This is a genomic window from Paenibacillus sp. PsM32, assembly GCF_030433815.1.
In the GTDB taxonomy this organism is placed as follows: domain Bacteria; phylum Bacillota; class Bacilli; order Paenibacillales; family Paenibacillaceae; genus Saccharibacillus; species Saccharibacillus kyungheensis.
In genome coordinates this window covers 115,344-230,686 of sequence record NZ_JARUWY010000007.1, presented here as the reverse complement: position 1 = coordinate 230,686, position 115,343 = coordinate 115,344, and the positions used below count along the sequence as shown (strand labels likewise).

The 115,343-nt window shown below is 39.9% G+C and carries 109 protein-coding genes (2 of these 109 cut by a window edge); 75 read left to right on the top strand and 34 right to left on the bottom strand.

What is annotated here, in order from left to right; all coding sequences use genetic code 11:
- From QCD85_RS15325 to QCD85_RS15300, 6 genes are all read left to right on the top strand, one after another.
- On the top strand, positions 1 to 278 hold the final stretch of the coding sequence (locus QCD85_RS15325; RefSeq protein ID WP_301263146.1) for an amidase. Its footprint begins 934 nt before the window's first position; only the last 278 of its 1,212 coding nucleotides appear in the window; its start codon lies beyond the left edge, outside the window; the stop codon is at positions 276 to 278.
- Between the two features lie 249 nt (positions 279 to 527).
- Positions 528 to 1,157, top strand: a complete 630-nt coding sequence (locus QCD85_RS15320) for a nitroreductase family protein (RefSeq protein ID WP_273614643.1) — start codon at positions 528 to 530, stop codon at positions 1,155 to 1,157.
- A 182-nt stretch (positions 1,158 to 1,339) separates the two neighbouring features.
- The gene (locus QCD85_RS15315) at positions 1,340 to 2,419 is read left to right on the top strand and encodes a GGDEF domain-containing protein (protein WP_301263145.1); all 1,080 of its coding nucleotides are present in this window, start codon (positions 1,340 to 1,342) and stop codon (positions 2,417 to 2,419) included.
- A 100-nt stretch (positions 2,420 to 2,519) separates the two neighbouring features.
- Complete coding sequence (locus QCD85_RS15310) at positions 2,520 to 3,248, top strand: MBL fold metallo-hydrolase (protein ID WP_301263144.1); 729 nt, start codon at positions 2,520 to 2,522, stop codon at positions 3,246 to 3,248.
- Positions 3,245 to 4,318 carry an AbrB family transcriptional regulator gene (locus tag QCD85_RS15305; protein ID WP_301263143.1) on the top strand — a complete coding sequence of 358 codons (1,074 nt, stop codon included), beginning with the start codon at positions 3,245 to 3,247 and terminating at the stop codon, positions 4,316 to 4,318. The genes QCD85_RS15310 and QCD85_RS15305 overlap by 4 nt, the downstream gene beginning before the upstream one ends.
- A 79-nt stretch (positions 4,319 to 4,397) precedes the next feature.
- Positions 4,398 to 5,471 carry a lactonase family protein gene (locus QCD85_RS15300; RefSeq protein WP_301263142.1) on the top strand — a complete coding sequence of 358 codons (1,074 nt, stop codon included), beginning with the start codon at positions 4,398 to 4,400 and terminating at the stop codon, positions 5,469 to 5,471.
- A gap of 131 nt (positions 5,472 to 5,602) precedes the next feature.
- On the opposite strand, the gene QCD85_RS15295 is transcribed toward QCD85_RS15300, so the two are convergent.
- The gene (locus QCD85_RS15295; RefSeq protein ID WP_301263141.1) at positions 5,603 to 6,433 is read right to left on the bottom strand and encodes a hypothetical protein; all 831 of its coding nucleotides are present in this window, start codon (positions 6,431 to 6,433) and stop codon (positions 5,603 to 5,605) included.
- A 302-nt stretch (positions 6,434 to 6,735) separates the two neighbouring features.
- On the opposite strand from QCD85_RS15295, the gene QCD85_RS15290 reads away from it, so the two are divergent.
- The 3 genes from QCD85_RS15290 to QCD85_RS15280 all read left to right on the top strand — a co-directional run bounded on the left by QCD85_RS15290 (position 6,736) and on the right by QCD85_RS15280 (position 9,675).
- Positions 6,736 to 7,182 (top strand): Rrf2 family transcriptional regulator, encoded by a 447-nt coding sequence (locus tag QCD85_RS15290; protein ID WP_273614649.1) that lies wholly within the window; start codon positions 6,736 to 6,738, stop codon positions 7,180 to 7,182.
- A gap of 73 nt (positions 7,183 to 7,255) precedes the next feature.
- Positions 7,256 to 7,888, top strand: a complete 633-nt coding sequence (locus tag QCD85_RS15285; RefSeq protein WP_273614650.1) for an NAD(P)-dependent oxidoreductase — start codon at positions 7,256 to 7,258, stop codon at positions 7,886 to 7,888.
- Positions 7,889 to 8,046: 158 nt separating this feature from the next.
- Positions 8,047 to 9,675, top strand: a complete 1,629-nt coding sequence (locus QCD85_RS15280) for an NAD(P)H-hydrate dehydratase (RefSeq protein ID WP_301263140.1) — start codon at positions 8,047 to 8,049, stop codon at positions 9,673 to 9,675.
- Here QCD85_RS15280 and QCD85_RS15275 read toward each other — a convergent pair.
- The 6 genes from QCD85_RS15275 to QCD85_RS15250 all read right to left on the bottom strand — a co-directional run bounded on the left by QCD85_RS15275 (position 9,659) and on the right by QCD85_RS15250 (position 16,512).
- Positions 9,659 to 10,105 (bottom strand): chemotaxis protein CheW, encoded by a 447-nt coding sequence (locus tag QCD85_RS15275; protein ID WP_301263139.1) that lies wholly within the window; start codon positions 10,103 to 10,105, stop codon positions 9,659 to 9,661. The two genes, QCD85_RS15280 and QCD85_RS15275, sit on opposite strands and share 17 nt — an antisense overlap.
- 51 nt (positions 10,106 to 10,156) lie before the next feature.
- A complete protein-coding gene (locus tag QCD85_RS15270; RefSeq protein WP_301263138.1) occupies positions 10,157 to 11,743 on the bottom strand; it encodes a methyl-accepting chemotaxis protein in 1,587 nt (528 codons plus the stop codon).
- A gap of 452 nt (positions 11,744 to 12,195) precedes the next feature.
- Complete coding sequence (locus QCD85_RS15265) at positions 12,196 to 12,825, bottom strand: DedA family protein (RefSeq protein ID WP_273614654.1); 630 nt, start codon at positions 12,823 to 12,825, stop codon at positions 12,196 to 12,198.
- Between the two features lie 7 nt (positions 12,826 to 12,832).
- A complete protein-coding gene (locus QCD85_RS15260; protein ID WP_204826480.1) occupies positions 12,833 to 13,663 on the bottom strand; it encodes a TerC family protein in 831 nt (276 codons plus the stop codon).
- Positions 13,664 to 13,963: 300 nt separating this feature from the next.
- Complete coding sequence (gene nrdG / locus QCD85_RS15255; protein ID WP_301263137.1) at positions 13,964 to 14,521, bottom strand: anaerobic ribonucleoside-triphosphate reductase activating protein; 558 nt, start codon at positions 14,519 to 14,521, stop codon at positions 13,964 to 13,966.
- Complete coding sequence (locus QCD85_RS15250) at positions 14,518 to 16,512, bottom strand: anaerobic ribonucleoside triphosphate reductase (protein WP_301263136.1); 1,995 nt, start codon at positions 16,510 to 16,512, stop codon at positions 14,518 to 14,520. Before QCD85_RS15250 ends, nrdG begins: the two co-directional genes overlap by 4 nt.
- Before the next feature lie 366 nt (positions 16,513 to 16,878).
- On the opposite strand from QCD85_RS15250, the gene QCD85_RS15245 reads away from it, so the two are divergent.
- Positions 16,879 to 17,184 (top strand): MTH1187 family thiamine-binding protein, encoded by a 306-nt coding sequence (locus QCD85_RS15245; RefSeq protein ID WP_273614657.1) that lies wholly within the window; start codon positions 16,879 to 16,881, stop codon positions 17,182 to 17,184.
- A 324-nt stretch (positions 17,185 to 17,508) separates the two neighbouring features.
- On the opposite strand, the gene QCD85_RS15240 is transcribed toward QCD85_RS15245, so the two are convergent.
- The 3 genes from QCD85_RS15240 to QCD85_RS15230 all read right to left on the bottom strand — a co-directional run bounded on the left by QCD85_RS15240 (position 17,509) and on the right by QCD85_RS15230 (position 21,339).
- Positions 17,509 to 18,234, bottom strand: coding sequence for a YoaK family protein (locus QCD85_RS15240; protein ID WP_301263135.1), 726 nt, complete (start codon positions 18,232 to 18,234; stop codon positions 17,509 to 17,511).
- 663 nt (positions 18,235 to 18,897) lie between these two features.
- The gene (locus QCD85_RS15235) at positions 18,898 to 19,380 is read right to left on the bottom strand and encodes a copper amine oxidase N-terminal domain-containing protein (protein ID WP_273614659.1); all 483 of its coding nucleotides are present in this window, start codon (positions 19,378 to 19,380) and stop codon (positions 18,898 to 18,900) included.
- 270 nt (positions 19,381 to 19,650) lie between these two features.
- Positions 19,651 to 21,339 (bottom strand): copper amine oxidase N-terminal domain-containing protein, encoded by a 1,689-nt coding sequence (locus QCD85_RS15230; RefSeq protein ID WP_301263134.1) that lies wholly within the window; start codon positions 21,337 to 21,339, stop codon positions 19,651 to 19,653.
- 374 nt (positions 21,340 to 21,713) lie between these two features.
- Between QCD85_RS15230 and QCD85_RS15225 the strand changes: the two genes are divergently transcribed.
- Positions 21,714 to 22,262, top strand: a complete 549-nt coding sequence (locus tag QCD85_RS15225) for an RNA polymerase sigma factor (protein WP_301263133.1) — start codon at positions 21,714 to 21,716, stop codon at positions 22,260 to 22,262.
- Positions 22,259 to 23,152, top strand: a complete 894-nt coding sequence (locus QCD85_RS15220; RefSeq protein ID WP_273614662.1) for an anti-sigma factor domain-containing protein — start codon at positions 22,259 to 22,261, stop codon at positions 23,150 to 23,152. Before QCD85_RS15225 ends, QCD85_RS15220 begins: the two co-directional genes overlap by 4 nt.
- A 114-nt stretch (positions 23,153 to 23,266) precedes the next feature.
- Here QCD85_RS15220 and QCD85_RS15215 read toward each other — a convergent pair whose 3' ends face one another.
- Positions 23,267 to 24,742: a potassium/proton antiporter gene (locus QCD85_RS15215; RefSeq protein WP_273614663.1), complete on the bottom strand. Its 1,476-nt coding sequence runs from the start codon at positions 24,740 to 24,742 to the stop codon at positions 23,267 to 23,269.
- Between the two features lie 175 nt (positions 24,743 to 24,917).
- On the opposite strand from QCD85_RS15215, the gene QCD85_RS15210 reads away from it, so the two are divergent.
- A complete protein-coding gene (locus QCD85_RS15210) occupies positions 24,918 to 26,420 on the top strand; it encodes an HD-GYP domain-containing protein (protein ID WP_301263132.1) in 1,503 nt (500 codons plus the stop codon).
- 236 nt (positions 26,421 to 26,656) lie between these two features.
- Here QCD85_RS15210 and QCD85_RS15205 read toward each other — a convergent pair whose 3' ends face one another.
- Complete coding sequence (locus tag QCD85_RS15205; RefSeq protein ID WP_301263131.1) at positions 26,657 to 29,335, bottom strand: YhgE/Pip domain-containing protein; 2,679 nt, start codon at positions 29,333 to 29,335, stop codon at positions 26,657 to 26,659.
- A gap of 363 nt (positions 29,336 to 29,698) precedes the next feature.
- On the opposite strand from QCD85_RS15205, the gene QCD85_RS15200 reads away from it, so the two are divergent.
- Positions 29,699 to 29,926: a CsbD family protein gene (locus tag QCD85_RS15200; RefSeq protein ID WP_204826491.1), complete on the top strand. Its 228-nt coding sequence runs from the start codon at positions 29,699 to 29,701 to the stop codon at positions 29,924 to 29,926.
- A gap of 675 nt (positions 29,927 to 30,601) precedes the next feature.
- Here QCD85_RS15200 and QCD85_RS15195 read toward each other — a convergent pair.
- Genes QCD85_RS15195 through QCD85_RS15185 form a run of 3 tightly spaced genes read right to left on the bottom strand, consistent with a single transcriptional unit; the run spans position 30,602 to position 32,853 of the window.
- The gene (locus tag QCD85_RS15195) at positions 30,602 to 31,273 is read right to left on the bottom strand and encodes a GNAT family N-acetyltransferase (RefSeq protein WP_274171115.1); all 672 of its coding nucleotides are present in this window, start codon (positions 31,271 to 31,273) and stop codon (positions 30,602 to 30,604) included.
- A gap of 8 nt (positions 31,274 to 31,281) precedes the next feature.
- Entirely contained in the window at positions 31,282 to 31,992 is a 711-nt protein-coding gene (locus QCD85_RS15190; RefSeq protein ID WP_373462028.1) for a GNAT family N-acetyltransferase, read from the bottom strand.
- Positions 31,993 to 31,995: 3 nt separating this feature from the next.
- Positions 31,996 to 32,853 carry a carbon-nitrogen hydrolase family protein gene (locus QCD85_RS15185; RefSeq protein ID WP_273614667.1) on the bottom strand — a complete coding sequence of 286 codons (858 nt, stop codon included), beginning with the start codon at positions 32,851 to 32,853 and terminating at the stop codon, positions 31,996 to 31,998.
- A 156-nt stretch (positions 32,854 to 33,009) separates the two neighbouring features.
- Here QCD85_RS15185 and QCD85_RS15180 point away from each other — a divergent pair, with 156 nt between their 5' ends.
- The 3 genes from QCD85_RS15180 (at position 33,010) to QCD85_RS15170 (ending at position 36,503) form a co-directional block, all read left to right on the top strand.
- Positions 33,010 to 34,422: a sensor histidine kinase gene (locus QCD85_RS15180; protein ID WP_301263130.1), complete on the top strand. Its 1,413-nt coding sequence runs from the start codon at positions 33,010 to 33,012 to the stop codon at positions 34,420 to 34,422.
- 307 nt (positions 34,423 to 34,729) lie between these two features.
- Positions 34,730 to 35,959 carry an MFS transporter gene (locus QCD85_RS15175; protein ID WP_273616220.1) on the top strand — a complete coding sequence of 410 codons (1,230 nt, stop codon included), beginning with the start codon at positions 34,730 to 34,732 and terminating at the stop codon, positions 35,957 to 35,959.
- Positions 35,960 to 36,122: 163 nt separating this feature from the next.
- Positions 36,123 to 36,503: a RidA family protein gene (locus QCD85_RS15170; protein ID WP_273614669.1), complete on the top strand. Its 381-nt coding sequence runs from the start codon at positions 36,123 to 36,125 to the stop codon at positions 36,501 to 36,503.
- A 157-nt stretch (positions 36,504 to 36,660) separates the two neighbouring features.
- Here QCD85_RS15170 and QCD85_RS15165 read toward each other — a convergent pair whose 3' ends face one another.
- Entirely contained in the window at positions 36,661 to 37,419 is a 759-nt protein-coding gene (locus tag QCD85_RS15165) for a tryptophan-rich sensory protein (protein ID WP_301263129.1), read from the bottom strand.
- A 297-nt stretch (positions 37,420 to 37,716) separates the two neighbouring features.
- On the opposite strand from QCD85_RS15165, the gene QCD85_RS15160 reads away from it, so the two are divergent.
- The 5 genes from QCD85_RS15160 to QCD85_RS15140 all read left to right on the top strand — a co-directional run bounded on the left by QCD85_RS15160 (position 37,717) and on the right by QCD85_RS15140 (position 44,510).
- The gene (locus tag QCD85_RS15160; protein WP_273614671.1) at positions 37,717 to 38,598 is read left to right on the top strand and encodes a carbohydrate ABC transporter permease; all 882 of its coding nucleotides are present in this window, start codon (positions 37,717 to 37,719) and stop codon (positions 38,596 to 38,598) included.
- Complete coding sequence (locus QCD85_RS15155) at positions 38,598 to 39,434, top strand: carbohydrate ABC transporter permease (protein ID WP_273614672.1); 837 nt, start codon at positions 38,598 to 38,600, stop codon at positions 39,432 to 39,434. Before QCD85_RS15160 ends, QCD85_RS15155 begins: the two co-directional genes overlap by 1 nt.
- A 76-nt stretch (positions 39,435 to 39,510) precedes the next feature.
- The gene (locus tag QCD85_RS15150) at positions 39,511 to 40,779 is read left to right on the top strand and encodes an ABC transporter substrate-binding protein (RefSeq protein WP_301263128.1); all 1,269 of its coding nucleotides are present in this window, start codon (positions 39,511 to 39,513) and stop codon (positions 40,777 to 40,779) included.
- 117 nt (positions 40,780 to 40,896) lie between these two features.
- The gene (locus QCD85_RS15145; RefSeq protein WP_301263127.1) at positions 40,897 to 43,335 is read left to right on the top strand and encodes a glycoside hydrolase family 31 protein; all 2,439 of its coding nucleotides are present in this window, start codon (positions 40,897 to 40,899) and stop codon (positions 43,333 to 43,335) included.
- 251 nt (positions 43,336 to 43,586) lie between these two features.
- Positions 43,587 to 44,510: an ROK family protein gene (locus QCD85_RS15140; protein WP_273614675.1), complete on the top strand. Its 924-nt coding sequence runs from the start codon at positions 43,587 to 43,589 to the stop codon at positions 44,508 to 44,510.
- On the opposite strand, the gene QCD85_RS15135 is transcribed toward QCD85_RS15140, so the two are convergent.
- The gene (locus tag QCD85_RS15135) at positions 44,493 to 45,191 is read right to left on the bottom strand and encodes a copper homeostasis protein CutC (RefSeq protein WP_301263126.1); all 699 of its coding nucleotides are present in this window, start codon (positions 45,189 to 45,191) and stop codon (positions 44,493 to 44,495) included. The two genes, QCD85_RS15140 and QCD85_RS15135, sit on opposite strands and share 18 nt — an antisense overlap.
- 435 nt (positions 45,192 to 45,626) lie before the next feature.
- On the opposite strand from QCD85_RS15135, the gene QCD85_RS15130 reads away from it, so the two are divergent.
- The 6 genes from QCD85_RS15130 (at position 45,627) to QCD85_RS15105 (ending at position 53,664) form a co-directional block, all read left to right on the top strand.
- On the top strand, positions 45,627 to 46,439 hold the full coding sequence (locus QCD85_RS15130) for an AraC family transcriptional regulator (RefSeq protein ID WP_301263125.1): 813 nt from the start codon (positions 45,627 to 45,629) through the stop codon (positions 46,437 to 46,439).
- A gap of 147 nt (positions 46,440 to 46,586) precedes the next feature.
- A complete protein-coding gene (locus QCD85_RS15125; protein WP_301263124.1) occupies positions 46,587 to 47,576 on the top strand; it encodes a proline dehydrogenase family protein in 990 nt (329 codons plus the stop codon).
- Positions 47,577 to 48,010: 434 nt separating this feature from the next.
- On the top strand, positions 48,011 to 51,157 hold the full coding sequence (locus QCD85_RS15120) for a DEAD/DEAH box helicase (protein ID WP_274171106.1): 3,147 nt from the start codon (positions 48,011 to 48,013) through the stop codon (positions 51,155 to 51,157).
- Positions 51,154 to 52,029 (top strand): hypothetical protein, encoded by an 876-nt coding sequence (locus QCD85_RS15115; protein ID WP_301263123.1) that lies wholly within the window; start codon positions 51,154 to 51,156, stop codon positions 52,027 to 52,029. The genes QCD85_RS15120 and QCD85_RS15115 overlap by 4 nt, the downstream gene beginning before the upstream one ends.
- Positions 52,030 to 52,041: 12 nt before the next feature.
- Positions 52,042 to 52,938 (top strand): M15 family metallopeptidase, encoded by an 897-nt coding sequence (locus tag QCD85_RS15110; protein WP_301263122.1) that lies wholly within the window; start codon positions 52,042 to 52,044, stop codon positions 52,936 to 52,938.
- A 12-nt stretch (positions 52,939 to 52,950) separates the two neighbouring features.
- Positions 52,951 to 53,664 (top strand): hypothetical protein, encoded by a 714-nt coding sequence (locus QCD85_RS15105; protein WP_301263121.1) that lies wholly within the window; start codon positions 52,951 to 52,953, stop codon positions 53,662 to 53,664.
- 103 nt (positions 53,665 to 53,767) lie between these two features.
- On the opposite strand, the gene QCD85_RS15100 is transcribed toward QCD85_RS15105, so the two are convergent.
- Together QCD85_RS15100 and QCD85_RS15095 are read right to left on the bottom strand one after the other, a co-directional pair.
- A complete protein-coding gene (locus QCD85_RS15100; protein WP_273614683.1) occupies positions 53,768 to 54,511 on the bottom strand; it encodes a GTP pyrophosphokinase in 744 nt (247 codons plus the stop codon).
- A gap of 74 nt (positions 54,512 to 54,585) precedes the next feature.
- Positions 54,586 to 56,667, bottom strand: coding sequence for an ATP-dependent helicase (locus tag QCD85_RS15095; protein WP_301263120.1), 2,082 nt, complete (start codon positions 56,665 to 56,667; stop codon positions 54,586 to 54,588).
- A 228-nt stretch (positions 56,668 to 56,895) separates the two neighbouring features.
- Between QCD85_RS15095 and QCD85_RS15090 the strand changes: the two genes are divergently transcribed.
- Positions 56,896 to 57,747 carry a zinc ribbon domain-containing protein gene (locus QCD85_RS15090; protein ID WP_301263119.1) on the top strand — a complete coding sequence of 284 codons (852 nt, stop codon included), beginning with the start codon at positions 56,896 to 56,898 and terminating at the stop codon, positions 57,745 to 57,747.
- Between the two features lie 95 nt (positions 57,748 to 57,842).
- Positions 57,843 to 58,637, top strand: coding sequence for a TrmB family transcriptional regulator (locus tag QCD85_RS15085; RefSeq protein ID WP_273614686.1), 795 nt, complete (start codon positions 57,843 to 57,845; stop codon positions 58,635 to 58,637).
- On the opposite strand, the gene QCD85_RS15080 is transcribed toward QCD85_RS15085, so the two are convergent.
- Positions 58,634 to 59,263: an NUDIX hydrolase gene (locus tag QCD85_RS15080; protein ID WP_274171099.1), complete on the bottom strand. Its 630-nt coding sequence runs from the start codon at positions 59,261 to 59,263 to the stop codon at positions 58,634 to 58,636. The genes QCD85_RS15085 and QCD85_RS15080 overlap by 4 nt on opposite strands.
- Positions 59,264 to 59,433: 170 nt before the next feature.
- Here QCD85_RS15080 and QCD85_RS15075 point away from each other — a divergent pair, with 170 nt between their 5' ends.
- Positions 59,434 to 59,739 (top strand): hypothetical protein, encoded by a 306-nt coding sequence (locus QCD85_RS15075; RefSeq protein WP_273614688.1) that lies wholly within the window; start codon positions 59,434 to 59,436, stop codon positions 59,737 to 59,739.
- Positions 59,740 to 59,850: 111 nt separating this feature from the next.
- On the opposite strand, the gene mscL is transcribed toward QCD85_RS15075, so the two are convergent.
- The gene (gene mscL, locus QCD85_RS15070; RefSeq protein WP_273614689.1) at positions 59,851 to 60,327 is read right to left on the bottom strand and encodes a large conductance mechanosensitive channel protein MscL; all 477 of its coding nucleotides are present in this window, start codon (positions 60,325 to 60,327) and stop codon (positions 59,851 to 59,853) included.
- Positions 60,328 to 60,788: 461 nt separating this feature from the next.
- On the opposite strand from mscL, the gene QCD85_RS15065 reads away from it, so the two are divergent.
- The 18 genes from QCD85_RS15065 (at position 60,789) to QCD85_RS14980 (ending at position 79,554) form a co-directional block, all read left to right on the top strand.
- Positions 60,789 to 61,157 (top strand): hypothetical protein, encoded by a 369-nt coding sequence (locus QCD85_RS15065; protein WP_273614690.1) that lies wholly within the window; start codon positions 60,789 to 60,791, stop codon positions 61,155 to 61,157.
- Positions 61,158 to 61,361: 204 nt separating this feature from the next.
- Positions 61,362 to 61,658: a hypothetical protein gene (locus QCD85_RS15060; protein ID WP_204826520.1), complete on the top strand. Its 297-nt coding sequence runs from the start codon at positions 61,362 to 61,364 to the stop codon at positions 61,656 to 61,658.
- 345 nt (positions 61,659 to 62,003) lie between these two features.
- Positions 62,004 to 62,753 (top strand): YveK family protein, encoded by a 750-nt coding sequence (locus tag QCD85_RS15055; RefSeq protein WP_273614692.1) that lies wholly within the window; start codon positions 62,004 to 62,006, stop codon positions 62,751 to 62,753.
- Positions 62,737 to 63,411, top strand: coding sequence for a CpsD/CapB family tyrosine-protein kinase (locus QCD85_RS15050; RefSeq protein WP_273614693.1), 675 nt, complete (start codon positions 62,737 to 62,739; stop codon positions 63,409 to 63,411). Before QCD85_RS15055 ends, QCD85_RS15050 begins: the two co-directional genes overlap by 17 nt.
- 376 nt (positions 63,412 to 63,787) lie before the next feature.
- The gene (galU, locus tag QCD85_RS15045) at positions 63,788 to 64,696 is read left to right on the top strand and encodes a UTP--glucose-1-phosphate uridylyltransferase GalU (RefSeq protein WP_069329505.1); all 909 of its coding nucleotides are present in this window, start codon (positions 63,788 to 63,790) and stop codon (positions 64,694 to 64,696) included.
- On the top strand, positions 64,696 to 65,391 hold the full coding sequence (locus tag QCD85_RS15040; protein WP_273614694.1) for a sugar transferase: 696 nt from the start codon (positions 64,696 to 64,698) through the stop codon (positions 65,389 to 65,391). Before galU ends, QCD85_RS15040 begins: the two co-directional genes overlap by 1 nt.
- A 37-nt stretch (positions 65,392 to 65,428) precedes the next feature.
- Positions 65,429 to 66,367: a GDP-L-fucose synthase family protein gene (locus QCD85_RS15035; RefSeq protein ID WP_204826524.1), complete on the top strand. Its 939-nt coding sequence runs from the start codon at positions 65,429 to 65,431 to the stop codon at positions 66,365 to 66,367.
- 63 nt (positions 66,368 to 66,430) lie between these two features.
- Positions 66,431 to 67,414, top strand: coding sequence for a GDP-mannose 4,6-dehydratase (gene gmd, locus QCD85_RS15030; protein WP_273614695.1), 984 nt, complete (start codon positions 66,431 to 66,433; stop codon positions 67,412 to 67,414).
- A gap of 92 nt (positions 67,415 to 67,506) precedes the next feature.
- Entirely contained in the window at positions 67,507 to 68,874 is a 1,368-nt protein-coding gene (locus tag QCD85_RS15025; protein WP_273614696.1) for a flippase, read from the top strand.
- Positions 68,875 to 69,178: 304 nt separating this feature from the next.
- Positions 69,179 to 70,339: a glycosyltransferase family 4 protein gene (locus QCD85_RS15020; RefSeq protein ID WP_274171097.1), complete on the top strand. Its 1,161-nt coding sequence runs from the start codon at positions 69,179 to 69,181 to the stop codon at positions 70,337 to 70,339.
- Between the two features lie 65 nt (positions 70,340 to 70,404).
- Entirely contained in the window at positions 70,405 to 70,947 is a 543-nt protein-coding gene (locus tag QCD85_RS15015; RefSeq protein ID WP_301263118.1) for a DapH/DapD/GlmU-related protein, read from the top strand.
- A 1-nt stretch (position 70,948) separates the two neighbouring features.
- Positions 70,949 to 72,202 (top strand): hypothetical protein, encoded by a 1,254-nt coding sequence (locus QCD85_RS15010; RefSeq protein ID WP_301263117.1) that lies wholly within the window; start codon positions 70,949 to 70,951, stop codon positions 72,200 to 72,202.
- Positions 72,132 to 73,385 carry a glycosyltransferase gene (locus QCD85_RS15005; protein WP_273614700.1) on the top strand — a complete coding sequence of 418 codons (1,254 nt, stop codon included), beginning with the start codon at positions 72,132 to 72,134 and terminating at the stop codon, positions 73,383 to 73,385. The genes QCD85_RS15010 and QCD85_RS15005 overlap by 71 nt, the downstream gene beginning before the upstream one ends.
- A gap of 19 nt (positions 73,386 to 73,404) precedes the next feature.
- On the top strand, positions 73,405 to 74,010 hold the full coding sequence (locus QCD85_RS15000; protein WP_273614701.1) for a putative colanic acid biosynthesis acetyltransferase: 606 nt from the start codon (positions 73,405 to 73,407) through the stop codon (positions 74,008 to 74,010).
- 35 nt (positions 74,011 to 74,045) lie between these two features.
- On the top strand, positions 74,046 to 75,332 hold the full coding sequence (locus tag QCD85_RS14995; protein ID WP_273614702.1) for a glycosyltransferase family 4 protein: 1,287 nt from the start codon (positions 74,046 to 74,048) through the stop codon (positions 75,330 to 75,332).
- 59 nt (positions 75,333 to 75,391) lie between these two features.
- Positions 75,392 to 76,759 (top strand): sugar phosphate nucleotidyltransferase, encoded by a 1,368-nt coding sequence (locus QCD85_RS14990; protein WP_273614703.1) that lies wholly within the window; start codon positions 75,392 to 75,394, stop codon positions 76,757 to 76,759.
- On the top strand, positions 76,723 to 77,904 hold the full coding sequence (locus QCD85_RS14985) for a glycosyltransferase (protein WP_301263116.1): 1,182 nt from the start codon (positions 76,723 to 76,725) through the stop codon (positions 77,902 to 77,904). The genes QCD85_RS14990 and QCD85_RS14985 overlap by 37 nt, the downstream gene beginning before the upstream one ends.
- 321 nt (positions 77,905 to 78,225) lie before the next feature.
- The gene (locus QCD85_RS14980; RefSeq protein WP_301263115.1) at positions 78,226 to 79,554 is read left to right on the top strand and encodes a UDP-glucose dehydrogenase family protein; all 1,329 of its coding nucleotides are present in this window, start codon (positions 78,226 to 78,228) and stop codon (positions 79,552 to 79,554) included.
- Between the two features lie 195 nt (positions 79,555 to 79,749).
- Here the strand turns inward: QCD85_RS14980 and QCD85_RS14975 are convergent, their stop codons facing one another.
- Complete coding sequence (locus QCD85_RS14975) at positions 79,750 to 80,097, bottom strand: helix-turn-helix domain-containing protein (RefSeq protein ID WP_204826536.1); 348 nt, start codon at positions 80,095 to 80,097, stop codon at positions 79,750 to 79,752.
- A gap of 643 nt (positions 80,098 to 80,740) precedes the next feature.
- Here QCD85_RS14975 and QCD85_RS14970 point away from each other — a divergent pair.
- The gene (locus QCD85_RS14970) at positions 80,741 to 81,319 is read left to right on the top strand and encodes a xanthine phosphoribosyltransferase (RefSeq protein ID WP_273614706.1); all 579 of its coding nucleotides are present in this window, start codon (positions 80,741 to 80,743) and stop codon (positions 81,317 to 81,319) included.
- Between the two features lie 97 nt (positions 81,320 to 81,416).
- Here the strand turns inward: QCD85_RS14970 and QCD85_RS14965 are convergent, their stop codons facing one another.
- Positions 81,417 to 82,631 (bottom strand): MGDG synthase family glycosyltransferase, encoded by a 1,215-nt coding sequence (locus tag QCD85_RS14965; protein WP_301263114.1) that lies wholly within the window; start codon positions 82,629 to 82,631, stop codon positions 81,417 to 81,419.
- A gap of 632 nt (positions 82,632 to 83,263) precedes the next feature.
- Here QCD85_RS14965 and QCD85_RS14960 point away from each other — a divergent pair.
- The 7 genes from QCD85_RS14960 (at position 83,264) to QCD85_RS14930 (ending at position 89,344) form a co-directional block, all read left to right on the top strand.
- Positions 83,264 to 83,452, top strand: a complete 189-nt coding sequence (locus tag QCD85_RS14960) for a hypothetical protein (protein ID WP_069329489.1) — start codon at positions 83,264 to 83,266, stop codon at positions 83,450 to 83,452.
- A gap of 342 nt (positions 83,453 to 83,794) precedes the next feature.
- Positions 83,795 to 84,526: a hypothetical protein gene (locus QCD85_RS14955; protein ID WP_301263113.1), complete on the top strand. Its 732-nt coding sequence runs from the start codon at positions 83,795 to 83,797 to the stop codon at positions 84,524 to 84,526.
- Positions 84,527 to 84,568: 42 nt separating this feature from the next.
- On the top strand, positions 84,569 to 84,958 hold the full coding sequence (locus tag QCD85_RS14950) for a GntR family transcriptional regulator (protein ID WP_301263112.1): 390 nt from the start codon (positions 84,569 to 84,571) through the stop codon (positions 84,956 to 84,958).
- A gap of 49 nt (positions 84,959 to 85,007) precedes the next feature.
- Positions 85,008 to 85,940: an ATP-binding cassette domain-containing protein gene (locus QCD85_RS14945; RefSeq protein ID WP_301263111.1), complete on the top strand. Its 933-nt coding sequence runs from the start codon at positions 85,008 to 85,010 to the stop codon at positions 85,938 to 85,940.
- A gap of 113 nt (positions 85,941 to 86,053) precedes the next feature.
- A complete protein-coding gene (locus QCD85_RS14940; protein WP_273614711.1) occupies positions 86,054 to 86,959 on the top strand; it encodes an ABC transporter ATP-binding protein in 906 nt (301 codons plus the stop codon).
- Positions 86,952 to 88,292 (top strand): ABC transporter permease, encoded by a 1,341-nt coding sequence (locus QCD85_RS14935; RefSeq protein WP_301263110.1) that lies wholly within the window; start codon positions 86,952 to 86,954, stop codon positions 88,290 to 88,292. Before QCD85_RS14940 ends, QCD85_RS14935 begins: the two co-directional genes overlap by 8 nt.
- A gap of 20 nt (positions 88,293 to 88,312) precedes the next feature.
- Positions 88,313 to 89,344, top strand: coding sequence for a peptidoglycan DD-metalloendopeptidase family protein (locus tag QCD85_RS14930; RefSeq protein ID WP_301263109.1), 1,032 nt, complete (start codon positions 88,313 to 88,315; stop codon positions 89,342 to 89,344).
- Between the two features lie 85 nt (positions 89,345 to 89,429).
- On the opposite strand, the gene QCD85_RS14925 is transcribed toward QCD85_RS14930, so the two are convergent.
- The 3 genes from QCD85_RS14925 to QCD85_RS14915 all read right to left on the bottom strand — a co-directional run bounded on the left by QCD85_RS14925 (position 89,430) and on the right by QCD85_RS14915 (position 91,738).
- Positions 89,430 to 90,272, bottom strand: coding sequence for an oxidoreductase (locus tag QCD85_RS14925; protein ID WP_301263108.1), 843 nt, complete (start codon positions 90,270 to 90,272; stop codon positions 89,430 to 89,432).
- Positions 90,273 to 90,338: 66 nt separating this feature from the next.
- On the bottom strand, positions 90,339 to 90,713 hold the full coding sequence (locus QCD85_RS14920; protein ID WP_273614720.1) for a MerR family transcriptional regulator: 375 nt from the start codon (positions 90,711 to 90,713) through the stop codon (positions 90,339 to 90,341).
- 137 nt (positions 90,714 to 90,850) lie between these two features.
- Positions 90,851 to 91,738, bottom strand: coding sequence for a LysR family transcriptional regulator (locus QCD85_RS14915; protein WP_301263107.1), 888 nt, complete (start codon positions 91,736 to 91,738; stop codon positions 90,851 to 90,853).
- A 160-nt stretch (positions 91,739 to 91,898) separates the two neighbouring features.
- On the opposite strand from QCD85_RS14915, the gene QCD85_RS14910 reads away from it, so the two are divergent.
- Positions 91,899 to 92,648 carry an acetoacetate decarboxylase gene (locus QCD85_RS14910; RefSeq protein ID WP_301263106.1) on the top strand — a complete coding sequence of 250 codons (750 nt, stop codon included), beginning with the start codon at positions 91,899 to 91,901 and terminating at the stop codon, positions 92,646 to 92,648.
- 13 nt (positions 92,649 to 92,661) lie between these two features.
- The gene (locus QCD85_RS14905) at positions 92,662 to 93,702 is read left to right on the top strand and encodes a ketopantoate reductase family protein (protein ID WP_301263105.1); all 1,041 of its coding nucleotides are present in this window, start codon (positions 92,662 to 92,664) and stop codon (positions 93,700 to 93,702) included.
- A gap of 204 nt (positions 93,703 to 93,906) precedes the next feature.
- Here QCD85_RS14905 and QCD85_RS14900 read toward each other — a convergent pair whose 3' ends face one another.
- Positions 93,907 to 94,758 carry an aldo/keto reductase gene (locus QCD85_RS14900; protein ID WP_301263104.1) on the bottom strand — a complete coding sequence of 284 codons (852 nt, stop codon included), beginning with the start codon at positions 94,756 to 94,758 and terminating at the stop codon, positions 93,907 to 93,909.
- 176 nt (positions 94,759 to 94,934) lie between these two features.
- Here QCD85_RS14900 and QCD85_RS14895 point away from each other — a divergent pair, with 176 nt between their 5' ends.
- From QCD85_RS14895 to QCD85_RS14845, 11 genes are all read left to right on the top strand, one after another.
- On the top strand, positions 94,935 to 95,342 hold the full coding sequence (locus QCD85_RS14895) for a MerR family transcriptional regulator (protein ID WP_301263103.1): 408 nt from the start codon (positions 94,935 to 94,937) through the stop codon (positions 95,340 to 95,342).
- An 89-nt stretch (positions 95,343 to 95,431) separates the two neighbouring features.
- Positions 95,432 to 95,857: a MarR family winged helix-turn-helix transcriptional regulator gene (locus QCD85_RS14890; protein WP_301263102.1), complete on the top strand. Its 426-nt coding sequence runs from the start codon at positions 95,432 to 95,434 to the stop codon at positions 95,855 to 95,857.
- Positions 95,858 to 96,015: 158 nt separating this feature from the next.
- Complete coding sequence (locus QCD85_RS14885; protein WP_301263101.1) at positions 96,016 to 96,660, top strand: SDR family oxidoreductase; 645 nt, start codon at positions 96,016 to 96,018, stop codon at positions 96,658 to 96,660.
- 59 nt (positions 96,661 to 96,719) lie between these two features.
- Positions 96,720 to 97,757: an NADH:flavin oxidoreductase/NADH oxidase gene (locus QCD85_RS14880; RefSeq protein ID WP_301263100.1), complete on the top strand. Its 1,038-nt coding sequence runs from the start codon at positions 96,720 to 96,722 to the stop codon at positions 97,755 to 97,757.
- Between the two features lie 263 nt (positions 97,758 to 98,020).
- Positions 98,021 to 98,464 carry an SMI1/KNR4 family protein gene (locus QCD85_RS14875; protein WP_301263099.1) on the top strand — a complete coding sequence of 148 codons (444 nt, stop codon included), beginning with the start codon at positions 98,021 to 98,023 and terminating at the stop codon, positions 98,462 to 98,464.
- A 190-nt stretch (positions 98,465 to 98,654) separates the two neighbouring features.
- Entirely contained in the window at positions 98,655 to 99,818 is a 1,164-nt protein-coding gene (locus QCD85_RS14870) for a sensor histidine kinase (protein ID WP_301263098.1), read from the top strand.
- 12 nt (positions 99,819 to 99,830) lie between these two features.
- Complete coding sequence (locus tag QCD85_RS14865) at positions 99,831 to 100,505, top strand: response regulator transcription factor (protein WP_301263097.1); 675 nt, start codon at positions 99,831 to 99,833, stop codon at positions 100,503 to 100,505.
- 123 nt (positions 100,506 to 100,628) lie between these two features.
- Entirely contained in the window at positions 100,629 to 101,114 is a 486-nt protein-coding gene (locus QCD85_RS14860; protein ID WP_301263096.1) for a hypothetical protein, read from the top strand.
- Positions 101,115 to 101,318: 204 nt separating this feature from the next.
- Positions 101,319 to 102,689 (top strand): TraB/GumN family protein, encoded by a 1,371-nt coding sequence (locus QCD85_RS14855; RefSeq protein WP_301263095.1) that lies wholly within the window; start codon positions 101,319 to 101,321, stop codon positions 102,687 to 102,689.
- A 184-nt stretch (positions 102,690 to 102,873) separates the two neighbouring features.
- On the top strand, positions 102,874 to 103,335 hold the full coding sequence (locus QCD85_RS14850; protein WP_301263094.1) for a MarR family winged helix-turn-helix transcriptional regulator: 462 nt from the start codon (positions 102,874 to 102,876) through the stop codon (positions 103,333 to 103,335).
- 18 nt (positions 103,336 to 103,353) lie between these two features.
- Positions 103,354 to 103,878 (top strand): GNAT family N-acetyltransferase, encoded by a 525-nt coding sequence (locus QCD85_RS14845; protein WP_301263093.1) that lies wholly within the window; start codon positions 103,354 to 103,356, stop codon positions 103,876 to 103,878.
- Between the two features lie 29 nt (positions 103,879 to 103,907).
- On the opposite strand, the gene QCD85_RS14840 is transcribed toward QCD85_RS14845, so the two are convergent.
- Positions 103,908 to 104,459 carry a hypothetical protein gene (locus QCD85_RS14840; RefSeq protein WP_273614734.1) on the bottom strand — a complete coding sequence of 184 codons (552 nt, stop codon included), beginning with the start codon at positions 104,457 to 104,459 and terminating at the stop codon, positions 103,908 to 103,910.
- Between the two features lie 292 nt (positions 104,460 to 104,751).
- Here QCD85_RS14840 and QCD85_RS14835 point away from each other — a divergent pair, with 292 nt between their 5' ends.
- Positions 104,752 to 105,648 carry an NAD-dependent epimerase/dehydratase family protein gene (locus QCD85_RS14835; protein ID WP_301263092.1) on the top strand — a complete coding sequence of 299 codons (897 nt, stop codon included), beginning with the start codon at positions 104,752 to 104,754 and terminating at the stop codon, positions 105,646 to 105,648.
- 110 nt (positions 105,649 to 105,758) lie between these two features.
- Here QCD85_RS14835 and QCD85_RS14830 read toward each other — a convergent pair whose 3' ends face one another.
- From QCD85_RS14830 to QCD85_RS14820, 3 genes are all read right to left on the bottom strand, one after another.
- Positions 105,759 to 106,349, bottom strand: coding sequence for a hypothetical protein (locus QCD85_RS14830; protein WP_301263091.1), 591 nt, complete (start codon positions 106,347 to 106,349; stop codon positions 105,759 to 105,761).
- Between the two features lie 88 nt (positions 106,350 to 106,437).
- Positions 106,438 to 106,974: a chromate transporter gene (locus tag QCD85_RS14825; protein ID WP_274171070.1), complete on the bottom strand. Its 537-nt coding sequence runs from the start codon at positions 106,972 to 106,974 to the stop codon at positions 106,438 to 106,440.
- Between the two features lie 12 nt (positions 106,975 to 106,986).
- A complete protein-coding gene (locus QCD85_RS14820; protein WP_301263090.1) occupies positions 106,987 to 107,628 on the bottom strand; it encodes a chromate transporter in 642 nt (213 codons plus the stop codon).
- A 320-nt stretch (positions 107,629 to 107,948) separates the two neighbouring features.
- On the opposite strand from QCD85_RS14820, the gene QCD85_RS14815 reads away from it, so the two are divergent.
- Positions 107,949 to 109,148 (top strand): ROK family transcriptional regulator, encoded by a 1,200-nt coding sequence (locus QCD85_RS14815; RefSeq protein ID WP_301263089.1) that lies wholly within the window; start codon positions 107,949 to 107,951, stop codon positions 109,146 to 109,148.
- A gap of 89 nt (positions 109,149 to 109,237) precedes the next feature.
- A complete protein-coding gene (locus QCD85_RS14810; protein ID WP_301263088.1) occupies positions 109,238 to 109,594 on the top strand; it encodes a DUF1292 domain-containing protein in 357 nt (118 codons plus the stop codon).
- 80 nt (positions 109,595 to 109,674) lie between these two features.
- Here the strand turns inward: QCD85_RS14810 and QCD85_RS14805 are convergent, their stop codons facing one another.
- A complete protein-coding gene (locus QCD85_RS14805; protein ID WP_301263087.1) occupies positions 109,675 to 110,271 on the bottom strand; it encodes a hypothetical protein in 597 nt (198 codons plus the stop codon).
- A 62-nt stretch (positions 110,272 to 110,333) separates the two neighbouring features.
- Entirely contained in the window at positions 110,334 to 110,990 is a 657-nt protein-coding gene (locus QCD85_RS14800) for a hypothetical protein (RefSeq protein WP_274171066.1), read from the bottom strand.
- A 250-nt stretch (positions 110,991 to 111,240) separates the two neighbouring features.
- On the opposite strand from QCD85_RS14800, the gene QCD85_RS14795 reads away from it, so the two are divergent.
- Positions 111,241 to 112,611: a dihydrolipoyl dehydrogenase family protein gene (locus tag QCD85_RS14795; RefSeq protein ID WP_301263086.1), complete on the top strand. Its 1,371-nt coding sequence runs from the start codon at positions 111,241 to 111,243 to the stop codon at positions 112,609 to 112,611.
- A gap of 185 nt (positions 112,612 to 112,796) precedes the next feature.
- Positions 112,797 to 113,609 (top strand): helix-turn-helix domain-containing protein, encoded by an 813-nt coding sequence (locus tag QCD85_RS14790; protein WP_301263085.1) that lies wholly within the window; start codon positions 112,797 to 112,799, stop codon positions 113,607 to 113,609.
- Positions 113,610 to 113,713: 104 nt separating this feature from the next.
- Here the strand turns inward: QCD85_RS14790 and QCD85_RS14785 are convergent, their stop codons facing one another.
- Positions 113,714 to 115,343, bottom strand: the 3' end of a protein-coding gene (locus QCD85_RS14785; protein WP_274171063.1) for a collagen binding domain-containing protein. The gene runs 2,120 nt beyond the window's last position; only the last 1,630 of its 3,750 coding nucleotides appear in the window; its start codon lies off the right edge, out of view — the gene reads right to left on this strand; the stop codon is at positions 113,714 to 113,716.

Sequence of the window (115,343 nt, the reverse complement as noted above, 5' to 3'; positions counted from 1 at the left end):
GTCTGCATCAATTGTTAGATACTCATCAATTACTTGTTTTGCCAACAGCGACAAGTTCAGCCCCTTCATTGGATATTCAAGGAGAAGCGAATGAACGTCGTCGTTCTCAAACGATGCAATTATCGTGTATTGCTGGTCTATCCGGTCTGCCACAGATCACTATTCCTGTAGCTACTTTACAAGGAGCACCTATAGGCTTATCTATTATTGCAGGCAAAGGTCAAGATATCCGTTTACTACAATGGGTCAAAGACTGGGCAGACACGTTACAAAAATAACTGAATATAGGATAAGCTCTACATCAAAAATCCTTAGATCCTACAAAAGATTTTGGATGAGAGCTTATTTAATTTTACTAAAGTAAACAGCCTATTTCATACTATTTAACATATGTTGACAAGCTGTTAGTATATCTATTACAATAACAATGAATTATATAGATAGTTACTAAATATTACTTAATTCAAAAATGAAATTATGTTAGTTGATATGTTTTATAACCCCCCATCCAAAAGGAGAATACACCCATGTCTAATGCAATTAAGCCAGAAACTATTCAGGTTATTGAGCAACGCCATTCTGTAAAATCGTACGAAAAAGGATACCAAATTCCACAAGAAGATATAGATACGATTATGCAAGCTGCTAATGATGCTCCTTCTGCTTGGAACCTACAACACTGGAAATTCCTTGTGATTGATGATCAAGCGAAAAAACAAGAATTGTTGCCAATCGCTTACAACCAATCTCAAGTAGCAGATAGTTCTTTTGTAGTTGCTATTCTAGGTGATCTAGAAGCGAACAAAAATGCAGGAACAATCTATGATGGAGCTGTTGAAGCAGGAGCAATGACTCAAGAAATTCGTGATTCATTAGTAGGTCAAATTAATGGAGCTTATCAAAGTGCAGAAGTAGCACGCGATAGCGCGAATATCAATTCTTCTTTTGCAGCGATGAACTTAATGCTTGCAGCAAAAGCACTTGGTTATGATACTTGTGCTATGGGTGGATTCGATAAAAATAAATTTGTAGAGCATTTCAATGTACCGGCTCGTTATATTCCTACCATCTTAATCAGTGTAGGTAAAGCAGCTAAACCTGCTTATGCTTCTGGGCGTTTTGATTTAAGTGAAGCTATTATCAAAAACTCATTCTAAATTAAAAAAATTCCTATTTATATGCTCTGCCTGGCGATTTATTGCCAGGCTTTTTCTATATTTATCAATTAAATATCCAAATAGCGTTAAATTTGGCTCACTACTGTGAACTTTTTAGCGCTATATGTCGAAATATAAGATAGAGCATAAAAGAAATGTAATAGGATGTGAAAGTAAATCTTATGGCGATTGACTTAATTAATAATTTAACATTAACATCAACATTTTTATTTTTAGGCAATTTGCTTTTAAATAAAATTCGTAATAAATTTGAAAATCGTAAACGACTGTTTATCAGTCTAGCAGGTATAACGTATGGATTATTTGGTCTGGTTCTTATTTTATGGGGATTTCATTTACCTGAAAGTCATATACTAATTGACTTGAGAGCACTTGCAGTTATTGGAGCTGTCTATACGGTAGGCAGTGTAGCCGGTCTGATTGCAACTTTGATTATTATCTCAGGTCGCGTTTTGTTTTTTGAATATGGTAATATAGACGTATTAGTTGTAGGAGCAAGTATTGTTATGATTGCCTGGATTTTATCTTCTTTTTTGCTTAAAGGAGATTATCGGGTATCTTTGAGCCGCTGGTTGATCATTATTTGTTGTTCGATGATTTTGCCTTCTATTTTATTTTATTTCACATTACAGACCCGTATATTCTGGCAATTTATTACGATTTTAATTGTATTTTTGGTAGGCGGATTATTTACCTATATTATCCTTGTGTATCTTACACGTTCCAATCATTTATTTGTACTACTCAAAGAGTTGGCTAATCGCGATCATCTAACAGGATTGCATAACCCTCGTGCTTTTGAAGCTTTATTTGAAGAAACGCTGAATTATGCCAAAGCCCATCAAAAAAACATGTCGTTATTGATGCTAGATATCGATCATTTCAAAGCGATTAACGATACGTACGGACATAGTAGCGGAGATGCGGTATTGTCTCAAATCGGAGAATTGCTTCAAGATTTTGTACGCTCCGGGGATGTCTGCGCTCGTAAAGGTGGCGAAGAGTTTATTATTATTTTGAACTCATGCACTCGTGATCATGCTATTCATATCGCTGAAAAGTTGCGTATCTTGATCGAACAAAATGAATTTGTATTGCCAAATAATCGTTTATTAGCAATTACTGTTTCTATCGGTGTAGCTACTTTTCCAGATACAAAGTCTAATCTGATGCTCGATAAAGTGGATGAAGCTTTATATGAAGCGAAGCATCAAGGACGTAACAGAATATATGCTGTTTGAGAACGGACTAGAATGGTTGGATATAAGAAGCAGTGACTTTTATGATTTATACACAATAAGGAGGTGAACCAGAGTTCTTATTGAAGGCTCTGGGTTATTTATGAAAATTGCAGATCATATCGAAATGTTAGAAATTAAAGTACCTATGGGTGAACATGAAATGGTGATTCATCCTGTCGTTATCTATGCAGACAATCAAGCTGTATTGTTTGATACTGGAGTGCCTGGTTGTTACGACAAGATTATTGAGCAGATCGATCCAGCTTATCCTGTTCAATCGGTGATTTTGACTCATGATGATCTCGATCATATTGGAAGTTTTCCACAATTTTTAGAAGCTGCTTCAGGTACGTTAGATGTGTATACTCATGCGCAAAATGTAGGTGCTATTAACGGTACAGAACCTTTTTCCAAAGCGAATCCTGAACGAATTAATTCCATGTTAGAACAATTTCCAGAATCGATCCAAAAATCGTTTCGTAGCGTATTTTCAACCGATACACCTGAACATGTGAACCATGTATTACAAGGAAATGAAGTTCTGCCTTTCGGTGAAGGACTACAAGTAATACATACACCGGGACATACGCCAGGGCATACTAGCTTTTATGATATCGCTAGTAAAACACTTATCGCTGCAGATGCTCTGATTGTAGAAAATGGTGAATTACACGGTCCAAATCCATCATTTACATTAGATATGGAACAAGCGACAAATTCTTTGCGAGCTTTTCAGAAGCTTCCGATCGAAGCGATCGTTTGTTATCATGGTGGATTGTTTAAAGGAGATATTCAACAACGACTTAACGAGTTAGTGAATCCTTCGTGATTAAGCCCAAGCCGTGGATCAGATGGTTGTATACACTGGCACTTGCTTTGATCGGTGGATTGTTATTTAAAGTAGCTCATTTACCTATTCCATGGTTACTAGGACCGATGATTATTATTCTCATCGGTTCTAAATTATGGCCTTCGATGCCACCGCTATGGCCGGGAGCAGCACGTAATGCAGGCATGATTATTGTCGGTTATTCGATTGGATTATCATTAACTGCGGCAACTTTGCAACAGATTGGCGGACAATTGCCTTCTATGATCGGCTTAACTACATTGCTGATTTTGTTTGCTTTGCTTACAGCGTATATCATTTTCAAAATTTCTGGTGTTTCTTTTCCTACTGTCTTATTAGGTAGTATTCCAGGTGGCTTGACCCAGATGGTGGTTCTAGCCGAAGAAGTGAAAGGAATCGATATCACAGTCGTTACTTTTCTTCAGGTTTCTCGCTTAATGATGATTATTATTTTTGTGCCATTATTGATATTTAGCCCTATTTTCGGTGTGGATATGGAGATGGTGACACAGGCGTTAGAACATTCAACAGCCAGTTGGAATGGGCTGTTTCCCAATATCTTTTTATTTGCTATAGCATGTACAGGTATGGCGCTACTCGGGAAAAAGATTCATTTTCCAACCGCCTTTATTTTGTTACCGATGATCACTACTGCGATGATTCAATTTGCTGGTATCTCTGCACCAGTGTTACCGTCTGCGATGTTAGATATCGCTCAATTATTGATCGGTAGTTCTATCGGTCTTATGCTCAAGCCTGAACTGTTAACCAACAAAATACAGATGATTGGTCTAGCAATCGGCAGTGGGATTGTGCTGTTGCTATTTGCATGCATACTTGCTTTTATATTGATGAAATGGCATCACGTATCTCCAGCTACAGCAATGTTGAGTATGGCGCCAGGCGGTATGGATCAGATGAGTATTATTGCACATGAAGTAGGTGCAGATATCGCGACCGTAAGCTGTTATCAGTTATTTCGAACATTGTTTATTTTTCTTGCTGTGCCACCGCTATTAAAGCTGATTTTCCGGCGAATTGCTAGATAAATGATTCAATCCCTTCTCGGGGTCGTTATAAGATAGAGGAAGTCTTTATCCAGTTGATGATCTGAAAGGGGATATAATCATGTCTGTTTTTGAAAATGAAGTCTGGTTCTATATCGGTACGTACGCAAGTGAAGAAGAAGTAGGTATTCAGACCGCAGTAATGAATACAGATACAGGTGAATTGCGTCTGGTTGGTGGGATCAAAGGTATTGAAAATCCTTCGTATCTTGCATTATCGACAGACAGCACTGCATTATATGCCGCTAGTGAAAAAGATGAAGGTGAAATTTTAACGTATACAATCAATCCAGAAACGCGTGAACTTCATTTGTTAGATCGCAAGTCTACAGGTGGAGGCGCTCCTTGTTATGTGCAATTGACTCCAGATGGTAAGCATTTAGTAGCATCGAATTATACAGGTGCAAATGTTAATGTGTTTGCTGTAGGGGATCAAGGCGCTTTGGCTGAAATGACAGGTGAAGTCAAACATACTGGAAGTGGCACTAATCCAGATCGTCAAGATGCGCCACATCCACATTCTGCTGTGGCTTCTTTGGATAATCATCATGTGTATGTATCTGATCTAGGGTTGGATAAGGTATTTACATATCGGTTAGAAGATAATGGGACATTAACAGAAGAAGGGGCTACTGAGCTGCCCGCAGAATCAGGTCCCCGTCATTTAATTTTCCATCCTAACGGACAATTAGCTTATGGAATCAATGAGCTGAATAGTACTGTAACAGCATATGGTCGTAATCCAGAAGATGGTCAATTAGAGATTATTGGTCATGTATCGACATTGCCAGAAGACTTTACAGGTGAAAATACAGGCGGAGATATTCGTATCTCTCCATGCGGACGCTTTGTCTATGCTTCAAATCGTGGGCATAACAGTCTAGTGCATTATAATATCGATGAAATGTCAGGCGCATTAACGCCTATCGAATGGGTACCTGTCAAAGGAGAAACACCTCGTAATGTTGCTGTCGTACCGGGTGGATATATTCTCGTCAGCAATCAGGATAGCAACAATATTGTACAATTTGCGATTGAAGCGGATACGGGTAAATTGTTGATCACAGGCAATGAATTAACACTGAGTCGTCCAGTATGTGTAATGGCTGAACAACCAGAACCTGGTGGACAATAAACGATTGATTGACGCTATGCTATCACTAGCAATCAATACGCTATAAATCATACTTTATAATAAAAAACACTTCAGTATAAGCAGACTGTATCTGCTCTATAACTGAAGTGTTTTTGCTTGCGATAATAATCTTACTCGTATTCGCCTACAAAAGGACGTTCTTTGCGCTTGGGTTCCCGGGTAAAACGGAATCCGGTCACAAAAATAAGAATCTGGGCAATCAGTAGATAAGGAGCGGCTTGAAGACTGAATATATGTATAAAGCATAATCCGCTAATCAACAAAGCTAACCAAATAAATACCAATCTGCGCGCATTTTCACGAAAATCAGCTGTAATGACAGCATACAGTACAATCAAAGCTCCTGTGCAAGAGATAAAGCGCAAAATAGCAAATAATGCTACAGAAGAAGGTAGCACAGACATAGCGGTAGATAGATCATGCCATAGATTCCATAGTAATAATGATTCAGCAATAATAACGATAAAAGGGATAGCTGGTCGAATTGTTAGCCATAACAATAATCCCCAACGTGGATGTTCACCACGAGCCAGTACCATTTTGCGCTCACGAGTTAAGCGGCGAATATCACTATCTAACGTACGATAAAGTAACACCAGACTTTTACGATCTCGTTCTTCCATATACTGATCAATTCGCTCTAACAATTCATCAGAAGCATACGTAGCGGCTTTGCAAGCCAGTACACTTTCAGCAGGAACAGGGAAAGCAGTTTGATTTGTATGAGCACTATGATTTTTGTTCATAATAGCTGGATAGATTTCTCCGGCTGCCCGGGTTAATCGATCCAGACTATTTTGAATCCGGCGCATACGTTCATCATCTCTATATTTACGTTGCTTGGCTGTAAATCCATACACAACTGCAAAAGCCAACAGTCCTATCATCCCGACCATATATAATCCGAGAGCATGAGAACGCAGTAACATAGACCAATCCAACAGATTCACTCCTTTAGCTATCATCCATACTTGCATATATCGTTTTTTGTGCGTACATCTTATCCTTAACCAAAATGGTTATTACAGAATAAGTGTCCTGACAATAATTCTTTCTACAACAGAGTAACTTTCTTTTAGAAGTATAACTCTTTGATGTATACTATAGTATATAAGTGCTTGAAATAAGATGCTTTTTGAAGTGTAGTGCTGGTTTTATTTTTCACAAAAATCATTCTTATATAGATGAGTCTCATATAACTTGATCAAATGATCATAAACAGATAAAGAAGGGGTGTACATGTATGGCATATAATAGCCGTTTTGCTGTGGCTATTCACACATTGTCATTATTGGATGCAAGTGATGGACATATCACTTCAGAATGGATTGCTTCAAGTGTGAATACCAATCCTGTTGTGATCCGGCGGATGATTAGTCAATTAGCCAAAGCAGGTATTGTTCGTACTCAGCCAGGAGTAGCTGGAGCGCAAATGACACGTCCTGCGTCTGAAATTACCTTGTTGGATATTTATCGTGCAGCACAAAATGATGCCAAAGATGAGCTGTTTGCTATTCACGAGAATCCGAATCCCAATTGCGATATTGGACGTAATATTCAAGCAGAACTTGAAACCGTATTTCAACGGGCACAGAGAGCTATGGAACATGAGCTAGAAAAGATTACACTCAAGCAGGTGACAACTGATTTGCAGGAAATGGAACAGGTTCGTCAAGCGATCCAGAACTAATACTGAATCATCATCGGCTGAGTCGGGTATGTAAAAGAAAAGACCGCTCATGACGGAAAGGATGGAACCACAAATGAAAATAGCTATTATTGGCGCAACCGGAACGATCGGACAACGCCTTGTACAAGAAGGACTACGACGTAAATATGAGATCACAGCAGCTACTCGTGATTCTTCCAAAATCGATAAAAATACAGAACGTCTACAAGGTATAAGCTTAAATGTACTTGATCCAATTAGTGTAGAAGCGGTTGTCTCAGGACATGATGTAGTGATCAACGCGTATGGCCCTCAATTTGGAAATGAAGGCGAACTAACAGAAGCGGCGAGTGCTATTGTAGAAGGGATGAAAAGAGCAGGAGTACAGCGTCTTCTAGTCGTTGGTGGTGCAGGAAGTCTGGAAGTAGAACCGGGTGTACGCTTGATGGATACACCTGATTTTCCAGCAGAAATTAGACCGCTGGCACAAGCTCATGTCGATGCTTACGAAATTTATAGCCAGAGCGATCTGGATTGGACGTATATCAGTCCGGCAAGTTGGATCGAACCGGGCAAACGGACAGGTAATTTCCGTATCGGAACCAATCGCCTGATCACAGATGATGATGGAGCAAGTCGCATCTCGGTAGAAGATTATGCAGCAGCTTTATTTGATGAAGTGGCTGATCCTTTATTTACACGCACTCGTTTTACAGTCGCATACTAAACGGTATAGAGCTGTTGCTATACTTGATCAGAACACCGTCTAGGTAGGCGGTGTTTTTGTTATGCACCAAATACGGTTAATACATAGTAAATAGATTGCAAAAGTAAATCAACAAAGCCAAACGTTATCACGTTGAGCTATAGAGGAGCGAATAGATAATGTATATTGTGACCGCACAAGAAATGCGTGATTTGGATCAACATACGATTCAGAAATTAGGAATACCTGCTTTATCTCTGATGGAGAGTGCTGGCAAAGCTATCGCTGAAGAAGTGATTCATTGGAATAATACTTCCAAGCAAGAACAAGCGGATATTCCTTTTGGCAAAAGTCTGTCAAAAGTAGGACAGATTCGTAACGACCATACATGGAACGTTCAAGATCATAAGCAACACTGGCTTATTCTTGTCGGCAAAGGAAACAATGGAGGCGATGGATTAGTCGTTGCTCGCTATCTTCAAGATGCGGGTATTCAAGTGACTGTGCTATATGCTCAAGATCCGGCAGAATTAACAGGTGATGCAGCGACCCAGCGTGATGCAGCGCAATATTCTGGTATTGTATCGAATATCTGGAGTGAACAATGGGAGACTGAATCCCGCTGGCAAGGGTATACAGGAATTGTGGATGCGCTTTTGGGTACAGGGAGTCAAGGAGAACCACGTGCACCGTACGATGCCATTATCCATGCGGCGAATTGTAGCGGTAAGCCAATCATCGCAGCAGATATTCCAAGTGGGCTAAATGCAGATACCGGCGAAGTAGCAGATACCTGTATTCAAGCATCATTAACTGTAAGCCTTGCTTTTCTCAAACGTGGATTAGTGCAATACCCGGGAGCAGGAGTAGCAGGCGATGTCGTTGTGCGTAATATTGGTATTCCTCGGTTTACTGCTCAAAAGCTAGCAGTGGATACTCATTTGGTCACAGAGCAAGTGTTGGAGGATATTTTGGAAGTCGATCCTGAACGTGCTCGGGCAGTAGATGGACATAAAGGAACCTACGGACATGTACTTATTATAGGTGGCAGTATGAATATGAGTGGTGCAGGGTTACTTGCGTCCAGAGCCGCATTACGTATCGGTAGCGGACTGGTGACATGGGCGCTTCCGCAAGCATTGTTACCCCATATTGCAGGGCATGTACCTGAACTAATGCTTGCTCCTGCGGTAGAAGGAGCAGAAGGGAAATGGGAATATAAAAGCGCAACATCGATTTTAACATTGGCAGAAAAATGTGATGTATTAGCAATAGGGCCAGGACTAGGTCGATTTGAACAGGATGGAGCATGGTTGCAGACGCTATGGGAGCAAACCGACCAACCGCTTGTGTTAGATGCAGATGGTCTGAATATGATTGCTGAAGCAGATGGATTATCTACATGGCAACAGCGAAAAGCCGATACTGTCCTAACTCCACATCCGGGAGAGATGGCTAGATTAGCAGGCATCTCTACACCGGAAGTACAGCGTGACCGAATCGGCATAGCTCGTGAATTTGCAATGAAGCATCATATTACGTTAGTGCTCAAAGGCGCTAGAACGGTTATTGCTTCGCCAGAAGGACAAGTATTCGTAAATACTACCGGACACCCGGGAATGGCTACAGGCGGGTCTGGAGATGCGTTAACAGGTATCATCGTAGGATTGCTAGCTCAAGGATTAAGCGGCATACAAGCCGCCACATTTGGTGTGCATTTACATGGTCATGCTGGTGAAGTTGCCGCGTATCAACGTACAGGCAATCCTGCTTCTTTACTTGCAGGTGATCTTATCGAGTCGTTGTAAGTCCGAATGTATGATTCAAGCAATGAATATCCAATAATGAAATATGCGTGTAGTCTTCTTCTACACAACGTGTAATCCAAGGGTATGTAGACGTAGCTATCCATAGATGTTGAGGATATGTGGCGATTCTGCATACTCGATCTACATATAAGCCTAAGATAGCTTGATTATGCTGGCGTAAAATTAAAATGCGTGCTGTAGCTGATATTTGTGCACGTTCATTAGTATGGCTAGTTGCCTGATTGGTCTGCAAACGAACCACAGGCAATGTATTTCCATACCAACTAATCGTTCCTAATACTTGCGGATCGGATTGTGGGGTAGGGGTAAATAACTCAAAACGGATAATTTCCTGTACCCCATGAATAGGCAGAGCGATCCGTTGACTATCAGCCATACATTCAATATATTGGTCGGACGATCTGATCATAAGTAGGACCTCCAATTTTTTTGTTATTTACCGACTAACCTACATTACAAATTAAATTTTAAACGTGTTTACAGATGAATGAAGTTGATCTGCCAAATGAGCCAGTGTCTGCGAAGAAGAAGCTGTTTGTTCACAAGCAGATGCTACTTCTTCTGTAGCGGCTGCAATTTCATTAACAGAATGCATTACATCGACAGATTGAGCACTTTGTTGTTCACTAGCTGCGGCAATACCATTGATTTTGAGTGAAGAATCACTGACACGATGCACAATATCTTCAAAAGCATTGCTCGTTAATACAGAGTGTTCTGCATTGCTATTTACCGCTTCAATACTGTGTTTCATATTGGTCTGCATAGAGCGAATAATGCCTGTAATTTCTTTGGTCGCAGCGCTACTGCGTTCTGCTAGCTTACGTACTTCATCAGCGACTACAGCGAAGCCAAGACCTTGTTCACCGGCACGAGCGGCTTCTATTGCTGCATTGAGAGCAAGCAGATTAGTTTGATCAGCAATTTCATCAATGACTTCGATAATATCGCCGATACGAGTAGAATCATTCTCAAGTTTGGACATTTGCTGAGTTACTTCTTGAATCGCTTGTGTACCTTGATCCACAATTTGACCACCATGTTGTGCTTTTTCTACGGTAGTATTAGAAAGTTCAGCCGCTTGTTCTGCACTGCGAGCCACATCATCAATAGCTATAGACATATCTTTAAACAATTGAGCGATCGATTGAGCTGATTGCGATTGATTAGCACTGCTTCCAGCAATTTCTTCTGTACTTGCCGAAATTTCTTCCGAAGTAGCCGCTACACTTTGAGCAGATTCAATAATATCTGCAATTAGACCATTTAGACGGTTAGTCATATCATTAGCAGCAATCGCTAATTGTCCGATTTCATCTTTACCAGTCAGGTTGGATTGTTCACGTAGATCACCAGCTGCTACTTGTTTAAGCAAGCGACTAATCTGTTTTAATGGCACACTGATCATACGAGAAATGATCGTTCCTAATAAAATACAGAATAAGAACGCCACAACAATCCATAAAGTCGTCCAGAACTTAGCACTTGCAAAAATGGCTTTGGCATTATTGTTAGCCGCATCTGCAGTTTGCTCATTGATTTGGTTCAATTTGGCAATGCTATCATACATATCTGTACCTGCCGGAACGACACTGTTTTGAACATACGTCTGAAATTCGGCTGGCGTTGAGTTCTCTGCTAGATTCACAGCTTGGCTGTAGACATCGTTATAATTTGCCCAGAATTTATTGAAGTTTTGCAATTCGTTTCTTTCTTGATCAGATAACGGGGTGTTGCTGTACTGGGACATGTTTTTTTGAACAGCGGTAATAAGGTCAGGAATAGAATCTACAACTTTTTTCTTCGCAACATCATCTGCGGTTAAAGCAATATCTCGTGAAGCGACACGCATTTTTTGCAAAGACAACTCGGCAGCAGATAAGGCTTGCATGGATACTAGATTGTTATTGTACAAACCGTTTACACTTTCGTTCATCCGATTCTGATTATTCAAACCATACAAACCGATAGCCGCTACAATCAATGCCACTAAGATAAAAGCAGCAATTAATTTAGTAAATGTTTGAAAATTAGCACCTATTCTCATTTTATCCACTCCATATCGATATGTAATTTGATTATCAATTACATCGATCAAATTTTAAAAGCAGCTTATTTTCGTATTTATGCAAAATAAGCGTTTATACTTACTATGTCGTCTTATAAATTACAATTATTAATACTATTTTTCAATTTTTTGTAAATAAATTATGTAAATAAGTGGATAACAATTCAATTGTGAAAAATACATCGTCCAAAATATATACATCTATCTGCTGGCTGTAGAGGCTATAAACCTTGTCTATAAAGGCTTTTTTCAAAATAGCGATTTATAAATACCACAATCTTGTGCAGGACTGATTTTGGCAGTCTATACATTTTCTAAAATATCTGCATGACCCATTTCTATCGTTGTAGCATCTATACAAAAAAAGCGCCTGTAGATCATCGAAATAAGATACATTTCGAGATTCAACAGACGCTTTCTTGATATATTATTTATTCAGCATCACGTTCAGTAGAGGAAGTATTCGCTTTTTTTCGGCGAGCACTTAACCACTTCCAACCGATCCATGCCGCTAGAACAACAAGAATCACAATCGCTACAGGTGTTAAATATTGAGAAGCGAGTGGACCTACTTCTTCCCAGCGCGGGCCTAATTTATAGCCTAGATATACATATAGACTGGTGATCGGTAACATAGCTGCAAATGTATAAATACTGAATTTCCAGACATTCATATTTGCCATCCCGCAAGGAATCGATACTGCGGTACGTACACCGGGAATAAATCTGCCGAAGAAGGCTACGCCACTACCATACTTTTCAAAAAACTGTTCGGCTTTGACGATTTCTTTTTCCCGAACTAAAAAGTATTTACCGAAGCGCAGAACTAGCGGTCTGCCTCCATAACGACCCAGTGCATATAATGTTAACGGACCGGTTACACCACCGATCGTACCTGCTAGAATTACCAGAATCATATTGAAATCACCTTCATATATCCAGAAGCCGGTGAGTGGAAGAACTAACTCTGCCGGGATGAATTCGAAGGTCAGGGCTAATGCAATGCCAACATAGCCCAGACTTTTGAATCCTTCGATCAGACCTATTAACCATTCATGCATAAGTTAATTATAGATCTTCTTTAATCTCTTTTTCGACTTCACGTACAGCATTGTCTTCGTCTTTCACTTCCACTTTGCTTGATAACAACCAACCGCAGACAGCGATCGCTACAAGCACAATATAGAACGATAATTTCCAGATCGTATTTTCAGGGAAATGCTCAGGCAATACACCTAGTGCTGGATGCGCAAGAGTGATAACCGCAAGCTTCACACCTACCCAACCTACGATAACAAACGCAGCAACTTCTAGACCTGGACGACTTTGCAACAATTTCACGAAATAAGAAGCAGCAAAACGCATAATGATTAGACCGATAAATCCACCCAAGAAGATAACGATAAAGTGTCCGCCATCCATACCGCCGATCGCAGGCAATCCACTTGCAGGCAATGCTACAGCAAGAGCAACAGCCGCTAAAATAGAATCGACAGCAAAAGCAATATCAGCAACTTCGACTTTGAATACCGTCATCCAGAAACCAGATTGCTTTTTAGGCTTACCGTCTGGCCCTGGTTCTTCAGCAGCTTGATCAATTTTGGAACGATGGGAAATAATTTTACGAATAATATGATTGAACGCGATATACAGAAGGTACAATGCACCAATCGCTTGAACCTGCCATACATCGACAAGGAACGAAATAATAAATAATGAACCTAGCCTGAAAACGAATGCACCGAATAATCCATAGAACAATGCTCTTTTACGTTCTTCTTCAGGTAAATGCTTAACCATAATTGCGAGTACCAAAGCGTTATCTGCTGCGAGCAGACCTTCCAGTACGATCAGTACAAGTAATACCCATCCGTACTCCAATAACAATGCTACATCCATAGAATTGCCTCCCTAAATCTCGTTTTTTTGTGCGTTAGTATATAAAAAAGACCTTTACCATGATTGGTAAAGGTCTCCCGAAAAATAACGAGTCTTCACCAAAACATGGTAAAGGTCTCGCTAACAATGTTTATCATTGCCAAGCAAAACCGGGGATAAATCCCGTAATGACGACTTTGCCTGTACAGCTACTCCCCTTTAACAGGAATATAGAGTTATGTGGTTAGTAAATCTCTTACAATTCTTACTTAACCATTATCTTGCTAAACAAATCATAAGCAATTTAAGAAAATAAGTCAATTATGTTAATGTAGTCATAGCGTTGATATCAGCATTATTATCGTACATATCACTGGATTGACATAAAATAGGTTTGTTCTGTATTATGCTTTGCTGAATATCAATAATTCGCTGATTACGACTTCCCCGGTAACGCAAAGAAACATCGCGTTGTTGCTCTATAAATCTGCCATCGATCAGTACATCGCATAGATGTAGCAAAGAAACCGCACCCTCTACAGATGATTGGATTAATTGTTCCCATGTGTATCCGCTATAGATCCAGATTGAGAAATCAGGAATCTGCTGACGCACTTGTTGAACAAAAGCAGACACTTCGATAGCGGAGAAGAAAGGATCTCCTCCAGCTATCGTTAATCCGTCTAACAAAGGATTTTGCTTCATTTCGTCTATCAGTTGTTGCTGTAGCTTGTCTGTGAATCGTTCGCCTGCTTGAAACGACCAGGTGTGTCTGCTAAAACAACCACTGCAACCATGGCTACAACCACTGATAAAAATAACAGCTCGTAATCCATCGCCTTCATTGACCGACTCGGGAATATAACCGCAGATATTCATCGTGAATGTTTCAACCGATCCCGCACTTCAGCTTGCTTGGCAGGATTAAATCGAGTCTGATAATCACCAGTTAGATATCCTGTGACACGGCGCAAACGGGCGATAGGTACTTCTAATTCAGAGACACCACACGCAGGGCAATGACTTCCGATAATGCCTTCATGTCCACAACCAGTACACCGATCAATCGGATGATTGATACTAAAATAGCTGATCTGTTGAGCCAGCGCATATTGAATAATCTGGTACATGGCTTTGACATTGTGACGAGCGTTACCGTCTAATTCTATATATGAAATGGCTCCTGCATTACAATAATGGTGAAAAGGTGCTTCTAGCTGGATTTTGCGAGCGGCTGTAATCGAATAATAGACAGGGATATGAAAAGAATTAGTATAATACTCGCGATCAGTTACTCCTTCAATCGAACCATAATATTCACGATCAATGTTAACGAATTTGCCGGATAATCCTTCTGCTGGCGTAGCCATCAATGAAAAATTAAGATTATATTGTTCACTAAGCGCATCACAAGCTGTTCTCATATAAGCAATCAGTGAGAGTGCTTGCTCATATACCATATCGTTTTCCCCGTGATGCTTGCCGTACAAAGCTTTCATACATTCGGCAAGTCCGATAAAGCCAATTGATAATGAACCATGCTTAATACAGTCTTCTACACGATCATCAGGCGCAAGCAGATCGCCACCTTCCCATACCCCTTCACGCATCATAAAGTCAGACGCTTTGGCAGGTTGAGATGCTTGAAGACGGTAACGGTGCAACAGCCCTTGAGCCGCAAGTTCGATATATTCATCAAGTTCTCGATAAAACCCTTGCTCATCGGCAACCGATCGCTGTCCGGTGATTCCATAATCGATGCCTAATTTTACAAGATTGATCGTATTAAAAGAAAGATTGCCTTTGCCAGACAGATGATTGCGTCCGAATCGATCTGCCATTACACGTGTACGACAACCCATTGTTGCAAATTCAGTATCTGGTTGACCTGAAATTTCATGTTCTCGATTGATTGGAGCATCCAGATTTGCAAAATTAGGATAAAGACGACGAGCCGAACAATCGATCGCTTGTAGAAACAGATCATAGTTAACTTCACCAGCTTGTTGATTCACCCCTTGTTTACATTTGAAAATCTGAATAGGGAAAATCGGTGTTTCTCCATGACCTAATCCACGTACGGTTGCAGAGAGTAGACATTGCACAATTAATCGTCCTTCTGTCGATGTACATGTGCCATAGTTAATGCTGGTAAATGGAATCTGTCCGCCACCACGACTGGACATTGTATTAAGATTATGGATAAGACTTTCTGCCGCTTGCAGTGTCTCGACTTTGGTTTCTTCAAGAGCATACTGATATGCACGCGGATAATCAGTAGCTAACACTTGATCATCCATGACTGCATTCTGAACGATCGTCTCAACCATTTCGCTTTCTTCTTGAAAATAGCGAAATCCTTTACGTAGATGCTTGCGAAACGATTTGGTTACATAAGGAGCAAGATCATAATCAAGCTTATTCGCTGCTACACCGCCATACTGCGAATTTTGCTGACATTGAAAAATAATCGCTACTTGCGCCATAGCAGTCATAATCGAATTAGGTGTCCGTAGACTACCGTTGCCACTACTGAATCCATCGCGCAATAATTTATCAAATGGAATAAAGATACAGTTCGTGGTACCCACAGCATAATGATCCAGATCGTGAATATAGATACGATTTTGGGCAACCGCTTCAGCGATTGATTGAGGTAACAACTGGCGTTTGGTATACCATTTCGCATACTCACTACCCAACCGACTCATTTTTCCAGAAAAGCTTGCTCCATTCAGATTAGCATTTTCACGTGCAGATTCGTGTTCACCTTCAATAATATGTTCGCCCATATCGAGTACCGATTGCAGTTCGGATGATATAGGAGGTGTTATGTAAGCTGATTTAGTATGTGGAGTCAAAATAGACATCAATCACACTTCCTCTCGTTAGAATATAAATAAAAATCCAACTCACAGATAAAGCAAAACCCGACATCATAAAGACAACTGGTGTCGGGTAACAGAGATTACATATCGATCAAGTGAAGTCTATCTACAGATCATCACATTTCTAAAATAATTCGTTATTTCAATTATTATCTATATCTAGTTAACACTTTATTAATTTATATCAATATATTGATTATGTAAGTGATAATTGTCTCTTTACCTTTTGGATAAGCAAGGGTATGTAGTCATATATGAACGATCGCAATGATGATAAACATGCATCAAACCGCAGAATGGGTAAACTATATAATAGACGAGTGTAATTTATTAAAGGAGGATACAAAAATGGCTATTGCTGAAGTGACTGTTATTCCGTTAGGAACAGGAAGTACCAGTATTAGTAGTTATGTAGCGCAGATGCAACGGGTATTAAGTGAGCAGACAGGTGTACAGACACAACTAACACCGATGAGTACGATTATTGAAGGTGAGATTGGAGATGTGATGAAAGCGATTCTGGCATTGCATGAATCTCCTTTTCAAGAGGGAGCAGGGCGTGTATCCACATCGATCAAAATTGATGATCGACGGGATCATCCAACATCAGCACAATATAAGTTAGATTCAGTGAATCAAAAGCTACAATCTTAAAAAAATAGAAAAAATGAATTTTAATGCGATTTTTAGGTGCATTTCATAAACTTTTAAGATACAGCGGTTATAGTAATGACATACCCCTTTTGAATATATAAGCATTACTGAACTCCATGGACTGCGACCGTGGAGTTCCTTTTTTTTGAAAGACATTATAAAGCAAGATACCTAAAATTGAAAAATTAATGTTTCTTTCAGGTTCGCCTAAGGTAATATTAAGATGTACCTATTATAATGACTGTAATAACCCCTTTTGAATTACTATACCTTGACCTCAGCGGCTGCGACCGTTGAGGTCTCTTTTTTTGTTTTGACAAAAAATTATAATTTCTGCGTAGATGGATTGGTATCTGATTTGGAGTATTTCCAAAGGGCAATCACAATAACGATCGTTACTAGACTCACAGGAATCCAGCTAAGCAGAAGAGGGGCATGCCGTTCTAACACAGTCGCTACAATAGCACCACACGCATATAGAACAATTCCCAAAATGCGCAACCGGGATTCAGTTGATAATAATCGACTGGTCGACTGTGGATGACCAGACAACAGTTGACGTACATGAGCAACCATATCTTCTACAGCGTTGACCAGATTATTGGTAAGTACAGTTGTAGAAATACCCGCTATACCTAATCGTCTGGCTGCGGTGGTCTGAATCCCCATCGCCATACTCAAACTACCCAGACATACAAATACAAGCGTTTCTGTTAAAGGAAGATAAGCGAGTAGAGCAAAAGTACATAACAAGCCCCATTCCACGATCAATGCTGTAGTCACACGATAGTACCAGAGCGAAGGAGATTTATCGCTTCCGATAATGATTGCGGCGATCATATTGCCGATGACGAATCCAACAAGTGCTGTAAGTACACGTGCAATCGCCAGATCGTGCAAGCGACCGAGCGACATACCGAGCACTACGATATTTCCTGTCATATTTGCTGTAAATACATGTTCTAGCCGCAAATAGCCGATCACATCTACTAATCCAGCAGTAAAACATAAACATAATAATAATACATAACGCAAATGATGCTTAGACATCGATCATACTCCAATCTGAATAAGACATAGAAATCCCCGGGAACCTCACCTGTAAGCAGGTGTAGAAGTTCCCGGGGATGTGTGGGCATAATATCCAAAGGTTATGCCGGTTGATTGCAACCGAAAAGCCATATGTGTAAAAAATATCAGAAATATGTGATAAATCATTATATTCAAAGTTGCCGCGTATACAAAATACACTTCGTAGGAGCACGATTACTATAATCTGCCCAATCTGATGATAATATGGCTGCTGACTGCAGCTATTTTTAACCCGTAACCCCGAATTTGGAAATGGACGGGGACGGTTTTGGTTCGCTCTGTATTACATCTAAGTAACAGTTGAGTCCAAAACAACAAAAGCCCTACCTCTCTCTTGTCCTTGCGGCTCCGATGACCGCGCCAGTGTGAATCGGCAAACTTCAAATTTCTTGGGTTTTAATCATAAAGGAAATTTGAGATGATTCCGGCAGCATACCGAAAAAAGAATGCGAAGGATAAAACCGAGGGTTAAACAATAACAGTAATTATTATACGCTTATTTCAGATAAAAAGCAAGAATTAACTTTTAGACCATAGACTGTATATTTTACAAAAGAAAAAGAACACTCTATGATCTAGAATGTTCTTTTTGTATATATGATCTACGTTAGACTTAGCAGATTAATAAGTTTTGTTGATTGTGATCATGCCGTTACTTACGTTCATGTCCCACTCGAAGTTGTCTACGAACCAACGTACAGGTACAAGTGTTTGTCCGTTACGAGAGATAACCATATCGTTCAAACCTTTACGCATGTTGTCTACTTTGTATACTTTAGAGTTAACCCAGAACTCATAACGTTGGATACCTGTATCCAACCAAGTTGTAGATGTTTCTTTGTTGTAAGATACTTTCATGTTTGCATTCATTGCAAGGTAACGCAATGGTACATATGTAGTTCCTTTATATACAACAGGAGCCATTGGCATAGACATTGAAGCGCCGTTTACCATGTACATTTTACTTCCCATTGTAAATTGAATTACTTTTGTTTTTAATTCAGGACTCATATCTGCTGTTGTAGGTGTTGCTGCGAATGCTCCAGCAGCTGGTAACAATAGGGATAATCCAAGTACAGGTGCTAGCAATTTGTTTAATTTCATGTGTAGTGCTCCTTCGTCTAATAGATATATTTTTTGCTCTCTTACTAACTTATAAACCAATTTACCGATTACTAATCAGCTAATAATTAAAAAAAATGACAATAGAGTAATATTTAGCAGGGAATACAAAAATTAAAGATAAAATCTTGTATACATCAGCTAACAATTCATAAAAACAACACCTTGCGCATTGAATCTGCACAAGGTGTCGCCATGTGAACAATCATGAAGTATAGATATGAAATATGATGCTACCTAGCAAACGAGATATTAATACGTTTTGCTAATCGTGATCGTATTATTATTTACACTCATGTTCCATTCAAAGTTATCTGCAAACCAACGTACAGGGATTAAAGTCTGTCCGTTACGAGAGATAACCATATCGTTCATGCCTTTACGCATGTTGTCTACTTTGTATACTTTAGAATTCACCCAGAACTCGTAACGTTGGATACCTGTATCCAACCAAGTTGTAGCTGTTTCTTTAGTGTAGAATACTTTCATATTTGCATTAGCTGCAAGGTAACGCAATGGCACATATGTTTTACCATTGTATACTGTAGCTTTAGTGCTCATAGTCATCGATACGCCATTTACCATATACATTTTGCTACCAGGTGTAAATTGAATTACTTTTGTTTTCAATTCAGGGCTGGTATCAGCGCTAGTACCATTCGCTCCACCTGTAGAAGGTGTTGTTGGTGGTGTAGCTGGCATATTAGGCATGTTCGGCATAGATGGTGTAGTTGGTGTTGTAGGAGTCGGAGTTGCAGTACCGCCGAATTTGGCAGGGTATTGCATAACGATTGCTTCACTCAAAATGTCTCCAAATCCAAACATATGGTGATAAGCCATACGTTCTTCAGAATAAGCTGTTGTGTAATCTTTAGCTACATAAGAATCGAATGCTTTAAGCAACATTGCGATATGTTCTGCAAGTCCAGATTCAAGAGCAGCTTGAGGTAAGTTAGGGTTGGCATCAGCGAAGAATTTCGCTTGTGTTACTTTGTATTCTGCTAATTCATCAACAGCTTTTTGCTTCGCTGTTGCATCGCCAGCAGCTGTTGCTTTTACATAATCGACAAAGTATCCGATATGAGAAGCCCAGATTGTTTTGAAAGCAGCGCCAGCTTCGTTACCATATACAGAAGCAACAGCAGCACTCAAATCATCTGTGTTTTTGTTAAGTAGAGCAGCGGCTTGTTCAAAATCAGGAGCACCGTCAACTCCTTTTTGCATTGCCCATGCAGCTAATGTTGCATGCTCGCCCAAGATGATACCTAGAGCAGAGCGCAAGTCAGAAGCTCCCATTGTAGACATATCTGTTGCAAATTTGTCAGGATATTGTTTTACAATTGCAGCGCTTAATGTATCACCAAACATAAACATATGTTTGTAAGCTTCATCTGCTGTTGTATATGCTTTTGTATAATCTTTAGCTACATAAGCATCAAATGCAGTCAACAGCATATTGATATGTTCTTCCAGTCCTGCTTCTAGTGCAGCTTGTGGCAAATTAGGATTTGCGTCTGCAAAGAACTTGGCTTGTGTTACTTTATATTCTGCTAATTCGTCTTTCGCTTTTTGTTTAGCAGCGCTATCGTTTGCAGCGGTTGCTTTTACATAATCCACGAAATATCCGATATGCGAAGCCCAGATCGTTTTGAAAGCAGCGCCAGCTTCATTACCATATACGGAAGCAACAGCAGCACTCAAATCATCTGTATTAGCATTTAGAGCAGCGGCAGCTTGATCGAAATCAGCTTTGCCATCAATTCCTTTTTGCATTGCAATAATAGCTAGCAACGCATGTTCTCCAAGAACTTGCCCCAATGCTGAACGAAGATCAGCTTTAGCGCCTTTAGTTGTTGCAGCGGCAGCTCCTGCTGTTGTTGGTAAGATCAATACAACTGCCATTAGCAGAATACCAATCTTAGATAGAACAGACTTGTACATGTTTCCACTCTCCTTAGGTAATTTGGGATCAGTTACATTGTGTTCATCAAACAGGTACTTCATAGAAGAATACGCTTACTTTAGAGCAGTGGATCATCTTTCCTGAAAAAAATTAAAAATGTTTAACTGAATTGTAACCCCTTTGTGACGCATTTCTTAAAAATGTAACAACTAAACTGCTTACTCTAATTTAATAAGCTATTCACTTAGACTTGAACCAAATTTCCAAAAATAAACTTTTAATGTAAATAAAGCAGAGAACCAATAATATTTTTTAAAAAGTCATCCATAGCAAATTTTCTTGCGAAGGTTATAATATAAGGGAACAGGAAAGGAGCCCTTGGATGAACGATATAGCAGAAGACAGAGAACTTATGCGACGGATTTCCCAAAAAGATGCCGAAGCACTTGAATGCATATATGACCGTTATGAACGGGCAGTGTATTCGTTCGCCTATCGGATTGTACAAGACACGATGGCAGCAGAAGAAGTAGTACAAGAATTATTTCTGCGTGTATGGAATCATGCAGAGCGTTACGATCAAAGCCAGGGGAAACTATCTACATGGATGTTTACGATTACGCGTAATATCGCTGTAGATATGTTACGACGCAAATCATCGCGGGCACCTGTTGACCCTACTAAAGATGAAACACTTCGTGGTATACCTGATATGAAGGCCAATACCGAAGAGCAAGTGACGCTGAACTGGGAGCGGCAGCGTATTAAAGAAGCAATGGATGAATTGAGAGAAGATCAGAAGCAAGTGATTGAATCTATATATTTTCAAGGATTGACTCAGCATGAAGTCTCCGAGCGATATAGTATTCCGCTAGGAACCGTCAAGAGCAGAGTAAGACTTGCCATAAGGCAGCTTCACAAGAAGCTTGCTGGAGCGGTGAGGGGGGAAAACTATTTATGAATAATGATAATCAATATAATAAAAATGAACTAAACGATATGATTGAAATGTATGTACTGGGCGGTTTGGATCCAGAAGAACAAGCACAGTTCGAAGCATACATGAAAGAGGATGAACAATGCCGTCTGGCGGTTGAAGAACTTCGGGAGGTGATGGACATTTTGCCATTCGCCGTTGAAGACGTTGCGCCACCAAAAGGTATGAAGAATCGTGTGTTGAGTCATATACTTACACCTAGCCATACAGAACAGACGATATCAGATGATCGGGGAACCACTCCTATAGAAGTGGAAAAATCATCGGATGAGTCTATCGTGAAGCCAGCAGTCGTATACAGTACGCAAGAAGATAAAGCATGGACAAAAGATAAAAACAAAGGCAGATTCTGGCGCATTGCTACTACATTTGTTGCCGCTGCTGCTGTTATTATAGGAGTATATGCTTCTAATTTACGCGGGGAGATTGACAGCTTACAGCAACAATTAGCTATTTCAAGTACGCAGGTGAATAGTCTACAAGGAAAATTAGCGACTGTTTCTATGCCTACACAAGGGCTTAAAGTAGATGAAGCAGTGAAGCTGAATCCAGCTACAGCCGATATTGTTGCCCAGGGACTCGCATCAATTGTTATTGATGATAAGGGAACACATTTACTTGTTCAAGCAGATAACTTACCCAAGCTAAAAGGTAAACAAGCGTTTCAAGTCTGGTTGATTAAAGGTGATGTGAAGCAAAGTGCAGGAACGTTCCTTACTCAAGACGGAACAGGAGCGATGTATTATACATTCAAACCAGAAAATTATGACACCATTGCGATTACACTTGAACCGGATGAAAAAGGGGATCAACCAAGAGGACCTGTTATTCTGGCAGCAGAGATTCAGGGGTAACCAGTTTACTTTCATCTCGTGTTCGATCATATATGTACACCTATAACAAGCGCCCTCCCATTATTGGAAGAGCGCTTGTTTTGTGTATAGGCAACAGAAAAGAATTTGGCTACATCATGTAAGAGGAGGAGACGTAGGATCGATCTCACCTGTAAATAATTTGCGAATATCTTCACGCTTGGCTTTGGGCCCGAGCAGATACACTTTATCACCTGCTAGCAACACAGTATTGCCGCGTGGTGTCAGTATTTCTTCATTACGAATCAATGCAGTGATTAATACACTTTGAGGTAAATGGATATCTTGAATTTCTCGATTGATCATACAACTTCGCTTATCCAGAGTAAGATGGCTAATCTCTGACGTGGTACGACCGGTCGCTACAAGTTCAATAATCGAAGGTTGTTGATCCGGTATATTTTCAGTTAAACCTAATTTGTCAGCGAGCGATGATATGGTCGTTCCTTGAATAAGAGCAGAAGACAGAACGATAAAAAAGACCACATTAAAAAATAAATGTCCATTAGGCACACCTGCTAATAGCGGATACGTTGCTAGTACAATCGGAACAGCTCCGCGAAGCCCTGCCCATGCTACCAGTGTTTTTTCACGAAATGAAAATTTACTAATCAATAGACTGGCATATACCCCAAGAGGTCTGGCTACTAGAATCAATAAGACTGATAAAATAATCCCTTGCCATGCTACAGCAGGTAATTGTGAAGGGAAGACAAGCAGACCGAGTAATACAAACATTAATATTTGCATAATCCAGCCAAAACCCTGATTGAACTGTAAAATAGAACGTCGATACGTTAGATCAGAATTCCCCATCACTAGAGCCATCACATATACACCCAAAAAACCGCTAGCATGAGTGAGTGAACTTACCCCGTATGTAAAAAGTGCGGCTGAAATCGCCAGTACTGGATATAAACTCGCTGTCTCAAAATTAATTTTGTTGATCAGCATTACCGCAAGCTTACCGCAAATAATACCGAGTACCAGTCCAAAACCCATTTCCCAGAAAAATGAAAAGATTTTGCTCCAAATGCTAATCGAAGGATCTTGAATTAATTCGATAAACATAATCGTTAAAAATACCGCCATTGGATCGTTACTACCAGATTCAGCTTCTAGCGTAGACGTGATTTTCTTGCTGACATTTTTACTGCCAAGCACAGAGAAAACGGCTGCTGCATCGGTCGATCCTACAATCGCTCCAAATAATAATCCTTCGGTAAGACTTACCCCTAAAATCAAATGAGCAAAATAACCGATAATAAAAGTAGTTAGCAATACACCTATTGTAGCCAGAGATAAAGCAGGACGAATCACAGGCTTTACCATATCCATCCTTGTCTGCATCCCGCCTTCAAACAAAATAATGACAAGTGCTAATACGCCGAACCATTGAGTGATAAAAGCATTATCATAATAAATAAAACGTCCGAGTCCCATACCAGCTAGTATAAAAAACACAAGTGCAGGCATCCCGAAACGAGAAGAAAATTTGGTGGAAAGCACGCCAATCAGTAGAAGGCTTCCAAGAAGTAAGATCAAATTACTGGTCATTTCTGTTGTATGCATAGGCAAGCCCCTTTTTATCGTAAAATATATCTATAGTTATATATTAAGCTTTTATATATAAACGAAATCATCTTTATAAAAACATCAACTTTTAAACAGGTAGAACCGAAATAAATAAAGTAAGAATCAATTGCTAGTTTATCAAGTGACGTATTTAGGAAAAGAGGAGACTACTTTGAAGTCATATCGAACGTTCCTCAAGCAAATTTTATTGAACTATATTATCGGATCGGTGATTGCAGTCGCTGTCGTTGGCGGATTATTTGTTTTAACAACGGTTGATGCACCACTCTTACAAAATATAAGAATGGTTGGCATTATGATGTTTTCGTTTGTCGTGATGTTAGGGCTTGAAAGTATTGTCTTTAGACATCATATCCGTACGATTCGTGAAGCATGTGTGATTGATTTTCCAACAGAAGAAATGATCAAACGCGCTTATATCCAACTACATAAATTTCCCAAGCTATCGGTGTATCGCATTATGTTGCCACACTTTTTAGGATTAACTGTGCCGGCATTGATACTGATGGTTATTTGTATGGGAAAAGGTTGGATTACGTTACCCACCTACTATTTGTGGATTGGCGGCGCAGGAGCGTTAATGGTAGCGAGTATGCACGCTTTTATTGAATTTTTTCTAACAGCGTCCGCGATTCGTCCGATGTTGATCCTGATGAAAGAACGTCTGCATCGTCTGTATGGCAAAGACATTTTGGAATTAGGGCAAGTTCATGTATCGGTTCGTCGTAAATTTCAATGGAGTATTTTTTTGATCGGTGTGTTTCCATTAGTGTTATTTAGTCTGGCGGCGCAGATACGCTTGCAAGAAATGACAGGCATGCAAAGTGGTGAATATTGGAGCTGGGCAGGTGCTGTTATTCTAGTCAGTATCGCTTTTAGTATTGTCGGGGCACAGTTACTGGCAAGAGATGTAGAGCATCCTATTCGTAATCTGTACAGCGAGATGGAACATGTCAAAAACGGTGATTTTAGCGGAGAAGCGGAAGATTATTATTCCGATGACTTTTCGTTATTGATTTCTGGATTTAATCATATGATCAAAGGATTACAATTGCGTGATCGTCGTAGTGCTCAATTGCAGGATAGTTATTTTGCTACATTAGCGGCGGCGCTGGATGCGCGTGATCCCTATACAGCCGGACATTCGTTACGTGTAGCTGAATATGCTGTGATTATTGGTGAAAATGCTGGTCTAAGTACGTATGAATTGGATCGCTTACGCAAAACAGCTTTGCTTCATGATATCGGTAAGATCGGGATTACAGATTCGGTATTGCTCAAAGACGGTAAGCTGACAGATGAAGAATTTGATCAGATCAAAAAACATCCGGCTCTAGGCGAAAGTATTTTACAACAGGTCGAACCGAAAGATGCGATGCAACCGTATTTGCCAGGTGTACGTTCTCATCATGAGCGTTATGATGGCAAAGGCTATCCTGACGGGTTACAAGGTGAAGATATTCCGTTATTCGGACGGATTATTGCTGTAGCGGATGCATATGATGCGATGACATCGAACCGGCCTTATCGTAAAGGAATGCCTTCCGAAAAAGCGATTATGATTTTGGAAGAAGGACGGGGAACTCAGTGGGACCCGCAATTTGCTTCGATTTTTATTGATAGTTATCGTAAGAAAAAAGAGCTGATCTCCTAAGGGATCGGCTCTTTTTTTGGTTGGGTGATGATTGAGATATTTGTTAATTGAAGTAGAAGAAGTCGCGCTTATAGTGCCAAGCGCTGGATGTAAGATATTTTGCTATGCAAAAATCATTATTGATTGAAGTAGAAGAAGTCGCGTTTATAATGCCAAGCGCTAGATGTAAGATATTTTGCTGTGCAAAAATCATTATTGATTGAAGTAGAAGAAGTCGCGTTTATGATGCCAAACGCTTAAGGAATTAGTTTTGTTTTTTTCGCTTTTTCTGCCATTTTTTCAGTTAGTGGTCCTAATGGTTTTTTGAATACAACTGCAAATAGCATAAACAATATCATAAATCCAATCAAATACAGTACATCTCGATACACTGTCTCCATCAGCATCCCGCCGACTGCTTCACGTAGCACTTCTACAGCGTAGGTGAATGGGAACCATGGATGTAATGCTTGGAAAAAAGTACCGGTCATACTGACAGGGAATGTACCACCTGAACTTGAAAATTGCAGTACAAGCAAAATGATTGCCAGTCCTTTACCGATATTGCCGAATACCGATACGAGTGTATAGGTTAGTGTTACAAAAACCATACTGATCAATATACTTAACCCGACAAACCAGACTTTATCGACGACATATGCACCTAATATAAAGATATCTCCAAGCGAAATAATAAGCGCTTGTACCATACCGATCGTCATAAAGGTAAACATTCGACCAAAATAAATCTGATACGGACGGTAACGTTTTTCTATATCTTCGACTTCTACTTTGAACATAGATACTAATAACATTGCGCCTACCCAGATCGAGAGGGTAGTGTAAAATGGCGACATCGCTGAACCATAGTTAGGAATCGGATAAGTGCGATTTTCTTCTAGCTGTACTGGACTTGATAAAAAGTCACTTTCTTGCTGAATATCTCCTTTTAACCATTTGATAATTTGGGACAGCTCGCTATCGCTATTTTTGAGCAGTCTGACTTTATTGGCTGCACTGTGCACCGATTTTTCAAGTCCCGGTAGATCATCACGTATAAAATCGCCTACTTTATGCACCGCATTTTCGGCTTCTGGTAATTTATTTTGGATCAAATCTGTAATTTTATCTAACTCTTTTTCTGCTTTGGGTAGGTCGTTACGTACAAAATCGGCGGCATCATGAACTTTCGTTTCAATACCGGGCAGATCGTTATTTACAAAGTCAGCCGCATTATTAATAAGCTTGGTGAACTCGGCCATTTTGCTTTGTAATAATTGATTAGCCTCATGTAATTTTTTCTCGATATTCGGAAGATCGGTCTGTAATTGTTTCAATTCTTCTTGACCGAACTGTACTCCGCTCTGAGCATCATTTAGCACCGCTTCAACATCTGGTAACTTTTGCTGAGCCGTCTGCAACACACTTGCTGCATCTTTGGCTACGGTTCTAAGATTGTCCAACCCTTGATTAATATCAGGTACGATCTGACTATCATAGATTGAGATGATATCTCCTAATGTATCGCTAGCATCTGTAGACAATTGACGAAGATTGTTCAAAATATCTTCAGCAGGTTGTTGACCATTGGTGATCGCTTGCTGAATACTGCGTACCAGTTCCAATTGACGTTCAAATTTATCGTGAACGGTATTCAATCGACTGATGGTATTGTCGAGTGGATGATTAGGCAATACATTATTAAGACGCGTTAATAGATCGGTAGTACGTTCGATAATTCCGACAGCACGAGATAAGCGTGTATCTAGAAATGAGAGAGCATCCAGAGCCGCTTGCGGATCAATATCTGCGCCTTGAATTGCATCGACTAATTGAGTAGTCGCATCGGCTGTTTGTTGTAACAGAACTAAATTTTGACGAATAATCGGTGCCACTGAATCAAAAGCACCATCATTTTCATCTAAAAAAGTATTAACTCGATTGGTAAAATCAGCGCTGATATCTGTAATTTCTTTTACTTTTGGCAATGCTTCTTGAGCAGCTGTAATAATACCGGATAATTTGTCAGCATCCTCAATCGCTTGGTTGAGTGCATCTTCTACTTTGTAAAAGTTTTTATCAAGTTCGCTCACTTTATCTGCGGCGGCTTGAATTTCGGGTAATCGTTTTTGTAACAATAAAATCTGATTGCCTGCTTCTTTGATCTTCGGCAGATTATCTTCTACTTTGAGAATCATATTACCGGCGGCTTCGATCTCAGGAATTCGTTTTTGCAAAGCGACAATTTTTTGTGCTTGAGCATCGATTTGTGGAAGCTTTTTCTCTAGCTCTAAAGCTTTATCCGCAAATTCATCAATCTCTGGTAAGCGTGCTTCTACTGTCAAAATTTTGTTTTCAATATTGCGAATCGTTGGAAGTTCTTCTTCGAATTTGATTCCAGCGTCTTGCATTTTGGTAAGCACTGCTTCACTGGCGGTTTCTACAAATTCATCGCTGATCTGTTGTGTAATCGTAGTAGCACCTTTATCAGTAATTTTGGGCGCAACTGCACTGATTTTTTCGTTTACAGTATAGATAATTTTAGGCTTTACCGGATTATCGGTTAGAATACTGCCAATTTTTTTGGAAAAGTCAGATGGAATAAGTAGGCTGGCATAATATTCGCCTGTATCAACACCATGTCTAGCGGTATCTTCATCTACAAACGTCCACCCTAATGTCGTGTTCTTTTTCAGATTCTCCAGTACTTGATCACCGACATTAATCTCTTTTCCTTCAATTGTGGTTCCTTTATCTTGAGAAGTGATGGCAATTTTGATACCTGACGTATTGCTGTACGGGTCCCACATCGCTTTGAGGTTAAACCACGCGTATACCGAAGGTAATAACATAATCGCAATGACTAACAAAATACCTGTAGATACACCGAAAATGTTTTTCCAATCACTTTTATAAATATTCCAAATGTTTCTCATAACTTCGTTATACCACCTAATCGCCTATAATAAATTCAATACTTCATACTATCATTTAACCTCTAACTCCTTACACTACCCTAACGATTCAGAAGTAAAAGGTCAGGTTAAATACAACGTAGGATAGCTTATATATCAATCCTTCAACAGGTTGTATGCCTTGAGTATGGATAATAAACGCTATAGGCTCAACAAGCAAGTGAATATTATCTTTTTATTTAGGTAGGCTATCTATTTATTTTATTGTACCACAATTTTCATATGGATGTGCTTTGAGTCAAATAAGTCAGTATCAGCATCTGATCGGCATATCTATACCTATCAATGTTGATCCAACCCAAAATGATAAAGGAGCGAATAACAATGAATGATGATATTATCAAAGGTAAATGGACACAATTTAAAGGTGAAGCGAAGAAGCAGTGGGGTAAATTGACGGATGACGATCTAGATGTGATCAACGGTGAAAAAGAGAAGTTTATCGGAAAATTGCAAGAACGTTACGGTCATAGTAAAGAAGCAGCTGAAGAAGAGTACAATACGTGGAGCAAACGTCATTACGAAAATGATGCTAATAACACGTTGTTATAAGCTGTGTATTTATAATTTTGCAATTTAGACTTGCCAGAATGGTCAAAGTATCGTAGAATTGGTCTTGCATGTGACTAACAACGACATAGATGGCACATAACATAAAGGGCGATTGTAATATCCTTAATCGGGGATATCACAATCGCCTTATTCATTTGTAATGGGAAAATGATTGGAATGCTGGGGGCGCGTGGTGAGGCGCTGCGAGAAGGGGATCTTCTTGGCGTCGCTGGTGAACGATGATCCCTTGAATAACCGCTATGCGGTGGGGATCACCGTTCAAAGGCGACTTTCAGAAGATTCCCCTTCTCTTCGCTCACTACGTGCTGGAGCATACAGTAATGATTTTCTTGCGGCTCTGCCGCTGTGGGAGTGGCAGGGTGAGTCAAAAAAATTGAGTTAGGAAAGAGATAGAAAAAGTATATAAGACATATGAATTTGTAGAGAGATAAATATTTAAAAAGATATTAGGATATAGTCTGTGTGATAGAAAGAGTTATACTTTATGTACGGATAGAATGAAGGGATGGTTTACTTTTAAGTAGGAATAAAATTAAGATATATTACATTTGAAAATATTACGTATAAAATACTACATATGAAAAGTAAAAAGCTGATGACAAAGGGGAGAGTGGACCGCTTTGCATCAGCTTTTTTATTTTTTTATAAATAGATTTAGAGTGGGAGTAGGGCAACTTGGGAGCGTTGACCGACTTGGGTGACCATTTGTTCCCATGCTTCTGGTTTTTGAGCGAGAACGGCGTAATAGCGACGTAGGAACTTTTCGATTAGTGATCCAGGTAGAGATGTAGTCGTTGGATCATAGGCTAGAAAGCAGAAATCGAGTTCAGATACAGCTTCGCCATCGTTGTTCCATGATGGGTGAATATAAGGGAAGTCTAGTTTGCGATAACCCAGATGAGACAGAACTTCACGACGGACAAAAGGGTCCATCGGTTTGATGCCACCGAATTCATGATGTTCGATACGGTAAGGATCGTAGATTTCAGCGAACATCCCGAATAATTCTTTGCCTGCTTCGCTAGCGACTTGTTGTAGATCAGCTTGACGTTGATTAGCTAGAAAAGCTCCGATACCTAATCCCGGTTCGCCGATAATCGTAAAATCAGTCATCGCCACGTTATCATCTTCGTAATAACGGTACTCGGTAGCTCCTACGACTTTGCCTTCATGTACAGCTACAAAAACACGAATACCCGGATCTTCTAACGGTTCTTTCCATAGATCAAACGATAATACTTCTTCTGCCGGGAAAATACGTCCCATCAAACCATGCATATCTGCAAATAAAGGATCTTCAATATTCGTAATACGTACAAATTCCATCAGTATAGTCATCCTTTCAAGTTACGTGTAATTAGGAGCGGATTCTGCCATTCCATCAACACAGCATAATGGAGTGATTCTTCATCGTCTAAATAATGTTCGATAATCGTGAGCGGTGTTCGTCCACACCGTAGTAGAAATGATATGACAGGATCATACAATGCTCCTTGCGTGATCGCTTCTACATACTGCTGTGGTGTATAGTCCTGAGCGACCTGATGATAACCGGGCATACGACCTGCACCCAGTAATCGTGTAAGCCCCATCGCAGTGACGACTTCATACATGGACTGCATGAGTAATTTACCAAGCCCCCATTGCCGATAATGAGGATGTACACATAAATCGGCAACGTACAATGTATCTCCTGTCGGTTGATGATTGCGAATATACCCGTTATCTGTGACTTCTTCCCAGGTGTGTTGTGGATGATTAGGGTCGAAATCAATCAATAATGAAGTCATTGAACCTGCCAGCACACCATCAATTTCAATACAAAGTGCACCTTGAGGAAAGCGTGTTATATGTTCATGCAGTTGCTCGGTATTCCACCATAGCTCGGAAGGATATGGTGGTGGAAAAGCAGCACGCTGAATCTCTATTAAATGTTCAAAATCTTTTTGTGTATATGACCGGACAATAGCAGGATATGGGGTGCGGTTATGGAATACATAACATGATTTATAATATGATGGAAGAGTACCTTCATTCATCGTCATATGTTAAGACCAATCGGTATACAAATCTGTACGCCGATCACGCCATGTAGTGACAGAGCCTTTTTCACGGACTTGATATAACAGTTCCAGATCAAGGTCAGCGGTCACGATCATATCATCATTGATCTCGCCTTCCACTAGAATACCACGTGGTGGAAAAGGAACATCATTCGGCGTAATCACAGCCGCTTGTCCGAAGTTGCCACGCATAAAGTCTACTGTTGGTAAAGAACCGACTGTACCCGTTGTAACTACATAGACTTGATTCTCGACAGCACGAGCATGACTGGTGTAACGAACACGATGGAAGCCATGACGATCATCGGTACAAGACGGACAGAAAATCACATCTGCACCTTTTGCTTTTGCCATACGCACAATTTCAGGGAATTCAATATCATAACAGGTTAACAGAGCAATCGTTCCTTTATCTGTTTCAAATACAGTTAAGCCATCGCCTGCTGACATATTCCATTCTGTCACTTCGGTTGGCGTAATATGAAGTTTGGGTTGTACAGCGACCCGTCCATCTGGATAAAATAAATGAGCTGTATTGTATAATTTTCCTGCTTTTTCGATCACATGGGTTCCACCGATAATATGAGTACCTGTTTCCTGAGCCAGTTGTTGAAATAATTGCACATAAGCTTCAGTAAAATCAGGCAATCTCTCAATACCCAGTGCTTGTCCATGTTCATCACCAATCGATAATAATTGAGTGGTAAAAAATTCAGGAAAAAGAATAAAGTCTACTTCAAATTCTTGCGCAGTCTTCACATAATGAGTGACTTGAGCAGCAAATTCTTCAAAAGAAGATATGGTGTGAAGGCGATATTGTACCGCCGATACGCGAAATTTCATAGCGAATAAAAACCTCCTGATATTGAGATATATCCATCATAACAGAATTGAGAAAGGTTATAAAAGAGGAATAAACGAAGTACCTATGCTACAATTTAAATTGGAATATGTGATATATATTTTACTTTATTTTACATTAAAAGCAGGAGTGATCATATGGGGTTCATAAAGAATTTCCTGATGAATGCGGGGATGATGGTCACCATTGCATATGTGGCAAATATTATTTATAAATATGCACTTATCCGTTTTTCGGCACGTATCAAATATGTCAGTTCAATCTTTTTATTAATTTTTGCTGGTTGGGCAAGTTGCTTTTTTGGCTTTCGATTAAGTGAAAACGTTATTTTTGATCTTCGTTTTCTACCTCTGATTGTTGCGGCGGCTGTCTATTCTAGACCTATTGTGATTATGTTAGTCGGTGTCGGTATTGGATTAACCCGCTTAACGTTTGGCATCGATATGGCGGCTTTTGTAGGTGTATTGAATCTGTCTATTCTAGGAGCAGTCTGTGCGGTTCTGAATATTTGGATGCGCAATAGTACAGTCAAACTTCATATCAAAGCGATTATAACAGTGCTTGTCGTCAATATAATCAATACGTTTGATATTGCTGTACTGGGTGTTGTGCCGATACGTATTTATTTATTCGAAATTATGCCGTTTACCTTACCGATGTCTATCTTAATGAGCGGTGTATTTGTTTTTATATTGCGTGATTTTCATACCGAACGACAACGAATGTTACAACTTGAACATGCCAATGAACTGCTGTATCAACAGACCGAGGAACTGCAACAGACTCAATTTGTGTTAGAAGAACGAGCAAAGCAATTGTTGTTAGTGTCTCAATACAAATCTGAATTTTTGGCAAATATGTCTCACGAATTACGGACACCGCTCAATAGCATTATTAATCTGGCGCAGATGATGGCTGACAAAGAAGATCAACGTACAGAAGAAGAAACGGTTCTGTACAGCCAGATGATCTATCAATCCGGCTTAGACCTGCTGGAATTGATCAATGATGTGCTCGATCTATCCAAAGTAGAAGCCGGCAAACTCGAAATTACGTATGAAGAAGTACGATTGTGGGAATTAGTAGAAGTATTGCGTATGCATTTTGAAATTACTGCTCAGAAAAAAGGCATTACATTTGCCACTGTACAAGATTCTCATGTTCCAGAAACAATTTTTTCAGATGCTCAGCGAATCCAACAGATTTTACGTAATCTGCTGACTAATGCTTTTAAATTTACTCAAAAAGGCAGTGTCACTCTGCGTATACACAAACATTGGAATAGTGAAGATCAGAGTGAATGGATCGTATTCTCTGTTCACGATACAGGGATAGGCATTGCTCCTTCTCAACATCAAGTGATTTTTGAAGCTTTTGAACAATCAGATAGTTCGATTACTCGTCGTTATGGAGGTACAGGTCTAGGATTGTCGATCAGTCGCGATCTAGCCACAATGTTAGGCGGATATCTGGGTATGGAGAGCCGAGAGCATGAAGGGAGTATATTTTCACTGTATCTGCCACTGCTACAACCTCCATCTGTAGAATGATCTTGTATACGATCTATGTATAAGCATTACAGCTATTCCGAATTGCTATGATGCTCATCAATGATTTTTTTGAAAAGATTAATAATGTTGTAATGCTAGATGAGTACTGCAATGAATACGGATACATGTTCCAAAAAAGAGCGCGATTAACGTTTGGTTATTGTCAGAGAGGGTAAACAAACCTAATTCATTCTAAAGTTTATGTAATCAAAGTCATCTTTTGTAATGTACAAAGGAGAGGATACTTATCAAACGAAGACGTGCTCTTGGACTCAACCGTTTGAATTTGCAGAAACGAAGATATTCGATGTATCGCAATCATTTACGAATCGCTACAACCGAAGGGATTCCAGCTACAATCTTTTCCACATTATTAAGCGGGCCTTTTTTAACAGGTTTTTTATTGTATCTTGGAGCAACCGCAGGACAAATCGGATTAGTAATCGCATTGACTACACTTGTAAATGTTGGACAGGTGATCGTTGCTTTTTTGATCCAACGTTTACATAAGCGGAAATGGGTATTGATTTTATCTGTATTTCTGCATCGCGTATTATGGGGAGCCACCGGATTAGTTCCCTTTATTTTTACCAAAGAACTCTGGGTTCCTGCTTTTATCGTATTGTATATTTCAGCGTTCGTAGCCAATGCCGTGATCGGTGTCGTATGGGCTTCTCTGATTGGGGATATTGTTCCCGGACGATTACGGGGTAGATATTTTGGGATTCGCAATACGATCTTGAATGCGTTAGGAAGTATTACTTTATTTGTAGGAGGCTTTTTGCTTGATAAGTATCCGGGCGGGCAAGGCTTTCTGATTTTGTATATTATTGTATGGATCTGTGTTGTGATGAATGTAGTGATTTTTCTATTTTATCCAGATGCGCCTTTTGAGCGATCAGCAGAGACGAAGTTTGTACCGATGTTACGCAAGCCACTCTATGATCGTTTATTTATGAAAGCAACATGGTTTCTAGCCTTCTGGTTATTGTTGCAGACTTTAGTAGTGCCGTTATACTCGTATGTGATGTTAGAAGTATTGCATGTCAGTTACTCGATTACGTCAACGATGACTGTCGTACAAACGATATTTATGATGATCAGTTTTTATTTCTGGGGCAATATGAATGCACGCTTTAGTAACAAAACATTGCTGTATTGGACGCTACCTTTTATTGCGGCTTCTTGTATCGCATGGAGTCTAAATGCAATTATTCCGGTCGTGTTAGCACTGCTTATTATTCATATGTTACTTGGAATCGGAGTAGGTGGATTTAACCAGCTATCGTTCAATTTTATTATAGGCGATACACCCAAAAATGATCGTCCGATGTTTATCGCTGTCTATTCGGCGATTACAGGGCTCACTTCTTTTATCGGGCCATTGGTCGGAGGAAAAATTTTTGAGTGGATCGAACCTTTACCTAGATGGGTGCAAGTATTTGGATTTCAGACGGCTGTCGGGGTCTTATTGTTAGTTCTAGCGGTAACGATAGGACGCAAAGTATTAAAAAATCCAAGTCCGCATCAGTTGTAACCAGCGAGTATACTGGTTAACTTGAACGCAACCTGATCTGTTGCAAAGATGATTATAGCACTTTACACCAGATTAACTTCGTAGTGAGGATTGCCAAACGTCAGTCTGCACGCTTAAAATGATGTCAGACATATACTACTTTTAGGAAAAGAGGTTATTACGCATGAGCAAGCAACCGATTTCTACCGATCGTGCTCCTGGAGCACTTGGCCCTTATTCACAAGCGATTGATACAGGGATGTTTATTTTTGCATCAGGTCAATTGGGACTTGATCCTGTAAGTGGAGAATTAGCAGAAGGCGTACAAGAACAAGCCCGTGTCGCTCTTGAAAATGTAACGGCTGTTCTGGATGCAGCAGGAAGCAGTCTGGATCAAGTAGTGAAAACAACCGTCTTTCTACAAGACATGAATGATTTCGCAGCTATGAACGAAATCTACGGTCAATTTTTTAAAGAGCCTTATCCTGCGCGTAGTGCTGTGCAGGTCGCTCGTCTACCGAAAGATGCTTTGGTTGAGATCGAAGTTATCGCTTTGAAAAAATAATTAAGTGTAACCTAAAAAAGACGTTCTCGTTGGATGAGAATGTCTTTTTTTTTGATAATAGAAAATATATAACTCAATATAAAATACATAATTCAACAAGAGCCCTCTCTTCGATAAAAGAAAGGGCTCTGTATATAAAGACAAAATGACAATTCTATTAATCTCGTGTACGATTGCGAACAAAGAAAATAATAATCGCATAAATAAACAACACTACTGCTAAAATAATAGCCGTTAACCAAGTACCATGGGAGTCTTGATGTTTGAATGCAATCGCGCTGTACGCCCATACAAAGACAAGCGGATAAATACTATCACGATAGCGATATCCTATCACAAGAGCTATCAATGCACCGGCGATTAGTCCAATGACTGACCAGACAGTCGGTGGAAGTCCAAAACCAGACCAATCATTTTTGTGTAACACGATCCCGATATTCAAAATGGTAGCAACCGATACCCAACCCATGTAAATACTGAAAGGTAATTTGACCAGAATAATCTGAGCGACCGATGGACGAACAATTCTTCTTGTGCGTACATACAATACAATCGTGGTTAATAATAACAGAACAATAATCACTGTCGCAATTTCTGTTAACAACGAATGCCAGAAGAACAACCAGATAATATTACATAATGAATTGATGATTAACCAGATTCCAACCGCTTCGATGCCTTCGTTACTTTCAGAAGAATTGCGGAATTGATAAATCACAAAGCCTACTAACAATAGATAGATCACAGACCATATGGAAAATGCATAACTAGCAGGTGTTAATAGAATTTCAAACATATCTGAAATTTCACCTGTACCTCTACCGAATAGTGGTAGGGTGGCTGCTAGATAATTCATCACCAATACCGCCGCAATAGCTACTACATTCAGCCATTTGTACGTATTGAGTTTGGACAATAGGAGTCCCTCCTTATTTTTTGAGATCATATGTAAAGCTGACATTCGGTATACAGAATGCTTTAACTATATACCCATTTCAAAGCGTAGTTACACAGCAATCACTATTTCGAACACTGTAATAGTAGAAGCATGTTGGTGCTAAAATATCATATTAAAAAAGCGTAAAAATGATAGCGTTATCATTTTGCGAATAGGAATATTGTTAAAACAGTCATCAATTTGTCAAAGCTTGGGTATATAACAATATGTTGATTGTTTCATCTGATAAAAGGGACTTGAAGGAGGACACTGAATATGGTCGGTAAAAAAGCGTCACAATGGATTCAACAGATTATTTTTGTAGGGCCCGCCACTTTGTTTTTTGCACTAATTGTGATTATTCCATTTATTTTGGGTCTGTATTATTCATTTACAGATTGGAATGGTATTTCAAAAACAATCAACTGGGTTGGATTTAGCAATTACACACATATCGTTACCAAAGATCCTGATTTTCGTAATGCGTTTTGGTTTACCGTTCGCTTTACGGTAGTAGGCATTATTATTACCAATGTTATAGGGTTTGCTTTAGCTTATATTTTGACGAAGCCACTATTTACACGTAATCTGATGCGTACGATTTTCTTTATGCCGAATATGATTGGTGGATTGTTGCTCGGATTTATCTGGCAGTTTATTTTTATCAAAGGTTTCGCCGCTGTCGGTGAAGCTACAGGGTTATCTTTATTTAATCTTCCCTGGTTAGGTGATCGCGCGACTTCATTCTGGGGTATCGTTATCGTCTTTGTCTGGCAAACCGCAGGTTATTTGATGGTTATTTACATATCTTCGTTAAACAACGTACCGAAAGATGTTTTGGAATCGGCAGAGATTGATGGAGCTACACGCTGGCAAGTAGTGCGTCATATTATTTTCCCATTAATTATGCCTGCGATTACGATCTGCTTGTTCTTAGCGATCTCATGGGCGTTCAAAATGTTCGATCTTAACTTAGCGTTAACCAATGGTGGACCGTTCAAAGCGACTGAATCGGTAGCACTGGATATTTACAATGAAGCCTTTACCAATAACCGTCTAGGATTGGGTACAGCAAAAGCTGTTATTTTCTTCGTCATTGTGGCACTGATTACCAGTGTGCAGGTACGTCTGACGAAAAGCAGGGAGGTTGAACTATAATGGATATTCAAAAAAGATACGGTGTTCGTACACTGATTCTCGAAATTATTGTTGTGATTGTCGGCTTGATCTTCTTGATTCCTTTTTACTTTCTACTGGTCAATTCAGTGAAATCTTTTGCCGATATTTTGTCCAATTCAGCAGGCTTGCCTCAAGCGTATTTGTGGAGCAATTATGCCAAAGCATGGACAGCTATCGATTTCCCTACAGCGCTTAAAAATTCATTGATTGTGACGATTGTCAGCAATCTATTATTAGTATTAATCAGTTCGATGGCTGCTTATCAGATGGTACGTCATCCATCATTATTTAATCGCATCTTGTTTTTTGTTTTTGTCGCTGCGATGGTTATTCCTTTCCAATCAATTATGTTGCCATTAATGGAAATGGCGAGCAAATATCGTCTTAATAATAGTATGTATGGATTGATTGTAAGCTATCTTGGGTTTGGTGCACCTTTGTCTGTGTTTCTTTTCCATGGATTTGTCAAAACGGTTCCTCTTGAAATTGAACAAGCGGCTCGTGTAGATGGTTCTTCACGTTATGGTGTCTTTTTCCGTATCGTGTGTCCGTTAATGCAACCGATGTTTGTAACGGTTATTATTTTGAATACATTATGGATCTGGAACGATTATCTATTGCCTTCTCTTATCTTATCCAGCCCTGAATTACGTACAATTCCGATCGCAACATACAGCTTTTTCGGTCAATACACGAAGCAATGGGATATGGCATTGCCTGCGCTAGTGCTTGGTATTACACCGATTATTATTTTCTTCCTGTTTATGCAACGGTATATTATCGAAGGTATCACTTCAGGATCTGTTAAAGGTTAATATTTATAGCGCCTAAATGAATATCCAATATGAAATAGAGACAGAATTGAAATAAGCAAAACAGGAGGATTGAAGTATGAAAAAAATACTTTTACTACCACTGACTTTGCTCTTCGGATTAGCGACCGTATTATCCGGTTGTGGCAATCAGAATACAGAAGATGCAAGTGGAACCAAGACGATTCATATTTATCAATATAAAGTAGAGATATCCGGCGCTCTTGCCAAATTAAAAGTAGAATACGAGAAAACTCATCCGGGCGTGAAGTTAGATATTCAGTCTGTCGGTGGTGGTAGTGATTATGCGGCTTCGCTCAAAGCCAAATTCGCTTCAGGTGATGAACCTGATATTTTCAGCAATGGTGGATATGAAGAAATGAATCTCTGGTTTGAATATATGGAAGATTTGTCTGATCAGCCGTGGGTAAGCGATCTGGTCGATGGAGCCAAAGAATCGATTAGTCGTGATGGACACATCTATGGTCAGCCGATTGGTCTAGAAGGATATGGATTTATTTATAACAAAGATATTTTTGATAAAGTAGGCATTAAACAGTTACCTACTACGTTAGAAGAATTACAAGCAGTCTGCGAAAAACTCAAAGCCGCTGGTTATATTCCATTCTCAAATGCATTCCAAGAGTGGTGGGTACTGGGTAATCATAATTCCAATATTCCATTTGCTCATCAGAAAGATCCGGTACAATTCTTGCAACAATTGGATGCAGGTACAGCGCAAATACCGGGAAATGAGAAATTTACAGATTGGTTGAATCTGGTCGATCTTATGGTAAAATACGGAAATAGTAATCCTTTAACAACTGATTACAATACACAGGTAACATTGTTTGCAAATGGCAAAGCAGCGATGATGCAACAAGGGAACTGGACACAAGTACAGATTGATGGAATTAAGCCAAATATGAATATTGGTCTAATGCCGATTCCGATCAATAATGACAAACAAGAGAATGATCGTCTATTTGTAAGCGTGCCGAACAACTGGGTCGTGAACAAAAATTCACCGGTCAAAGCAGAAGCCAAAGAATTTTTAAATTGGTTAGTGACTTCAGATACAGGAAAACACTATATCACTGACGAATTTAAATTTATACCTGCTTTCAAAAGTATTCCAACGACCGATAAACAGCTAGGCCCTATCGGTTCGGATATTGTGAAATACAATGAAGCAGGCAAAACGCTCCAATGGGTATTCCCACGATTTGCAACAGGATTAACCAAAGATTACGGCAGTACGATTCAAGCTTATATCGCTGGAGAATTGACCAGAGATGAAATGCTGGAACAAATGCAAGCAGAATGGGTTAATTTGCAATTAAGATAGTCTGACATGAATATATCTTTGGGTAGATCAGGCGAAGCGAGCAATAGATACAAGCCTGATCTACATCAAAGGTCTCTACATGTCTACCAACATCCAACAGCGGAGGGGAACAGTAGAATGGAAGATACAAGCGAAGCGATACACCCGGACAAGGCAGGATTACCTGTTGTACAGGAAACATGGAACTCATTTGGACATATGATTCGCTGGCAAGAGCATAATGGAGCTTATCTTTGTTACGGAGAACGTAGTCATGCCGCACTGATTTTTTTGTCTGAGGGAGAATTTCGCTTTAAAGTATTTCAAGGAGAATATCCTGATTTATCAACAACAATAGCTGTATTACCTCGCAGTGAAACATCGCAACCTGAAGTCGAAGAAAATGAAGAAAACCTGGTTTTTACAACATCGCTTATTCAAGTTTTGCTCAATAGGCAAACGTTTGCACTAACGGTGTTAGATAAAGATGGAAATGAAATTGCGCGTCAAGAAACCGTCAGTTGGAGCCCTCGGGGTGCGATCAATGGTTTGTTCAATATGCAGGAAGGTTCTCATTTTTACGGATTAGGTGAGAAATCTAGCTTTTTGGATAAACGTGGTGAGCGCTATACGATGTGGAATACCGATGTCTATGCTCCTCATATGCCAGAGATCGAAGCGCTATATGAATCAATTCCCTTACTATTGCATATGCAAGGGGAGACGACATACGGTATATTTCTAGACAATCCGGGACGTTCTGATTTTGATATGCGTTCACATGGAGTAGCCTATACGATTGGATGTTCTACAGGGCAATATGATATTTATTTTATTTATGGACCGGAATTGAAAGATGTGGTTCGTCGTTATACATCGATGACTGGACGGATTTCGTTGCCTCCTAAATGGGCGCTTGGATATCATCAATCTCGTTATAGCTATATGAATCAGAGTGAAGTGATGCAGTTAGCTCGTGATTTTCGGGAAAAACAAATTCCTTGTGATGTGATCTATCTGGATATTCACTATATGGAAGGCTATCGTGTATTTACATTTGATAAAATTCGTTTTCCGAATCCAAAAGAAATGATCGCGGAACTAAAAGAAATGGGTATTCGCATCGTGCCGATTGTCGATCCCGGAGTGAAAAAAGATCCTAAATATCCGGTCTATCGTGAAGGAGTGCAGGAAGATCATTTTTGTCGTTACTTAGAAGGAGATATTTATTTCGGAGATGTATGGCCAGGAACCAGTGCTTTTCCTGATTTCACCGATAATAGAACAGCAGAGTGGTGGGGACAACTGCACGACTACTATACATCGCTTGGTATTGAAGGCATCTGGAACGATATGAACGAACCTGCTGTATTTAATACACTCAAAACAATGGATCTGGATGTTATTCATAAAAATAATGGTAAACCGATGACACATGAAGAACTGCATAATTTGTATGGATTACTGATGTCCAAAGCGACGTATGAAGGTATGAAAAACAATATGAATGGACGTCGTCCTTTTATTTTGACACGTGCAGGTTATTCAGGAATTCAGCGGTATGCGGCAATCTGGACAGGGGATAATCGCAGTTTCTGGGAGCATATGGCGATGGCGATTCCAATGGTACTTAATATGGGATTGTCAGGGTTACCTTTTGCCGGGCCGGATATCGGTGGATTTGCGCATCATACTTCAGATCAATTGCTTGTACGCTGGACACAGATGGGAGCCTTTTTCCCGTATTGTCGTAATCATTCGTCACTTGGTACAGCACGTCAAGAACCGTGGTCGTTTGGCGAGCAGACGGAAAGCATTTTACGAGAATATATCGGACTGCGTTACCGCTGGTTACCCCATTTATATAATCTGTTCCATGAAGCCGCGCAGACAGGAATGCCGATCATTCGTCCATTGATTCTAGAATATCCACGCGATCCGCAGGTTACTAATCTTTGCGATCAATTTTTAGTTGGGTCAGACGTGTTGATTGCTCCGATTTACCGACCGGATACGTATTGTCGCGCAGTGTATTTACCTGAAGGAACATGGCATGATTATTGGACAGGCGAGCGTCACGAAGGTGGCAGACATATTCTGGTGGATGCTCCGCTAGATGTATTGCCGATGTTTATCCGTGCAGGTTCGATTGTAGTTGAAGGATCGCTACGTCAATACACAGGCGATCAGGCAGATGAATCCATTACTTTCCATATCTATGGTGCTGTTGCAGATGCTTCATTTACAGCAGAGTATAGCCTGTATGAAGATGATGGAGAGACATTTGCTTATGAAAATGGTAATCATTCGAAACTTGATATTCGTGCATGTGGTGGACAGGATGAATTGCGATTGTCGATCCGTTATGCAAATAGACAGTATGTAGCTGTTCGTGATCAGTTACGCTTTACACTGCGTCAACCGGAGTTTCAACCGACAGAGATTGTAGGATTAGATCGTATTTCGCTAGACGATCTTGCTGAAGGAAAATCAGGTTGGAGTATCGATGAAGATAGTGGAGATATTTTGATTCAAGTATCTGATACAGAGCAAAATGAATTGGTTCTAAAAGTCTAAAAAAAGGTCATTTCTTTCACAGAGATTGGTGAAGGAAGTGACCTTTTTTTAATGTTATGATAGATAGACAATATCTTAATTTTTACTCATTATTTTTGCTGAAAAGACGATAATGATGATAACTCTAAAAATGGATTGAAAAATAGTGCATATCCAGATAAAGAAAAACCAACAGACTAAAATGACCTGAAAAAACATTTATTTTATAGTATACAACTACATAGAAATCTAAAAAAAACGGAGATGAACACATGCAATCATGCTGGATAGGGATAGATATAGGAGGTACTGGCATCAAAGGTGCCTTGGTGAATGAGCAAGGGCAGATGATAGAACGTATGGAATTGCCTACGCAAGCAGAACAAGGGGCTGAATTTATTTTAGGACGAGTGCTGTATATCGCTAATGAATTAAAAAGTATTGTCTATGATAGTGTCAAACAACGCTTTATTACGATTCATGGTATCGGTATAGGCTCTGCCGGTCGAATCGATCGAGAAAGCGGAATTGTCATTGATGCGACAGATAATTTGCCAGGTTGGAAAGGTATGCGCTTGGCTGAATTAGTTACAGCTTCAACAGGACTACCGACATGGATTGTTAATGATGCTCATGCAGCGGCGGCAGGCGAAGACTGGATTGGTGCGGCTTCTCATGTGCAATCTTCGATTATGTTAACGATAGGAACAGGAGTTGGCGGTGCACTTGTTCATTATGGTGAAGTGATCTCCGGTCAGTATGGAGGCGCAGGTGAATTAGGGCATATGATTCTGCATCCAGGCGGTCTGCCTTGTAATTGCGGTAAAAAAGGATGTGTAGAACAGTATATATCAGGAACAGCTCTACATCGGCGCGCAGATGAATATGTACCGGGCTGGAATGCGTATACGTTGATGAGAGAAGCGAAGCAAGGCACAACAGAAGCACTTTATGTATTAGATGGTTGGATTAATGATCTTGCAAATACGATTATTAATATGGATCAAATCTTTGATCCACAAGCGATTATTATCGGTGGTGGCATCATTGTTACACGTGGAACGTGGTGGGAATTATTGCTTCAGCGTATTCAAGAATTAGGTGGTAGACCGGTATTATTGATGCCTGCACAACTAGGTAATCATGCAGGCATGGTAGGAGCCGCTCGGATTGCGATGTTAAATGCTAGCTTGTAATAATTGCTGTGCTTGGGCGATACGTACAGGATCAAGAGCAAGATTGATATCGCTATGGATACGTACAGCACTACCCAAATGAACTTCTTGTATCGAAGTATGTGTAACAAAATCAGCCAGACTCTGCAAAGTTAATCCTGCTCCAGCAATCAATTGTATCGGGTACTGTATAGCTAAGCGATTCAGGGCAATCATCTGATCAACAGCTTGTAGCACAGAAGGTTGACCACCAGACGTTAAAATATGAGTAATCTGAGGATAGCGTGACAACATATCCAGACCGCGCTCCAGATCATCCAATTCGTCAAACGCACGATGGAACGTAAAAGGCTTGCCATCTGCTGCATCCAGCAATCGTTCTAAAGCGTTCGTATCAATCTGTCTATCCTCAGTCAGAACGCCGGTTACTATCGCTGTTGCACCTGTACGGGAGATATGACGAATATCTCGTATCATACTGTTTAGTTCCGCATGATCATATCGAAAATGACGACTATGAGGACGCACCATCACATTAACCGGAATATGTACCGTTTCAGTAATATATTCGATGATTCCGAGACTAGGTGTGAGTCCACCTTCTTGTTGAGCGGCGATCAGTTCGATCCGATCTGCACCTGCTTGCTCTGCAATCATCGCATCTTCTGGAGTAGTCGCAATCACTTCAAGTCTTTTTCGCATAACAACCTCTCTTTCTATACTCCTATTTTATAGACAGCTTATCATCAGCATGATATAGCTGATAACGTAGATAGCCAGTATGCTCTGATCCATGACGAGTACCAAATTCCGTCTAAAACGAATATGACCTTTGAATTCACGATTGTTTCACTGTAAGTTTGATTTTATTGGATGTTTATCTTGTTTTGCATAAAGCATGACTGATCTAATCACATGATGAATCTATACGTTACATTAGGTGTACAGTAGAGATTTCTCTTTTTTCATGTACCATTATGTTAGATAAAGATGTAATATAGTACATTTAAACGAGCTACAATAACAACGAAGAATAACATAGGCTAATATCCAAGTAAAGATTAGCAGGGCATAATTGCCTGTGTCTATCCTTTTTTTATACTAGCAGTAAATAAACAGATGAAAGGAGAGGAGTTCATGGCGGATGTATCTTTTTATCGCAATCTCCAGCTTCCCTTTGTAGAAGGTAAGCGTTGCTATGCGGATGAACTAACCTATCATCGACATTTTCATGAGGAATATTCAATCGGTCTGATTCATCATGGGCATACGGAGGCATGGTGTGATGGTAAGCTGTGGGAAGTAGAAGCAGGTCGTATGATTAGTTTTCCTCCGCATATGCTACATGCTTGTCATCCGAAGCAAGGACTAAAATGGAGCTATGATATGCTTTTTATTGATCCGAAATGGCTAGAAGGCATGGAGCAGCAGGAATTGGCACAGATCGATATTCCTTATTTGCTGTCCACACAGAAAAATCAAGATTGTACGATGCAGATGCAGCAGACGATGAACTCACTAATGAATGGGAATGAACCACTTGAAACGGAAACGGCATTGATTGGATTGCTACAGCAACTTACGCGTAGTGAGCATGGCGATCTGGAGCACCAAAACATGACCTCACCAGCTGACCGCAAATATGTTGGGATTGTACAGGAGTATTTACATGCGAACTTCCATCGTCCGATCCTGTTAGAAGAGTTGGAGCAGGTCACATCCATTAGCCGTTTTCACTTGATTCGACTGTTTAAACAGTGGCAACACGTACCACCACACGTCTACCAAAATCTGCTACGTATTAATTATGCCAAAACAGAGCTACATCGCCAGCGTCCTATTGTAGAGGTAGCAACAGAAGCCGGATTTTATGATCAGAGTCATTTTACCCGGATGTTTACGCGTGTCGTTGGAGTTACACCGCGAAAATATAAAGTTTCGGTTACTTAGGGTGGGGTGCATTGTAATGAAGCTAGTTATGGTTTGACTTGTGAACTTAAAGTATAAGATTTGTATAGAAAAGTAGCTACATAGCAATTTTGTACAATAATTCTCTTTTCCTTTTCGCTAGTGTATAGGGAAGAGGAGTGATGAATGATGGATCAAATGAGAGAGCGTGAGCAGCGACTTGCTACACAAGCATCCGCGGCGCTAAAGGCGATTGCACGTCGTCCAGATATTAAAGGATATATAGAGCATAATCCGTCTAGCTATGCCCTACTACAGCGTGCAGCAGCACGTTATGTGACAGGAGAAGAGCGGTCGCAAGCGTTAGAGGTGGCTAATCAGCTGATAGACTATGGTTATGCGATATCGCTAGAATACATCGGTGAAAATACATTATCGGTTGCAGCCTGTCAGCAGGCACAACAAGAGCTTATCGGATTAATCCTTGAGATGGGGAAGCAGGGAATGCGTGGACGTGTCTCGTTTGACCTGTCACATATTGGTCTGCTTGTAGATCGTGAGCTAGCGCTTCGTCATCTCCTAGAGTTAGGGGAGTTATCGCAGAGGTATACAATCGAGCTATTTATTAGCATGGAAGAGTCGGCGAAAACGGAGTCGATCTTGGAGGTCTATCGCCAAGCGGTAGCAATCTATCCGCTGATTGGTATTACGTTACAAGCACAGCTGAATCGGACATCAAGCGATGCATTAGATGTGCTAGCTAAAGATACACGTGTACGAATTGTTAAAGGAGCATACGAGGAGCCAGATACGATTGCACTTTCACGTTCAGCAGAGCTAGATCAGCGGTATGAAGAGCTATTCGAGTTAGCCGTACAGCGGGGCTGTCATATTTCTATTGCTACGCATGATGAAGCGCTAATCACTCGATTATTGCAATATGACTCCAAAGAAGCGGCTTCGGTTGAGCTAGAGCTATTGTATGGGATTCGTCCAGAACTGTGCGTGAAGTTACGCGAGCAAGGTTACCCTGTACGTATTTATTTGACCTATGGGCAGGAGTGGTATCTATATCTATGTCACCGGATTGCAGAGTATCCGCCTAATTTGTTTCAAGCACTCGTCGATATAGTAGGCGGTGAGCAGGAAGCGCCTGTGCTGCAATACCATGTAACATAACAACGATAAAATGTACCCGAAAATAATATATTCAGGTCTAAAAGAGAAACACACGGATACGCTAGGGAGCGTAATTCGTGTGTTTTTGGTTTGTCTTCATTGTGATTCAGCAATTCACTGAACACTCATTTATTTTAGCTTCAGAAGCTTTGCTACTTTAAAAGCTTTTTGGAATGAACTTGATTGTATAGTGGATAATTTGATGTTCTAGATTGCAATTTTAAGATTTTTAAAATGAATCTCAGTCTTTTTAGTTGGAAATCTGGAATTTTCGGACATCCACCCTTATAATAGATAAGATACCTACTCTGACAAAGATTATTGCTGTTTGTCAGAATTTTGGTGCTCAAATCATTTTTCTCATTAAACTTAGTCGTGCTGGTATAGATAAGCACTTATTATGAAAACGTAACTGAGATGGACGGGAGACAAAGATGGATCAACCGTTATATGGAATATGGATCGGAGACGTATTTTTTTGTTTTTCCGGTGAAATGTCTGAACCTAAGGTCGATGCTTGGATGAAAGTCATGCGTCGTCTGGAAATGCCTATTGGTCGCAAACCTTTTGCACAGTCTGGATTACGTCTGGCTGAATTGAAGTTTGGTCCTTCGGGAAATACCAATGCAAAAGAAGCACCTACACGTCGTGCAGGTAGAAGTAAACGTCTGCCAGGCCGAATGGTCGAAGGATTAGCTTTGTCCCCTGAGCAAGCGTATGATTTGCTACTCAATTGGGATGAAGCATTATTAGCACGTCAAGGCATTACACCAGGCGGAGAGATGCGCTACTGGCACAAAGCTGTTCAATTTGCTCAAAAGCTGTTGCGTGAAGGTAAAATTTTGCCGGATAGTACAGTGATTGCAGGAACAGGTCGCCGTAGTGCTCAAGCTACATTACATGGAACATGGAAACCTCTTTTACAAGGGGAAGACCGTGAAATGTTTGTCAAATTAGCAGATGCTATTCCGATGATAGGATTATCGGCATTGTCATTATTTCCTGCTTCAGAACCGGATCGTCCTGCACAAGCGCGCGCAGATGTTCTGCACTCATTTTTAGTAGCAGTGATGGATGCTGAGATTCGGCGTATGTTCCGGGATGCAGGTTACGGGAAATTTAGAGCTTATATGGCGGCATACCGCCGGGGAACTTCACCTCAAGCTCATCTATGGTGGAATTCGATGTTCGATGCTACAGGCGATCTAGCAGTGCAAGGAACCGCCGATGATATGGCTGAACTGGCTCAACAGATTCGTGAACATAATGGAGCAGCAGTACCTGTTCCAGAAGTGGAAAATGTAGAAGAACGCAAAGGAGAATTGCGTCTGGTTGTGCGATTAGAACCACCAGTCTCAGCAGATGCTACTCCTGCGGAACAAGCGATGTATTCAAATACTCAAGAATGGCGTATGTCTTTCTGGGCAGATGATGAATCTGACGCAGCTATTTTGATACCTGTCGGTGTATTGTGGAAACATGGAGATGCAGAGCTAGTCGTGCGTGGTCGTACGTATGAGAATGTGCAACAGCATATTTTGATTCAGCTCGGTCAAGCCGCAGAGCGCTCACCGATTGTCGCTTCATTTCTAGAAGTGTCCAGCCCTGAAGGTGGATATATGGAAGCGGCGGATGTATATACGTTTCTGAAAGAAGATGTGCCTCGATTGCGCAAATCCGGCGTAGCTGTACAGATTCCTTCACGTTGGACAAGAGAAGGTAAGCGCCGTAGCGGAGTCAAATTAAAACTCAAAACACCGCAAGACAGCAGTCGTGGCCCTGAAGAAACATCCCGTCTGGGCATGAATCAGATGGTGGCTTTTGAACCGGAAGCTGTGCTAGATGGCAAAACATTAACAGCCGCCGAACTCGCAGAAATTGCTAAAAACGGTGTGCCTTTGATTCCTTTCGATGGTGGATGGATCGAAGTCGATCTGACCGAGATTCGTCAGGTGTTACGCTTTATCCGTCGTCATGAAGAAGGCGAAATTTCATTTAATGAATTGATGCATATCTATGCGGATGAAGATGAAAATTCATGGAATGGTCTGCATATTTTTGAGATCGAGACCGGATCATTACTTAATGGTCTGATGGAAGGCAATGCCTGGCGTGATATTCCAGTGCGTGAAGTACCTGAAGGTCTACATGGTACACTTCGTCCTTATCAAGAACGAGGATTCCAGTGGCTTGCCGCTATGCGTGATCTAGGATTCGGAGCTTGTCTGGCGGATGATATGGGACTTGGTAAAACAGTACAGGTGATTACTTGTATGCTCGATCAACCTGCCGCAGGCCCACGTCTAATCGTATGCCCGACTTCTCTACTCGGGAACTGGCAACGTGAATTAGAACGATTTGCTCCTGAAATGAATCTGTATATTCATCATGGCAGTCGTCGTCCACGCGGCGAAGAATTTCTTCAGGAAGCTAGATCACATGATATCGTACTAACTACGTATCATCTAGCAGGACGAGATGGTGAAGATTTACGTGAAGTCCACTGGGCTTCGATCGTATTAGACGAAGCACAATATATTAAAAATTACCGTACCAAACAAGCGCAAAGTGTAATGAAACTTAATGCACCTCACCGAATAGCGATGACAGGGACACCTGTAGAAAATCGTCTAAGTGAGTTATGGTCGATATTCCAATTCTTGAATCCGGGTTATCTGGGTACCTCTTCTTCTTTCCGTCAGACGTATAATGCGTCTGGAGTCGAAATGGAGAGTCGCTTACAGACATTGCGCAAATTAGTTGCTCCATTTATGTTGCGTCGTCTCAAAAGTGATCCTGATATTCGCCGTGATCTACCGGATAAGATTGAATTGAAATCGTATTGTTATATGACAGTTGAACAAGCAGGTCTGTATCAAAGTGTTGTATCTGAAATGTTAGGACGGATGGGAAGCAGTGGCGGCATTACACGTAAAGGAATCGTGTTGTCTTCATTGACTAAATTGAAGCAGATTTGCGATCATCCTCATCTGGTAGCTAGCAATGGTAAGCCAGATACGTCCAAGCAAGAGCGTTCCGGTAAAATGGCACGGTTGATCGAATTACTCGATATGATTCGAGATAGTGGAGAATCTGCGCTGGTCTTTACCCAGTATGTTGAAATGGGTGAATTACTAACTGCACGCTTGAGTAAGCATTACGGACAAGAACCGTTCTTTTTACATGGTGGAGTCAGCAAAGTATTGCGTGACGAAATGATCGATGCTTTTCAAAATGATCAAGGGCCACCGTTATTTGTACTATCTCTCAAAGCAGGTGGAGTCGGGTTAAATCTAACACGAGCGAATCATGTTATTCACTATGATCGTTGGTGGAATCCTGCTGTAGAGAATCAAGCGACAGACCGTGTATTCCGTATCGGACAGCGTCGTAATGTACAGGTGCATAAGTTGATCTGTCAGGGTACACTAGAAGAGCGTATTGATGAATTGATAGAAAGTAAAAAAACACTGGCAGAGCAAGTAATCGGTACAGGCGAACAATGGCTAACCGAAATGTCAGACGAAGAATTGAAGCAACTGGTATCTCTTCAATCTGCGGAATGGGGAGCTGACGAATGAGTACTACAGAATGGACAGTAAGCAACTGGCAAGTTGATACAGGGCAGATTCAGGCTGATGTGTATCCAGCTACAGCCAAACCTACAGCAGAGTCGAAAGTGATATTGCATATCGATCTTCCTGCTGAAGAAGAAAAGCAAAAAATGCTTCAATCGTTAAGTGCTTCAGCATGGAGTATGTATCTATTGCTGAATATGGAGTCTCCTTCTTCAACAACAGCCAAAGAGATTGAGCTTATGCCCAAACATGTGCTTCAAGATGTACATGAATGGTCTGGAGCTGGAGAAGATTTACTGCTGTATACGCCTTATGTCAAAGACCAATCGTCTTCTACTATCGATCTACCTGTGCATCAAGTGGAAAGTTCATCAGAACAACAAAACTTTCAAGTGCAAGCTCTCATCGATTACTCTGGTGAACGATTATCGGCTAACCCATTGCTTGCATGGGAATTGGCAGGGTGGAGTCCACAAGCATTATCCAAAGATATTTTCCATATCTGGGGACAGCAAGTATCGGCTCAAGCCCAAAGTGAATTTGCTATAGAAGATGGGACAATGGCGGGACAATCTTTTTCCGATGAACCTAATCTAGGCAGTTTACTGGCAGAAGCGGCTACCGCTGGAACATTGCATCAACCCGGAGAAGGTCTGGCAGAAGTAGAAGCATATTTGAATAAATCCAACAAACAATGGAACAAACAACTAGAAGGTGCCACTGCCAAAAAATTAATTCCATTTGTCGAAAATAAAGAGTTACAATTACCAGATATCGAAGCATTATTACCAGGCGTTCAAGGAGCAAGTACAGGTTATCAAGAAGTTCGTAAACAAGTGGCAGAACGTATGATGCGGAGTCATTTTGCAAAATAAAGGAGTTTTAGAATGAATACCAAAAAGCCACTACGTGTGCAGTGGAATATGATTATTCCAGCCAGTGTGCTGTTATCAGGAGTACTATTGGCAGGTTGTGGAGCAAGCGCAGAGCAATCAGCTACGACAGCTCCAACATCGGCAAGCAATACATCTAATGCAACTACCCAGACACCATCTTCATCAGCACAGACAACAGGCACATCCAGTGCAAATGCAACAACAGCAAGCACGACCAATAGCACAGGTGATACATTACTACAACAGCGTGAAGACAGTTCGCTTCAATCGACTATTAAAAAGATGAACGGAAAAATGGTGATTACCAACCCTGAGTCGATGACTGTGATTGTGAACAAAAAGCGGTCATTACCAGATGGGTATATTCCGCCAGATTTGGTAGTACCCAAAGTAGCGTTCTCTTATGATGGTGTATTAGAAAAAAGTCATATGCGTAAAGAAGCCGCAGACGCATTAGAAAAACTATTTGCTGCATCCAAAAAAGCAGGGCTTGATCTAAGAGCTGTGTCTGGTTACCGTTCATATAAGCGTCAGGTGACGATCTACAATAATAATGTAGCGACCAAAGGTCAAGCTTATACCGATCGTGTGAGTGCGAAGCCAGGAACAAGTGAGCACCAGACTGGTCTAGCGATTGACGTATCAGGCCCGGGTATCGGTTATGGTCTGGAGCAGTCTTTCGGAGCAACCGCAGAAGGCAAATGGTTAGCCAAACATGCAGCAGAGTACGGATTCGTGATTCGCTACAAAAAAGGTGCAGATGCGATTACCGGCTATACATGGGAACCGTGGCATATTCGTTATATTGGTAAAGAATTAGCGGAAGATGTAACAGCTAAAAATCTAACGCTTGAAGAATATTTTGACGAAGATCAGATTCAGAAATAAAGGAGGGAAGCTATGAACCATCGGCGGAAAATGACGGTATTTGCTACTATTTTACTGTTGGAAGCGACCGGATGTGCGTTTAACCCAAGCGCATCGATTCAGAAGTCGACTCCATCTGTTGAAGCGTCAGTTGCGCCATTGGTTCAAGAAGGCAAGATCAGTCTCTATGCGAGTGAAGAAAAAGATGGGCTCTATCACAATATAGCGATTGATGAAGGTCAAGGCGAGCAAGCGCAACATTATGACTGGGAGACAGTAAGCAACCCGGGTTATGAACCGATGATTCATGAACAAGATTTGAATGGAGACGGGCAAGCAGAGATTATTGTAATCACGACAAAAGGCTATGGAACAGGGGTATACATATCCGAAGCCCATGTGATTGAACCAAAACAGCAGACAGAAGTAGCAGTGGAAGATGCACTGGCATATACCAAAGCTCATGTTTCTTTTTCTGTGGTGCATAAGTCTGGCAAATCTCTGGTCAACGCCAATGTGACAGATCAACCTGCGGTAGAATTGCCTTTAGACCCTACCGATCGGAATGAGTTACCACAATTCGGTAATATTATTGATTATCATGTAGGTGAAGATCAGACATTAACAGCAGAAGTGGCGGCTCAATTAGCCGATGGTGAAGCAGTAGGCACTGCTATTTTACATTATCGGTGGGATGAAGGAACAATGAAAGTCAGTCAGATTACATTCGAAGCTGTCGCCTCCTAATATAAATCAAAAAGCATGCGTTTCTCATCATAGGATGGAGATCGCATGCTTTTTGCGTTATAGAGATATTGTAAATAAAGAAAACAGTATCTAGAAGATCAGATTAATTGGTCGATTCTTTGCGTACATAAGGCGGTGGTGGAGTCACTGAATCGTCTAACGATAAGACTTCTTTACGCAGATTTAGCATTTTGAGATCCAATTCATCTGCGGCTTTGGCAGCTTCGGTCAGTTCATGTACGATATGTGCAGGTACCTGTTTGTCATACTTATAGAAAATAATATGTTCCAGACTCGCCCAGAAGTCCATCGCCAGTGTACGCATTTGAATCTCCACTTTGACCCAGCGTTTTCCTTCCATCAATACCAGTGGAACCGCTACAATCACATGTAGACTTTGGTATCCATTGGACTTGGGATTAGCGATATAATCTTTGATTTCGATAATCTTAATATCTTCCCGTTGCTGTAGATGATTGAACATCCGGTAGATATCTTGTACAAAAGCACACACAATACGCATCCCTGCAATATCGTGAATATGTTCAAAAATATTATCAACCGTTGTATCGAGTCCTTTACGAACTAGCTTTTCGATCATACTTTTAGGATCTTTAAGACGAGTTTTGATATGTTCGATCGGGCTGAATCCATCGGTTAATTCCCATTCAGCTTGAATCAATTTGATTTTGTTCTGTAATTCTTCCAAAGCCAGTTCATATAGAATCGGTAGCTTTTTCCACTCTTCAAATTGCTTGAGTGTATCTGCATGTTCACTAATTTCTTTAAGTTTGGATAAATCCAGATTGTTTAGATTTAACGAAATAATCTTGTCTATTTCACTCATACCAGTCACCTCTGCTTCTATTGTACATGGGTTGAAAAGGTAAACAAAATTTGTGACATTAGCAATAGTCAACTTTATGATTTAAAAGCTTCGATTAAAAAGCGTGACGGAGCCACTGTTTTGCCATGATGCATAGCTGGAGAAGAGACATACAGTTCTTGCTTAGCTCGTGTTACTGCAACATAAGCAATTCGGCGTTCTTCTTCCAGAGCTGCTTTCATCAAGATCCCTTCTTTGTCAGGGCCTTTCATATTTTGCGCAGCTCGTACATCTTCAGGGGCAAAGTCTTGCAAAGCCGCTTCATGCGGTAAAATGCCTTCTGAAGCTCCAAGTAGATACACACAAGGAAATTCCAATCCTTTAGCACGATGAATCGTCATTAGATGCACACCTTGAGGTGATTCTTGCTTGAGTAGTTCGGTCATTTTTTCTCGTTTCATCGACAATTCATCTGCGAATTTGACCATTTCTTCTACAGTAGTAAATTTGCCAGCAGCACTTTCCAATTCATCCAGTGTTTCGCGGATTGTATCTTTGTGACGGGTTGCCGGGCCACTAAAGTCTGCACTGGCGAATTTATCATAAAATACACGCCGTATTTCTTGAATCGCATACAGTGGCTTCATTTCTTTGATCTTTTTGAGAAAAACGATTCGATCTTTCACCTGTTGACGTTGAAACGATTTGAGCCGATCCCAATGATAAAGATGGATCAGTGGATATTTCTTCGATTGCTGTTGTTCTTTCATCATAATATGATCCATACCGGCATCTCTTGAAATGTATAATGGGCCAATGACACCAGGTAATGCATCCATACGACGCGGCTTAATCGCTAAGCGCAAATGATCCATAATCGGGCGAATCAGTGCATGATCATAAAATACAGGAGCTTCCCCGTATTGAATAAATGGAATATCTTCCATCAACAATCGCTCTGCAATCGCCCGCGTCCCACTGATTGTCCGGTGAAGTAGAGCGATATCACCGAGCGGAATGCCTTGTTTTTGTTGTTCTAACAATCGTTGTACCACTTGATCGGCTTCGGCATCCGCATGAGCGGGACGCAAATAACGTGGTGCTTGACCTGCGGCTACGCCTGCTTTTAATATTTTATGATGGCGTGCGGTATTATGCGTCACAATATGTGTACCCAGACCCAGAATCTGTGGATGGCTGCGATAATTAATATCCAGCGCAATAATCTTAGTTCCCGGATATTCTTGCGGAAAGTTCAAAATATATTCTTGCTTGGCTCCGTTAAATGAATAAATCGTCTGATCATCATCACCTACGACCATCAAATTACGATGAGCATCTGCGATTTTGCGAACCATGCCATATTGCAGTCGATTGCTATCTTGAAACTCATCCACCATAATATATTGAAAACGTTCCTGTAATATCGCTAACGTATGCGGATCATCTAGCAATTTATCGGTACGCAGTAAGATATCATCAAAGTCTATACGGCGATATTCTTGCTTCCATTCTTCATAACGACAAAGTAAAGCGCAACGATCTCGCTCTTCAGGCGTATCTTTAGGTAGATCCTCTGCTGATCCGCCGTCTAGCTTCATTGCAGATAGCGTGGCTAACAATGTTTCCGGTGGAGTGGTACTGGTCGAACCGATCTCTCGTCGTAATCGTTGCAAAACGGCATGTTGAGCACGCGCATCTCCAAAGATTTCTTCTGTAAGATTGCCATATCGTCTGAGCATCAATAGACCGAAAGAATGAAAGGTACGAGCTTCGACAGCACGCGCTTTGGCGGCAGAAATGCCGGGCAATGCGGCTATTCTTGATTTCATTTCAGCAGCGGCTTTGGTGGTAAAAGTCACTAACAAAATCTGACGTGGATCTATGTTACGTACAGATAATAAGTATCCTGCACGAGCAGTCAATACAGTAGTCTTGCCACAGCCTGCTCCAGCCAATGCCAAAAGTGGACCTGTGCCATGCCTTACCGCTTCAATTTGCGGAGCATTGAGTAGAATACCCTGACTTTCCAGAGCACGGAAAAACGAAGCATCTCCCTCTTCATCCGAAATAAGAGTTATACTGGTATCACGAGGTGCGCTTTCGGCAGCCGGAACAGTTGTATGCGGTTGAATACCTTGAGGTCGTGGGTAATCTTGCCATAGGGTGTCTTTCAACAGATAAATCTTCCTTTCCGGCTTATCTTTTTCAAGTACAGCAGAAATTTGGTATGATAGAAGCAACCCGTATCCGGGTACTGCTATACATATCCTTCTATTATAATGGATAGATAGCAGTTGAAGTAGTACCCTGAGTATATTCATATGAAAAATTCAATGAAACGGTAACGACTATTTATGTATGATCTATATATAAATGGTGTGAATTAGAGGAGGAGAACAGTCATGAATTTGTTGCAACGGCTCAAAAGTGGCGCAGGTAAAGCGACCGAGCGTGCACAGAATGCAGTAGAGATTAACCGGTTAAACGGTCATGTGACAGATATTGAACGCGAAATCGAGGTTCATTATTTGCGGATGGGTCAAGTATTTTACGAAGGGTACCGTGCCGGAGACATGTCCATTGCTGAAGAAGAGATGACTGATTTATGCAAAGCATGTGATCTGTTAATGGAAGAGATTGATGAAGTGCACGCTAAAATTGCTGTTCTCAAAAATGAACGCGTCTGCGAATGTGGAACCGTTGTCTCATTGGAAGCTAATTTCTGTCCGAATTGTGGACGCAAAATGGAAAAATTGCCAGTCACCGTCAAACGTGAACAAGGATTCGGTGATGATCCTGATGATGAACGCAATTCACCTATCGTTTATCCAACTCAGTATGAACAAGAACTGGATGAAGAGGACGAAGAGTTGCAAGATATTCCTGTAGACGAAGAAGAATCGCGTCGTGCAGAGCGTCTACGTGAAGAGCATGAACGTCAGGAAGAATTGGATCGTCTTGTACGCTCATGGAAAGAAAATCTAGGCGTAGATGACAATGTAGATGAAGAAGATTTTCCAGGGCAACCGGAATCTAAAGTAAAATTAGAAAAAGAAGAGTTGCCAGCAGAACCCGCACATAAGCCAGTCATTCCTTCCGCGGCAACTGCTACGCCAGTCACACCTACACCTACTATGGTAGAAGAAGATATGGAGCCTGAACTCGGCACAGATATGTTCAGTTGTCAGGTATGTGGAAGTGCTTTGCAAAAAGGTTCCAAATGGTGCCCTAACTGTGGAGCAGAGCAGTTGTAATCTACTGATTATTGCTTGAATGATAATGAATATGCTTATCTTCAATACATCAACATCGATCGTTTGAAGACCACTCGGGAAGGATGACGAACCTGATGGAACAATTGCTTAATCATTTACGCCATCTCGGGTTTACAGAATTGGAAGCCAAAGTGATGGTAAGTCTGACTCAGCAAGGTACACAATCCGGTTATGAAGTCGCTAAGCGACTGGGTGTATCCAGATCTAATGTATATGCTACATTGCAACGTCTGGTATCCCGGGGTGTGCTTCAGTTGACTCCGGGGGAGCCTGCTCGTTACACCATGATGCCTATCAAAGAATTTACCCACATGATCTCAGGTCAGGTGGGTGAATCTTTATCGTATTTAGAACAACATATGCCTAGTGAAACTCATGAACAACCGTCTTTTTTTATAGTAGAAGGAGAACGTAAAGTCATTGAGACATTAAATCGTGAGTTGGATAAAGCAAGCGAAGAGATTGTAGCTGGAATATGGCGGGAAGAAGCCAAATGGTCAAGGCAAGGATTAGAGCGAGCAGAGCAACGTGGTGTACGAGTCTTATGGTCTTTTGAAGGCGAAGAAGATGGCAAATTTTCAGGCATGCTACCGTTAACAGCAAGTCAACAAGGCGGGCGCAAGTTCTGGTTAGTGGTCGATCGGCGTTGGTGTATTGTAGGGATGAGAGGCGATGAATTGCCTGCCCAAGCCATTGTTACCGAACATCCACTGATGGTGGAATTGTTACTTCAGCATTTTGCCCAGGAAATTATTCTATTTGAACTTGAAAATGACCTGGGTGCTGAGTTAGTTCGGCGCTATGGAGAAGGATATGAACAGATTTTGAGTAAATATATGCCTAGCTTTGTACAGAAAGAAACAGATTAAAGAGTGAGTAGCTTCTGGAAAACATCGATACAATAATTGCCTTCATGAGGAACAAATTGTTCACGCTGAACTGTGAGCTTGTGAATCATTGGTGTAGAATCTGTCGTATAGACCCCAGAAGCCATCACTTTATCGCGTGTACCTTGATATAATTCAATCATAGCTTGTAAAGGAGCTTCAAAAATACCAGACACTTCATCCACTTGTAATTGATACTGTTGAAGTTCGTACGGACTGAATGCACCGAATACACTGCTAACTTCACGATCGATAAATGCTCCATGCCGTGTACTGCCAATCGTCTCATCCCGTACATCAAGTAGATGAGTTAATTGCTCATAATGTAGCGGAACCCCTAATTCTTCTTGTATTTCACGAGCGGCTTCGATAAATGTCTCTCCAGCAGATAAATGACCTGCTGCTGTAATATCATACATATCTGGAAATGTATCTTTGTCAGGATGACGTTGTTGAAAGACCAATTGGCGCCCTTCTGAGGTATCTCGTATTAACCAGCAATGAAACGTATGATGCCAGTGACCTAGCCGATGAACTTCAGAGCGTTCACAGGTGCCTAGATGTTGATCTTGTTCATCATAAATATCGAGCCATTCAGTTGTTACCATTTCGTGACACTTCCCTTCAAAGTTAAATATTTCATATTCAAACAAGTCATATTTGTTCTATTATTGAATTATAAGTTGTTTTGGCAACGTAAAAAAAACGACTTTCTACTATTATAATAGTAGAGTTCTTACAGAGAAGAAATATTATTATTCGGAGAGGATGAGAAACAATGGAATGTATTGTAAAATTTGATGTTGTTCATGACCATGAAGTGAAGTCGTTACGAGGTCTTGTATTCGTAGATGATGACAAAGTGCCAACAAACGAACAGCTTGAAGGTATGTTTAAAGATATGAAATATGAAGTGACTGTAGATCGAGGAGACTCTTTACGATTTGTGCCTACCCAATCACCTGCTTCTTTTCAGTATATTCGTATCAAAGAATTAGATACAGGTAATAAAAAGTTTACAGAAGATCGGGATTTAAAAGGAATACTGTCCAACTTGCTGCCTACCTCTAATCGTCCTATTTAAAATGAATAGTGATACAGAGGGAGCAGAAAAATGATTACAAGGTTGCAATATCTTCTGATTCTTAAAAAAAACCTCTTTCCATAGATGCGGAAAGAGGTTTTTTGTGCGTATTCACGCAGGTGCCTTATGTAGCTCAGATGTACATTGAGGACAACGGCTTGCTTTGATGGAAATTTCAGTCATACAGTAAGGACATTCACGTGTTGTTTTCTCTGGTGCAGGTTTTTCATGTTCTTTACGTTTCATCATATTAATACCTTTGATCAGAAGAAACACACATAGCGCAACGATTAAGAAATCGATCACCGTATTGATGAATTGTCCGTATGCGATTACAGACGCTCCTGCTTTTTCAGCGTCTGCAAGAGAAGGGTACACTACCGTAGAACCGCTGAATGTTCTATCCAAGTCCCAGAATAAATTGGAAAAATTAGTACCTCCGAGCAATTTCCCGATTGGAGGCATGATGATATCATTAACGAGAGACGTTACAATCTTACCAAAAGCGGCTCCAATAATAACCCCTACGGCTAAATCAATCACATTTCCACGTACCGCAAACTCTTTAAATTCTTTCACTAAGCCCATAGTTCTTAACTCCTCTCTTTTATCATATTTGAATAAACTACATTACTTTGGGGTAATGCTCCATTATGCCTTTTAAACAATATAATTTTAACATAAGCGATAATGAGTAATAAATGGAATAATGTCATGACTACACAATTAACATCCTAAATTAATTAATGTAAAGCAAATAATAGGCGATAAACCTAAAATTTGAATTGTTAAATGAATTATTCATTATTTAATAGAGGACTAGATAATAAGACTCAATTTGGTTAGTGAAAACAAATAAAGTGAGACTTAGGTATAGTCATCCGACATTTAGTGTTTCTTTTTGCTCAGTTCAAAAGAGATAGAAAGTCGAAATTTAAATAAATAAAGTTTTATTTTTATACTAGATTTCGACATGATTTTCAGGTAACCTATTTTATAATTATTCGAAACGAATAAAAAGAGACAGGATTAACAGGAGGGAATTAATTGTGAGAAACCAGAACGTGCTTAATGAACAGTGGATGCAAAAACGGAATGGTGTTAAAACTTTCTTTCATAAACTTTCCGTAGATCCATCGCTCAAGCAGGAAAAAGAAGGAAATAAAGATTTTGATGTAAATGAATGGTTAGAGATGGCGACTTCTCCATTACCTGAAGAAATATCCCATCAGTATGGCATTTATGAAGATAAAATGTATCGTCCTTTACAAACAAATACCCATCACGGAGTGAATGTTGCTGTGTTAGTGGACTTGCTTTTCAAACAATCTGGTTTGAAATCCAGTGCGGACGATCTTGTAAAACATATGAATAATGGTGGTACACTGGAAGGATTTATTACAAAACAGGACATCTAAATTGCCTAAAAAAGTAAAATGTAAGAAAATTTGCAATTGAAAGAGGTTTACAAAATTTTCAGAACGCATTATAATGAGCGCAGGAGTTATTCAAAACGAATAACTTTTGGATTGGAAATCATATTACACAAATGTAATATTTTAGAATCTTAACTATTAAACTAATGAAATCATACAAACAATTTTAGGAGAGGTGGGCACGTAATGAAAATCAGTTTTAAAGGTATTGATATGGAGGGTACGCCTCAAGAAGTATTTATGCTAATTCGATTGATTGACGGTCCGCTTCAAGAAAAGAATCATATAGAATCAAGGGCATCCGTTAACGAAGAAGTGTTGGAGACAAGTCATAGTGAATGGACAGCGATTTCTACTCAATGGGCAGCTAAACAACCACTTCATACACAAACCTTTTTTCAAACTCCGTTAAATCCCTATCAGGTGTACCCGGATCATGTGGCTGATGAAGAAGTTACGACATTTGCCAACCTCGGCACCTAAGATGTTTCCTACTATGCAGAACACACAATTAGATTTATGGACAGAGTTGTGATACTCTAACGATTCCAACCCAGTCACAATAGACGGCAATCTCTCGTAATCGTAGGCATTATGTGAACGCCGTTATTTCTTATTCAAACTATGTTACAAATTTGTAATAAATAAATGACAAACTGTAACTGATTGTGCTACAACTTGGTTGGTTCGTTTTTTGAAAGTAATCATAAGGGGATATTTTCAAAATAGGAGGAGTGCGAAAAGTCATTCAATCTACAAGTAAAGAGTGATCCAACAGGTTCGTAGCCTTGAGATCAACTCAACTTATACGTAATTGGAGGTAGGATTGTGGAGATTAAACAATATTTTAATATTATTAAAAAGCGATTGTGGTTGGTACTTTTGATTATTGTGGTGATTACGGTCGGAACAGGCGTGTACGCTTATATGACAAATAGCCCGCAATACAGTGCTACAGCCAAATTGGTTGTAAACAGCAGCCCAACAGCAGGTGATGACAGTACGACAGCTAATATCGGAGCGATCAACTCTAATATTCAGTTAATCAAAACGTACAAAGAAATTATTAAAACGCCTGCCATTATGAACAAAGTGGTAAAAGAGTATCCAGATTTGAATGCCAATGCTTCACAGTTGATCAATCAAGTTAGCGTAAATGCAGTGAATGAAACACAAGTCATGTCAGTCTCAGTAGTGGATACCTCTTATGAGAATGCTGCTAAAAAAGTAAATGCAATTGCAGCGGTATTCCAACGTGAAATTCCAACATTGATGAATTTTGATAACATTATTATTTTGGACAAAGCAGACCCTAGTGTTTCTACACCGCCGATTACAACAAGCCCGATGTTATTTGTATTAATCGCATTGGTATTGTCAGTGGTTGTAGGTATTGCGATTGCCTTTTTACTGGAGTATATGGACGATTCGATCAAAAGCGAGGAAGATATCCGCGATGTTCTCGGAATGCCTGTGCTTGGAGTGATCGCCAAAATGAAAGAAGAAGACATGACGGCAAAAGAAAGAGTGCCAGCTAAGCCGTTTACAGGAGGTGGAGAACGTGCCAACCACACTTAAATGGCCGTTAATTACCAAAGAAAATCCAAAGTCATTGATCGCAGAATCTTATAAAGGTCTGCGTACTAATATTGATTTTTCCCGATTGGATGCCAAAGTGAAAAGCATTATCGTCACTTCTGCAACATTGGGCGAAGGTAAAAGTACTACTGTCGCTAATCTAGCGATTGCTTATGCAGAGACAGGACGTAGTGTTCTTATTATTGATGGAGACTTACGCAACCCGGCAATGCACCGCATTTTCAACATTTCAAACAATGTAGGGTTATCGAATGTGTTGTTTGATAAAGATGATCTATCCAAAGCGATTCAATCGACTCGCACCTTGAATCTAAGTGTTATGACTTCCGGTGCTGTACCGCCGAATCCTTCTGAGATTCTAGGATCGAAGCGAATGGAAGCTTTGATGGACGAAGTGAAGTCAGAATACGATCTTGTCATTTTGGATACACCGCCTTTGTTACCATTTACCGATGCACAGGTAGCGACGCCGCTATGTGAGGGTGTTGTCATGGTGATCAAAGCAGGTGGAGCCAGTCGTAAAGATATTGTCAAAGCAACAGCTAGTCTTGAATTTGTAGGTGCTCATGTATTAGGAGCTGTACTGAATCAAGCGAGCCGCAAAACATTAACAACAGCGTATCATGAAGAGCAATAAATAACTTTCAACTATATAGGTCAAGCTTGGGGTAATGTCTCCTGCACCCATATCACTGGAGATACTCGGTCATGCTGTGGGCTACAGAAGTAGCCTTAGACGTTTATCGTCAAGGGTATGATGGTGAGGACGGGTTGAATGCCCGGATTCGTATAATGTTACAGAGCCGGAATGTGAATAGGCTGAAGATATGCGTTATAGTAAAAAACCATTGGAGAGAATATAACTCCTGTCTTCAGAATTCTCATCGTAACAGAAGGCTCATAAGCATCGATCTTACCTTCTATGAAAAGGTTAAGGTCGGAATGCTTACATACCTGCAACTTGGCCAGCATGATTGTAAACCACACAAAAAAACAGGATAGGGCGTGATTTTATGAAGAAGGTTCGTAAAGCTATCATTCCCGCGGCGGGGCTAGGCACACGCTTTTTGCCAGCAACCAAAGCTATGCCGAAAGAAATGCTGCCGATCGTAGACAAACCAACGATCCAATATATCGTTGAAGAAGCCATCGCTTCGGGTATTGAAGACATTATTATCGTAACCGGTAAAGGTAAACGCGCAATTGAAGATCATTTCGATAATGCTTTTGAATTGGAAGCGACTCTTTTAGAAAAAGGCAAATTGGATTTGCTGGATGAAGTTCAGAAGTCTTCTAAAGTCGATATACATTATATTCGGCAGAAAGAGCCAAAAGGATTAGGGCATGCTGTCTGGTGTGCACGTAATTTTATTGGAGACGAACCATTTGCAGTGTTATTGGGTGATGATATTGTCCAATCGGACACACCTTGTACACGTCAATTAATCGAACAATATGAGCTAACTGAGAAATCAGTCATCGGTGTACAAACGGTTGCTGAAGATCAGACACATCGATATGGAATTATTGATCCGTCGGAACAATTTGGTCGGTTGCATCAAGTTCGCCAATTTGTAGAAAAACCGCCAGCAGGTCAAGCACCATCTAATCTAGCAATCATGGGACGTTATGTACTTACACCGGAAATCTTTGAGTTCCTCGGGGAGCAAGAAGTAGGTGCAGGTGGAGAAATTCAACTGACAGATGCGATCCAACGATTGAATGAATTGCAACAAGTATTCGCTTATGACTTCCAGGGTACACGTTATGATGTAGGTGAAAAATTAGGCTTTATTCAAACAACGATTGAATTTGCTTTACGAAACGAAGACCTGAAAGCACCTTTATTGCGTTCTCTTAAAGAAACATTGGAAAGAGAGTTACTGCAAGAAGAGTTGCTCGTGGTAAGAGGTGATAGCTAATGACTCCAAGACAAGGGAGTGAAGCGGAAGCCTGGGCGAACTATAGCGAATTTTATGCAAGACATGTAGGGAAAACGTCAGCTAGATTACGTTTTTATGTACTGATGAAACGCATGTTGGATATCTTTTGCTCATTGCTCGGTCTGATTGTGTTGTCACCGCTCTTCATTGTACTTGGCATTTTGATCAAACTTGAGGACTCTAAAGGGAAAGTATTTTTCTATCAGACACGGATCGGTAAAGATGAACAGCCATTTAGGATGTACAAATTCAGATCTATGGTCTCTGACGCTGAAGAACGGCTCAAAGAACTTTTAGAAAAGAATGAAATCCAGGGTGCGATGTTCAAAATGAAAGACGATCCACGTATTACTCGTATCGGTCGCTTTATTCGCAAAACGAGTATTGATGAACTTCCACAATTGTGGAATGTCCTGCGCGGTGATATGAGTCTGGTTGGACCACGTCCTCCATTGCCAAGAGAAGTCGAAGAATATACCAAACGTGACAAATTGCGTCTAAGTGTTATACCGGGATGTACCGGATTATGGCAGGTAAGTGGACGTAACGAATTAAGCTTTGAAGAAATGGTTGATCTAGACCTGAAATATATTGAGAAAAGAGGAATCATGTTCGACATATATATCCTTTTCAAAACAGTTAGAGTCCTTTTCGGTTCTAAAGACGCGTTTTGAGAATAACATCATAAGATAAGGACGAGGTGACACATTAATGAATAAAGATGCCAAAATCTATGTGGCTGGTCATAAAGGGTTGGTTGGATCTGCAATCCTGAGAGCTCTAGAAAAAGAAGGATACAACAACTTAATCTATCGCAGTAGTTCTGAATTGGACTTGCGTAAATTAGACGATGTGTATCGCTTTTTTGAACAAGAAAAGATTGATTATGTATTCCTAGCCGCAGCAAAAGTAGGCGGTATTGCGGCTAACAACGATTTCCCTGCTGATTTTATTCGTGACAATTTATTGATTCAGACGAATGTCATTGATGCAGCTCACTTTAATGGAGTGAAGAAACTGTTGTTCTTAGGATCAACTTGTATCTATCCGAAGTTTGCTCCACAACCGCTAAAAGAAGAATATCTTCTTACTGGCGAATTGGAACCAACAAACGAACCTTATGCTATCGCTAAAATCGCAGGTATCAAAATGTGTGAATCTTACAACCGTCAATACGGTTCACGATTTATCTCAGCAATGCCTACGAATATGTATGGCCCAAATGATAACTTTGATCTTAAATCATCTCATGTATTGCCAGCATTGGTACGCAAAATTCATGAAGCAAAAGAAAACAACAGCCCAACGGTTGAAATCTGGGGCACAGGAACACCAAAACGTGAATTCTTACATGCGGATGATCTTGCAGATGCGTGCTTGTTCTTAATGGACAACTACGAAGATAACCAAATCGTAAATGTCGGTGTTGGTGAAGATATCGCAATCAAAGACCTGGCACTAATGATCAAAAACATTGTTGGCTATGAAGGCGACCTTGTATTCAACTCAAGTGTACCAGATGGTACGCCACGTAAATTAGTCGATACAACTAAAATTAATGCACTAGGCTGGAAAGCAAGTATTCCTTTGGAAGAAGGTATCCGCGCAGTCTATGCTGATTTCCGTAATAGCGTTGCTGTTAATCAATAAGTAGTTTTTTTATAAACAAATGAATATCAAAAAAATAAAAACATACTGTGGAGGGAATTAACTATGAAAAGAGCACTAATTACTGGAGTAACAGGACAAGATGGATCGTACTTGGCGGAACTGCTTTTAGAAAAAGGATATCAAGTATTTGGACTTCGTCGTAGAACAAGTACACCGAACTACGAGAATGTCGCTCATATCCAAGATAAAATCGAATGGATCTCTGGTGATTTGACAGATTTGGCTTCATTGATCGAAGCGGTACGCATCTCTAACCCTGATGAAGTATACAACCTGGCAGCACAATCATTCGTAGCAGCTTCTTGGCCACAACCGATCGCAACAGGTCAATTAACAGCACTAGCTGTAACAAACATGCTAGAAGCGGTACGTATCGCTAAGCCAGATGCTCGTTTCTACCAAGCATCCAGTAGTGAAATGTTCGGTAAAGTACAAGCTATTCCACAAGTAGAGACAACACCTTTCTATCCGCGTAGCCCTTACGGCGTCGCTAAATTATATGGACACTGGATCACAGTCAACTATCGTGAAAGCTTCAATATGTTCGCTTGCTCCGGTATCTTGTTCAATCACGAATCACCACGTCGTGGTCTTGAATTCGTAACTCGTAAAGTCACTGATGGTGTAGCACAGATCAAATTGGGTCTGGCAACAGAGCTTCGTCTAGGTAATCTTGATTCTCAACGTGACTGGGGATTTGCAGGTGACTATGTGAAAGCAATGTGGTTGATGCTTCAACAAGATACACCGGACGATTTCGTTATCTCTACAGGTGAAATGCATACGGTTGAAGAGCTAGTACAAGTTGCTTTTGATCATGTGGGTCTGAACTGGAGAGACTATGTAGTAATTGATGAGAAGTTTGTTCGTCCAGCAGAAGTAGACTTGTTGCTTGGTGATTGCACAAAAGCAAAACAAGAATTGGGCTGGGAATTGGAAGTTGGTTTCAAACAATTGGTAGCTAATATGGTGGATGCCGATCTTAAACGTCATGCGGGAAGACCAGTAGAAGTACCTGTATATTAATCGATTCCTTCTACACCATTAGGAAAAGATCAGTTAAGGGGTAACTTACTGCCACGGACTTTTGCAAAATGATGAAGTGAGATGATAACCACATGGCTAACCCGATCGCCAAAATGCGAAAGAAATTTTCGATGACGCCAGAGAAACGCAAAATCTTTTTCAATACCAACTGGCAGATCATGGACAAGTTCGGACGACTTGCGATCAACATGATCACCAGTATCTGGATAGCGCGTTATCTGGGTCCCGAGCAATTTGGGCAATATAATTTCGCGATTGCTTTTGTAACGATTATTGGTGCAGTTGTTCCGTTAGGACTTGCTAATATTATCGTCAAAGAACTGGTGCAAGATCCTGATAATAAAACCGAAATTCTCGGAACAGTCTCCTTATTACGACTGTTCAGTGGATTGATTGCTTTTGCAATAACTGTTGTCGCTGCTTTTACACTGCCGGGACAAGATCCAGTCGTGCAGTGGAGTATGGTCATTATTGCCGCTAACCTTCTGTTTCAACCGCTGGATGTTATTTCCCAGTGGTTTGATTCAGTCGTGGAAGCCAAATATGCTGTCTATGCCAAAGGTGCTGCATTTGCTTTAACAACCATTATGAAAGTATTGCTTGTGGTTATGCATGCACCATTGATCTGGTTCGCTGTTTCTTATGCACTGGAGCTGATTCTTGGATTTCTTTTCCTACTATTCACACAGGGAAACAAAATCCAGTTCACCAAATGGTCATTTAACTGGCCGCTTGGTAAACGATTGATGAATAGTTCCTGGCCTTTGATCGTAGCCGGAATATCCACGATTATCTATCTCAAAATTGATCAGGTTATGCTGAATTATATGATCAATGAGACAGCCGTTGGAGTATACGCGGTTGCCGCCAGACTTTCTGAAGTATGGTACGTCATACCAACCGTAGTCGCGGCATCGTACTTTCCGAGTATGATCAAAAATAAGCAACTCGGCCCTGATATTTACAAAGCCGAACTGCAAAAGCTGTATAACATGCTTTTCTGGTTCGCACTTGCTATCTGTATCGTCGTGACATTTATGGCCAAACCGGTAATTTCCATCTTGTATGGTCAAGAATACACAGGCGCTATCAGTATTCTAGTTATTCACGTCTGGGCATGTTTGTTCGTCTTTATGAGAGCAGCGTTGAATAAGTGGATCATTAGCGAAGGATTGTATCGCTTCGAACTGATCAGTCAGGTCATGGGCGCTGTTGCCAAAGTCGGAATCAACTTGATTCTGATCCCACTATTCGGTGGAGTCGGCGCAGCGATGGGAACAGTCGTGGCATTTATCGTATCCAGTTACGCCTTTACTTTCTTATTCAAAGAAACCCGCGTATCCGGCATCATGATGTCCAAAACACTAATCTCTCCATTCACTGCCATCTTCAACAAACTTAGACCTGGCAAAAAACGTGAAGTCAGAACCAACAACTAATCTCTACATCAACAAGGTCTGTCTATACCATGCAGGCCGATATTATATCTTGCTTACAAATCATTTTTGAAATGGCAGCGTAGTGAGCAACGAGCGTCAGAGCGAAAGAAATTGAATTGTTCGTTAGAAGCGAAGCGTTCGCCTTTAAGATTCGGATATAAACTGCGACAAGCAGTATTTCAAAATATCCGATCTTAACAGCGATCGGTAGAACAATTCAATTATCGTAGCGGTGTCACTCGTAATCACTACAAGCTGATCATTTCAAAGCATTTTAATCACAGACATAAGGAGGTAAGAGCTGATGAAAAAAGTACTATATGTCCATCATTCAGGATTCATGGGCGGAGCACCGAAAAGTCTGACTTATCTCATTAGTCATCTGGATAAGACAAAATTTGATGGTCATGTACTGACAATTCGCAACGGCCCGGCTGTAAAATTGCTGGAATCCGGTGGATTACCGGTAGAAGTCGCTAAAGGCATGTTTCCTTTCCACGGATCAACAGTATCAGGAATGAGACCGAAACTGTTTATTCGTAATCTGATTGGAGCACTACCTACGTATTTTCAAGCTAAAAAATATATCCGTAAATACAAACCGGATATCGTTCACTTGAACAGCACATGTCTGTTCCAAGTCGCTAAAGCAGTCAAAAAAGTATCTCCTGATACGAAAGTAGTCTGCCATGTACGCGAACCGCTACTCAACTCATTCGCAGGAAATATTTTAAAACGAATGAATCACAAATACGTGGATGGGTATATCTCGATCGATCAGTTCGATTCCGAGACGGTGGATAGCAATGGTAAAGAATTAGAAGTCGTATACAACTTCGTGGACTTTGGAACCTACAATCCAGATGTAAACGGGACTCCTGTTCGCAGGGAACTCGGTATAGACGATGACGATATCGTCTTTTTGTACATTGGTCGTGTGGTAACAGGGAATGGAGTATTGGATCTGGTGAAGTCATTTAACAAAATCAGCAAAGGTCATCCGAACTTCAAGTTGATCGTTGGTGGATTTTACTTTAATAAAAATAATGCATACGAAGACAAAGTTATGGCAGAAGCTAAAGGAAATGATCAGATCATTACACTGGCTTTCCGTGACGATGTACCGCAGTTAATTGCCGCAAGTAATGTCATGATGTGCCCGTTTGTAGAACCTCACTTTTCACGCAGTATTATTGAAGCAGCCTCAATGAAGAAACCAGCGATCGCTACCAATATTGGTGGACCGAATGAACTGATTCTTCATAACAAAACAGGATTCCTGTTCGAGGATGGTAATCATCAAGCGATGGAAGATTATATGGTTAAAATCGGTACAGACAAAGCATTATACGAGAAGCTTTCTCAAAATGCATTAGCTTTTGCAGAAGAGAACTTCGATGCGCGTAAAAACACCAAGCGGACATTTGATTTCTATAACCGATTCTTCGTTAGAGAAACCGTATGATCACAAGCTTTATACGCTTCAAACGCAAAGTAGCGAAAAAGTGTTCTACCGTCTTCACCCGGAGAATGCTAAAAGAACAGCAGATCACATTTGGCAACAACTTGATCGCTGTAGGCATGCCGATTGTGGATCGAGAAAAGGGAAGCTCGATTCAGATCGGACATAACGCTATTTTGTGCTCATCCGATTATAGTAACCCGATCGGACTCAATCATCGTACAGTGATTCGTACCCTTGCAGAAGGTGCTGTGATTGAAATTGGCGATGATGTAGGGATTAGCGGAGCAAGTATCTGTGCAGTGTCTCGCGTCCGTATTGGTAATCAAGTGATGCTAGGTGTCAATGTACAGATCAGTGATACCGATTTTCATCCAATCAAGCCGGAAAATCGTCGATTCAACAAAAATCCACTGGATGTGGGCAAAGCCGATACAGTCATTGAAGATAATGTATGGGTTGGTGCAAATGCGACTGTACTCAAAGGAGTAACAATCGGTCGCAATAGTGTGATTGGAGCGGGCAGTATTGTCGCAAGCTCGATTCCACCCAATTGCATCGCTGCTGGAGTACCGGCTAAAGTCATTAAGCACTTGGAAGGAGTGGAATAATATGCTGAATGCACAGAGTTTGTCGCCAAAAATAGATATTACCGTCAAAAATAAGCTCATCATCTTTATTACGATGGTACTTATTGTCATTACGTCGGGTTCTGTATTATTCGGCAAATTATATTATTCCCTCTTTATTATGATTCTGTTCGCAACAGCGGTAGTGTTTTACTTTCCGAAGCGGATTGAACCCAAGCACTTTTTGACTTTAATGGTGATCTTAGCTTTTATCTTATTCAACATGTTACTGTATCGCGATAATGTGGGCGGTTATGGTGGATTAATCCTCAAGATTCTAGCGATTTTTATGATTATCAATCGTCTGGATATCCAGCAAGCTGGTAAAAGTTATCAGTGGATTATCGTCGCGTTGGCTTTGCTAAGCTTACCGTTCTATGCTCTGGGTGTAGTTAGCCCTGAATTTGTAAGATCGACATTCCCAACAGTCGATGTATGGAATGGTGTTTATCGAATCACACCATTTTATGTATATGGGAATTGGAATATGTCACGAAATCAGGGGATCTTCTGGGAACCTGGTGCTTTTCAAGTCTTTCTGAATTTGGGCATTTTCCTGATGCTGTTCACCAACCGGAAGCTGCCCAAATGGAAATTGATTCTCGTTACCGGTACATTACTCACAACGATGTCCACTTCCGGATATATGATCTGCGGATTGATCTACTTCGCTTATCTTATCCGTAGCGGTAAACGCAAGCAAATGACGCAACTTATTATTCCGTTGTTGCTGTTAATTCCGCTGATTTATTTTGAAAGTCAAAGTGGTGTTATTGCAGATAAGTTTCAGGATGGCAATCAATCATTTGATCGCCGATCACTGGATACGACATCGAATCTGGAGCTAATGATCGAGAAACCGCTCGTCGGTTGGGGCTTCCAGAACAATAGCGTACTGATGGAACGGTATGGAATAGGTGATTCTTCAAATTCATTACTGACCTTTGGTTATCAATTTGGCTTACCGTTACTACTGATTATGTTGATCTACTATTATTCAAGATTACAGCGAGCAATCGGCAGTGTGTTTCAAAGCATACTGATCTTTATTGCACTGATCATAGTCTTTTCTACTGAAAATATGATCTTTCAGCCATTGTTCGTTATGTTAATGTTTTTCGATGTAAAAGCTTCAGAACAAAAATTAAAGAGTGGTGAACAACTCCATGGAAACGAAGTCAATCGCTTACGTAGCCCCTTACGTGGACGAGCAATTGCACCAGAAAAGGGGATATAGCTCAAAACATACGGCAGGTAATAAAAAAATTGACTGTATCTTGCATGCGTTGGAGGAAGGAGATAACCAGATTACGGTTATCTCACCATTGCTACTCAAAAAGAATACATTTCGTTTTTTTAGCGCAGATCGTTATTCGATTGGACATCGAAGTGAAGTCATTTATCCGGCAACGGTGGATGCGAAATTTATCAGTCTGTTTTTGACACTGTTTACGACCTTTTTTCAACTGGTTCGTTGGAATCGGGCGCATAAAGGAGAATCACGTGCTGTGATTTTCTACAACTATCGTCTAGAAACAGCGTTACCAGCGATGTTGTTCAAAATGCTGTATCGTGTGCCGCTTATCGTTGAGTATGAAGATGGAATCTACGCTGTAACAGAAACGAATAAGTACTACAAAAAGCTAACCGTAATGGTAGAGAAATTTGCCAACAAATTGTTAGATGGTGCTGTACTTGTTACTTCTGTACTCAAGAAAAGAATTCGCACCGACAACTATACAGTGGTTCGTGGAGGTACTGTTCATCCTGCGAAGCTCAAGCCTGTGCAGGAAGTGAATCTAGGTACTGCTGATCGGCCATTCCGTATGGTGTACTCTGGACGACTCGATTACGACCGTGGTATTGAAATTCTGCTTGAAGCGCTCCCCCATGTGAACACCGAGCGCATGATTCAATTAGACATTACAGGCTATGGTCCGTTAGAAGAAAAAGTAAAACAGTTTATCGCAAGCCAGTCTAATGCACGCATCAATATCACATTCCACGGTTTTCTGGATGATAACGATTATGCGGCATTGATGGAGCAAGCGGATTTATTTGTAAATACACAACGTGAAAAGATTCTATTCAGTGAATGTTCGTTCCCTTCTAAAGTGGTCGAATATATCAAATATGGCAAATTGGTTCTAACTTCTGGCGTATCCGATATCAATCTGATTAATCAGAATATGTTTGTAACCTATGGCAATGATAATGCACAAGAATTAGCCGCAGCGATTAACGAAATTTTGCGTCATCCAGCACAATACAGTCTATATCCAGCTCGTGCGATGCAATGGTTAATCAGTGATTGTTCGCATAAAGTGGTTGCTGACAAGTTAGACAAAGTGCTCAATCGTGCAATCAATGGAGGTACGCAAGAAAAAGTGGTTTATTCAGAATCCACTTCAATGAAATAAGCGGGAAGGAGGGATGAAGATGGTAAATATTAGACTGGATCAATATTCGCAAGCGGAGTATTCGCGCGGAAGATCAGGGCTATATTGTCTACTCTGGTGGTTTGTACAAGGAACATTATTCCGCTTCTCCCTGCATAACATGTATAACTGGAGAAGATTTCTTCTCAACAGCTTTGGAGCGAAGCTTGGACTTGGTGTTCATGTTCGTCCATCGGCTAAATTTACGTATCCATGGAAAGTTACGATCGGTGAGTATTCGTGGATCGGAGACAATGTTGAATTTTACAGTCTAGATGAGATTGTGATCGGTAGTCATTGTGTCATTTCCCAGAATTCCTATCTGTGTACAGGAAGTCATAAGCTGAACGATCCAACGTTTGGATTGATTACAAAGCCGATTACGATAAAAGATGGCGCATGGGTAGCAAGCGACGTATTTGTCTATCCAGGCGTAACGATTCACGAATTAGGTGTTGCAGGAGCACGCAGTACGATTTTTAAAGATATTCCAGCAAATGAAGTGCATATCGGTTTTCCGGCTGCTTTTCACAAGTATCGTTTTCCTGAAGAAGTGACCAAAGAAAATTCAGTGGCTTCGATTGCTCAAGTACACCGTATCAAGTAAACCAAATGAGTCCTATAGACAAAAGAGGGATGAGTGTGAAACCAAAAATAGTTTTTGTCATTAACTACTTTTATCCCGACTATGCATCAACGGGACAATTATTAACCGAGTTATGTCTGTACTTACAACATGACTTTGATATTACAGTTATTGCTGAATGTCCTCCAGGGTATGGAGGCGAAGCCGCACCGAAAGGGCGCTATATTACCGATCACCTTGAAAATATTAAAGTGATTCGTATTCGTCTTCCTGAGGTCGATAAGCAAAGTAAGTTCAGCCGGATCAAGTATATTTCGACATACTTCTTCTATGCGACTTACTTGTTATTGAAGCAAAAAAATACAGACTTTATCTACACGATCTCTACACCACCGGTATTAGGTGGACTGATCGGTACGATAGGCAAATTATTCAAACGTTCCAAACATATCTACAATATTCAAGATTTCAACCCTGAGCAAGCAGAAGCTGTTGGATACACCAAGCGTCAATGGATCTTCAATGTCGCTCGTGCGATCGATAATATCAATTGCTCGATGGCCGATCATATTATTACTGTTGGTAAAGATATGCAAGAGACATTGGTTAACCGCTTTGGTGGACGCAAGCATATCGAAAATACCGTCATTAACAACTGGACGAATGAAGAAGAAATCGTTCCGTTAGACAAAAACCATCCACGAGTTGCCAAGTTTATTGCCGATCATGGCTGGCAAGACAAATTTGTGGTGATGTATTCCGGTAATCTGGGTCTGTATTATGATCTGGAAAATCTAATGACGATTATACCGGGTCTAAAAGATTGCAAAAATCTGGTCTTTGCTTTTATCGGAGAAGGTGCGGTGAAGAAAAAGATGCAGGAATATGCAGCCCAACATGGACTCGAACAATCCGGTCAAGTGTGTTTTCTCCCTTTCCAACCGAAAGAGGATTTGAAATATTCGCTTAATGCTGCTGATGTTCATCTGGTCGTGAATCAGAAAGGCATCAAAGGGGTCTCCGTTCCAAGTAAAATCTACGGCGTGATGGCGGCTGGTAAAGCAGTACTTGGTGTTCTTGAATCAGGTAGTGAAGCACATCGTCTTATTGTCGAAGGAGCTTGTGGACTGGTAGCAGAACCTCAAAATTATGAGGATATTGCGATTCAACTTCGTCGTCTGTACGAGATGGATGCTGAAGAAATTCAAGCGATCGGTCAGAATGGACGGGATTATCTGGAAAAATATTTACGCCGCGATGTATCGCTGGAAAAATATCGTCAGCTATTGTTATCGATGGCGACACAGTCCCCGTCAACAACTATGGTTTCTGAATCAAGATAAATATAGTCGGAACGACCAACCATCCGTAACATACTAAAAAAGAAATGGGAGGGATTGGAGTGAAACTTATCCTTTTATCTGGAGGTTCAGGTAAGCGTTTATGGCCTCTGTCTAACGATGCAAGATCAAAACAATTTTTGAGAGTACTGGAAAATGAAAAAGGTGAACTGGTATCGATGGTTCAGCGTGTATGGAATCAATTGGATGCTTGTGGATTAAGCGAGTCTAGCCTTATCGCAACTGGTCAATCTCAAGTCGAGATTATGCGGAGTCAAGTCGGTGCTGATGTACCCCTTATTATTGAGCCAGAACGAAGAGATACGTTTCCTGCTATAGCACTTGCAGCAACCTATCTATATTCTATGGAAGGTGTCAGCTTGGATGAAGTCATTACGATTTTGCCAGTCGATCCTTATGTAGACAATATGTTTTTTGACACTGTAAAAAGTATGGAAATGGCACTACAAGAATCCGATGCCGATATCGCACTAATCGGTGTAGAACCAACTTATCCTTCTTCTAAATACGGATATATTATTCCGTCAGGTGAAACAACAGAAACCGGTCTACGCAAAGTAAGCCGTTTCCAGGAAAAACCGACCGAAGAATATGCAGAACAATTAATTGCTGAAAATGCACTGTGGAACTGTGGTGTATTTGCTTTCAAACTAGGCTATCTGATTAGCTTACTTGAAGAAAAAGGATTACCTATTCAATACGAGCAATTCCTTAAACAATATGATCGTTTACCAAAAATCAGTTTTGACTATGAAGTTGTCGAGCAAGCGAATAACATTATTGCTCTTCCATATACCGGCTACTGGAAAGACTTAGGTACATGGAATACATTGACCGAGGAAATGAGCAGCGTACAAATCGGACGCGGTATTATCAGTGAAGATTGTGAAAATACGCATCTGGTGAACGAAACGAACGTACCTGTTACGATTTTGGGTATGAAAGATGTTGTTGTTGCTGTAAGCCCGGACGGTATTCTGGTATCGGATAAAGCATCCAGTCCACGCCTGAAAGAATTAGTGAATTTTGATCAAGGTCCTATGTATGAAGAGCGTCAATGGGGCTGGGTCGTTGTACTAGATGATCAGAAGTATGAAGACGGACGCTGTGTACTAACGAAGCGTATCGGCTTGCAAGAAGGTAAGAACCTGAGTTATCAGTCCCATACCGATCGTGAAGAAGTATGGACAGTCGTTAAAGGCGAAGGTGAATTTGTGCTAAACGGTAACATGATGCGGGTAAGAGCAGGGAACGTACTGCATATTCCAGTCAAAGCACTTCATAGTATCCGTGCAGTGAAGGATCTAGAAGTGATCGTTGTCCAAACGGGCTTCAATGCGCAGAACGATCAAATTGTGGAGCTATTCCATTCATGGGAAGAGATCGAACAAAACTGCATGAAGATTTGATCACCATTTGTTATTACATTTCAGATTATGGATATGGACATGCGACTCGAAGTATCGCGATTATCCGCACGATATTAGAGCGACATCAAGATGCACCTATCCGCTTAATCGTGAATTGTGGCAAAGCATTACCGTTTTTAATAGATTCGTTGCAATCACAAATGATGCCAGCGATCTCTCAAGATCACCATATCGAATTCAGAAGCATATTCTCGGATACGGGTTATGTGTTACAACACGATTCGATAGCAGCAGATATCCAAGGCCTTAGACAACAATATAACCTCGATATGTCGTTGTTTGAAGAAAGAGTTACTCAAGAACAACAATTTTTAGAAAATGTGCAAGCACAACTGGTCATTAGTGACATTTCACCGATACCATTTGTTGCAGCACAGCGTGCAGGTGTAGAGTCGTTAGGTATTTCCAACTTTACATGGTACACCGCTTATCAAGATATGTTGGACAAGTCAGATCTGAATCAGCTACGCGAAGCATACGCGCAGATGGATCATTTTATCAGTCTAGCCGGTTGTGCTGAACCACAATGGGGACGCAAATGCCGGATAGATACTGGATTCTTTTGCAGACAGCCTGATCTTCAGGAAGTGGAACGTATTCGCACAGCATTAGATCCGACCGGAAAACGCAAAATTATCTTTTTTGGCTTAGGTCGTAGTATACAGGTAGATCATTGGTCAACGATGGAACTGTGGGATAGTGAAGATTGCATATTTATCGTATCTTCCAATATGGATATTGACCATCCTAATGTCGTGCAGATTCCTGATCAATATACTGAATCACAGAATTATGTAGCTGCCGCCAATCTGGTGATAACCAAGCCAGGATGGGGCACCGTCTGTGAAGCGATCGAGTTAGCAAAGCCACTCATTTTGCTTAATCGCAGTCACTTTTATGAAGATCGTCATACGATTGCAGCTGTTCCTGTCGATCATCCTTTGTACTTGATGTCATGGGAAGAGATTCAGCAACTTACATTTGCGGCTGAGGATCGGATAGATGAGCTTGAGCATTCGCCACCAAGCAAAGTGTCAAGCACTGATCATCATGTATCCAGCTCAACTCTGATAGAGATTGCTGATTATGTTCAGAATCTTTTACATCATGTAAAAGTAGTCTGAACTTAGTGCATAACGATCCAGACGATAGCACCCCATAATAATAGTGAAATTGCAGTGCCCCATAGGCATCCTTTTGCAAATGTTGGATTAGTTTGATATCTCATAATGGTCAGCCTCCAAATATAGAATGAGATTGAAAAATATTTGTCCAATCATAGATTGAATCCGTACTAGATTGAATCTGTCAATCTGACAAATGAATCAATTTCTTATAAATACTATATCGGTTGAACTACGGGATAGATGAATAGAGGTTTTGGAATAACATACTCAATCTGTTTTGAAATATAAAATTACAAATAAGGAACAGGAGTGGTAATGATGAATATTACTGTAATAGGTACAGGTTATGTAGGTTTGGTATCAGGTGTCTGCTTTTCAGAAATAGGAAACAACGTGCGTTGTGTGGATAAAATTGCTTCTAAGATCGAAACATTGCAAAGCGGTGGCATCCCGATCTACGAACCAGGTCTTCAAGAAATGATGATGAAGAATGTAGAAGCAGGACGATTAACATTTACAACGGACTTGAGTGGACCGGTATCCGAATCGGATCTCGTGATTATTGCAGTAGGTACTCCACCACTTCCTTCCGGTGAAGCCAATCTACAATATATCGAAGCAGCAGCTCGTGAGATTGCTCTTTCTATGAAAGGGTACACTGTTGTCGCTGTGAAAAGTACAGTCCCTGTTGGAACCAATGAGCGCGTAAACAGCATTATTGCTTCTTTGACAGATCAACCTTTTGATACAGCTTCGATTCCAGAATTTTTACGTGAAGGTTCTGCGGTTAAAGATGCATTTAATCCAGATCGTCTGGTATTGGGTGTACAGACACAACAAGCAGCAGACTTGCTACTTGAATTGCACCGTCCATTGACAGAAAATCTAGTTGTAACCGATATCCGTAGTGCAGAAATGATCAAATACGCATCGAATGCGTTCCTTGCAACAAAGATTTCATTTATCAACGAAATTGCTAATATCTGTGATAAAGTAGGCGCAGATGTTGACGAAGTCGCTAAAGGGATGGGATTGGATCGTCGTATCGGACCTTCATTCTTGAATGCGGGTATCGGTTATGGTGGTTCTTGCTTCCCGAAAGATACTCATGCTTTGATCCAAATCGCAGGTAATGTAGAGTATGACTTTAAATTACTCAAATCTGTAGTTGAAGTCAACCAAGCACAACGCTGGGGAATCGTTGATAAGTTGTTAGAAGCATTAGGTACATTGCAAGGTAAAAAAATCGCTGTCTGGGGTCTAGCGTTCAAACCAGATACAGATGATATTCGTGAAGCACCATCCTTGGAGATCGTACCGAAATTAGTAGAATTCGGTGCTCTACCACAAGTATTTGATCCAGTAGCAGCAGAAAACTTCCGTCGTGAATATGATCATGAGTCTATTACTTTTGCAGAGAGTGCGCTCGAAGCGGCTCGTGGTTGCGATGCAGTCTGCTTGTTAACCGAGTGGGGCGAGTTCGTGAATATCGATCTTAAAGAAGTCGAAGCGGTTATGAACCAATCAGTACTTGTTGATGGACGTAATGTGTATACTGCACAACGTGTGAAAGAAACAGGTTTTGATTACCATTCTATGGGTCGTCCAGCATTGCTTCGTGATAGCTTTATCGCAACTCAATCATAATCAAAGATTCTAACCTATAGCAAAAACCGACGCTGAAGATCAACTTCAGTGTCGGTTTTTTTGCTGTTGTATTCAGATATGAGGATCAGAACATCTATCGATCATCACTAGCAAATAAAAGAGCTTCAGGTGTATATCGTAGTTGATTATCAGTACGCTCGATCGGCGCTAATCAAGAGAAATAGAATGGAAATTTCACTGTGTATGGGAACGATCTCTGACAACACGCTCTAACAATTGACGAATCAATTGAAGATCTTCTTCTTCTAAAGGAACACCGTCCCAATGAAGTTGAGTATAATTTAAAAATTCGCGTGCATTCGTATTTTGTTGAGCAGGATCAAATTCTTCGGTCAAACCGAGTAAATAATCAGAAGTAGTACTCAATTTTTTAGCGATAGATTGGATCGTTTCCAAAGTGGGTTGTCTGTATCCGGACTCGTAGCCTGCATACGTGCTTTTGGCTACTCCTACATGATCTGCAACTTCCTTCATCGACATATTTCGCCTTTTGCGAAGTAGTTTGAGGCGTTTGGCGAACAATACAAAAACCCCCTAAATAACCTAAAATGTGTGCGACTTGGATGCTGTTACAGTTAGGAAAAAAGCCGCAGACAATAATACATATTATATCATGTGAAGTTATTATTGCCTATATAAATACAATTCCTAACTAGCTGGTACTATCAATCATACTCCCTATTTCGATGATATGCGATGTTATACGGCTATATACTAATTTTGTAGATAAATTATAAAGAGTGGAGTCTATTGGATATATATCTTAGTATATATACTGATTAGGTAAAATTGCATATGCTGTTTTATGTAAAATATAAGTATACAACATATAACTTAACTACTTAGTTATTTGTTTACTCAATAACCAAAAATTGTATATAAAAAATGTACGCAAAATAAGGTAGTATGGATCACTTTATATATCGGAATTTAAAAAAATATTATGAACTTACTTTACATATAAATGAATAATAGTTATATAGTCCTACTATACCATTACTTTATTATTTTTTACTATGGTATTTAGACAAATAACATAAATTATTAAAAATAAATTAATTAATATTGAAGAACATCTTGCAGGTAGAAGCGAAGCAGACATGATATAGTTTAGATACTTTAGCTTGATCCTATTCGTTATATTTACTCAAGGAGGAATACAATAATGGAATTACTTCGTCAAAAAGTAATCAATGAAGGTATCGTTTTGGAAGGGCAGGTTCTGAAAGTAGATTCCTTTCTGAATCATCAGATGGATCCGCTATTAATGAAAGAAATCGGTAAAGCATTTACGCAATTATTCGCAGATACCGGTGTAACGACTATTCTGACTATTGAGTCTTCAGGAATCGCTCCCGGCATTATGACAGCATTAGAGTTTGGTGTGCCATTGATATTTGCACGTAAACAAAAGTCACTGACTCTTACTGAAGATATCTTTGTAGAAACGGTATATTCGTATACCAAAAAGCAGAGCAATGATATCACCGTCTCCAAAAAATTTATCAAGCCAGGCGACCGGGTACTTATTATTGATGACTTTCTAGCGAACGGAGAAGCCGCTTCTGGACTTGCCCGTATAGTCAAACAAGCAGGAGCAGAAGTAGTAGGAATCGGCATCGTGATCGAAAAGTCGTTCCAACCAGGAGCGCAATTGTTAATCGATGAAGGATATCGGTTAGAATCGCTGGTGCGAATCCGCTCATTAGATAACGGACAGGTTCAATTTGTAGACACACCTTGATAGATTCATAGTCATGATGGTGTTGCTCTGTGGAATAGAAATAGATAGTTTGTATTATGTGTTAGCTCTACAGTGCGCTGGATCGCTCCATTGAAGTCTAATTTATAGTGGTTTGTAAATTAGGCTTGAGCGATACAGATCGTAACTGAGCAGCGTGTGCTTGAGACAGATAGCGTTCAATCAGATCATCTGCAATATAGCTTGCGGCTTGAGGAGTCTGAAGAGTTCGTAGCTGTGTCTGCATATGTTGTAGAATTTCTGGTTGATCCAGTGCTGTCATAAGCCGTTCAGCTAGAGCAGAAGAAGAGTCGCATACTTCAGCAGCTTGATACGATTGCAAATACAGCGCATTGGCTAATTCTTGTCCGGGTACAGGCTTGAGTAGAAAAAGAGGTAATTCACAATGAATACATTCAGCCACCGTCACCCCGCCAGGCTTGGTAATTACACAATCACTCATCATCATCCATTCACTCATCCGATCTGTAAAACCTATAATCGTAAACGCAGGATGTTCGCTATAGTGACTAGCTAACTCTTGTAACAAAGATTCATTTTTACCGCAAATTACTATCACTTGTGTATCTGTACGTTCAGCAAGTTGGTCACACACTTCACGAACATTTTTGAGTACCCCATAAGCACCGGCAAGCAATAGAACTGTTTTGTGTTCAGGTATTAATCCAGCTTGAATACGAAGTTGCTTGCGATCAGGTACGTCTGTTACTGGATGCTGGGCTGTGAATAGATTCCGATCGAAGTCAGCACGTAAAGGAATACCTGAAACGCTAATCCGCTCTGGTGGTACACCCTGAGCTAACATATCTTGCTTCATATCGGTAGAAGGTACATAGTAATGATCGATATGAGGATGAAGCCAGCGTCCATGTAGATCATAATCGGTTAGTATATTGACAAGTGGCATCGTTAGTTGCCAGCGCTTTTTCATAGTAGGCAACACCAATTGTGGAAACGTATGAATCACCAGATCAGGTTGTTCCTGCTCCAACACAGCTTGCAAGCTTCGTATTCCCAATGAATGAAGTGCTTTGCCAAATAACGAAGTGGCTTTCATTTTGCGGGTATTATAATACACCCATCCATATAAATGAGGAATCGTAGTGAAGCTTTGCATATAAATAAACTGGGTTATTTTGTTGATCCATGGATGAGATTCAGCCATCACATCCAGTAATGTTACATGTGGAACACCACGTTCTAACAGACTAGCTTGCAACGATTTGGCAGCTTGATAATGTCCATGACCATAGCTTGCATATACGATTAGAATCGAAGACGAATTGTGCGGCATACGAAAATTCCTTTCTGAGCCAAATGTATTCTATTTCCATAAAAAGCTGCTTCTATAGGTTGCCTGAACTTGAGCATAGCACGAGCGGTTATAGATAATCCAATATGGGCCAGATGACTATAGCAAATAGAAAAGCAAAAGCAACGTTCTCTTATTGTTTACCCTGTACAATCCTTTTAGAGACAACTTTTTGAGCACAGTGACCAAGCAACGGAATTACATATCATATACGCAATATATCCAACAAAGATTCGCCAAAAAATTAACCTATTTCGTACCTTTTTTTAACAAACAAAAGTGCTATAATCTTAAAAAGTATGATATTATAAAATAATAAGGTGCTTAGATAAGGGTTGGCGTTGAACACGTTGCTAACAGCGACCAACACACTAGAGAGGCGCTCACATGCGCAGGGATATACCATATGCGGGTACATCAGCCTTGTACTAAGAAGATAAGAGCATTCAGCCGGATTGATTCAGCATTTCTCTTAAAGGGTATGTAATATGTCAGATGCCCGCAGAAAGTGCTAAAAGATCACAGATGAGATACAACTTCATATCTAACTACAAACACACCAAAGGATCTTTTCGGCGTTCTCAAAAACAAGGCACGTTTTGGGAGGGAATTCCATGGCAACTAAAGGACACAACGAAGTCAAGGAAAGTCTACGGGAAATGACACGCATTTTTCGGCCTAAGGATCCAAAGAAATTTGTTAAGGAATATGTTCGCAAGTATCACATAACCGGGGGATACGAAGAAGAACTCACGCTTCTTGTCGAGGATGAACTTGTTAAGCTAGATTCGTCCGTCTCTTGATTACGTATGTAAGCACATGCGACGATTATTGAAAATGTAATGATTATAATTTTATGTAACAACTGAACAATGAATGTGATGATTATTTTCGTAATTTAATGAAAGCAAGACATACCGTCCTTTGGCGACTGACCGCCAGAGGACTTTTTTTGTGCTTTTTTGAGATAGAATTTATATTTGAAATCGTATAACAACGTAAATTGATGATTTTTTAATGATAGAGATCATCATCTCTCCAAAATAAAAAAAGGAATATCTCCAAATCTATTGACAGTGTATATATACAATGTATACTGTGTATATAGATATATACAGTATATACACTGAATGGAGGGTATATTGATGAGCGAGAATTTCAAGTCTGGCTGGATATTGGCTCGTAAAGATTTTACGAACAATCGGATGATGTTTGTCTGGTCTACGATCTTTGTACTTTATATGAGTGGAGTATTAGGTTTACTTTTTTATACAGGGACACTGACTGGAAAAAATCACTTTTTACAATCCAGTACAACTGATTTTATTATGCTGATCTGTGCACCGTTGTTAGGAACTGATTTTTCTAGAAGAGCGTTTAATTTGCAAAAAGAAGATACTTACACCAAAAATTTAGTCTATCTTCGTATTTTACCTGTTTCTTCAACAGCGATTATATGGGGAAGAGTTCAGCAGATGGCGCTTATCTTTTTATATAATTGGACATTGTTTTTCTCTATTTTGTATATCATGAGAATTCGTTTTGAAGTAGATATTTCATTTGTTTCTTATATTGCTTTTGCGCTCACTTGGGCTGGCTTTTGTATAGCATTAATGAGTTTTTATTTATATTTTGAATTTAGTCTTTCCGGTAAAAAGTATATCAAATTTACGTTTGTCGTTATTTTTGTACTGATTCTCTTGTCGATCGGGAGTGTCTGGTTAGATTGGAATATCACGAATAACTTTTTATTAGTAGCGATGAAATATAGATTAGCGTCACCGCTGATGTGGAGTGCTATTGGGGTCGGTATAGTGTGTATGACGTTATCTATTTATGGCATTCGGCGTACATTACGGCATAGAGATTTGGTCTAAGATAATGTATTTGAGAGTGCAACGGTTAGGAGGGGTAGAGGTATGAAGATACCTGTGCAGATCAATGAAGATAGTGCTGAGCCATTATATCGGCAGGTGGAGAATCAATTACGTTCTCTCATTATTGGAGGAACATTACAAGAAGGTACATTATTACCCTCTATTCGTGAATTTGCCGCCGATCTGAAATGTAGTGTGATTACGATTCGACGAGTCTATCAAGACTTGGAGAACGAGGGATGGTTACGCACACGTCAAGGAACAGGAACATTTGTAATGAAAGTCGAACAAGGGCAACTTACCCAGATGAGTGAAGAGAATGTACGTAAAATTATGAATGAAGCTATTCAGAAAAGTGCTGCTCTAGGCTGGGATCAACAGAAATTGCAACAATTGTTTGCAGAGTTATTACAACAACATTTTACAACATAACAACACTATTGAATGATAAGCCTATTATATAGCTAAGGAGGAAACAGCTATGCAGGAACAATCAGTCATTTCATTACATGAAGTCTACAAAACACGAGGTCAACATACGATTGGCCCGATTAATTTTGAATTGCCTCAAGGATATATCACTGTTCTTGTCGGTGAAAATGGAGCAGGAAAAAGTACCTTATTAAATCTGATGATGCAGACGATTTATCCAGATCAAGGATGGATGACATGGTTCGGTCAATCCGAGAAAGATGAGTTACCTCTTCATATTCGGCAACGAATCGCTTATGTATCAGAGCATTCATCGATTGAAGAAAATCGAATGACAGCGTTAGAAGCCGCTCGCTTCCGTTCTCATTGGTATCCTAAATGGAATCAAAAAAAGTTTGAACAGTTGTTGATTGAATTTCAAGTACCATCCAATACCCATCTAAGCAAAGTCTCCAAAGGGCAACGACAAAAGTTTGAATTTGCCGCAGCTATTGCAACTACACCGGACTTGCTACTGATGGATGAACCTTCTTCCGGGCTAGACCCGTTTGCCTGGAAAGATATGATCCGTACACTGCACCAACTTATGGATACTAGAGATCTTAGTATCCTTATTACAACTCACCGGATGGAAGAAGTAGAACGACTTGCTGATTATGTCATGCTGATGAATGACGGCATCATCTACGGAATAGAAGAAAAAGATACACTGTATCAACAATGGAAAGAAATATGGATCAATGCCGGCGCAGGCGATACCGACGTAATCCATAACTTGCGCGACTGCGATGGTATTATCGCATGGGAAGTACAATCCGATCTATCTGTACGCATCATCACCACAGATGCTCTACAACTAGAAGCCGCAGCCGCTGAAAACGGAATCCCTACCCAGACCAGAGGGCTAGAATGGGAAGACTTGTTATACTATTGGCGAAGCGCTTGGAACCAAAAGCGCAACCAAAGTAAAATAAAAAAATGATTTTTGCTTTAGCAAAATATCTTACGATAAGCGCTTGGCTCCATAAGCGCAACCTAAGTCCAAAGAAAAAATGATTTTGCGTTAGCCAAATATCTTAAAGGAGCGATCAAGCGATGAAACCATTGGTATTGAATCAAATTATCAAACATTATGCAGGGACAACAGCAGTAGACAACTTGTCCTTAGAAGTAGAAGCAGGAGAGATTTACGGCTTACTAGGAGCAAATGGAGCAGGTAAAACGACAACAATGCGCATGGTACTCGGACTGATTTATCCAGACGAAGGTGAAATTTTGTATAATGGCAGGCCCTACCGAACAGAGTTACAACACAAGATGGGCTATCTACCTGAAGAACGTGGATTATATCCTAAGATTAAAATTAGTGATCAGCTAGTCTATCTCGGACAACTGCGTGGTATGACTCATAAAGATGCGGTACAAAGTCTTAAAAAGTGGTTGGAACGATTTGATGCGATGGAGTATCTGGATAAACGGATCGAAGAACTTTCCAAAGGGAATCAGCAGAAAATGGGCTTTATCGCTGCGGTTATTCACCATCCCAGTATTCTTATTTTAGATGAAGCCTTTAGCGGACTTGATCCGGTGAATGTAGAAATGCTCAAAGAAGTCATTCAAGAATTACGAGATGAAGGAACAGCAATCTTATTTTCAACTCACCGAATGGAACATGTAGAAGAACTATGCCGTAATATGACGATACTACGTCGCTCCAAGCCGGTACTACAAGGCAATTTAAGAGAAATTAAGCATACGTATCCGCGTGAAAAAGTTGTTCTGCGTACAGCACATCCACTTGTCGGTTTACAAGATATCGCAGGAGTTACCAATGTAGAACCACAAGATGAAAATGGTCGTTATCTGATTCATATCAATCAAGAAGAAGCGACACAACAGATTTTACAATTAGCGATGCAACAGGGAAGTGTAGAACAGTTCGAGATCAAAGAACCAACATTAAACGAAATCTTTATTAAGGTGGTGGGCAATAATGAATAAGCTAGGGCATGTAATTAGCTTTACCTATCGTAATAAAGTCAAAAACAAATCATTTCGTTGGACAACGTTATCACTTGCTGTGTTATTGCTGATTGGACTCAATATTCCGTATTTTATTCAGTTATTTTCAGGTAACAACGGGGAAGATAATCTGAAGATTGCTATCGCAAGTAGTAATTATAATGAGATTGCTACTCAAATTCAGCAAGCTGCGCAAAAGCAACAACAAGCTAAGTCTTCTACAGACAATCCAATGATGAATGCAAGTAGTGACTTACAGGATACAAAGCTACAATGGCAAGATCAATTTGAATCCGAAGCCACTTTGCGGAAGCAAGTAGAAGATGGCAAGATTGGCGGATATTTATTATTACAAAAGCCGTCTCAAGGCGATCCAGCGTTCCCTGCCGTGACGTATGTGAGCGAAAAAAATGATGTTGTTATTCAAAGTCTATTACAGACGGCTACACAAACAGCCAAAGTGCAATATATTGCCGCAGGCAAGTTAACTAATACACAGTTAGAACAGATCGGTACACCAGTCACAGTAAATCATACTTCTCCAGATGATCTTAATGGCAATGCCGATTCCAAAAAAGAAAATCCAATCAAGTCTAACACTGAGAATTATATTCTGGTCTATTTACTTATGGTGCTGTTCTTCTTCTCATTGACGATTACAGGCAATATGATTGCATCCGAGATTACAGCAGAGAAAAGTTCGCGGGTAATGGAAATATTAATTTCCAGTCTATCTCCACTAACCCAAATGTTCGGTAAGATTATCGGTGTTTTCTTAGTCGGACTCACACAGATTGCTTCATACGGTATCGTGATCGCAGTTAACTTATCTCTACCATATTATCAAGAAGTACTCGCTAAGTTCGATCTGCATGTTAGTAATCTATCTTTGAATATTGTTGGATTTGGATTGTTGTATTATGTGTTAGGTTACTTCTTATATGCGACATTGTTCGCGGCGATTGGATCGATCGTAAGTCGTACAGAAGATTTGGGACAAGCGATATCACCGATTACAATGTTAACATTAGCTGCATTTTATATCGGAATATTTAGTATCTCCAATTCAGATTCGTTATTAATGCGTATCTCTTCGTATATTCCGTTTTTCTCGCCGACAACATCTATTGTACGAATTGGGCTTGGCTCTATGCCAATCTGGGAAATCGCGATATCTATTGGTATTTTACTGGTATCTATCCTGTTCTTCGGCTGGTTATCTGCCAAAATCTATCGCACCGGTGTATTGATGTATGGAAAACGTCCAAGCTTGAAAGAATTACGTAAAGCAATGAAATCTTATAAAATTTAGTAAGTAAGAGGTGCAATAATATGAAAAAAAACAATAACATAACATGGATACATTACAGTAAATGGGCATTAGCGCTTGGAGCACTCACAGTGGCGATTACAGCTTGTAGTGGTACAAATACAGCCCAACCAGCCACAACAGTGGATACAACGACTCCAACTACAGCTACAGAGCAACCGACTACGCCAACAGCTAAGCTTACAGCAGAAGAAGTTCCAACTGCCTTGCTAGAAGGCCAATATAAAGAAGTGTATGCTCAATTTAGCGATAATTTCAAAAAGCAAATCTCTGAAAAAGATTTTGTTAGTTCAGCTGAAGCCTCTCTTCAATCTGTCAAAGCATTTAATAAAGCCGCAGATATGGAGATCAACGATGCAGATGTGCGTTCATGGGTTAGTGATTCAGGAAATATAGGGCTTAACCTAACAATAGACCAGCAGGGAACGATTTTAGGGCTACAAGCCAAAGCATTAACGCCTACACCTGCAACCGATAAAGTTACGACCGAAAATGAATATGCATTTCCATTTAAAGGCGACTGGTTTGTGTTCTGGGGTGGGAATAATGCGTTGATCAATTACCATTATGAGTACGAAAGTCAGCGTTATGCCTATGACTTTATCCAGCGTAAAGATGGATTTTCTTACAAAGGTGATCCACTCAAAAATGAAAGCTATTATGCTTTTGGACAACCGCTATATGCACCTGCGGATGGTAAAGTGGTATCGGTATTAAGTAATATTCCAGATAACGAGCCTGTAGGTAAAATGAACCCGAAAGTACCTGCGGGTAACGAGATAGTTATTGCGCATAGCAACGGTGAATACAGTGTAATCGGTCATATGAAAAAAGGATCGGCATTGGTGAAAGTGGGGGATAGGGTCAAGACTGGCGATAAGCTAGGATTGGTTGGGAACTCTGGTAATTCCAGCGAAGCGCATTTACATTATCAGGTGTCTGATGGAGCGGACTTGTTCAAGTCCAAAGCGATTCAGATTAAGTGGCAAGATGGAAGTAAGCCTGTACAAGGTGAGACGATTATAGCCAAATAAATCAAATATGCCAAAAAAGGATAGTCATGATGACTATCCCTTTTTGTTTTCTATCCTACATTGATACTCTACCATTAATAATTATTTATTCTGAAAAATCTGCGTTTATCGTTGTCTCTTTCCAATCTTCAATCGTTTGAAGTAAATTGGTGAATTTATGAGTGGCTGCTTGATAAGCTGCTTTTCCTAATAGAAGGCGAAGTGGAGGATTATCCGATTCAATTACTTTTAAAATAGCTAGCGCTGCTTTTTCAGGATCACCGGGTTCTTGACCGTTTGCTTGTTCCATATGATCCAACATCGGACTCAAGGTTTCTTGATAAGTCGAAATAGTTGGTTTGGTTTTGACCGAGGAACGACCACCCCAGTCTGTTCGGAAAGAACTGGGCTCGATAAGTGTAACATGAATATGAAATGGGCTAACTTCTTGAGCAAGACTTTCTGAGATCCCTTCAACAGCATACTTAGTAGCATGATAGTAACCGAGAGTTGGGAACGAAGTGAGCCCACCGATCGAAGATAAATTAATGATATGACCTGATTGTTGGTTCCGCATAAAAGGGAGTACCGCATTTGTAGCGTTCATAAGTCCCCAGAAGTTAATTTCGAACATTTTACGTGTTTGTTCTTCGATACTTTCTTCCACAGAAGCAAAATAGCCGATACCTGCATTATTAATTAACACATCAATTTTTCCGAAATGGTCTACAGCAGTAGCTACAGCTTGTTTAATTTGTTCCGGGTTCGTTACGTCCAATTCAAGAACAAGAATGTTAGATGTATATTGTTCTGCTAAGCTTTTTAGTGTATCTGTATTTCTAGCTGTTGCGACAACATTATAGCCTTCAGCTAATGCTTTTTCCGTAATAGAACGTCCAAAACCACTTGAACTTCCTGTAATAAAAATGACTTTTTGACTAGATATCAATTTCCTTCACTCCTTTAAGTGGTATAGATTGAGAATACATCTTAAAGGAAGCTTTATGTCAAATCGTTATTGAAAATAATCTTTATTAAGTACTTTAAGATCATAATACGTTATTTTTTGAATGATTTTTTCTAAGTTTTGATGAATTTGCTTGAGATGTTCTTCTACTTTTTGTTTGTGGTCTACTAGAAATTCACGTCTTTCAAGTAGCGTATCATCTCCAACCACAATTAAATCAATATAGCTTTTTATATCTTTTAGACTCATACCGGTTTCTTTCATCGCAATAACAAGCTTTAACCACTCGATTTGTTCTTTAGAATATATACGTCGTCCTATATCATTGCGTGCTATAGCAAGCAAAATTCCTTCTTTTTCATAATAGCGAATAGTAGAGGCGTTGATACCAAATAATGCTTGAACTTCTCCAATAGTATACATTGATCTTCCTCCATACTTAAAGTTAACTTTAAGTACCATTATAATTTTCACAAAGTGTATTATCAATCATTGTCGCAAAATGAAAGTATTGAAGTATCAGTGGTGATTCATATGATTAGAAATAAATATACAAATCTTTAATAAACTTTAAACATTTTATAATTATCTTCATAGTACGACATAATAAAGTCGCGAAAGTCTCTTGCTGAAGAGGATAACGTTTTATGTTTTACCCAGGATAAGCTTACCGGATAGGTTGTAGAGTCATCTGTCACTTGTACATAATTTAACCCCAGTGTTCTACAAACGGAAATAGGAAGTAAAGCGACACCTTGATCAAGCTTGATGATTTCGACCAGCAAATGGGAATCGACCTCAAATGCAATATTGGGGATAAAGCCAGCTTGCTCACAAAGAGAAGTCGTGAAATCACTATACTCTACATTATTAGCTAAAGTGATAAACGGTTCATCGGCGACATGACTTAACGAAATTTCATGTTTGCCTGTCAATCGGTGGTTGGAAGGTAGCACGAGAACAATATCTTCATCGACCAGTAAACAACTTTCTAGCTCCTCATCTTGAATCGGATGACCGGTTATTCCTAAATCTATCTCTCCTTTTTTTAAACTTGTTAATATTTCGCTTTTCACTCCAATCGACTGAAGAATTTTTGATGTAGGAAAGTGGTTAATATGTTCACTGATTAGACCAGTTAGGAATCTTGGATTGGAAATAGATATTTTGATAGTGTTAGCAATGTGATGTTCCTGAGATAGAATTTCTATTTGTGCATTTTCGATCTCTGTAAAAATTCGGTTTACATGCTTTAGAAGAATTTTGCCTGATGAACTTAATTGAATATTTCTGCCTTTCCGATCAAATAGATTGGTTCCTAATTCGTCTTCAAGTCGTTTGATCGTAAGGCTTAAAGAAGGCTGTGCGATATTTAATTGTTGGGCTGCTTTAGAAATGTGTTCTGTATAAGCAACAGTCTGAAAGTATTTGAGCTGAAGCAATTCCATAGATACACCTCGCTTATTTATTGGAATAAATGTATATATACGTTATTATATATTAGATTATATGTAAATATAGATGTAAGATGATTATAGAAGATACATGATCAAAGACTAACAATATAAGCAAACAAATATAAAAATATGAGTAAAAGGAAGGTGCATTATGAGAATAGATATAAATAATATTGCCAACAATCTTAACACACCATTAACAGCACCCGCTTACCCTATGCCACCTTATAAATTTGTTAACCGTGAATATCTGAATATTATTTACCGCACAGATGCCAAAGCTTTGCGAGCAGCAGTACCAGAACCTCTTGAAATAATCGGTGAGCCTCTGGTCAAATTCGAAGTGATGTGGATGCCAGATGTATCGGGATTAGGCGCTTATACTGAAGCTGGACAAGTGATTCCTGTCCGGTTTAATGGTGAAGATGGAGATTATACGCATTCGATGTACGTCGATAATTTTCCAGCGATTGCAAGTGGTCGGGAACTGACTGCGTATCCTAAGAAGTTAGGTGCACCGAAGCTTTATGTCGATTCAGATACGCTAGTAGGTACGCTGGATTACGGTTCACTTCGTGTAGCTACTGCTACGATGGGATATAAGCATGTTGAGATGGATAAAGAAATTGCTAAAAATGAAATTTGTCGACCTACTTTTATGGTTAAGATTGCTACAGATTACAATGGAAATTTGAAGATTTGCGATTTGGTACGAACACAGATAACGAATATAGACGTGAAAGGGGCTTGGAGTGGGCCGGCTAGACTGCAATTATTTGAACATGCACTAGCTCCACTTGCAGACTTGCCTGTATTAGAAGTTGTTTCAGCGTCTCATATTCTGACGGATTTAACGTTGAATGCTGCACAACCTGTATATAATTACCTAGAAGAAAAATAAGGGAGATTTTGAAATGAGAATTGCAGTTTTAGGAGCAGGTTCATTAGGAACTATCGTTGGAGCATATCTTGCTGCTGGAGGAATAGATGTTGAGTTAATTGATTCATATCAAGAACATGTAGATACTCTCAATCAAGTAGGTGCTAAAGTCATTGGAACGACAGAATTTCAGGCTAAAGTGAAAGCTATCACCCCTGAAAACAAGTCAGGAAAGTATGATTTAGTCTTACTGTTAACCAAACAATTATATAACGACGCTGTTCTGCAAGAGTTGCTACCTTTTTTAAAAGAAGATAGTGTTGTCTGTTCTTTGCAAAATGGTATACCTGAAAACAACGTGGCTTCTATTGTTGGGGAAAAACGTGTTATAGCAGGTTCTGTTGAATTTGGAGCTACTTTTATCGAACCCGGCGTATCTCAACTTACAACCGAGTATAATCAGTTTAAAGAGTACGCTTTTCAAATTGGAGAATTAAACGGTGAAACGACAGAAAGAATCCAGCAGATCAAATCCGTGTTAGATCTTGTAGGCGGAACACATATTTCCGATAACTTAGTTGGAACAAAGTGGTCCAAATTACTGATTAACAATGCATTCAGTGGTTTGTCAGCAGCATTAAACGGAGAATATGGATCTATTCTTGATCATGAAGTTGGCATCGTTAGTGCCGTTCATATCGCTGATGAGACGATAAAAGTTGGACACGCCAATGGTGTCGCTTTTGCTAAAATGGGTGGATTTGATATCGAATCTTTGGAATTAAACAGCGAAAATGATATCCCTGAACGTATCCAAACCTTTAGAGTAGTGATGGAACCATCCAGATTGCTAAGAGCAAGTATGCTTCAGGATCTGGAGAAAAAACGTAAAACAGAAATCGATTATATTAATGGCGTTGTTCCAACAATGGCAGAAGGTACTGGCATCCCAACACCTTTTAACGATTTGGTTATAGCACAAGTCAAATCTGCCGAAGAATCTCAAACAGTGCCTACATTTGATACAAATATAAAAGCTTTTGAACAGTTATTGAGTATTAAGCAGAAAGTATAATATCTGAATAAAGGATGCCAGATCATTAGGCTACTCGTTAATTGTAATAGGAATTTTGATACTATAAATCGCATACATTCTACTACAAAAAGAGAATAACCAAAGCGAAAAAAAGAACACCAGACTGCTATACTGGTGTTCTTTTCTAGGTAAAAGTAATCGAAGTCTATATTGTTGTAAAAGTATAGCTATATTTTATTTACATTACAATTCCACTCTCAAGTTACCGAGCATCTTAGCGGTTTCGGGATCAAGATAGGATAAGAAAAGACTTTCTTCTGTATCCAGAGTAGCAATCTGCTCCATATCTTCTACACTTAGCTCAAAGTTGAAAATATCAAAGTTCTCAGCAAGACGTTCTCGACGTACTGACTTGGGAATTACGACAACATCGCGTTGAACAAGCCAGCGTAATATAACTTGGGCGACTGATTTGTTATGTTTATCAGCAATAGAAGTTAGCAATTCGTTACTAAACATCTGGTTACGTCCTTCTGCAAAAGGCCCCCACGATTGGATCTGTACACCTTGTTCTTGCATAAAAGTAGCGTTATCGATCTGTTGATGAAAAGGATGGGTTTCGACTTGATTGATCGCAGGTGCGATATCATTATGCACGATCAGATCCATTAAGCGATCAGGCAAAAAGTTGCTAACCCCGATCGCTCTGATTTTTCCTTCTTTATAGAGTTCTTCCATCGCCCGCCAAGCTCCATAATAATCACCAAATGGCTGATGAATTAGATATAGATCTAGATAGTCGACTTGAAGTTTGTGTAAAGACTTGGCAAAAGCGGCTTTGGCACTCTCGTAGCCAGCATCTTGAATCCACAGCTTGGTCGTAATAAATATGTCTTCGCGGGGCACACCACTACGCTTGATAGCACGTCCTACCGCTTCTTCGTTCATATAGCCAGCCGCTGTATCAATCAAACGATATCCAATCTGTAACGCTTCATAGACAGCATTTTCACATTCTTCTGCATCTGGAATCTGATAGACACCAAAGCCTAAGATGGGCATAGTAACACCATTATTCAATGTGACAGTTTGCATAATTATTCCTCCTGTACTGGTTTTGTATTTGAAATAGCAAATGATCACTTCTATATACATAGCGCGTGAATATAGATTCTGCTTGTGATGTGTTTGCAGTATAATGAGCTTATTCCCTTCGTGCTACACGAAGTCAAGCGATTCTCTATCATGAATTTGGAAAGGTGGATATGGCGATGCTTACTGTAAAAGAAGCTGCTCTGATGACAGGACTTACCGAACATGCTGTACGCTTTTACACGGATAAAGGATTAGTGCCTAGTGTCCAACGTAACAAAAATAATATTCGGTTATTTGATGAAGAATCGATTAACTGGTTATATGGAGCAAGATGTCTCAAGCAGACAGGAATGCCGATTGAAACGATCAAATTATACGTTGACCTTTGCTTAGAAGGAGATGCGACTATTCCTCAGCGCAATGAAATGATGATGGAATACAAAGAAGTGGCTTTGATCCAACTACAAGAAGCACAAAAGCGAGTAGCCCATTTGGAACAAAAAACGATTCAATATCAAGTAATTATGAATCAAAATATTCCGGATACAACGAATCCAGCTACATGGGGAAAAGAAAAAAGATAAGTTTAACTATTTTGACCATTATGTGTAGGCTTGATACAATAATATAAATGCTACAATTATAAACTTTAGTTAGATTAGGTGGAAAAAAATTGGAAAATCAAAAGGATACTTTGGATAGATGGTTGTCATTGTCAGACGGTTATTTTAGTGTCCAACATAAATTAGAACAAACTTTACAAGAACAATATCAGTTATCATTAAAAGAATTTTATACGTTGTATTTTATATCGAATGCAGAAGATAAAGAGTTACGATTACAACAGCTCCAAGAAATGATAGGTTTAAGCCAAAGTGCGACTTCCCGCTTAGTTGTACGAATGGAAGCGAAGAGTTGTGGAGCTTTGGAACGACATATTTGTGAAGATGATAAGCGTGGAATATATACTCGAATCACCGAGTTAGGTGAAAATAAGCTTCAACGTGCATTAACAACGTTCAATGAAATGTTACAACAAGAAATTCAGCCAGAGCAGTTTATCCAGTTACAACATGTATTTAAAAAAAATCACAAATAGAATGAAGTACGTGGATTGTTTAAAACAACTTGTTATCTAGTTAACAGGTTGTTTTTTTAGGTTGAACTGTAGAATGCCAACCAACTTGACAATCTTTTAAGAATACGTTAAATTATATGCATGCGCATGAATTTAATTGAAAATAAGGAATGATACCTGTGAAAGTACTTGTAATCGGTTCAAATGGACAAATTGGGCAAAAATTAATTACGTTATTAAATGAAAGTAAACAACATACAGTTCGAGCAATGATTCGTAAACAAGAACAATCCAAAGCGTATGAAGATTTAGGTATAGAGACAGTTATCGCCGATTTAGAAGGACCTTTTGATTCGATCGTAGAAGCGGCTCAAGGATGCGATGCGATCGTGTTTACAGCAGGTTCTGGCGGTAAAACAGGAGACGACAAAACGTTATTGATTGATTTGGACGGTGCAGGCAAATCGATTGAAGCTGCTGAACAAGCTTCTATTAAGCGTTTTATTATGGTGAGTGCTATTCAAGCCAATCATCGTGACAACTGGCATGAACATATTCGTCCTTATTATGCTGCCAAACACTATGCTGATAAAATCTTAAAAAGTAGTGATTTAAATTATACGATTATTCGTCCGGGTATTCTTTTGAATGAACCGGGAACCGGTAAGGTATTAGCTGAATCCAATATTACAAACGGAAGTATTCCAAGAGAAGATGTAGCTAAAGCAATATTGTATGCATTAGATGAACCTTATACTTATAAAAAAGAATTTGATTTGGTTGCTGGTGATCTTACAATACCTGAAGCTTTTCAAAAAATATAAGATTAACGATAACTAAAAATATGCATGCGCATGAATTTAATTTAAAGGGGAATAATACAGTGAGTAATAATCAATTAAAAGATTTATTTAGCACATACCATTTAAAAGGATTAGATTTGAAGAATCGCACAATGATGTCTCCGATGTGCCAATATTCAGTTGAACATAAAGATGGCATTGCCACAGATTGGCATTATATGCATTATGTTAGCCGGGCAATCGGAGGTACAGCATTGATCATGATCGAAATGACCGATGTCGAACCAGATGGTCGTATCTCTGACTTTGATCTAGGGTTATGGTCAGATGAGCAGATTCCAGCACTGAAAAGAATTGTTGATGCTTGTCATAGTTATGGTGCTAAAGTAGGTATTCAAATTGCACATGCTGGTCGCAAAGCAGAAGATGCTGACGTACCTGTTGCTCCTTCTGCTATTGCTTTTAATTCTAAATCAAAAACACCACGAGCTCTTTCTACTGAGGAAGTAAAAGGAATGGTTGAAAAGTTCCGTAGTGCTGTTGCTCGTGCAGTTCAAGCCGGATTTGATACGATTGAAATTCATGGGGCACATGGCTATCTGATTCATCAATTCCATTCTCCTTTAACCAACAAACGTGAAGATGAGTATGGTCAAGATTTAACTCGATTTGGTCGAGAAGTGATCACCGCTGCTAAAAATGAAATGCCAGAAGATATGCCTCTATTAATGCGCATTTCGGCGAAAGAATATGTTGAAGGTGGATATGGTATTCAAGAAAGTATTGCATTTGCTAAAGTATACCAGTCAGCAGGCGTAGATATGTTTGATATCTCTTCTGGTGGTGAGGGGCCGATCGCTGCTTGGGGCAAACCTGGCACTCATGCTGCGTATCAGGTGCCTTTAGCCAGAGAGATTAAACAAGCGCTCGATGTACCTGTAATTGCCGTAGGCCGATTGGATGATCCTATTTTAGCAAATGCAGTTATTGGTAATGAGGAGAGCGATCTCGTTGCTATAGGTAGAGGATTGTTACGAAATCCTTATTGGACATTAGAAGCCGCTTCTTTATTGAAAAAAGAAACACAAATTCCTACACAATACACAACCAGTTTTTAAAAGAAAAATAATAAATAATGCAAGCCCCAAAACACTGATCAGTCTAGCAAGTACTGATCAGTGTTTTTATTTATAAAAACGTTCTTATTCTATGTTTGTTAGAGTATTTTTATAAAACAGTCTTTTGCAAATTAGCAGAAAAAAGACATCAAGTAGTATATACTACTCATTCTGGTAAAATGATAAAACACGCTTAGAGGCTAAATTTGAATCGTCGAGCTGCACTAGTAATATTAGGAGTCTATACAAGGAGCGATGCAGAGATGAACACTATACAGTCAATCAAAAAACGGTATGATCTACTATTTCCAGATGATGTGATCACACCACAGGTAATAGCTAAGATGGAACAGCAATTACAGTTGCAATTACCTGACGATTTTAAAGAGATTGCTTTATTTTTTAATGGAGGGTTGATTGGAGGTATTTCTATATTTAGTTATGATCACTATACACCCAATATAATAGAAGAAACGCTTCGATTGCGAAAAGATATTCAGTTTCCTCATTCTTTGCTATTTCTAGCAGAACCTGCGGGAAGTATGATCGTACTGGATACAGCACAGACTCCAGCAGTGATCTGGTGCGATAGTATAGATGTATATCAACTACATGATCGCTCTTTTCAGATAGCGCCGGATACTTGGGATACATTTGGTGACTTTTTTGAATATCTATTAACACAAGAAGAAGCAGAACAAGAATAATAAATATAAAAATCATCTCATGTTATAACATGGGTATAACAGAATGATTGAAAAGATAGCAGATTGTTGAGTTGATTAGCATCTATCTACAGATATACAGCTTTTCCTCAATATCGACCGTCAAGTAGATGTATATCTTTGCCTATTGTTCTACAATAAATAAAATCGTATAGAGCAGTGGGGGAGACATATGGGTATTGAACAGGAAAAAACGTATAGATATCTGATCCGCATATTTGGAACGATCGCACTGATGATTACCAGTTATAACGAATATGTAAGTTATGGAGCAGTGAATCAGTATGGCACATTATTGATCTTATTTCTGTATATATTGATTATTTGGGTTCCGAAAATATGGCGTAGCCGAACGATCTATATTATTCTTTCGATCATTATTATCAGCACAGCGTTATATCTTCATTATCAATACGGGTCTGTGAATTCAAGCCTATTATGGCCATTGTTGTTTTTGAGTATATTTATTAATCGAGATTATCGGTATGTGACTATCATCGTTAGTCTGGTAACGATTACTGTGATTGCATTAGTATACGCTTTTTCTTTTGGTAGTTTGCTAGCGATTATTGGTATTTTTCTAGTCGTACGTAGTTCTCAGATACGTCAAAATGCACATGCTTTAACAAAATCACATCTCGATCAATTGGATCAAGCCCATCGAGAGTTACAAGAAGCTCATCTAGAACTACAAGAAGCAAGTGCACATTCGGTACGTTATGCGGCATTGGAAGAGCGAACCCGTCTAGCACGAGAAATACATGATGGATTAGGGCATCAACTGACATCGCTGATTATTCAATTACAAGCTTTGGAGATTATGCAATCGACAGAACCGGAGCATATGCCAGAGCGTATCAAGCAACTGATCTCGATTGCTCGTCAGGCGCTGACAGAAGTACGTATAGCCGTCAAAGAATGGTCAAACGATGAGATGGGCTTAGGATTGGTCGCTTTAAAAGGATTGATCACGCAGACAGGGCAACGTTCTGCACTCAAGCTTACATTTGTAGAAGATTCTCCAATTACCGAATGGTCGATTCAGACCAGTATTGTCTTATACCGGGTGCTCCAAGAATCGTTAACCAATGTGCTTCGTCATGCACAAGCAGATACCGCTTCTGTACATATTCAGGAGAAAGACCATAACGTGTATTTGCGTATTTCAGATAATGGTGTCTATACCGATACAGATTCATTGAAGATAGGCTATGGATTAAAAAGTATGAAGGAACGCTGTGAGCAACAGGGCGGAACCTGTCAGTTTGAGCCTGTGTTACCTCATGGTTTGTCTATTCAAGCTGTAATCCCTACCGGAAATCCAACCCAATCATAAGGAGAAATAATCATGAGTGTTCCATCTAACATTCGAATCGTGCTTGTCGATGATCAGCCGATTGTACGTCAAGGATTACAGTATATTATTAATGCTCAACCGGATATGGAATGTGTTGGTGAAGCCAGTAATGGACATCAAGCGTTAGAAGTTACATTAGAGCAACAGCCTGATATGGTATTGATGGATATTCAGATGCCTGAGTGCTCTGGTCTAGAAGCAACAGAACAGATTTTGCGTGTATTGCCTGATATGAAGATTGTATTGCTGACTACTTTTGATGTACAAGATTATATTAAAGAAGGCATTCGCGCAGGGGCTACCGGATTTCTACTCAAAGACGCAGATACTCAAGAATTACTGGCAGGGATTCGTGCAGTGTATAAAGGAGAAGCATTGTACAAAACACCGCTAGCAAGCAAAGCACTCGCTGAAGCACTTAAAAAGGCAGAACCAGCACTGCCATCAACTCCCGCCAAGTATGAACTGATCGAACCGTTAACCGATCAAGAATTGATTGTGTTACAACAAATGGCGTATGGCAAGCGTAATTCAGAGATTGCACTGGCGCTACACATTTCACATGGCACTGTCAAAACGCATGCACATCGTATTTTTCAAAAGTTGGATGTGGAAGATCGGACACAAGCTGTTGTGCTAGCGATACGCCAAGGATTGGTCAAGTAATTGATGTTGATGTATATCGCTAGATAGATCAATGGATGCTCAAAGATCAATCTGCAAGTAGACGTATACATACTGTTGAATCTTTAGAATAAAGGTATAACCACATTCTAAGGAGGTCAATATATGTATTCTAATATAGTTACAACATTACTTGTGATTGGTATGATCGTCTGGATTGTTTTACGTCAATTGCGTCCCAAACCGGTCAAAAAATTATTTTTTATTGTGTTGCCATTGATTGCTTTGTATGAAGTGTATCAGACATTTCCTCGGCAACAAGTGCCTGTAACGCAGTGGATCGAGTGTATCTTAGTGGTCGTAGCTGCTTTGATTGCTGGAACGATTCAGGCATGGCACAGCAAAGTATATATTCAGAATCATATTGTGTATGTTCAAGGCACTACGATTACACTGATTACATGGGCAAGCTTTATATTGACTCGAATCGCATTAGGATTTGCTTTCGGAGAGTTCGCAACAGGGTATCATCGTATTCAGTGGATATTGTGGGTCGGCATTGCTGTTATTTTCGCTACACGTAGTCTAATATTGTATGCCAAATTCCCTGAGATCAAGCATGTATTTGCACCTTCCAAAGTTAACGGATAGATGAACTGATATGTATATAAAGAAACACTCGTATAAGATGATTACCCCATCTTGTATGGGTGCTTTTGCTATGGGTATCCCTTTATTTGTAATAAAGTATAAATATAAAGAAATAATGTATTGTACTTGAAAGAAGATTATGCAATATTTAGAAGGACACGTTTGGCTTTGGATGAACATTACACATTCAGAGGGAGTTATATAATGAAAAATTGGCACAAAAAAATGCTTTCGCTTGTTTTGGCAGCAGGATTACTTGCGACAGCTTCACCTGCGATGGCAGCGACAGCTTCACAGCCATTAATCGTGAAAGTGAACGATCAGAAAGTTCAGTACAGTAAAGGGATAGCGCCTACAGTTCAGCAGAAAGTGACAATGGTTCCACTTCGTTCAACATTGCAAGCGATGAAGATTCAATTGTCCAACGTATCCAAAGACAGCATTACCGTTATAGCCAATGGTAAAAGTGTAACCGTTAAAAGTAAACTGGCTAAAATCAATGGTACTGCATATGTGCCTATTCGTACCTTTGCTGAATTAACTGGATATACTGTGATTTGGAATGCCAAAACACGTACGATTCAGTTGACTTCACCTCCTGCTACACCTACTCTTCCTGTAGAAGAAAATACTCCTCCAGTAGATACAACGGTTGCTCCTACAGAGAATACAGCACCAACAGTAGTGACTCCAGACCCTAGCAGTACGATAACACCAACACCTGCACCATCTACAGAAACTGCCGATACAGGTGGTCGTGGATTTATGTGGGAAGTACAAAATAACGGAAATACCGTGTACTTGGTCGGTTCGATACATATTGCCAATGAAAGTTTTTATCCACTACGCAAAGAATATGAGCAAGCTTTCGCAGAAGCTAATTATCTTGGCGTAGAAGTAGACATTACACAGATATCGGATGAAGCGATGCAACAACGTGTTTTGGAAATCGGTGAGTACAAAGATGGAAGCAGACTGCAAGATCATCTATCTACGTATACGTATGCCAAATTAGGTAAAGCACTTCTAGCGAATGATTGGAAACGCGATGCGTTAGATCATTTCAAACCATGGGTTGCAGAAATGATTGTAAGTTCTTTTGCTCCAAGCGATCCAGAATACAAATCAGCAGATGGGATTGATCTACACTTTATCCAAAAAGCTGTAGAACGCAAAATCACAGTGATGGAATTAGAATCACAAGATTCCCAGCTTATGATGCTCAATAACTTCTCTGATGAATTACAAGAACAAATGTTATATTCGACACTGTATGATCTGGACAATCCTAATCAAGCCGATCTGAATGAAAATACAGATGAAGCCGCAGAAATGTGGAAAACAGGCGATGAGAAAAAATTGCTAGAATTAACAAATAGCACAGCTGGTAATGAAGAATATAATAAAGCAATGCTGATTGATCGCAATATTGGAATGGCGCAAAAAATTGATGGCTATCTAAAAAGCGGTGGCAACCAGAAATACTTTATCGTTGTCGGTGCGGCTCATTATCTAGGTAACGATGGTATTATTCACTTGCTTGAGAAAAAAGGATATACCGTCACCAGAAAATAACAGTATAGTTAGCGTAAACATAAGTATGATCTTAGATTCAACGATATCCAAAACATAAACGTGCTCCAAAAAACCACCTCATTCTGTAGTGAATGGAGTGGTTTTTTGTTGCAGATACAACATAAATAAGATATATTTAAAATGATAATTGTTGCATTTACAACAAAAATAAAAGGAGATCATTATGAAAGAAATTCTTCGAGAAATCGGAATGATCGCTAGAGCATTAGATAGTATTAGTAATATTGAATTTAAAGAGTATGCACTCACCAAAGGTCAATATTTGTATCTGGTGCGTATCTGTGAGAATCCTGGGATTATTCAAGAAAAATTAGCTGAAATGATCAAAGTCGATCGTACCACTGCTGCGCGTGCAATCAAAAATTTAGAAGAGAATGGATTTGTGCAAAAAAAAGAAGATCCGCATAACAAAAAAATCAAAAAGCTTTTTCCTACAGCCAAAGGAGAACAGATTTATCCTGTGATCAAAAAAGAAAATGATTATTCTAATCTGATGGCACTGGAAGGATTATCAGAGCAAGAGAATGACCTACTATTCGAGCTTCTACAAAAGGTAAGAAAAAATGTAGAAAAAGATTGGACATTTGTCAAAAAAGGCAATAAACGAAATTATGAATCATCGTGAAAGGAGTACACAAACGATATGAATATTACCATAAGACAGTGTACGTTAGAAGATGTACAACAATTACAGGAAATCAGTTATGACACCTTTAATGAAACATTTCGAGAACAGAATTCGCCTGAACATATAGATCATTATTTGAAGAAAGCATTCAATCGTCCGCAGTTAGAAACAGAATTAAACAATCCGTATTCAAAGTTCTTTTTCGCTTATGTGAATAATGAACTTGCTGGTTATCTCAAGATCAATACCGATCAAGCACAGTCTGAAAAGATGAGCGAGGACAGTCTGGAGATCGAACGCATTTATATCAAGCAATCATTTCAAAAGCATGGAGTAGGGAAGCATCTTTTTCAGCAAGCTCTTCAGATTGCGAAGGTGCTGCACAAACAGCAGATGTGGCTAGGAGTATGGGAAAAGAACGACAATGCCATTTTATTTTATCAAAAGCTAGGTTTCGAGCTAACCGGTCAACATTCGTTCTATATGGGGGATGAACAGCAAACCGATTTGATTATGACCAAAAGACCACTTATGGATTAAGTGGTCTTTGGACTAGATCAGTATTCGATTCAGTATGAAAATTTCGCAGTGTACGCATTCATTTCTTTATGGAACTGTGTAAGTAATTTGTTGGCAATCGCTAATTGAGTATTTGCTTTTTTGGATATGCTAGGATCTAATTTCTTGGTGGATAAATATTTTTGGAAAAGAAGCATACCTTGTAGTTGATAGTTGGCACCTTTTACATATATTTTGTGCATACGAGCCAAGTCTTTGTTGGGTGTATAGACTTTTTGTACCCCTTTAACAAACTTTTTATAGTTCGGAAGAGCAATACCTGTAATCTCTACATAAGAAGAACGATGATCTGAAGCTTTGAATTTTTTATTTTCTTTAAAAATAGTTAGAGCAATTTGTTCATATTCTTGCAGAGGTTCCAATTGATCGTCATAATCCACATAGTCATGATACGCCTGCTTGTATTTGGCAGGAACTTGGCTATCATCATAACCATATTCAGAAGAAGTGGCTGCATGAGTAGATGGAAGAGGTGCAACCAATACCATACTTTGTACGATCAAAAAGGTGAGCGTTACTATCCATAATAATCGAGCTTTCACGTTACTATATAATCCCCTTTCACTAATATATTTGAGAAGACTCATTATAACATAGGTTGATTTTGTCAGTTCCTGTTACTATTTGTATCGTCACTTTGTACTCTTTCTTTTAGAAAGTTAGCAAGCATATTCTAGTGTATATAGTGAATATAAGCAAATTTAATTGCTTGGTATACATTGGAAACGGTTAACATATAAAGAATAAACCTTTAGCGCACTGCTAAACATTGTAACAAGTTGATGCGTTCGATATCGTGCTTGGCTATCTTGTTAAGGAAAAGGAAGTGTACACATGGTCAAAAGAGTAATTGTCACAGGTGGTAGCGGACTCGCTGGTAAATGGGTAGTACAAGAATTATTTGAGCAAGGATACGAAGTACTCAATTTAGACAAAGTTCCTTTGGATCATCCGCATGTACGGACACTGATTACAGACCTTACAGATGCAGGGCAAGTATTCAATGCGCTAGCCAGTCCTACGATTGATAAAAGTTACCATGAATCGATAGCACTGCAACCGATCGATGCCATTGTGCATCTAGCAGCAATTCCTCAAATTCACACGTATCCAGACAACGAAGTGTATCGTATCAATGTGATGAGTACGTACAATATATTGGATGCCGCGACCAAATACAATATTCCTAAAGTCATTTTAGCTTCCAGTGAAACGACGTACGGAACTTGTTTTGCAGACGAGCATCGTGATCCTGATTATTTCCCGCTCGATGAAGATTACAATATTAATCCAATGGATAGCTATGCTACATCCAAAGTAGTGAACGAAGTCACAGCCAAAGCTTTTCAGACCCGCACAGGTATAGACATCTATTGTTTTCGGATAGCCAATGTAATAGATCCTTCCAAATATGCTGATTTCCCTGCTTATTTCGCCGATCCTATTCAGCGTAAACGGATTACTTGGAGCTATATTGATACTCGTGATCTAGCGCTAGCATGTAGGTTAGCTGTTGAAACCGATGGATTAGGATTCCAGGTAATGAATATTGCCGCAAATGATGTTTCTTCTGATAAACCAACCAAAGAGTTGCTAGCTACTTATTATCCGAATGTGCCTTTGAAAAAAGAACTGGATGAATATGAGACTTTAGTGAGCAATACCAAAGTAAAAAGACTGCTCGGATTTGAACAACAACATTATTGGAGATCTTATGTAGATACCGAATAGGATTACTATACAAAATATAATAAAAAGGGTGCGGCTGATCGTAGCTACACCCTTTTTTGCTATCATTCATTATCTAAAATACTAAATGATATTTTGCTGAACGAAGCGATTTATTGTGAAAATTGAGCATTGTACAAAGCGATTTTTTCGTTAAAGTCACTAATCAATAGCTGACCTTGAGTGAATTTTACATTCGCTTTTTTGATAATAGTCGGGTCTGGATTTAGTTTGGAAACGTATTTTTGAAAAAGGATCATTCCTTCTAATTGAAGAGTTGTTCCTTTAATAAATTGGGCATGCATAGTGGCAAGGTCGGTATTGTTAGGCTTGATTTGTTTGATACCACTTAGAAATTTTTTGTAACTCGGGATCGCAATAGTCGTCATTTCGCTATAAGCTTGTTTGCGCGTAGATGCGAGTACTTTTTTGTACTTATTTAGAATAGTAGCAGCTTTGGTCTCGTAAGGAACCCATTCTTTATATTGATTATAGTAATCTACATAATCGTCAAAAGCCTGCTGTAATTCAGGTGCAACTTCATTATACGTATCATCTTCTACATAACCAGGTTCAGGTGCAGAAGGGCTACCATTCGTTATAGTTGTATTGGTTGCTGCATGTATCGTAGCTGGCGATTGAAACACAGGAATACACGTAAATAACACTACCATCATGATCACCAACAACGATTGCTTTTTCATAGACAATAAAGTCTCCTTTGTACCTTTTTTTCTATAAAAATCCATTTATAAAGGTATCATACCAGAAATAAAGCACAAAGAGGTAACACTAAAATAACACAATCCCTATAACAGCTGAACCGGCTATCACCATTAATGGATGAAGCTTATATCGGACAATCGCCCAGAATGCTGCAATACCGATCAATAATGTAGCGATTGTAGTCCAGCTCATAATTACATCTGCATGGTTAGACAGACCAAAATGGATCGCTGCATAAGCAATCAATCCGGTAATAATGGGGCGTAATCCGTAGAAAGACGATTGTACCCATATATTCGAATGAATTCGGTAAAAGAACGCTGCTAATATAATCACTACAATCAGCGAAGGAAGCACAATACCGCTTGTAGCGACAATAGCACCTGTTAAGCCAGCAGTCTCATAACCGATTAAGGTCGCACTGTTGGTAGCAATCGGCCCCGGTGACATGCCTGCGAGTGAAACAGTGCTTTGAAATTGCTCGTCAGTCAGCCATCCATATCGACTACATTCATACTGGATCATCGGAATAACTGCATAACCACCGCCAAATGAGCTAAAGCCGATTTTCAAAAAGCTTAAAAATAATTGCCATAATATCATGATATCTCCCCCTTAGATATAATATTCAATCGTAGGTGGGATATGATCATGAGTCGCTTTTTCGGTACGGGCAGTTAATCCTAATTTCTTTTTGGCTTGAATAATTAAGATACCGATACCTAGTCCAAATAAAATCATAAAGATCGGATTCAAGCCTGTAATCAAAAGAGTAATCAGTGCTCCTGTAGCTACTACAATCGTAGAGCGATCAAATAATGCATTTTTCCCCATCCGATAAGCGGCAACAGCAATCAATCCGATTACAGCACCATGTATTCCTTGAAAAGCAGCTTGCACTTTCGGTTGATCCTGAAAAACAGAATAAAAAGCACTGAGTGCAAATACGATAAAAAAGGTAGGTAATGTAATCCCGAGTACAGCAGCGATAGCACCAGGAATCTTACCCATCCGATATCCGAGAAACGTCGACGCATTCACTCCTACACCGCCGGGTGCAGAACCTGCAATCGATAATAAATCGCTCATTTCCTGACCATCTATCCACTTTCGTTTCTGTACAACTTCTCGTTCTAATATTGGAATCATCGCATAGCCTCCGCCAAATGTAGCAGGGCCAATTTTGAAAAAGATCCAAAACAAATTCCATAATAAATGTATTTTTAACTGAAGGCTTTCAGTCCAATAAGTTTTCATCACGTTCACTCCGCTCTTAGTTACCAGTATATCATCTTTTAATCATTTTGAAATAAACTTTGGAAGCTGATCTTGTAAATGTTTCTGATCATCCTTAAAACGTTTGCTTATAAATGAAAAATAAGCTATAAAATAAGTGTGTTCATCTTCTTTTTTTCTCACTGATAAAAAGTGGTCAAGGTGGTCGTTACACGTTACAATGAAGGCAGATTTTAACCTTGAAGCGGAGTCAGAGCGGTATAAACGGTGTGCTTTGCAACTTCTTTATGATCCAATGTTGTCGCATGTATACTGCTATATGCTAGAGAAAGGAAGAACGTATGAATACATTTCAATTTCCGATGAAAGTGGTCAAACGGCAAGTCTATGACCGGATAGCTACACAAGATCATATTTCCAAAACAGAATTGCTGCAAGAAATGGATATTACGAGTAGTAGTCTGAATCGTATTCTAGATGAACTGACACGAGAAGGATGGATCAGTGAATCCGGTCAGGGGCAATCTACAGGCGGACGACGACCTACATTATATCGTATCAATCCTACGCACCGCTATATTATAGGATTGGAGATTTCACGAGTCTATTCGGTATTGGGATTGTATGATTTGCAGATGAATACGATTGTGTCGTATCGCTGGTTTATGGATGAACAGATGACTCCTGAGCGTCTGGTGGATTATGTAGAAGAACGAATCGATTGGATGCTCAATGATTATCAGTTAACGTTAAGTCAGATGATCGGTATAGGGATAGGAGCAGTAGGGCCTCTAGATCGAGCAAAAGGAATGATCTTGAACCCTGTTTATTTTCCAGCGACAGGTTGGAAAGATGTAGCGATCTGCCAGATGATTAACGAGCGTACCGGATTAACAGCAGTGCTTGAAAATGGAGCCAATACAGCACTTATAGGCGAACATTGGGCAGTGCGAGATGAGAATATGCAACATATGTTATTTGTAAATGTGGGCGCAGGGATTCGTTCTGCGATGATGTCTGGCGGACAATTAGTGCGGGGTGCTGTTGATCGTGAAGGCTCGATTGGACAGATGATTATTCAGACTGATGGAGAAAAATTACACGATCAAGGAAATTATGGCGCACTGGAAGCTTTTGCTTCGGTACAAGCGCTGGAACAGCAAGTCAGACAACGGGTAAAGTTAGGTATGGATATCTGGAAAGCGGCGCAAGAGTTAACACCGGAGCAGATTCATTTTGATAGCTTAATTACTGGTCTGAATCAAGGCAATGTGTTTTTACAAGAATTGTTTGCGAGGTCTGCTAGTTATATGGGGATCGGGCTTGCTAATCTGATTAATATTTTATTGCCAGAGAAAGTAATTCTCGGTGGTGCATTGATCAATGCCGATCCTTCTTATTATGAACAGGCGATAGCAGTTGCTCGCAAAAAAGTAGGGTATGATAACAGTTACCAGCCGATCTTTTCTAAAGGAGTATTGCAAGAAAGAGCGGTGGCTGTGGGTGCTGCTGTGATGATTTTGCAACAAATGGAATTGTAATCTAATCTGTTGGATTGACGCTGAGTCTGGTTGATGCTAACATGGCGGTGTGACATTACAATATCTGTATATTTGAGGAGAGAATAATGATGAGTAACCACAACAACTTTCCGATCGAACTAGGGCAATTCCGCGATGATCTTGGATTGCTAGAAGACGAAGCATTTCAAAAAGGGTTTCTCATTTTGGATGAACAAGGTAATGAACATGATATGATGATCGTCAAAACATTTACGTATGATCAGATTCCGTATGCTCTTTTGTTACATAAAGAACCTTCGCCGTTAGATGGTACGATTTTACGAGTGGAGTATGATGAGGAAGAAGACGAATTTTTCTTGAATCATATTACTGATGATGAAGAATGGCAACGTATGGGACAAGTGTATGAAGTGATTATTCAGTTAAATAAAGACAATCCTCCTGCATCATCAAATGTAGAATAAAGGTATATGATTTTGATCATGTGATATGTATACAGAAAGACCTTCATCAAGTGATCAGGAAGGTCTTTTTTGCAATGTAATTATTGGAATTTAGTAATATACGTATCAAAATAATCATATACATCATCAATCATCGTACTACCTTTTGTTAATTTATCAATTCCTGTGTTAAGCGTTTTGAGATTGATTTTGTTGGTAGATACTGATTTTTGAATCAGCGTCATTCCTTGTAGTTGTAAAGAGATTGCTTGAATCGTTTTGTTGTGAATAGCAATCAACTCTTCATTTTCAGGCTTGATTTTTTTCATGCCTTTGACGAACTTGGTGTAGTTCGGAATAATCGTTTTGTTGAGTTTGGTGTAAACGTGCTTACGTGTGCTAGCATTTAATACACCCAATTGGTGAAGCTGATCGATAGCCGTATCTTCATAGTTTTGAAGAGGAGTTAACTGATCGATATAAGACATAGCTTGCTCGTATTCTTCTAACAGGGCAGGATCAACGTCTTCATCTGTATACGTATCTTCATCTACATTGGTATTATCGTCCTCGGTGATCCATTCACTGTCTGTTGAAGTAGCGGTATCCTCTGCTGCAAAAACAGAAGCTGTAGGGATCAAAGAAGTACCAATCAGTAGAAAAGCAAGTAATGCGGTAGCAAGAATCTTTTTGTTCATGAGTAATAATAGCCCCTTAGTGTGTATAGCGTACGATTTTTAGAATAGTCACATGCTAAGGTTTATTGTGCAGGTAGAAATTTGGAAATATATGCTTCCATTTCTTTATCAAATTGAAGTAACAAATCGCCGCCTACGTCTAATTTAGCATTGGACTTGTCCAGTATATCATCATTTAATTTGGTTTTGGATACATATTTTTGAAACAAAAGGAAGCCTTCCATTTCAAGGGTAGCGCCTTTGATATACTTAGCATGCATTTTAGCTAATTCAGGATGAGTCGGTTTGATTTGTTTGATACCTGTTAAGAATTTTTTATAGTTTGGAATAATCGTATTTGTAACCAGTGCATATTCTTGTTTGCGATTGGTATTGTTAACATAATCATTTTTGTAATAGGCTGTCCACGCTTTTTTCTCATACTCCAGTAATGGCGCCATCTGATCACTATACTCTAGAAATTGAGTCGCTTCCTCCACTAAAGCAGGGTCAAGATTCTCTACACTTTCGCTCTCGTCATAAGTATCTTGATCTACCGCTACAGGAGGATCTTCTAATGAAGAGGCGGAAAAAGAAGAAGCCATCGTTTCCAGATCCATCGTATACGTGCCATCCGGCAAAACATCATCCGTAGCCGCAAAGGTAGCGTTTGCAAACATCACATTGGAACCTGTCAAAACAGCGGTTAACACCAGTGTAAGCATGAGTTTTCTCTTCATCTGTAATAATCCCCTTTTTCTAGCGTTTGGCAGTATATAAAATGATTATGTTGAAAATTTACCACGTAAATTAAAAAAAACCAATACCAAATTAGTCAAATTTTAAAAATAATAATTAACGTTAACAACGTATGGTAGATTGCTATCTTCTATTAAGGTTTAAGTAGTAAAGAGAACCTACTCCATTAATCGACTATAACAATGAGTATAAGAATATGGATATACCAATAGAATGAAGGAGGAAATACAAATGAACAAACAATATGATCTCATTGTCATCGGCACAGGTAGCGCAGGAGCGGGTGTAGCCACCGCTTGTAGCAAGGAGGACTGGAAGGTAGCAATTATCGATTCTAGAGCTTACGGTGGCACGTGTGCGCTTCGTGGATGTGATCCGAAGAAAGTATTGGTAGGTGCCGCTGAGATTATCGATTGGAATGAACGGATGCAAGGCAAAGGCATACAACACCAGCCTACGATTAACTGGGCAGATCTGATGGCATTTAAAGAAACATTTGTAGAAGATATTCCACCAGCACATGAGAAAAAGTTACAAGAAGCAGGAGTAGATACTTTTCATGGATTCGCTTCATTTGTGAGTGAGGATACAGTTCAAGTCGGAGACGATCAGCTTACAGGTAAACATATTCTGATTGCTACAGGTGCAAAGCCTGCTCCATTATCGATCGAAGGCGAGCAATATTTAGCCAATAGCGATGATTTTCTTAATTTAGAACAATTGCCATCTACTATTGTATTTGTAGGTGGAGGTTATATATCCATGGAATTTGCGCATATCGCTGTGAGAGCAGGGGCAGAAGTACATATTGTCCATCATGGAGATCAACCGTTAGGCAAATTCGATCCTGATCTGGTCGATGAATTGGTTGAGCGTTCACGTGAATTAGGCATTCAATTTCATCTGAATACCGAGATTGAATCTATCACACAACTAGCAGATCAACAGTATAAAGTAAAAGCGACGCAGAACTCGGATCAACAAAAGCAATCTATAGAGATAGAATGTGGATTGGTGGTACATGGTGCGGGTCGTGTAGCGAATATCGATCAGCTTCAGCTAGATCAAGCCAATATCGCTTCAGAGAAACAAGGGATTACAGTCAACGAATATTTGCAAAGTACCAGTAATCCACGTGTATATGCCGCCGGAGATGTCGCTGCAACCAAAGGATTACCGTTAACACCAATAGCAAGTATGGAATCTCAAGCTGTACGTACGAATTTGCTTCAACATAATGTACAAATACCGGATTACAAAGTGATGCCAAGTATTGTATTTACTATTCCCAAATTGGCATCGGTCGGTATGACGGCTGAAGAAGCGCAAAAGTTAGGAGATCATATCAAAATTAACGATATGGACACCTCATCATGGTACACCTACAAACGAACAAATGAAAAGCACACCCGTATCAAAGTGATTATAGATACGAAAGCTAGAAAAGTGCTAGGTGCTCATATTTTAAGTGGGGAAGCAGATGATTTGATTAACCATTTTGCGACAGCGATTCAATTCGATCTTAATATTGATGAATGGAAAAAAACAATCTACGGTTATCCAACTGCGATGTCGGATCTTTCGTATTTTTTGGAAGAGTAAATGCAGCTATATCTTCGTAAAAGAGTGCAATCCTAATATACAGGATTGCGCTTTTTTTATATCCGAATGCGTAATTTCCCTCTTGTCAGACTACAGTAATTCAGATATCATCGAAATAAAACGCTTACATTTTATAAAAAGACAGGTACGTATTCCTTCATTATTCAAAGGAAAGGGGTATCATTATGTATGCAGAATTAACGGCTGATCGTTATTTATTAGCTGGACCATCGCCTTGCTACCGTCCACAGGTACAACAGAAATGGGTTATTCTTTATACATTGTCCGGTCAGGGAATGATCCATGATCAAGATCACCGTCTCGAATGTCGTGCAGGCAGTATTGATATTATTCCGCCTGGTATGCAAAAAAGTGTATGTCAACCTTCCGATCATCGACTAGAAGGCATTTGTTGCTCTTTTACCGCTCATCCACAATGGTCTATTTTACTCAAAAGTATTCAAGATTTCTGTCCTAGCCTACATATCCACATGGATCATTCTATTTTAGCTTCACGTGTTCAACATGCTTTTGAACGTCTACTGGAATATTGCACAGAGCCTATAAGCAGATACGATAAAGAACTTTCTTTTCACACTCTTAGCGAAATTCTACTTTCTATTACAGTCTATTATGAGCCTCAAGAAGATCGTACAGATTCAAGAATTACAGAGATTATCCAATACTTGCAGGAACACTACAAAGAAGACTTGCGTATAGAGCACCTGGCACAGCGTGTCTGCCTTTCTCCATCACGATTGCTACATTTATACAAAGCAGAGACAGGAGAGACGATCGTCGATACAGTGACTCGTATGAGGCTAGAACAAGCTGAATATCTGTTGCGCTTTACCCCGCAGTATATTAACGAAATCGCTTATGAAGTAGGCTTTAATTCACAGACTTATTTTTCTCGTAAATTTGCTGAGCACTTTGGTGTCAATCCTTCGACATTTCGTCAGGGACATACACTTCAACCGATTATATTGACTTCGTAATCAACACAAAAAGCCCCTGTGGCTTAGAACAGAGACGATAGTAATTATCGATCTGCTCTAGCACAGGGGCTTTGGTGTATCTATCTAACAAAGGCTATCCGTTTTTATTTAGAACGAGCCTGTTTGTTATGGTGAACACGTCTCATAATCAATCCAAACAATAACAATGCTGATCCAGCTAACCAGAAAGGCATATTGCTAGACTCGCCTGTTTGTGGCAAACGATCCACATCAGGTGTATTTGTTGGAGTAGACGGATTCGATGGTACAGTTCCTTTAGGAATTGGATCATCATTTACCGGAATATCTTTGTCCGGCGTTACCGGTACATTCCCTTGAGGGATCGGATCATCATTGATCGGAACCTCCGGGTCTGATGGTGAATCCGGCGTTGGATTGTTGCTTACCGGAGTCGATGGTTCATTTCCTGGTTGTGATGGTTGTGTCGGTGTATCTGGTGTAGGTTCTCCAGAACCTTGTGGAATCGGATCATCATTTACTGGAACATTAGCAAATGGGTCATCCGGTGTAGGCTCTACACGTCCACCTGGCACATCATCATCGTCATTATTAGATGGTTGCCCAGGATTCGTTGGCGTTGTACCATCTGGTGTTGTAGGCGTTGTCGGTGTAGTAGGAGGCGTCTCCGGTGTTCCGCCACCTCCGCCGCCCGGTGGCGTTACCACTGGTGGCTGTGTTACTGGTGGAATCACGACCGGTTGTTTCTCATTCGTGATCGTCAGTGACAACATATTGCCTTTTTTCAAAGTACTAGAATCAATAGTTACATCATGCACTGTAGGATCAAGTACATATCCAGCAGGTGCTTTGATTTCTTGTAATGTATATTTACCATAGAGCAGGTTCGTGTACATTACTTGTCCTTGTGCATCTGTTGTTAACTCGATTGCTGGTTTGCTTTGAGCTACATCTTGTAATTTGAACGTAGCATCTTCTAGCGGTAAGCTCTTATCGTCTTTATCGACTTTTTGTACTGCTAATTTGCCGACTACGCCTGAACCTGTACCTGAACCGGAAGAAGTACGTACTTCAATTTCTTGTTCTGTCGCAACTGTTCCTTTTGTAATACCGTTACCGGAAAAGGCTACGCTGTTGCTGACTGCTTCTCTATCCGCTGCTGTAATCATACTTGAGTATTCAAGAATAAAAGCAGAACGGATCGGTTTGATGAACGTTAATTCAAAACGAGGTGCTTCGCCTGCAAAGAATGCTAATTTGTAGTCGGTTCCTTTTACCATTTCGGTTCCTTTAGACAATCCACCATTGCTAGCTACATTCGCTGCAAACAAGTGGAAAGAGCTGCTAGATAACACTTGATTCGGTGTAGGAGTATCTACAATCTTGGCATTTTCTACATAAGATTGACCGCGGTTAATATAAACCGTCCAATTGATTTTGTCTCCATCTTGTGTACCTGTTTTGGAGACATATTCGCCACCTTTAGGAATCTCTACAACAGCTGCCCACGGATAATAATCATTACCGCTACGAAGTACAGCTTCATTATGAATATTGGAATCAATCACTTGATTCTCAAGCGTTGTTTTGAATGTAATCCAGTAAGGTGTGTTGATTGTGTCATTAAAAGCAATTTTTAGTTGATTCGTATTCTGTGCTGTAGGAGCAGTGAATGTATATGCTGAAGAATCTACAGTCGATCCTTTAGAAGTACCATTCCACCAGCCTAACAAATTCAGATTATTCACTTCTAGC

Bases quoted from the DNA above. Each gene is read 5' to 3' on its own strand.
- QCD85_RS15155 (WP_273614672.1), top strand. From the start codon at position 38,598: ATGGATATTCAAAAAAGATACGGTGTTCGTACACTGATTCTCGAAATT.
- QCD85_RS15060 (WP_204826520.1), top strand. From the start codon at position 61,362: ATGAAAATCAGTTTTAAAGGTATTGATATGGAGGGTACGCCTCAAGAA.
- QCD85_RS14935 (WP_301263110.1), top strand. From the start codon at position 86,952: ATGAATAAGCTAGGGCATGTAATTAGCTTTACCTATCGTAATAAAGTC.
- galU (WP_069329505.1), top strand. From the start codon at position 63,788: ATGAAGAAGGTTCGTAAAGCTATCATTCCCGCGGCGGGGCTAGGCACA.
- QCD85_RS15190 (WP_373462028.1), bottom strand. From the start codon at position 31,992: ATGACGATGAATGAAGGTACTCTTCCATCATATTATAAATCATGTTAT.
- QCD85_RS14900 (WP_301263104.1), bottom strand. From the start codon at position 94,758: ATGCAAACTGTCACATTGAATAATGGTGTTACTATGCCCATCTTAGGC.
- QCD85_RS14970 (WP_273614706.1), top strand. From the start codon at position 80,741: ATGGAATTACTTCGTCAAAAAGTAATCAATGAAGGTATCGTTTTGGAA.
- QCD85_RS15260 (WP_204826480.1), bottom strand. From the start codon at position 13,663: ATGGATGTAGCATTGTTATTGGAGTACGGATGGGTATTACTTGTACTG.
- QCD85_RS15105 (WP_301263121.1), top strand. From the start codon at position 52,951: ATGAACCATCGGCGGAAAATGACGGTATTTGCTACTATTTTACTGTTG.
- QCD85_RS15140 (WP_273614675.1), top strand. From the start codon at position 43,587: ATGCAATCATGCTGGATAGGGATAGATATAGGAGGTACTGGCATCAAA.
- QCD85_RS15195 (WP_274171115.1), bottom strand. From the start codon at position 31,273: ATGGAATTTGTACGTATTACGAATATTGAAGATCCTTTATTTGCAGAT.
- QCD85_RS14945 (WP_301263111.1), top strand. From the start codon at position 85,008: ATGCAGGAACAATCAGTCATTTCATTACATGAAGTCTACAAAACACGA.
- QCD85_RS14855 (WP_301263095.1), top strand. From the start codon at position 101,319: ATGAAAAATTGGCACAAAAAAATGCTTTCGCTTGTTTTGGCAGCAGGA.
- QCD85_RS14960 (WP_069329489.1), top strand. From the start codon at position 83,264: ATGGCAACTAAAGGACACAACGAAGTCAAGGAAAGTCTACGGGAAATG.
- QCD85_RS14845 (WP_301263093.1), top strand. From the start codon at position 103,354: ATGAATATTACCATAAGACAGTGTACGTTAGAAGATGTACAACAATTA.
- QCD85_RS15135 (WP_301263126.1), bottom strand. From the start codon at position 45,191: ATGCGAAAAAGACTTGAAGTGATTGCGACTACTCCAGAAGATGCGATG.
- QCD85_RS14985 (WP_301263116.1), top strand. From the start codon at position 76,723: ATGGGAAGAGATCGAACAAAACTGCATGAAGATTTGATCACCATTTGT.
- QCD85_RS14875 (WP_301263099.1), top strand. From the start codon at position 98,021: ATGAACACTATACAGTCAATCAAAAAACGGTATGATCTACTATTTCCA.
- QCD85_RS15200 (WP_204826491.1), top strand. From the start codon at position 29,699: ATGAATGATGATATTATCAAAGGTAAATGGACACAATTTAAAGGTGAA.
- QCD85_RS14940 (WP_273614711.1), top strand. From the start codon at position 86,054: ATGAAACCATTGGTATTGAATCAAATTATCAAACATTATGCAGGGACA.
- QCD85_RS15220 (WP_273614662.1), top strand. From the start codon at position 22,259: ATGAATAATGATAATCAATATAATAAAAATGAACTAAACGATATGATT.
- QCD85_RS15150 (WP_301263128.1), top strand. From the start codon at position 39,511: ATGAAAAAAATACTTTTACTACCACTGACTTTGCTCTTCGGATTAGCG.
- QCD85_RS15230 (WP_301263134.1), bottom strand. From the start codon at position 21,339: ATGTACAAGTCTGTTCTATCTAAGATTGGTATTCTGCTAATGGCAGTT.
- QCD85_RS15275 (WP_301263139.1), bottom strand. From the start codon at position 10,105: ATGATCAGATCGTCCGACCAATATATTGAATGTATGGCTGATAGTCAA.
- QCD85_RS15215 (WP_273614663.1), bottom strand. From the start codon at position 24,742: ATGCATACAACAGAAATGACCAGTAATTTGATCTTACTTCTTGGAAGC.
- QCD85_RS15315 (WP_301263145.1), top strand. From the start codon at position 1,340: ATGGCGATTGACTTAATTAATAATTTAACATTAACATCAACATTTTTA.
- QCD85_RS15285 (WP_273614650.1), top strand. From the start codon at position 7,256: ATGAAAATAGCTATTATTGGCGCAACCGGAACGATCGGACAACGCCTT.
- gmd (WP_273614695.1), top strand. From the start codon at position 66,431: ATGAAAAGAGCACTAATTACTGGAGTAACAGGACAAGATGGATCGTAC.
- QCD85_RS14830 (WP_301263091.1), bottom strand. From the start codon at position 106,349: ATGAAAAAGCAATCGTTGTTGGTGATCATGATGGTAGTGTTATTTACG.
- QCD85_RS15280 (WP_301263140.1), top strand. From the start codon at position 8,047: ATGTATATTGTGACCGCACAAGAAATGCGTGATTTGGATCAACATACG.
- QCD85_RS15100 (WP_273614683.1), bottom strand. From the start codon at position 54,511: ATGAGTGAAATAGACAAGATTATTTCGTTAAATCTAAACAATCTGGAT.
- QCD85_RS15225 (WP_301263133.1), top strand. From the start codon at position 21,714: ATGCGACGGATTTCCCAAAAAGATGCCGAAGCACTTGAATGCATATAT.
- QCD85_RS15040 (WP_273614694.1), top strand. From the start codon at position 64,696: ATGACTCCAAGACAAGGGAGTGAAGCGGAAGCCTGGGCGAACTATAGC.
- QCD85_RS15005 (WP_273614700.1), top strand. From the start codon at position 72,132: ATGGAAACGAAGTCAATCGCTTACGTAGCCCCTTACGTGGACGAGCAA.
- QCD85_RS14825 (WP_274171070.1), bottom strand. From the start codon at position 106,974: ATGATATTATGGCAATTATTTTTAAGCTTTTTGAAAATCGGCTTTAGC.
- QCD85_RS14790 (WP_301263085.1), top strand. From the start codon at position 112,797: ATGTATGCAGAATTAACGGCTGATCGTTATTTATTAGCTGGACCATCG.
- QCD85_RS14850 (WP_301263094.1), top strand. From the start codon at position 102,874: ATGAAAGAAATTCTTCGAGAAATCGGAATGATCGCTAGAGCATTAGAT.
- QCD85_RS15090 (WP_301263119.1), top strand. From the start codon at position 56,896: ATGAATTTGTTGCAACGGCTCAAAAGTGGCGCAGGTAAAGCGACCGAG.
- QCD85_RS15075 (WP_273614688.1), top strand. From the start codon at position 59,434: ATGGAATGTATTGTAAAATTTGATGTTGTTCATGACCATGAAGTGAAG.
- QCD85_RS14955 (WP_301263113.1), top strand. From the start codon at position 83,795: ATGAGCGAGAATTTCAAGTCTGGCTGGATATTGGCTCGTAAAGATTTT.
- QCD85_RS15205 (WP_301263131.1), bottom strand. From the start codon at position 29,335: ATGAGAAACATTTGGAATATTTATAAAAGTGATTGGAAAAACATTTTC.
- QCD85_RS14930 (WP_301263109.1), top strand. From the start codon at position 88,313: ATGAAAAAAAACAATAACATAACATGGATACATTACAGTAAATGGGCA.
- QCD85_RS15085 (WP_273614686.1), top strand. From the start codon at position 57,843: ATGGAACAATTGCTTAATCATTTACGCCATCTCGGGTTTACAGAATTG.
- QCD85_RS14910 (WP_301263106.1), top strand. From the start codon at position 91,899: ATGAGAATAGATATAAATAATATTGCCAACAATCTTAACACACCATTA.
- QCD85_RS15015 (WP_301263118.1), top strand. From the start codon at position 70,405: ATGCTAAAAGAACAGCAGATCACATTTGGCAACAACTTGATCGCTGTA.
- QCD85_RS15145 (WP_301263127.1), top strand. From the start codon at position 40,897: ATGGAAGATACAAGCGAAGCGATACACCCGGACAAGGCAGGATTACCT.
- QCD85_RS14920 (WP_273614720.1), bottom strand. From the start codon at position 90,713: ATGTATACTATTGGAGAAGTTCAAGCATTATTTGGTATCAACGCCTCT.
- QCD85_RS15080 (WP_274171099.1), bottom strand. From the start codon at position 59,263: ATGGTAACAACTGAATGGCTCGATATTTATGATGAACAAGATCAACAT.
- QCD85_RS15290 (WP_273614649.1), top strand. From the start codon at position 6,736: ATGGCATATAATAGCCGTTTTGCTGTGGCTATTCACACATTGTCATTA.
- QCD85_RS14820 (WP_301263090.1), bottom strand. From the start codon at position 107,628: ATGAAAACTTATTGGACTGAAAGCCTTCAGTTAAAAATACATTTATTA.
- nrdG (WP_301263137.1), bottom strand. From the start codon at position 14,521: ATGAATATCTGCGGTTATATTCCCGAGTCGGTCAATGAAGGCGATGGA.
- QCD85_RS15320 (WP_273614643.1), top strand. From the start codon at position 528: ATGTCTAATGCAATTAAGCCAGAAACTATTCAGGTTATTGAGCAACGC.
- QCD85_RS14870 (WP_301263098.1), top strand. From the start codon at position 98,655: ATGGGTATTGAACAGGAAAAAACGTATAGATATCTGATCCGCATATTT.
- QCD85_RS14895 (WP_301263103.1), top strand. From the start codon at position 94,935: ATGCTTACTGTAAAAGAAGCTGCTCTGATGACAGGACTTACCGAACAT.
- QCD85_RS14905 (WP_301263105.1), top strand. From the start codon at position 92,662: ATGAGAATTGCAGTTTTAGGAGCAGGTTCATTAGGAACTATCGTTGGA.
- QCD85_RS15185 (WP_273614667.1), bottom strand. From the start codon at position 32,853: ATGAAATTTCGCGTATCGGCGGTACAATATCGCCTTCACACCATATCT.
- QCD85_RS14815 (WP_301263089.1), top strand. From the start codon at position 107,949: ATGAATACATTTCAATTTCCGATGAAAGTGGTCAAACGGCAAGTCTAT.
- QCD85_RS15235 (WP_273614659.1), bottom strand. From the start codon at position 19,380: ATGAAATTAAACAAATTGCTAGCACCTGTACTTGGATTATCCCTATTG.
- QCD85_RS15245 (WP_273614657.1), top strand. From the start codon at position 16,879: ATGGCTATTGCTGAAGTGACTGTTATTCCGTTAGGAACAGGAAGTACC.
- QCD85_RS14915 (WP_301263107.1), bottom strand. From the start codon at position 91,738: ATGGAATTGCTTCAGCTCAAATACTTTCAGACTGTTGCTTATACAGAA.
- QCD85_RS15125 (WP_301263124.1), top strand. From the start codon at position 46,587: ATGGATCAAATGAGAGAGCGTGAGCAGCGACTTGCTACACAAGCATCC.
- QCD85_RS15270 (WP_301263138.1), bottom strand. From the start codon at position 11,743: ATGAGAATAGGTGCTAATTTTCAAACATTTACTAAATTAATTGCTGCT.
- QCD85_RS15115 (WP_301263123.1), top strand. From the start codon at position 51,154: ATGAGTACTACAGAATGGACAGTAAGCAACTGGCAAGTTGATACAGGG.
- mscL (WP_273614689.1), bottom strand. From the start codon at position 60,327: ATGGGCTTAGTGAAAGAATTTAAAGAGTTTGCGGTACGTGGAAATGTG.
- QCD85_RS14980 (WP_301263115.1), top strand. From the start codon at position 78,226: ATGAATATTACTGTAATAGGTACAGGTTATGTAGGTTTGGTATCAGGT.
- QCD85_RS15110 (WP_301263122.1), top strand. From the start codon at position 52,042: ATGAATACCAAAAAGCCACTACGTGTGCAGTGGAATATGATTATTCCA.
- QCD85_RS15265 (WP_273614654.1), bottom strand. From the start codon at position 12,825: ATGCATGAATGGTTAATAGGTCTGATCGAAGGATTCAAAAGTCTGGGC.
- QCD85_RS15240 (WP_301263135.1), bottom strand. From the start codon at position 18,234: ATGTCTAAGCATCATTTGCGTTATGTATTATTATTATGTTTATGTTTT.
- QCD85_RS15000 (WP_273614701.1), top strand. From the start codon at position 73,405: ATGGTAAATATTAGACTGGATCAATATTCGCAAGCGGAGTATTCGCGC.
- QCD85_RS14865 (WP_301263097.1), top strand. From the start codon at position 99,831: ATGAGTGTTCCATCTAACATTCGAATCGTGCTTGTCGATGATCAGCCG.
- QCD85_RS15170 (WP_273614669.1), top strand. From the start codon at position 36,123: ATGAGCAAGCAACCGATTTCTACCGATCGTGCTCCTGGAGCACTTGGC.
- QCD85_RS15020 (WP_274171097.1), top strand. From the start codon at position 69,179: ATGAAAAAAGTACTATATGTCCATCATTCAGGATTCATGGGCGGAGCA.
- QCD85_RS14800 (WP_274171066.1), bottom strand. From the start codon at position 110,990: ATGAAGAGAAAACTCATGCTTACACTGGTGTTAACCGCTGTTTTGACA.
- QCD85_RS15310 (WP_301263144.1), top strand. From the start codon at position 2,520: ATGAAAATTGCAGATCATATCGAAATGTTAGAAATTAAAGTACCTATG.
- QCD85_RS15010 (WP_301263117.1), top strand. From the start codon at position 70,949: ATGCTGAATGCACAGAGTTTGTCGCCAAAAATAGATATTACCGTCAAA.
- QCD85_RS14950 (WP_301263112.1), top strand. From the start codon at position 84,569: ATGAAGATACCTGTGCAGATCAATGAAGATAGTGCTGAGCCATTATAT.
- QCD85_RS15180 (WP_301263130.1), top strand. From the start codon at position 33,010: ATGGGGTTCATAAAGAATTTCCTGATGAATGCGGGGATGATGGTCACC.
- QCD85_RS14810 (WP_301263088.1), top strand. From the start codon at position 109,238: ATGAGTAACCACAACAACTTTCCGATCGAACTAGGGCAATTCCGCGAT.
- QCD85_RS14965 (WP_301263114.1), bottom strand. From the start codon at position 82,631: ATGCCGCACAATTCGTCTTCGATTCTAATCGTATATGCAAGCTATGGT.
- QCD85_RS14795 (WP_301263086.1), top strand. From the start codon at position 111,241: ATGAACAAACAATATGATCTCATTGTCATCGGCACAGGTAGCGCAGGA.
- QCD85_RS15300 (WP_301263142.1), top strand. From the start codon at position 4,398: ATGTCTGTTTTTGAAAATGAAGTCTGGTTCTATATCGGTACGTACGCA.
- QCD85_RS15160 (WP_273614671.1), top strand. From the start codon at position 37,717: ATGGTCGGTAAAAAAGCGTCACAATGGATTCAACAGATTATTTTTGTA.
- QCD85_RS15120 (WP_274171106.1), top strand. From the start codon at position 48,011: ATGGATCAACCGTTATATGGAATATGGATCGGAGACGTATTTTTTTGT.
- QCD85_RS15035 (WP_204826524.1), top strand. From the start codon at position 65,429: ATGAATAAAGATGCCAAAATCTATGTGGCTGGTCATAAAGGGTTGGTT.
- QCD85_RS15250 (WP_301263136.1), bottom strand. From the start codon at position 16,512: ATGTCTATTTTGACTCCACATACTAAATCAGCTTACATAACACCTCCT.
- QCD85_RS14805 (WP_301263087.1), bottom strand. From the start codon at position 110,271: ATGAACAAAAAGATTCTTGCTACCGCATTACTTGCTTTTCTACTGATT.
- QCD85_RS15130 (WP_301263125.1), top strand. From the start codon at position 45,627: ATGGCGGATGTATCTTTTTATCGCAATCTCCAGCTTCCCTTTGTAGAA.
- QCD85_RS14835 (WP_301263092.1), top strand. From the start codon at position 104,752: ATGGTCAAAAGAGTAATTGTCACAGGTGGTAGCGGACTCGCTGGTAAA.
- QCD85_RS15025 (WP_273614696.1), top strand. From the start codon at position 67,507: ATGGCTAACCCGATCGCCAAAATGCGAAAGAAATTTTCGATGACGCCA.
- QCD85_RS15175 (WP_273616220.1), top strand. From the start codon at position 34,730: ATGTATCGCAATCATTTACGAATCGCTACAACCGAAGGGATTCCAGCT.
- QCD85_RS14860 (WP_301263096.1), top strand. From the start codon at position 100,629: ATGTATTCTAATATAGTTACAACATTACTTGTGATTGGTATGATCGTC.